The organism is Pseudomonas sp. BR20, from assembly GCF_050780135.1.
Taxonomy (GTDB): domain Bacteria; phylum Pseudomonadota; class Gammaproteobacteria; order Pseudomonadales; family Pseudomonadaceae; genus Aquipseudomonas.
The window spans coordinates 55,903-169,413 of record NZ_CP172012.1 but is presented as its reverse complement, the minus strand read 5'-3'; the positions used below and the strand labels follow the sequence as shown (position 1 = coordinate 169,413).

Below are 113,511 nucleotides of genomic sequence, written 5' to 3'. Positions count from 1 at the left end.
CCACCAGTTGTTTCAGCGTCGGGTTCGACGGGTCTTGATACAACTCGTTGTGTGCCAGGGTGGCGCGGAACGGCTGGGTGGAGAACTGGCTGCTGTACTGACTGAGCAGTACGCCATCGGCCAGCAAACCTTTCCTGGCCAGATCAAGGGTGTAACCCGCTTCGATGGGCCAGTCTTTCTCCGGTACGAACAGCAGAGTGCGGTCGTCGGACCAACGCCAGGTACCGGCCACGCCAGGTTTGAGGGTGATGCCCTCGGTGACCGGCTTGCCAATGGCGGCCAGCGGGGCCACCGATTCGGCAAAACGCACTTGCAAGTTATCCACAACCGGCGGTTGCTGGGTGTAGTCAGTCAGGTTGGGTTTGTGCACCGAATAGCCCACGGTGTGGGGCTGCGGCAGGTTGGAGTACCAGTGCCAGCCATAGAAGCCAGCGGCCGCCAGCAGCACCAGGCCCAATACGCCGGCACCGGCCTGACGCGGATAAGCGCGGGCTTTGTTGCCCAGGTTCGCCAGGCCACGGCCGATAGCGCGCAGCCACAGCGGCGGATGCCATTGGCCAAAAACGGCCCCCACCACAGTCAGAAACACACCAACAACACGACGGCTGACGGCTTTGAGCGAATCGAACATGGTGAGCATCCCTGGCTAAGTGCGGCGTATCTTACACGCGTCTTTGATACAAAAGATGACACCGATACGCCGCACGGCGGGGATGTTTACCGCGTCAGCGGGGGCCCATGCATTCCAATGAGCGGTCGACCATCACTCTGGCCATTTCCATGAGGTGTCCTGCGGCTTTGGGCGAGTCGCGCAACTGTTCGGCACAGTGGAGCAGGTCTGAGGCGTAGACCAGTGCGTCTTCGAAGCTGATTTCGGGGTGGGGGATGAAAAAGGGATGGGGCGGACCGGGTTTTACTTTGCTCATTGCGGTAACTCCAATGTAGGTAATTGGAGCTGACATCCATCGCTGCTAAACAATGGGTGGCAGCTGTACGCAGGTTAGCAGGCCGGAACATTGGGAACCCGGCGCACCCGAAGGTGCCCTGCGCACAGCCACCATAAAGCGTTGGCAGAAAAAAACGCCATGCTTGAGATGGCACTTGTGCGCCCAATGTTGAACGTTCGAGCTGCTAAACCCGGTCACTGAATTGGCAGTGACGAACGCAGACTAGCCACCGAAAAGGCAGGGCACAAGCGGCTGGGATTCTCTCGGAAATGTCCTGCGAAATAAAGAGAAGCGAGAGGTAGGAGCAGCGGTTTCAGACTTTGCTTAAACCTCGATAACACCAGAAAACCAATGTGGGAGGGGGCTTGCCCCCTCCCACAGTTTGATCTTCATTGGGCTTGAGAGGGGTGTGGGTCAGGTCCACCAGTAGCGCACGAGGTGGAAGAAAATCGGCGCCGCAAAACACACCGAATCCAGCCGATCCAGCATCCCGCCGTGCCCTTCGATCATATGCCCCCAGTCCTTCACCCCCCGGTCGCGCTTGATTGCCGACATGACGATGCCGCCGGCGAAGCCGAGCAGGTTGATCAGCAAGGCGATCAGGAACGATTGCCACGGGTTGAACGGCGTGGTCCACCACAGCGCTGCGCCGATCAGGGATGACAACAGAATCCCGCCGACAAAGCCTTCCACAGTCTTCGATGGCGACAGGTTGGGCGCGATCTTGTGTTTGCCGAACAGCTTGCCGCACACATACTGCAGCACGTCCGAAAGTTGCACCACGATCACCAGGTAGGCGATCAGCAGCAGGTTGCGGCCTTCGTAGCCGGGGATGTCGAGGGTCAGCAGGGCGGGCACGAACGACACGCAGAACACCGCGATCATCAGGCCCCATTGCACCTTGGAGGCGCGTTCCAGGAAGTGCGTGCTGTCACCGCCCAGGGAGGCGAGGATCGGCAGCAGCAGGAACACATACACCGGGATAAAGATCGAGAACAGCCCGTACCAGTCCGAGTAGATCAGCAGGTATTGCAGTGGCAATGCCAGGTAGAACGCGGCCACCAGGGCCGGGTAGTCGCTGCGCCGGGTGGGCGTGAGGGTGAGGAATTCGCGCAGGGCATAGAACGACACCGCGTAGAACAGCAGGATCACCGCACCGGTACCGAGCCAGAAAGCGATGCCGATGACCACCACCATCACCCACCAGGCGTTGATGCGGGCGTTGAGGTTGTCGATCACCGCATTGGGCGTGCCACGGGTACGCAGTTTGAGTATCAGGCCGATCAGCGAGGCGAGCACCAGGATCGCGCCGATGCCGCCAAATAACATCAGGGTTTGGCTATCCATCTCAGGAGTGCTCCGGGGCGAGGGCGAGCAGGGCATCGCGGGTTCGGGCAAGGAACGCGGCTTTGTCTTCGCCTTCTTCCAATTGCAATGGAGCGCCGAAGCTGGTGGTGCACAGCAAAGGCAGCGGTAGGACGCGGCCCTTGGGCATGACCCGGTTGAGGTTGGCGATCCACACCGGAATCAATTCGGCCTGTGGGTAACTGTTGGCCAGATGGTAGATGCCGCTTTTGAACGGCAGCAAGCCGTCCTCCAGGTTGCGCGTACCCTCGGGAAAAATGATCAGCGAGTCGCCGCCTTCCAGCGCGGCGAGCATGGGCTGCAAGGGGTTATCCACAGGGTCTTTGCGCTCGCGGTCGATCAGCACACCATTGAAAACGCGGTTGATGATGTAGCGGCGCAGGGCGCTTTTATTCCAGTAATCGCTGCCGGCCACCGGGCGCGTGAATTTGCGCAGGTTCTGCGGCAGTGAGGCCCACAGCAGCACGAAGTCGCCGTGGCTGCTGTGGTTGGCGAAATAGATACGTTGCACCGGCACTGGCGCGCAACCCAGCCACAGGCTGCGGGCGCCGGTGACGGTGCGGGCCATGGAGGTAATGAGCGTGGCGACCACGGGTTCGAACATGGGGATTCCTTATCCGGCGAAAGGCAGCCAGGGGCTGGCGAGGATCACGGCGAGGGTCAGCAGCGCTTGCGCGCCCAGCAGCCAGGCTTGTTTGCGCAACAGTTTGAGGGCGCCGCGACGGCGCTCGGTCCAGGGCCGGCCGGCACGCTTGGGCGATTGCAGGCCGAGGGCTTGCAGGGCTTGGTCGAGGTCCGGGGTGCGCTCGGTATCGCGGGCCAGCAGGGCGAACAGGTCGGCGTCGAAGGCCACGCGCAGCGCCCAGTACTTTTGCAGCAGCCCCAGGATAATCATCCACAGGCTGAGCAGCAGGCAGATGGTTGAAACACTCGCCATCAGCAACTGGGCGAGGCCAAATAACACACCGGCCACGGTCAGGCCTGTGGATAACTGATCCAGTGAACGGCCACGGCGCAGCAGGCTGGCGACCACCTGGAGTTCCATATCAGCGGGCATGAGGCAAACCCTCCAACGCTTGACGATGAGCAGGATGCAGGACCACATGGGCCCGCGCTGTACGAATAATAGCCAGCGCCTGGTCCACCGTGGCGGCGCGCCCACTGTGCAGCAGCCAGGCGGCGACCGCGGTGGCGCTGCGTGAGTAGCCAAGGGCGCAGCACACCAGCACCGGGCCGCTTGAACGCAGGCGCTCGATGGCCTCGGCGGCTTGCTGGCATTCGGTGGGTGTCGGGGCGATCAGGTCCAGCACGGGGATGCTTTGATACGCGCGGCCCTGTGGATTAATTGGCAACTCGGCACAGAGGTCGACGATGGCGCTGAATGAATCCTGCTCTTTTGCACTGGGAATCCGCCCAAGCCACACGTTATCCACAATCAGGTCGGGCTGTGGGTGTTTGCGTGTCCACAGGCGCGAATTTATCCACGCCCCGGCCAGATAGGGTGCATACAGCCAGCGCGCCGCAGGCGTGAGCCTGCCATCGGTGCGTTTCTGAAAGCCCGACGCGCCGAGCACCAGGTAATTCACCTTGATCAAACCCAGGGACACCGCCGGCCAGAGCAGCCATAACCAGGCTCCGCCCAGGGAAAACGCGAGAACTGCCAGTGCCAACGCCCCCAGGCCGTAGCGCAGGCCCAAGCGCCAGCGCTTCGAATCCCGGGTAAGCCGTGCCTTCAGCAGGGGGCTTGGATGTTCCACCGGCCACAGCCACACGCAGATCCAGCCGGCGAGGGCGCCTGTGGGTAAGTCGATAAAGTGATGTTGATAAGTGGTCAGTACCGAAATACCGATCAATGCAAACCAGCCATGCACCATCCAGCGCCATAACCCTTGGGTGTGGCGCTGATACATGACCCACAGGATCACCAGCAGCGCGATATGCAGCGAGGGCGCCTGGTTGAAGGGTTTGTCGAACCCCGCCAGCACGGCAAACAGCCAGCCGAACACGCCATCCAGTTCCGGCCGCTCGAAGGTGAAGCGCAGCGGCCAGATCAGGAAGCAACTCACGGCGATGACCTGCGCGCTCAGCAAGCGCAGCGCGTGTTGCTTCAGTTCATGGCGGCTGTTGGGCAGCAGCAGGGAGAAACCGTAAAGCAGGTCGATGGACCAATAGGGCACGATGGTCCAGGCCCAGAACGGCATATGGGTTTCCCAGCCGAACACCAGGGTGCCGACATCGCTGCGCTGGCTGGTGACCCAGGTGGCGAAGCCGTAAGTGCTGAAAAACAGCGGCGCCAACAGCAGCAGCCACAGGACCGCTGGTTTCAATAAACCGGGTTCGCGCATGGTCAGATCTTCTGGGCCAGGGACACGGTAAAGATGCCCCACTCATCCACACGCTGGGTGATCTTGCGAAAGCCTGCCGCTTCTACCAGTTGATCCATTTCCGCCTGGCTGCGACGGCGCATCACCCAGGCCTGACCCTGGCGATGGCTGGTCAGTGCGCGGGCGATCAGTTCCAACTGCGGGTGCCACGGTTGGCCGGTGTAGACCAGGTAACCGCCGGGCTCCACGGCTTCAGCCAGGCCGGCCAACGAACCGCCGACCATGGCGTTATCGGCAAACAATTCATACAGCCCGGACACCACCGCCAGCGTCGGCTTGGGTTGCAGTGCCGCCAAATCCAAGCGGTCAAACGCATCGCCTTTGACGAACTGCGCGATATCTCCCAGGCCTTTCTCACGAATCAGCGCGCCACCGTCGCGCACGTTGATGTCGCTGTAGTCGCGCAGCAGGATCGATTCCGGCAGCGGCGACACGCCCTGCAAGGCTTCAAGAATGTAGCGCCCGTGGCCAGCGGCGATGTCGACGATGCGCACTTTGCGGTCTTCTGCGCGCAGCTTGGCCATGGCCAGGCGCAGCAGTTCCTCGACGTTCAGCTTGCGCTGGCGAATGCCACGCCAGCCGATGGAGTTGAGGTAGTTGGTGTCGATCATGCGTCCCAGCCCACCCTTGCCGGTGGGCGTGTTGCGGTACACGTAGTCCAGGGTGCTGCCGGAGTCGAAGCCGGTGTCGAAGCCCAGCTTTACGCCGTCCGACAGGTTCTTGCCCAGGCCCATGCTGGCGCGGGTCAGGCGCCAGTACAGGTCGCGCAGGGAGTTGCGTGGCAAGGGGGCTGCGAGGGATTCGGATTCGGCGCAGGTGGCGCCCAGTTTGTCGGCGTCCAGCAGGGATGCGCGATCCAGCGGGTGGGCGAAGTTCTGCAGGATAAAACGCCTGGCGCTGCTCACGGCCACTGCGCGGTCACGTTCACCGAGGGTGTCGTGGAAAAAACCGGGGAGGATATGCAGTTCTTTTTTCAGGCTGCCAAGGCGGTCGAAGAATTGCTGCTGGGGTTTGCGATGTACCACAAAGTCGGCGCCCGAGATCAGCAGTTGGGTCGGCACCTGAATCGCCTGGGCATCGGCGACAACCCGGTCGGCGGCTTCGTACAGGCCCAACAGCACGTTCACCGAGATGGCCTTGGTGATCAACGGGTCGCTGTCGTAGGACGCCACGCGCTCCGGGTCATGGCTGAGGAACTTGGCCTTGACGTAACTGTTGACGAAGAAGTTGCCGCGAAACCTGCGCATGAGCGCCAGGCCCGGCCGGGCGAAGGGCACGTACAGCTTGACCTTGAACGCCGGGGACGCGAGCACCAGGGCGCGGATTTTCGGCGCGTAGTCATGCACCCAGGTGGCTGCGATCACCGCGCCGACACTTTGGGCGATCACGGCACACTCTTCTTCCTCGATGCCATAGGTGGCACCGATATGGGCGCGGAAGGTCTGCACGTCGCGGGCGCTGGTGGCGAAGCTCGGGCTGTCGCCGCGTTCGCCAGGCGATTGGCCGTGGCCACGGGCGTCCCAGGCGAAGAAATCGAACTGCGGCAAGTCCAGTTCATCCACCAGGTGCGCGATACGGCCCGAGTGCTCATGGCCACGGTGAAACAGCAGGATCGCCTTGCGCGGCTCGCCGTCCGCCGGCGCGCTGGCCGGCCAATGACGGTAGAAAAGCTCGACGCCGTCATGGGTACTGAAGGTGTGCTCTTGCTGTTCGCGCATTGCAAAATCCTTATGCAGAAGGGGAGATGTGTTGTTCTTCTTTCAGGCCCTGGCGCACCCGGTTGACCAGGGTGTAGGCGAGCAGGGCGGCGACCAGCCACATCACCGTGTCGACCCAGCCGGCGCCGAGCCAGCCGAGCGCCACACCGGTGGCCAGCACGCCGAGGACGAACGCACGGTCACTCTTGCCCATCGGCCCGTCATAACGCCGTGAGGCGCCGACCATCGGCCCCAGCACCCCAGCGTATTCACTGAACACCGCCAGCAGCGCCACCAGCAGCACCGGCACCAGGCTCACGCCGGGGATCAGCGCGAAGGGCAGGATCAGCGCGCTGTCGGCAATCACGTCGCACAGTTCATTGAGGTAGGCGCCCAAACGCGACTGCTGGCCGAATTCCCGGGCGAGCATGCCGTCGATGGCGTTGAGGGCCATGCGCAGGATCATCCACAGCGGGATCAGCGCAAACAGCCACAGGTGTTGGGCGAAGCTGGCGATCAACAGGCCGACCAGCAGGGAAATGACCCCGGCCAGCACGGTGATCTGGTTGGCCGTGGTGCCATTGTCGTAGAGGCGCTGCACGAGTGGGCGCAGCAGGTTCTGAAAACGCGGTTTGAGCTGATAGATCGAAATCATGAGGGGTGACGCTTCCTTGTCCGAGAGCCCGCGAAAAACTGTCTGGAGTGTGCCGATTATTCATGGCCTGTGCCAGTGATGGCTCGTGTTTATGGGGGTTTAGTCACGATCTGGAAAGCACTGAAGGACAAATGTGGGAGGGGGCTTGCTCCCGATAGCGGTTTGTCAGTCGATGCAGGTGCTGGCTGATCAACCGCTATCGGGAGCAAGCCCCCTCCCACAGGAGATCTGTGTGCAGCTTAAAACCGCTGTTTAACGAACAAAAATTTCACGCCGCGTGTTATATCGTAACGAATTGTGTACGAGCGGGCGTGAGTGGATGCAAGTGGATCTAGAGGCGGACGGCGCTTCGGTGGAAGGCCTGCCGCGTTTTCAGCAGGGGCTGTTCCATGCCCGCCGATTGCGGCAAGCCGGTATCAGCCTGACGGTGCTGGCCATTGTCGGTTGGGTGCTGGCGTTGTTTGTCGCGCTGTTTGCACCTGTGTCGATCTGGCCGGTGGTGTTGATCAACTGCGCATCGGCCCTGTTGGTGCTGGTGGCAGGGCTGCAGTCGGCGTGGTGGGTAGCCGATTGGCGCGCCCAGGCGCTGGAGGAGCCGGCGGCCGAATTACCCGTTGAAGAAACGGGTCGTTACGCACGCCTTGTGGGGCGCTTTGGCCGGCAGATTGGCGCCCCGGTCTTGTGGCTGGGCGGCTGGTCGCTGCTGGCACTGGTCAGCATCATCGAATTCTGGAACCTGGCCCTGCCCTCGGCGTCTGTCGGCCAAGCGGCCAGCGTGGGGGCGGCGTTGGCGTTGGCGCTGGCGTTCGGCTTGCTGGTGTTCGAACGGCGCCTGGCTCAGGAAACCACGGCCCAGTGGCCGGAAGCCGCGCAACTGGCGCAGTTGAGTCGAGTCGCGATTATCTGTCTGGTGGTCAGTGCCATTTGCCTGCTGTTTGCGGGGGATGAGTCGGTCTGGCCGTTGCGCCTGGCGGTGCTGGTCGGGCTGTTGCCGGCGCTGGTGGCGCTGGAGTTTCTATTAAGAGGTGTGCTGTCGCTGTTCAGCCCGCGCCAGCCGCGCCTTGAACCACGCCTGATGGCGCAAAGCTTCATCGCCGGGTTGCTGCGCTGGCCGCCACAACCGCTGCTGGCGTTGCAGCACGAATTACATAACCGCTTCGGCATCGACCTGCGCCAGATCTGGGCGTTTACCTACATGCGCCGCGCGTTTTTGCCGGTGTTGCTGGTGGTGCTGGCGGTCGGCTGGGCGCTGACCGGCGTGCATGAGGTGCCCCTGCAAGGCCGTGGGATTTATGAGCGTTTTGGCAAGCCCGTCGAGGTGTTCGGCCCAGGCCTGCATACCGGCTTGCCGTGGCCCTTGGGCCGCGTGATCAACGTGGAGAACGGTGTGGTGCATGAGTTGGCCACCAGCGTCAGCGAAGCCTCTACTCCTGAGCTGGCGCCTGCCGAAGGCCCGGCACCGCTGATTGCCAATCGGTTGTGGGACGCCAGCCATGTGAATGACAAATCCCAGGTGATCGCCAGCAGCAGCGGCGATAAACAGAGCTTCCAGATCGTCAACATGGATGTGCGCTTCGTTTACCGCATCGGCCTCACCGATCAGGCCGCACTCGCCGCCACCTATAACAGTGCGGATGTGCCGACCCTGATTCGCAGCACCGCCAGCCGCATCCTGGTGCACGATTTTGCTTCGCGTACCCTCGACGAATTGCTCGGCGAACAACGCACCCGCCTGGCCGACGAAATCGGCCGTGCCGTGCAGGCGGACTTGCAGACACTCGACAGTGGCGTGGAAATCCTCGCCACCGTCGTGGAAGCCATCCACCCACCGGCCGGCGCCGCCAATGCCTATCATGGCGTGCAAGCCGCGCAGATCGGCGCCCAGGCCCTGATTTCCCGCGAGCGCGGCGCCGCCAGCGAACACACCAACCAGGCCTTTCTGCAAGCCAGCACCGCCCGCGACCAGGCCTTGGCCACTGCCCGCGAAGTGAATGCCGGCGCCCAAGCGGCCGACCTGCGCTTTACCGCCGAACAAAAGGCCTACGCCACGGCCGGTCGGGCCTTTGTGCTGGAACAGTACCTGGGCCAACTCAGCCTGGGCCTGGCCCACGCCAAGCTGCTTATTCTGGATCACCGCCTGGGCGCCGAAGGTGCACCGACGATTGATCTGCGTTCTTTTACTTTGCCGGCCGACCCTTCGCTGCCGCGTAAAGCCGTTCAATAAGGAGTCTGTCTGTTGAGCGCTCATTCTCACGATCATGGTCACCACCACGGCCACCATCACCATCATCATGGTGATGAACAGGCGGCGGGTCCTTTCCCTTGGCGTCGCATGGCCTGGGCGGTGTTGCTGGTGCTGTTTGCGGTGGCGGCGGCGAGCCTGGTGCAGGTGCGCTCCGGCGAGGCCACGGTGATTACCCGCTTTGGCAACCCGTCGCGGGTGTTGCTGGAACCGGGCCTGGGCTGGCGTTGGCCGGCGCCGTTCGAAGCGGCGATCCCGGTGGACTTGCGCCTGCGCACCACCTCCAGCGGCTTGCAGGATGTCGGCACGCGCGACGGCCTGCGGATTATCGTGCAGGCCTATGTGGCGTGGCAGGTGCAGGGCGATGCCGACAATGTGCAGCGCTTTATGCGCGCGGTGCAGAACCAGCCGGATGAGGCGGCGCGGCAGATCCGCACATTCGTCGGCTCGGCGCTGGAAACCACGGCGGCCAGTTTTGATTTGTCCAGCTTGATCAACACCGACGCCAGCCAGGTGCGCATCGCTGATTTCGAGGCGCAGTTGCGCCAGCAGATTGATCAACAATTGCTCACCACCTATGGCGTGCGTGTGGTGCAGGTAGGGATCGAGCGCCTGACGTTGCCGTCGGTCACGCTGACCGCCACCGTCGACCGCATGCGTGCCGAGCGTGAAACCATCGCCACCGAACGCACGGCCGTGGGCAAGCGCGAGGCCGCGCAGATTCGCTCCGCGGCTGAGCGTGACGCGCGCATCGTGCAGGCCGACGCCACGGTGAAAGCCGCCGACATCGAAGCCCAGTCACGGGTCGAGGCCGCGCAGATTTATGGGCGTGCCTATGCCGGCAATCCGCAGCTGTATAACCTGCTGCGCTCCCTGGACACCTTGGGCACGGTCGTGACCCCCGGCACCAAGATCATCCTGCGCACCGACGCCGCACCCTTTCGCGCGTTGGTGGACGGGCCCAAGGACGTTCAGCCATGACCGAGCGTGACAGCCCGGACAGCCCCTGGATCCAGGCCGGGCGCCTGACGTTCCTGGCGTTGTACGCGGTGACCGTGTTGGCGGCGTTGGCGTGGGCGTTTTCCAATGTGCGGCAGATCGACCCGCAGAACCGCGCCGTGGTGCTGCACTTCGGCGCCCTCGACCGCATCCAGAATGCCGGGCTGCTGCTGGCCTGGCCGCAGCCGTTCGAGCAGGTGGTGTTATTGCCGGCGGCCGACCGGGTGATCGAGCGTCGGGTGGAGAACCTGTTGCGTTCCGATGCGGCGGTGCAGGCGGATCGCGTGGCCAGTTTCGCCACGCCCTTGAGCGACGCCCTGGCCGGCTCCGGCTATTTGCTGACCGGCGATGCCGGAGTGGTGCAGCTGGATGTGCGGGTGTTCTACAAGGTCACCGAACCCTACGCCTTTGTGTTGCAGGGCGCGCATGTGCTGCCTGCCCTGGATCGCCTGGTGACCCGCAGCGCCGTGGCCCTGACGGCCGCGCGCGATCTGGACACGATCCTGGTGGCGCGCCCCGAATTGATCGGCACCGACAACGGCGCCGCCGAGCGTCGCGAGCGGCTGCGGGGTGACTTGGTGCAAGGCATCAACAAGCGCCTGGCCGAGTTGGCCGCCACCGGCCTGGGGTTGGGCATCGAGGTGACGCGGGTGGATGTGCAATCGAGCCTGCCGGGCCCGGCGGTGAACGCGTTCAACGCCGTACTCACCGCCAGTCAACAAGCCGACAAAGCCGTGGCAAACGCCCGGACCGAAGCGGAAAAACTCACCCAGACCGCCAACCAGCAGGCCGACCGCCTGGTGCAGGTCGCCCACGCCCAGGCCAGCGAACGCCTGGCCAATGCCCAGGCGCAAACCGCCACGGTCGCCAGCCTGGCCCAGGTCAAAGACCCGGGCTTGCTGTTGCGCCTGTACCGCGAGCGTATGCCGAAGATTCTCGGCCAGGCCGGTTCGGTGACCACGGTCGATCCTAAAGACGACTCCCGCTTGATCATCCAGGGAGCCGAACAATGAGCGCACCCATGCTGACCTCCGCCGAACAGCGCAGCGCTGCCCGGCAATTGACCCTGGCCATGCTCGCCCTGGGCTTGCTGACGCTGGGCCTGGTATGGCGCTGGCTGGCGCCGGACCAGGCGGGCGTCAGCCAGTTGCTGCTCGGTGTCGCCTCGTTACTGGTGGCGGTGCCGGTGATGCGTTCGGCCTGGTACAGCCTGCGTTTTCCCAGCCTGCATGGCATTACCGACCAACTGATCGCCCTGGCGATGCTCGGTGCCTGGGCCACCGGCGATCTGCTGACCGCCGCGCTGCTGCCGATCATCATGATCTTCGGCCACGTATTGGAAGAGCGCAGCGTGATCGGCTCCCAGGAGGCGATTCATGCCCTGGGTAAACTGACCCGTAGCCATGCGCGGCGGGTGCAGGCTGACGGCAGCATCATCGAAGTGGATAACGGCACGCTGAGCACCGGCGATATCGTCGAAGTGCGTGCCGGTGATCGCGTGCCTGCCGATGGCGTGGTGCTGTCGGGCCAGGCGAGCCTGGACACGGCGCCGATTACGGGCGAGTCGGTGCCGTTGGAAGCCAGTGTGGGTGTGCAGGTGTTTGGCGGGGCGATCAACCTCGATGGCCTGTTGCGCCTGCAAGTGACGCGTACCGGCAATGAGTCGACCCTGGGCAAAGTCATCGCGCTGATGCAGAACGCCGAACGTTCCAAGCCGCCCATCACGCGGCTGCTGGAGCGTTACGCGGGCAGCTATATGGTGTTGGTGTTGCTGCTGGCGGCAGTGACCTGGTTTGTGACCAATGACGCCCAGGCGATGCTCGCGGTGCTGGTGGCGGCGTGCCCTTGCGCCCTGGTGCTGTCGGCACCGGCGACGGCGATTGCCGGCATCGCCGTCGCGGCCCGGCATGGGATCCTGATTCGCAGCTCGGCGTTCCTCGAAGAGTTGGCGGACCTGACCTCTTTGGTGGTCGACAAGACCGGCACCCTGACCTTTGGCACCCTGCGTTTGCAGTCCATCGAGACCTCGTCGACCGACCGCCAGGCGCTGCTCAACCTTGCGGCCAGCCTTGGTTCGGCCAGCAGCCACCCGGTCAGCCGTGCGTTGGCGGGGTTGGCGACTCAGGCGCAAATGCTGGCGCTCACGGATATTCGCGAGCGCCAGGGCTTGGGCGTTGTGGCACAGACCGAGCAGGGCGAAGCGGCGTTGGGCCGTCCCGAGTTGTTCGAGCAATTGGGTATTGTCACCACCGCCGTGCCGAACCATGACGGCCCGATTGCCGGGCTGGCCCTGAACGGGCAGTTTCTGGCCTGGCTGCTGCTGGCCGACAGCGTCAAGCCGGAGGCGCGCCAAGCCCTGCAAGAGTTGCGGGATTTGGGCCTGGGTCGCCAACTGCTGCTCACTGGCGACCGTCAAAGCGTGGCCGACAGCCTGGCGCTGGAGGTGGGCATCAGCGATGTCGAAGCCCAGGCATTGCCCGAGGACAAGCTCAACCGCGTGCTGGGGGAAATCGGCAGCGGCTTCCGGCCCATGGTGGTCGGTGATGGGATCAACGATTCCCTGGCGCTCAAGGCTGGCGTGGTTGGGGTGGCGATGGGCGCGGGCGGGGCGGACATTGCGCTGGCCTCGGCGGATGTGGTGTTGATCGGCAGCGACCTGCGGCGCCTGGGCACCTGTGTGCGCTTGAGTCGCCAGTGCCGGCGTACGTTGCAGGTCAACGTGGTCATCGGCCTGGGCTGGACGTTGGCCATCGTGGTGTTTGCTGCCTTTGGCTGGTTGGGTGCTGCGGGGGCAATGATTGCGGCGGTGTTGCATAACCTCAGCACCTTGCTGGTACTGGGCAATGCCGGGCGTTTGCTGCGGTTTCAGGAACCGCTGTCGAAGCTTGAGGATTAATTTTCGGGAATATTTGCACACGGCTGTAACGCCGATGTGGGGCCTCACTCTAGTGCTGTGTCGAGACTGGGCAATCCGTTTAGACCGACCCACTACCTATCATGAGGAATACGAGAATGAAGATTAAATCCGCTGCTGCTGGTGCTGCGCTGGCGATGGCCGCCGCCACCATGTTTGCTGGTGTTGCTACCCAGGTACAAGCCGCAGACGCCACCGTTCACTGCTATGGCGTCAACGCCTGCAAAGGCCAGAACGATTGCAAGACCAAAGACCACGCCTGCAAAGGCCAGGGAGCTTGCAAGGGCCAGGGCTTCCTGTCCATGAGCAAGGCCATGTGCGACCAGAAAGGCGGCACCGTCGGCGAGTAACCGGCCACCGAGTGCAACCGCAGCGGCTGCACCCACCGCTGCGGACACTTTTCCCTGGAGTGTCCTATGCCTGTTTCCCTTCCGAGCCTTGGTTACGGCCTGGGTTTACGCAGTGAGTACTATCAACAGATCCTTGAACAATCGCCGCCGGTGGATTGGTTCGAAGTGATCTCCGAGAATTATCTGGTTCAGGGCGGCAAGGCCTTGTACTACCTGGACGCAATAGCCGAGCGCTATCCTCTGGTGATGCACGGCGTGTCCCTGTCCATTGGTGGGCCTCATGCCCTCGATATCGATTACCTGAAGCAAATCAAATCCCTGGCCGAGCGCATCCAGCCGGCGTGGATTTCCGATCACCTGTGCTGGAGCCGTGGCAGCGCGCACCAGTTGCACGACCTGCTGCCCCTGCCTTACACCGAAGAAAGCCTCTACCACGTGGCTGCTCGCGTTCGCCAAGTGCAGGATGTGTTGCAGCGCCCGCTGGTGCTGGAAAACGTCTCCAGCTATGTGCGTGCCAAGGCGGATGAATTCACCGAATGGGAATTCCTCAATGCCCTGGCCCACCTGTCGGGCTGCCAGTTGCTGCTGGACGTTAACAATGTGTATGTCAGTGCGCGCAACCATGGCTTCGATGCCTGGACCTTCATCCGCAACCTGCCGCCCGACAGCATCCGCCAGCTGCATTTGGCGGGGCATATGGATTACGGCGACTACGTGGTCGATACCCACGACCATCCGGTGTGCGATCCGGTGTGGGCGCTGTATGAACAGACCCTGGAGCATGTGGGGCCGGTCTCGACATTGTTGGAGCGCGATGACCATTTCCCGCCGCTCGAAGAACTGCTCACCGAGTTGAGCAAGGCCCGCGAACTGGGGGCCACCGCCCTGGCCAGGAGAGCGTTATGCGCCTGACCGATTGGCAGTTGGCTTTTGAACAGCATCTGTTATCCGAGACGCCGGTTGCCAGCAGTGATTTCGCCGCCACGTTGCTTGGTGGGCCGACACTGGATGTGGAAACGGGCCTGGCGATTTATCACAATGCCTACCTCTCGCGGTTGCAGGACGTGCTGCGACATGACTTCGGTGCCATCCGGTATTGGCTGGGGGATGATGAGTTTGCGTTGCTGAGTGAAGCCTATGTGCGCCGCCATCCCTCTGCGCATTACAGTTTGCGCTGGCTGGGGGAGCGGTTTGCGGCGTTTATCCTTGAGCATCTGGTGGCCGAACAAAGCGCGCCGCTGGCCGAGCTGGCGCGGTTGGAGTGGGCGTTCACCCTGGCGTTTGACGCGCCCGAAGGGCGGTTGCTGACGCTGGATGACATGGCGTTGTTGCCTGCCGAAGAATGGCCGGGTCTACAGGTCAACCTGGCGCCTTCAGTGCAGCAGTTACTCTGCCGCTTCAACACGCTGGCGATCTGGCGATCCAGCAAGGATAAATCCAGTTTCCCAGGCAGCGAGGTGCTTGATCCCGCACACATCTGCGTGGTGTGGCGCCACCAGAATGTATGCCGTTACCGCAGCCTGGAACCCTTCGAGGCCTGCGCCTTGGCGGGGATGGTGACCACCGGCTGGGATTTTTCAGAACTGTGTGCAGAGTTGGCAGTCACTTATGGAGAGGGTGCACCACTGCAAGCGGTGACATGGCTGAAACAGTGGATCCAGGACGGTTTGCTCCAGCGCCGAGCCCCATAGAAGAACGCTATCAAATCGATAGCCTCCTACTTTTTCTCGGGATGGTCTACCCTCATTCCAGACGTCTGAAACAAGGGGGGATTACTCATGCTCGCGCAACTTCCACCGGCCTTACAGAATCTACAGCTGCCGCTGCGTCTTCGACTCTGGGATGGCCATGAATTCAGCTTGGGCCCCGAGCCCAGTGTGACCATCGTGGTGAAGGACCCCACGGTCGTGCCCCAACTGACCCATCCCACACTCGACTCGTTGGGTGAAGCCTTCGTCGAGGGCAAACTGGAGCTGGAAGGTTCAATCAGCGAAGTGATCCGGGTCTGTGATGAGTTGAGTCATGCCCTGGTCGAGGACGACGGCAGGAGTCTGCCGGTGCGCTCGATCCACGACAAGGCCACTGACGCCGCGGCTATTTCCTACCATTACGACCTGTCCAACGCGTTCTACCAGCTATGGCTGGACCAGGACATGGCGTACTCCTGCGGTTATTTCGAAACCGGCAGCGAATCCATCGACCAGGCCCAGCAAGACAAATTCCGCCACCTGTGCCGCAAACTGCGTTTGCAGCCAGGCGAATACCTGCTCGACGTAGGCTGTGGCTGGGGCGGGCTGGCGCGGTTTGCGGCGCGTGAGTTCGGGGTGAAAGTGTTTGGTATCACCCTGAGCAAGGAACAGCTGGCGTTGGCCAAGGAGCGGGTGAAAGCGGAGGGCCTGGAAGACCAGGTCGACCTGCAACTACTGGACTACCGCGATCTGCCCCAGGATGGTCGTTTCGACAAAGTGGTGAGCGTGGGCATGTTCGAACACGTCGGCCACGCCAACCTGGCGCAATACTGCAGGACCCTGTTTGGTGCCGTTCGCGAAGGCGGCCTGGTGATGAACCATGGCATTACCGCCAAGCACACCGACGGCCGGCCCGTGGGCCGTGGCGCTGGGGAATTTATCGAGCGGTATGTGTTCCCCAACGGCGAACTGCCCCATTTGGCGATGATGACCGCTGAGATCAGTGAAGTCGGGCTGGAAGTGGTCGACGTCGAAAGCCTGCGCCTGCATTACGCGCGCACCCTGGACCATTGGAGCGAGCGCCTGGAAGACAACCTGGAAGCGGCGGCGAAGCTGGTGCCGGAGCAAGCGTTGCGCATCTGGCGGCTGTACCTGGCCGGGTGTGCTTATGCGTTTGCGCGGGGCTGGATCAACCTGCACCAGATCCTCGCGGTGAAGCCTCACGCGGATGGCAGCCATGAACTGCCGTGGACGCGGGAAGACATCTATCGTTGAGCTGATGTTCCAGAAAGGTGGAGATCCAAATGTGGGAGGGGGCTTGCTCCCGATAGCGGTATAGCAGTCGCCACCAGTTGACTGACCACCCGCTCTCGGGAGCAAGCTCCCTCCCACATTTTTTACCGCATTGGCTGTTAGAGAATCGGTGAGATCAAGCGCGCCACCCGCATGCCCAGTTGTTGCAGGCGGCGGGTCTCGCGGCTTTCTTCCTGGCTCACTTCATGGGCCTGCGCGAAGTCGTCCAGCAGCATCAGTTCCACCTGCCTGGCGAAGGCTTCGTCGACCGTCAGCAACATCACTTCGAAATTCAGCCGGAACGAACGGTTATCCATGTTTGCACTGCCGATGGCGCTGATCTCGCTGTCCACCAACACCACCTTCTGATGCAGAAAACCCGGCGTGTAGCGGAACACCCGGACACCGGCGCGCACCGCTTCGATCGCATACAGGCTGGACGCGGCGTACACGATGCGGTGGTCGGGCCGCGATGGCAGCAGCAGGCGTACATCCACCCCGCGCAGGACCGCCAGGCGCAGGGCGGCGAAGACCGCTTCGTCGGGGATGAAATACGGGCTGGTGATCCACACGCGCTCGGTTGCCGCGTGGATAGCCTCGACGAAAAACAGCGAACAGGTTTCATACGGGTCGGCCGGGCCGCTGGCGAGCAATTGGCATAGCACGCCGTCTTCGGGGTAGGCGTCCGGCAGGATCAGCGGCGGCAGCTCGCGCGCGGCCCAGAACCAGTCCTCGGCAAACGACTCCTGCAGGCACGCCACTACCGGGCCGGTAACTTGCACATGGGTATCGCGCCACGGCGCCAGCGGCGGTTTTTTGCCCAGGTATTCATCGCCCACATTGTGCCCACCGACAAACCCGGTGACACCGTCCACCACCACGATCTTGCGATGGTTGCGGAAGTTGACCTGGAAACGATTGAGCCAACCGCTGCGGGTGGCGAATGCCTTGACCTGCACCCCGGCGTCGCGCAGCGATTGCACGTAGCGATGGGGCAGGGCATGGCTGCCGATACGGTCGTACAGTACGTAGATGCCCACGCCTTGGGCAGCCTTTTCCTTCAACAAAGCCTGTAACTGACGGCCGAGTTCATCGTCATGGATGATGAAGAACTGAAACAGCACGGCGGTTTGTGCGTTGCGGATGGCCTCGAAGATCGCACCGAAGGTGGCGTCGCCATTGATCAGCAAACGCACTTCATTGTTAGCCAGGCACGGCATGCGGCCCAGTTTGGGCATGGCACGCAGTGAAGCGTAGGCGCTGGAATTACGCGCGGCGAGGGCTTCTTCGACCCATGGGCGCCAGTTCAGCTCGGCGATGGCGGTGTGCATTTCCTGATTGGCCTGGCGGCGAGCCTGGATGTACGCGTCGAAGGTGCTGCGGCCAAAAATCAGGTAGGGGATCAGCGTGAGGTAGGGCATGAACATTAGCGACAGGGCCCAGGCGATCGAGCCTTGGGCGGTCCTGACAGTCAGCACCGCGTGGATCGCGGCGAGGGTCCCGAGAAAGTGCAGCGTGGCGATGAAGTAGGCGAGCAGGTGCGGGCCAAAGAAATCCATGGACGACGGTACTCCAGGCAATCCAATGCCTAACAGACCATGAACGGCTGCGAATGTCGCTATTTTATTTGCCGTGCAACACTGGCACTTTTGCGGCGTCTAACGCCCACAATTGCCCAGGAGTTACCCGATGAATGCTCGTCTGCTTGGTTTGGCCATGGTTGTTGGTTTGTCGTTGCCGGTTGCAGCGCAGGCGCAGATGCTGGCGCCGGGCTTGTGGGAATTGACCACCAGCAACATGAAAGTCGATAACCAGGACCTGCCGGACCTGTCGCTGATCCTCGGTCAGCTCAAGCAACAGATGACCCCCGAACAGCGCGCCATGCTGGAAAAGCAAGGCATCACCATGGCCGGCAAAGGCGTGCAGGTGTGCCTCACCCCGGCACAAGTCGCCTCTGATTCAATCCCCCTGACCGACCCGCAATCGGGCTGCAAACAGGAAGTGACCGACAAGACCGGTAACCAGTGGAAATTCCGTTTCAGTTGCCCGAAAGCCCAGGGCACCGGCGTCGCTACCTTCCAGAGCCAGAAAGAATTCACCACCACCGTCAACGGTACCTTCAATGCCACCGGCGTTCAGCAGAAGGGCAGCCTGGATACCCACGCCCAATGGCTGGGCACCGATTGCGGTACGGTCAAGCCTCGCGCTTAATAGGAGCGAGCAAGCGCGCTCCTACCTTAGGAAATGCAGGGGTAAACCCTGGCAGCTGTCGACCACCTGGCCGTTGTGCCAGGCCAGGTGGCCGCAGACCAAGGTGGTGCTCACACTGTGGCGAAAGCGACGTTCGGCGAACGGCGTCCAGCCACAGCGGGCAAGAATCGGCTCGTCCCTGACCGGCTTTCCCTCGGGCTCCGGTTTGATCAGCACCAGGTCGGCCCAGTACCCTTCGCGTAGATAACCCCGGTCGGGGATGGCAAACAGGTCGGCGACACGGTGGCTGGTCTTGGCCACCAGAGTGGCCAGGGGCAGCAGCCCATCGGCCACCAACTCCAACAGCGCAGGCAGCGCGTGTTGCACCAGGGGTAAACCCGAGGGCGCTTCACGATACCCCAACTGTTTTTGCGCCCAGGTATGCGGCGCATGGTCAGTGCCAATCACATCCAGACGATCACTCAGCAAGGCCAGGCGCAGGGCGTCGCGGTCGGCGCGGGTCTTGATCGCAGGGTTGCATTTGATCTGGTGGCCGAGGCGGTGATAGTCGTGGTCATCGAACAGCAGGTGATGCACGCAGACTTCAGCGGTAATGCGTTTTTGCGCCAGCGGTTTGTCTTCGAACAATTCCAGCTCGCGGGCACTGGTCAGGTGCAGCACGTGCAGGCGTGTACCGTGACGCTTGGCCAATTCCACGGCGAAGGAGGATGAGCGATAGCAGGCTTCGGCATCACGGATCAGCGGGTGGGCAACGGCGGGGATCTTGTCACCAAAGCGCTCACGCATGCGCTGCTCGTTGGCTTGGATGCTCGGCGTGTGTTCGCAGTGGGCCAGCAGAATGGTCGGCACTTCGGCAAACAGCCGTTCCAGGATTCGTGGATCGTCCACCAGCATATTGCCGGTAGAGGCGCCCATGAACACTTTGACCCCGGCCACTTCGCGTGGGTCGAGGGCGGCGACGGTGTCGAGGTTGTCGTTGCTGACGCCGAAGTGAAAGCCGTAGTTGGCCACCGAGTGCAGGGCCGCGCGGCGCTTTTTATCGGCCAGGGCTTCCAGGTTCAGCGTGGCGGGCTGGGTGTTGGGCATGTCCATCACGCTGGTAATGCCGCCAGCCACGGCCGCGCGGGACTCGCTGTAGAAGCTGCCCTTGTCCGGCGCGCCCGGATCGCGAAAATGCACCTGATCGTCAATCATGCCCGGCAGCAGCCACTGGCCTTGGGCGTCGATGGCCACCGGCGCGGTGTTCCCCTCGATACTGCTGGCGATCTTCTCGATACGGCCATTGACGACCAGCACGTCGGCATCGAACTCCTGGCCTTCATTCACCAGGCGGGCATTGCGGATCAGCAGGCGGCTCATGGCTCAGAACTCGTTTTGCAGGGCTTTGTAACCGCGCACCAGGTCGACGTTGGTACGTGCCACGTCTTCGGAAAACTCCGAGGCGCTGACGCTCACCGGCGGGAATTGCGACAAGTCGGTATTCGGCCCGATACGGGTGGTGGAGGGCACGTAGAAGGCGACGGGCAAGTCACGGCCGTCGACCACCGAGTTATGGCGTACCACGCACCCATCGCCGACGGCGCAGTTAAACAGCACGCTGTTGAAACCGATAAACACGCGGTCGCCGACGGTGCAGGGGCCGTGGACGATGGAGCGATGCGCGATGGATGTAAATGCTCCTATCGTCACCGCCGCGCCGGACTTGGAGTGGATGACCACGCCGTCCTGGATATTGGAATTGGCGCCGATGGTGATCGGGTCCATGGCGCCGCTGGCGTCGACTTCGTCGGCGCGGATCACGGCGTAGGGGCCGACAAACACGTTCTCGCCGATGATGACTTTGCCGCAGATGATCGCGGTCTTGTCGACGTAGGCCGATTCGGCAATCACCGGCAGATCGCCGGAAGGGTTCTTGCGGATCATGCAACTGGCTCCGTAATGATGTGAACGTAGGCGCCGTCGATGGCGTTGTAGAAACAGGTGTGGCGGCCGGTGTGGCAGGCCGGGCCTTGCTGGTCGACGATCAGCAGTACCGCGTCGCCGTCACAATCCAGGCGCGCTTCCACCAACTGTTGCCAGTGGCCCGAGCTTTCGCCTTTGCGCCACAGCTGTCGGCGCGAGCGCGACCAATAGCAGACCTGCCCGGTAGCCAGTGTTTCGTTGAGGGCCTGGCGATTCATCCAGGCCAGCATCAACACTTCGCCGCTGCCGTGTTGCTGGGCGATGGCGGCGATCAGGCCGTCGCTGTTCCACGGCAGGGCGTCGAGCACGGCTGCGAGTGGAAAGCGGCTGCCGACGGCAGCCCCTTCCAGTTCGAGCATGCTCAGGGTCATGGCTTGCTCAACGCTGCGCACAGGGTGTTGAGGTTGTATTCGAACAGCCCGGTGAAGGTGCTCGCCGGCCCTTCTGCAGCCAGGGCGTCGGAGTACAGCGTGCCGCCAATCTGCGCGCCGCTTTCATCGGCGATCTGCTTGAGCAGGCGCGAGTCCTTGATGTTTTCCATGAACACGGCCTTGACCTTGTCTTTGCGGATCTGGGTGATCAGCGCGGCGACTTCGGCGGCCGACGGTTCACGTTCGGTGGACAGGCCTTGCGGTGCCAGGAACTGGATGCCATAGGCCTGGCCCAGGTAGCCGAAGGCGTCATGGGAGGTAACGATGCGACGGTTACCCGGCGGCAGCGCGCCGAATTTGGTCTTGGCTTCGGCCAGCAGGCGGTAGATTTCCTTCAGGTAGGCTTGGCTGTTGCGCAGGTAGTCGGCCTTGTTGGCCGGGTCGGCAGCTACCAGCGCCTTGGTGATGTTGTTCACATAGATTTCGGCGTTGGCCAGGTTGTGCCAGGCATGCGGGTCGGGGATGGTTTCGCCGTCTTCCTCCATGGTGTGGGAGATCACACCTTTGCTGGCGGTGACCACCGTGGCCTTGGTTTCGGTGCTGGTGACCAGGCGATCCAGCCATGGCTCGAAGCCCAGGCCGTTCTTGATGATCACCTTGGCCTTGAGCAGCGCCTTGGCATCGTCCGGGGTTGGCTCGTAGGTGTGGGCATCGGCGTCGGGGCCGACCATGTTGCTGATCTGGATGTGCTCGCCACCGATCTGGTGGGTGATGTCATCGAGAATACTGAAGCTGGTAACCACTTGGAGTTTGTCGGCGGCCTGGGCCATCGACAGCGGCAGCAGCAGACTGAACAGCACGAGTAGAGCGCGCATCGGGAAACACCTCATTGGGATGTAAGCAAAGGCGGGCGGCGCAGCAAGCCGTGCACCGGACCGAAGACCACGGACAGCAGGTACCCACCGCCAGCCACCAGCACAATCGCCGGGCCGCTGGGCAGCGAGAAGTAGAACGACAGCAATAAACCCAACCACACCGACAGGCATCCCAGCACCGCCGATACAGCGATCAACACCGGCAGGCGCCGGCTCCAGAAGCGTGAAGCGATGGCCGGCAACATCATCAATCCCACCACCATCAAGGCGCCGATGGCTTGGAAGCCAATCACCAGGTTCAGTACCACCAGGGTCAGGAACAAGCCGTGGGCCAGGGGGCCAAGGCGGCTGACGGTTTGCAGGAACAGCGGGTCGAGGGTGTCCAGCAGCAGCGGTTTGTAGATCAGCGCCATGGCGATCAGGCTGAACCCGGAGACCCAGAGCATGCCGGTCAGGGTGGTTTCGTCGACGGCCAGGGCAGAGCCGAACAGCAGGTGCAGCAGGTCCAGGCGCTTGCCGGCCAGGCCCAGGATCAATACGCCGGCGGCGAGGGAGATGGGATAGATAGCGGCAAGGCTGGCGTCTTCGCGCAGGCCGGTGCGGCGGGTGATCCACGCCGACAGACCGGCCATGCTCAGGCCCGCGCCCAGGCCGCCGATGGTCAGCGCGGGCAGGCTCAAGCCCGCGAACCAGAAGCCCAGTGCGGCGCCGGGCAATATGCCGTGGGCGACGGCGTCACCGATCAAGCTCATGCGGCGCAGGATCAGAAATACCCCGAGCGGAGCGGTGCTGCAGGCGAGCACCAGCCCGCCGATCAGGGCGCGACGCATGAAGACGAAGTCGAGGAAGGGCATCCACAGGTGGGCGGCGAAGTGCATCAGGCCACCTGCATGTGCGGCTGTGGGCGGATCAACTCTTTGCTGGGGCCGAACACACAGCCACTGCTTTTGATTTGCACTACTTGCTGGGTGTGATGGCGTACGGAGGCCAGGTCATGGCACACCACCACCAACGTTCGGCCTTCGGCGTGCCAGGCGTGGATATGGTTCCAGCACAGCGCTTGGCCTTCTTCATCCAGAGCGGCATGGGGCTCGTCAAGCAGCAACACTGGCGACTCGGCAAGGCTCATGCGAGCGAGCAATGCGCGTTGTAGCTGGCCGCCTGACAGCGCCATCAGCGAGCGCTGTTCCAGACCGCTGAGGCACCAGTCTTCCAGTACCGCTTGCAGGCGTTCGCTGCGTTGTTGCGTGGTGAGCCGTGTGCCCCATAAACCGGCGGCGACCAGTTCTTGCAGGCTGATGGGGAACTGACGGTCGAGGTGCTGTTGCTGGGGTAGGAACGACAGGCCACCTCGGCGTGGAACATCCACGGTCACTTTGCCCGCCAACGGTTTTTGCAGGCCAGCGATGACTTTGAGCAGGCTGCTTTTGCCGCAGCCGTTGGGGCCGATCACTCCGGTGAGGCTACCTTTTTCCAGGGTGAAATCCACGGCGGGAGTGAGCGGTTGGCCGGGGGCGCCCCAGCGCAAAGCGGTGCAGGTGATCATGCAGGGTTTCTCGTCCAGCGACTTTCAGCCACGGCATCGTGCGCGTGCAGGCTTTCGGCGTGGATCACTTTGAGGTGGAAGGCTTTGACGGCATCCGAGCGTTTCAAGGCGAGGTTAAGGCGGCGTGCGGCGTCTTCGCAGAACATCAGGTTCTGCCCGTTGGCCAGGGCGAAGGCTTGTTCGTCCGCGCGTTTTACGGCGGTTTGTACGGCGGTGCCGAGGGCGGCTTCGGCAGCGTTGATCAGCTCGGTCAGTGGCAGGTGATCGCCTTGCAGGTGCACGTGCAACTGCGCGCTGCTGCGCTGGCTGTGGGGCGTGGCGACGATACCGTTAGCGCTGCCGAGCCAGGTCAATACGTCTTCATGCAGCAACGGCGTGTTACCGAAGTCTTGAAGAAATTGCTGCTGAATCAACTGCCTGGCGAGGGCAGCGGAACAGGGGCAGGTTGAAGAATAGGTAACGTCAATTTTTAGTTCCACGTGGAACATCTGGTTTTCCAGGCGCGCCTCGATGCTCACCGGGTAGCCCTTCCAGCCGGCCAGTGGGCTGACCAGCGCGGGGCGTTTCAGCAGTAAATTCGTGTGCAGACGCAGGTAGGCGTTCTTAGATAAATCTTCATGACTGTCGAGAAACCGCTGCAGTACATTGCGCAGAAGTGCAGGTGTAATGGGCTGGTGGTCGAGCATCTCCAGCGCCAGGTAAAGGCGTGACATATGAATGCCACGGGCGCTGCCGTCATCCAGGCTGACGCCCGCATCGGCGGTGGCGGTCAGGCGCTGGCCATCGATGAGGATCGGCAGGGCGATGCCGCACATGCCCACCCAGTCGAGTGGCAAGGCTTGGCGTGAAGCCTGCGCGGCAATATCCGGCAGAGTCAGCGCATTCATAAGCAGGTCCATCGTTGGAAATAATTCGACATGTTATAGTATAACAGTAGAGTCGACGATGAATTTTCTGCCCCGACCTTTTTTCAGTCATGTCGAGTACGGACGCTCCTTTATTCGCGGTATTTGTCATGCACAGACGTCAGCTCCTCCGCCTGCTCCTGGCCAGCCCTTTGTTTGCTTTGCCGTTCGCCGCCCACGCGACCCAGATCCGCAATGCACGCCTGTGGCGCTCGGACGACAAGCTGCGGCTGGTGTTCGACCTTAGCGGCCCAGTGCAATACAAGACGTTCTCCCTGACTGCCCCGGAACGCCTGATCATCGACCTGAGCGGCGCAGGCCTCAGTGGTGACTTTTCTCAACTTGAGCTGAAGAACAGCGGGATCACCTCGATTCGCTCGGGGCATTTCGGCAAGGCGGATACACGCATCGTGCTTGACCTGGCCGCGCCGATGCAGCTCAACAGCTTTGTATTGCCGCCTCAGGACGGGCAGGGGCATCGCCTTGTGCTGGACCTGACCAGCGCCACCCGTGCACCGCGTCAAATCGCTGCTGAAGCCGTGCCCTTGGTGGCTTCGGTGGACAAGGCGCACCCCAAGCGCGACATCATTGTGGTGGTCGACCCCGGCCACGGCGGCAAAGACCCCGGTGCTGTCGGGTCCAAGGGTCAGCGCGAAAAAGATGTGGTGCTGTCGATCGCCCAACTGCTGGCCAAGCGCTTGAAACGCGAGAAGGGTTTTGACGTGAAACTTGTGCGTAACGACGACTTCTTTGTGCCGCTGCGCAAGCGCGTGGACATCGCCCGTCAGCACAAGGCCGATATGTTCATCTCGGTGCATGCCGATGCCGCGCCACGGCTCACGGCCTCGGGCGCCTCGGTGTATGCGCTGTCGGAGGGCGGCGCGACCTCGGCCACGGCGCGCTTTATGGCCCAGCGCGAAAACGGCGCGGATTTGCTGGGCGCCACCACGTTGCTCAATCTCAAGGATAAGGATCCGATGCTGGCCGGGGTGATTCTTGATATGTCGATGAACGCCACCATCGCTTCCAGCCTGCAACTGGGCAGCTCGGTGCTGGGGAGCCTGCAAAGCATCACCAGCCTGCATCAGAAACGTGTGGAACAGGCGGGGTTCGCGGTGCTCAAGTCACCGGATGTGCCGTCGATCCTGGTGGAGACCGGCTTTATCTCCAACGCCCAGGACGCCCAGCGCCTGGTGACGGCGCGCCATCAACAAGCGGTTGCGGATGGCTTGTTCGAAGGCCTGAAAAAATACTTCCAGAAGAACCCGCCGATGAACAGCTACATGGCCTGGGTGCAGGAACAGAAGAACGCTCAGGCCTAACAGCCGGTAATTCGGCTGCACGTGAATTTGGCAGTGGCGCCTCCGGAGCTGGAAAACCGGTTGATCGTGGTCCAGCCCACCCGCCGCGTGTAGCCGACCCATGCCTCCCCATCCGACGCCAGGCCGGTAAAGAACGTCAGTTGCCCGTAGCGGCTGTTGGTTTGTGCCCAATAACGTTTACCGACCACCTCGAAACCGCGCAAATACGTGGTGGTGCCCACCGTCGCTACGCTGTAGGCATTGCCCAGCGGGTCCACACAGGCCAACAGGTTGGCGCTGCGCGTGCAATTGGCCAGCAAGCTTGGCGCTTGGGCGCAGGCAGGCCCTGCCGCTGCCAGTAACAGGGCGCACACCAGGTATTTCATAAGGGGTCTCGGGGGCTGGGAAGTGTTCAAGCATTGCGCCCTTCGTCGCAACGAGCAAGGGGGATTGGCTTATTTGTATTGTTATACTATAACATTAAAGCACAGCCTGACCCGTGACCCATTCCCTATGACCGAACAAGACCTGCTGGCCCAACCGCCCGCCGACTATATGAATGAAGCCCAGCAGGGCTTTTTCCGCGAACTGTTGCTGGCTCAGCGCAATGAACTGCAAGCGCGCATCGAGGGCGAATTCCTGTTACTGCGCGAGCAGGAGCCCAACAGCGATCCGGCCGATGTGGGCAGCGCCGAAGAACAGCGCCAGTGGCAACTGCGCTTGCTGGAGCGGGAAAAGAAGCTGCTCGACAAGATCGACGACGCCCTCGAACTGCTCGCCCGTGGCGAGTACGGCTGGTGCCGCGAAACGGGCGAGCCCATCGGCCTGCAACGTCTGCTGCTGCGCCCCACCGCCACCCTGTGTATCGAAGCCAAAGAACGTCAAGAGCTGCGCGAACGCCATAAACGGGCGATTTGACCGGCCAACCCTGATGAGGATTACCTGATGCCCAATCGTCTCCCCGTTACCGTGTTGTCCGGCTTTCTCGGCGCCGGTAAAAGCACGCTGCTCAACTACGTCCTGCGCAACCGCGAAAACCTGCGCGTGGCGGTGATCGTCAACGACATGAGCGAAATCAACATCGACGGCAGCGAGGTGCAGCGTGACGTCACCCTCAACCGTTCCGAAGAAAAACTGGTGGAGATGAGCAACGGCTGTATCTGCTGCACCTTGCGTGAAGATTTGCTCGAAGAAGTCGGAAAACTCGCCAAGGAAGGTCGCTTCGATTACCTGTTGATTGAGTCCACCGGTATCTCCGAGCCGTTGCCGGTGGCTGAAACCTTCACCTTCCGTGATGAAAACGAGCAAAGCCTGGCCGACATCGCGCGCCTGGACACCATGGTCACCGTGGTCGACGGCATGAACTTCCTGCTCGACTACCAGGCTGCCGAAAGCCTCGCCTCACGGGGCGAAACCCTCGGAGAGGAGGACGAACGCTCGATCACCGACCTGTTGATTGAGCAGATCGAATTCGCCGACGTGATCCTGATCAGCAAGATCGACCTGATCAGCAGCTGCGAGCGCGAAGAGCTGATGGCGATCCTTGAGCGCCTCAATGCCCAGGCGGAAATCATCCCGATGGTCATGGGCGAAGTGCCGCTGAACAAGATCCTCAACACCGGCCGCTTCGACTTCGAACGCGCCGCGCAAGCGCCAGGTTGGTTGCAGGAGTTGCGTGGTGAACATGTGCCGGAAACCGAAGAGTACGGCATCGCGTCCACCGCTTATCGCGCACGGCGTCCCTTCCATCCGCAACGCTTCTTCGACTTTATCGACCGGCCTTGGGTCAACGGTAAATTGCTGCGTTCCAAGGGATTTTTCTGGCTGGCCAGCAAGCATCAGGATGCGGGCAGTTGGTCCCAGGCCGGTGGCTTGATGCGCCACGGGTTTGCCGGACGCTGGTGGCGCTTTGTGCCGAAAAGCCAATGGCCCCAAGACGAAGAAAGCGTCGCGGCAATCATGGGTAACTGGCAGCTCAGTACCGGCGACTGCCGTCAGGAACTGGTGTTTATCGGACAGAACATCGACTTCGCACGGATGCGTGCCGAGTTGGACGCGTGCTTGCTCACCGATGAAGAAATGGCCCTGGGCGTCGAAGGTTGGCGCCTGCTGGCTGATCCGTTTGGTCCCTGGTACGAAGAGGCCGCCTGATGCTGGCACCGGTTATCCCCTTGCGCCCCGTGGTTCGCCAGACCCGTGGTGACACCCCGCTGGCGCTGTCCGAAATTCTCGAAGACGGCGTGAACCTGGCGCTGTGGCAGCGTCAATTGCCGTTGCATATCGCCGAGTTCGGCGCTTTGCTGGTGGCGCTCAATGAGCCGTTGGCCGAGTCCTTGGTGATCGAACTCAACAGCGAAGACGCCGAGCCGAACTTGCGCGGTCTGGCGCCCAGTTACCGCGATCTTGAAGGCTACGAAGGTTTTATCGCCGATGTGTCGTGGCTGGTCAGCGCCTTTGCGTGCCTGCTCGGCGCCAAGCGCATCGGTGTGCGCCTGCGGTTGCTGGATAAAGCCATGTGCCCGCGCTTTCACGTTGACCATGTGCCGGTGCGGCTGATCACCACCTATGCCGGCATCGGCAGCCAGTGGTTGCGCGAAGGGGTGATGGACCGCCGCAAGCTCAGCCAATCGGACGCCGAACCGAGCCAGCGCATCGAACAGATCCAGTGCGGTGAAGTGGCGCTGCTCAAAGGCACTAAATGGCATGGCAACGAAGACCACGGCCTGATCCATCGCTCCCCGGCGCTGAAAGCGGATGAGCGCCGATTGATTCTGACGCTGGATTGGCTCGCGTAACCGCGTAGGATCAAACGTTCTACACGGTCCGAACGATGGCACTCATGCTGCAGAACATTCCCACCCACGTAATTGCCGGGCCCTTGGGCGCCGGCAAGACCAGCCTGATCAAGCACCTGCTCGCCCAACGCCCGGCCAACGAGCGCTGGGCGGTGTTGATCAACGAGTTTGGCCAGATCGGCCTGGACGCTGCACTGCTGACCCTGGATGACGACGGCATTGCCCTCGGTGAAGTTGCCGGTGGCTGCCTTTGTTGTGTGAATGGCGCACCGTTCCAGGTAGGCCTGGGCCGGTTGCTGCGTAAGGCCAATCCGGATCGGTTGTTTATCGAACCCTCGGGCCTGGGCCATCCTGCGCAGTTGCTCAAGCAGTTGCGCGAAGCGCCGTGGCAGCAGGTGCTGGCGGTTCAGCCCTGTGTGCTGGTGCTGGATGTCCAGGCGCTGGCAGCGGGCAAACCCTTACCGCCAGCGCAGCAGGAAGCGTTGGCCAGTGCCGGACTGTTGGTGTTGAACAAGGATGAGGGGCTGGATGTTGCGCAACGCGAGGCCGTCGAACGACAGCTACCCGACCGCGATATTTATTGGACCCAACAGGCGCACGTGCCGCTCGGCAAACTGCCAGGCTTGAATGCACAGGCTGAAGCTGCTGTGGATAACTTTGCCGTGCCTAAAGGGCTGGCTCAATTGCCGGCTATCTGGAGCGATCCAGTAGTGCCGATCTGCCTGAGTCAGGCTCAGGAGGGCGGTTGGAGTATCGGTTGGCGCTGGCACCCGAGCCAGCAATTCGATTCCGAGCGTCTGCACCTGTGGCTGACAGCGCTTGAGTGGCGCCGCGCCAAACTGGTTATCCACAGCCGTGATGGGTGGATCTCGGCCAACGCTGTGGATAACAGCCCGCTCGTCTGGCAATCCAGCGAATGGCGTCGCGACTCACGTATCGAACTGATCTTCAGCGCACCACAGGACGTGGCCGCATTGCAGGCCGCACTGGCTGCCTGCCGTTACTGACGGTTCTTGGTGGCGTGGTCCTGGCGCCATTGGCTCAGCTCGATCACATTGGCGCTGGGCAGCGCTTCCTTGACCTCGAACGGGTAGGGCGCCAGTTCGATCTGCGCGCTGTGGGCGCCGAATTGTGTGATGGTCCCGCTGTGACGAGTCTCGCCCGTGACGGTGAACTCGAAATTGTAGATACGCGCCAGACGCCGCCGACCGTTGGCATCCTTCACAAAACCGATGCGCTTCAACGCCACGGCGCCGTCGAGCAATTCGATATCGAGCTTGGCACAATGCTGCTTGACCCGCGCCAGCGCCCGCTCTCGCAGGCCGTGGTTGTGCCATACCCAGGCGGCGCCGGTCGCCAGCAGCATCAACACGAAGATGTTTCCCAGGGTGAGCATGCGAAAAACTCCAACAAAGTGAGAGCAGCTTAACTGTGTCGTCGGCCTGTCGTACAGGCTGCGTTTAGTCGCATACTGCGCGGCCAGAATTTCAATGGCTTTACGGAAATCCCCCGCATGAAACGCACACCTCATCTGCTTGCGATCCAGTCTCATGTGGTCTTCGGCCACGCCGGAAACAGCGCCGCCGTGTTCCCCATGCAGCGGGTCGGGGTAAATGTCTGGCCGCTGAACACGGTGCAGTTCTCCAACCATACGCAGTATGGTCAGTGGGCGGGCGAAGTGTTGGCGCCGCAGCAGATTCCTGCGCTGGTGGAAGGCATTGCCGCCATCGGCGAGCTGGGCAACTGTGATGCGATCCTGTCCGGCTACCTGGGCAGTGCGGATCAGGGCCGCGCGATTCTTACCGGTGTGGCGCGCATCAAGGCCATCAACCCCAAGGCCCTGTACCTGTGCGACCCGGTGATGGGCCATCCGGAAAAGGGCTGCATCGTGCCGCAGGAAGTCAGCGATTTCCTGCTGGATGAAGCTGCAGCCATGGCCGACTTCCTGTGCCCCAACCAACTGGAACTGGACAGCTTTGCCGGGCGTAAGCCGCAATCGCTGTTCGACTGCCTGGGCATGGCCAAGGCATTGCTGGCCCGTGGCCCGAAGGCGGTACTGGTCAAGCACCTGGATTACCCGGGCAAGTTGCCGGACGGTTTCGAGATGCTGCTGGTAACCGCCGAGGGCAGCTGGCACCTGCGTCGGCCGCTGCTGGCGTTCCCGCGCCAGCCGGTGGGCGTGGGCGACCTGACGTCGGGGCTGTTCCTGGCGCGGGTGTTGCTGGGTGACAGTCTGCTGGCGGCTTTTGAGTTCACGGCCGCGGCGGTGCACGAAGTGCTGCTGGAAACCCAGGCCTGCGCCAGTTACGAGTTGGAACTGGTACGCGCCCAGGACCGCATCGCCCATCCTCGCGTACGTTTCGAGGCGACGCCGATCAGCCTGTAAGTGCGGGAGGGTTTACAGTCCCGGACTTACAGCGCGTCAGCCTTGATTTCCTGGTAGCGCTTCTCCAGCTCCTGGCGGATCTGCCGGCGCTGCTGGGCCTGCACGAACCGGCGCTTGTCTTCGCTGTTGTGCGGTTGCAGCGGCGGTACGGCAGCGGGTTTGCGCTGGTCGTCCACGGCCACCATGGTGAAGAAACAGCTGTTGGTATGACGTACCGAGCGCTCGCGGATGTTCTCGGTCACCACCTTGATGCCCACTTCCATCGACGTATTGCCGGTGTAGTTGACCGATGCAAGGAATGTCACCAGCTCGCCGACATGGATCGGCTCGCGAAAAATCACCTGATCCACCGACAACGTCACCACATAGCGACCGGCATAACGGCTCGCGCAGGCGTAGGCCACTTCGTCGAGGTACTTGAGCAAGGTGCCGCCGTGGACATTGCCTGAGAAGTTGGCCATGTCAGGGGTCATCAATACCGTCATCGACAGCTGGGCGTTTCCGGGTTCCATAGCACACTCACGGGTTGTAGGCATTGGTTGGGGGGCACCTCTGCGGGTGCTGGGATCTTTGCAGCGCCATCCCTTACGGGACGCCGGTGGGCGGCTTGCCGTCACGCGTTCACCGATCTGTTTCCATATATTGCACCGGCTTTCCGGCGGAAGTCGCGGTGTTAACCTTCAAAAGCCCATCTCAGGGCATTTCTTACGATTAAGGCAGACTTTTCCTTCCGCACTTTGCGATTTTTCAAAGGCGCGTGCGGAAGTGGGAAAAGCGCCAGTACCCTCAAGGAGCCCCTCGCCATGCACGCCATCAGCTTTATTCAGGACTTGGCCGTGATCATGCTGGTGGCAGGGGTGGTCACCGTCCTGTTTCACCGCCTCAAGCAACCCGTGGTGCTGGGGTACATCGTCGCCGGCTTCATCATTGGCCCGCACACACCGCCGTTCGGCCTGATCCACGACGAAGACACTATCAAGACCCTCGCCGAGCTGGGGGTCATCTTCCTGATGTTCTGCCTGGGCCTGGAGTTCAGCCTGCGCAAACTGTTCAAGGTGGGGGCCACGGCGTTTATCGCGGCCTTCCTGGAAATCATCCTGATGATCTGGATCGGCTACGAGATTGGCCGCTGGTTCGACTGGAACACCATGGACTCGCTGTTCCTCGGCGCGATCCTGGCGATTTCCTCCACCACCATCATCGTGAAGGCACTCAATGACCTTAAGATGAAAAACCAGCGCTTCGCCCAACTGATTTTTGGTGTGCTGATTGTGGAGGACATCCTCGGCATCGGCATCATCGCCTTGCTCTCGAGCATCGCCGTCAGCGGTACGGTGAGTTCCGGCGAGGTGTTCTCCACGGTCGGCAAGCTCTCGCTGTTCATGATTGTCGCGTTGGTCATCGGTATTTTGCTGGTGCCGCGCCTGTTGGCCTACGTGGCCAAATTCGAAAGCAACGAAATGCTGCTGATCACCGTACTGGGCCTGTGTTTCGGTTTCTGCCTGCTGGTGGTGAAGCTGGAGTACAGCATGGTGCTGGGCGCGTTTCTGATCGGCGCGATCATGGCCGAATCCCGGCAATTGGTGAAGATCGAGCGCCTGATCGAGCCGGTTCGCGACATGTTCAGCGCGATCTTCTTCGTGGCAATCGGCTTGATGATCGACCCGCAGATCCTCCTGCAATACGCCTGGCCGATCGCGGTGATCACTGTGGCTGTGGTGCTGGGCAAGATGCTGTCCTGCGGCCTGGGTGCCTTTATCGCCGGTAATGACGGCCGTACCTCATTGCGCGTAGGCATGGGGCTGTCACAAATTGGCGAGTTTTCCTTCATTATCGCCGCGCTGGGCATGACCTTGCAGGTGACCAGTGACTTTCTGTATCCGGTGGCGGTGGCGGTTTCGGCGATTACGACGCTGCTCACGCCCTACTTGATTCGTGGCGCCGACCCTTTGTCATTGAAGATCGCCGCCGTGATGCCAAAGCGCATGAGCCGGGTGTTTGGCATGTACGGCGAATGGTTGCGCAGTATTCAGCCGCAGGGCGAGGGCGCAATGCTGGCGTCGATGATCCGCAAGATCATCCTGCAGGTGGGCGTTAACCTGGCGTTGGTGATCGCGATTTTCTTCGCCGGAAGCTTTTTCGCGGTGCGCATTGGCGGGTATCTGGAGGGTTGGATCAGTGATCCAAGTTGGCAGAAGGCGTTGATCTGGGGTGGGGCATTGCTGTTGTCGCTGCCGTTCCTGATTGCGGCGTACCGCAAGCTCAAGGCGCTGTCGATGTTGCTTGCGGAGATGAGTGTGAAGCCGGAAATGGCCGGGCGACATACTCAGCGGGTACGACGGGTGATTGCGGAGCTGATCCCGATTTTGTCGCTGCTGGTGATCTTTGTGCTATTGGCAGCCTTGTCGGCCAGTATTCTACCGACCAACAAGTTGCTGGTGCTGATTGCCGCAGTCACGGCGGCGGTGGCGGCCGTGCTCTGGCGATGGTTCATCCGTGTGCATACGCGGATGCAGGTCGCCTTGCTGGAGACGCTGGATAACCATAAGGATACGCCGGAGCACTAGTGGGGGCCGCTACGAGGTCCGGCGCGGGACAAGCCCGCTCACTACAGCAAGCCCGTTCGCCAGGGGGATCAGGTGTCAGCTTTCCAGCCAGACGTCCCGCGCCCAGTGCCACACCGACTCCCAGGTTTCTTCGGTGACGAGTTCTTCTTCGCCGGACCACAGCACCACGGTGCCGTCTTCTTCGACGCAGTAGTAATCGTCGCCGTCCTGGCAGATCGGGATCATGCTGCGGTCAACACCGGCATCCCAGGCGTTGGCGGCCACGTCCGGCAGGTAGGTGTGCGACTGCGGGTCGGTGACGGTCACCGGCTCCAGGCTGCCGTACACGACATCGCTGACGGTCAGCAGGAACTCGCGAAAGACAAACGGGATGTCGATGAACAGCTGTTCTTCGATTTCCACCAACTGATCTTCATCAGGCAGTTCCAGGGGAACCGGAACCGGTTCGTTGGCTTCACGCAATTGTTCGATGATTTCTTCCACGTCCGGGATCCTCTTGCTGATGGCGCGGTTTATAGGGGGGTTTTATACAGTAGCTTGCTATAAGTGCAACCGTGAAATAGAAAACCCCGGACAGGTCCGGGGTTTTTTGTTACGGCTTGCTCAAGCGCGTGGGTATCAGCCGTTCTGGCGGATACCGGCGACCAGCCATGGCTGGTTGTCGCCTGGGGCACGTTCCATGTTCCAGCTTTCGCTGAACACTTCACCCTGGTCGAAACGCGAAGTCTTCGACACGCCGCTGAAGGTCAACGTTGCGATGGTCTTGTCGGCACGATCATCCACACCGTCCAGTTGCACGCGCAGGTCGTCGATATAGGTCGACTGGAAGCCTTCGCCCAAGTCGGCGCGTTCGCGCTTGAGGAACTCCAGCAGTTGTGGGGTCACGAACTCGGAGATCTTGTCCATTTCATTGGCGTCCCAGTGCTGCTGCAGGGACTGGAAGTGGCTGCGGGCCGCTTCGATGAAACGCTCTTCGTTGAACCAGGCCGGTGCGTTGATCACCGGGCGGGCTGCGGCAGGTGCTGCCGAACCACCGAAGATCGAACCCATGGCTGGCTTCTGCTCGAACACTTCGCGCTGCATCGGCGCGCCGGCTGGAGCCAGCTGCTCCTGCTGCTTGCGGCGACGGGCGGCGATGAAACGGAAGACCAGGAAGGCGATGACCGCCATGATCAGGATGTCGAAGATCTGCATGCCCTGGAAGCCGCCGCCCATGAACATGGAAGCGAGCAGGCCACCGGCCGCGATACCGGCCAGAGGGCCCAACCAGCGCGAAGCACCGCCGGCCTTGGCAGCGGCGCCGGCAGCACCGGCTGCGCCTGCGGTCGCGGCAGCACCGCCTGCACCGGCGGATGGAGCCATTTGGCTGGTCTGGTGAGTCGGTGCCGCGCCCGAGCTTTTGCCGCCACCGAAGCGTTTGGCGTTGGCGTCGAGGCTCATCGTCAGGCCGATGCACAACGCCATGGCGATGCTAAGAAAACGTTTCATAAAGGGAATTCCCATTTGTGGATTGCACGCGCGCCATGTTGCACAGGTGTAGTGACAGTGGCTAGCGACATAATGTTTCGGGCTTTTGCGTAAGACCGAATCAGAATGGTCTGTAGGACTTATTACAGATATTGGCCCGCGCTCGTTGAAAACAAGGGCGGGCCAATAACCTTCATGTTGGCAAATGTTTCAGACCGCTTCGAGCTTCGCGTAGCCCATCATCAGCCATTTGCTGCCTTCGGCGAAGTTCACCTGCACCCGTGCCTGGGCACCGGCGCCTTCGAAGTTGAGAATCACCCCTTCGCCGAAGATCGCATGCTTGACCTGCTGGCCCAGGCTGAACGGGGTTTCCGGAATCTCGGAACCGGCGAACATGCTGCTGGAGTTCTGCTGCTGACCGCCGCCGAACGGGCGGCTGACGCTGTTGGACAGGCGCACTTCCTGGATCAGGCCCTTCGGCACTTCACGTACGAAGCGCGACACCTTGTTGTAGGTCTCGCTGCCGTAGAGGCGTCGGGTCTCGGCGTAGGTCATCACCAGGTTCTGCATCGCGCGGGTGATGCCTACGTAGGCCAGGCGGCGTTCTTCCTCAAGGCGGCCGGGCTCTTCCAGGCTCATCTTGTGGGGGAACAGGCCTTCTTCCATGCCCACCAGGAACACATACGGGAACTCCAGGCCCTTGGCGCTGTGCAAGGTCATCAACTGGATGCTGTCTTCATGCTCATCGGCCTGGGTGTCGCCGGCTTCCAGGGATGCATGGCCGAGGAAAGCGGCGAGCGGAGTCAACTCTTCGTCTTCCTCGGTGTTTTCGAACGCGCGGGCGGCGCTGACCAGTTCCTCAAGGTTTTCTACCCGGGCCTGGCCTTTCTCGCCTTTTTCCGCTTCGTGATAGGCAATCAGCCCGGACTGCTCGATCACCGTCTGGGTCATCAGGTGCAGGGGCATTTCCGAACATTTGGCGGCGAGGTTCTCGATCAGCTCGACAAATACCCCCAGCGCGCCAGCAGCACGTCCCGTCAGGCCTTTATTGGCGATGAGCAGGCGCATGGACTCCCACATCGACACATCGGCATGGCGCGCGTGGTCGCGAATCGCCTCGACGGTTTTCTCACCGATGCCGCGCGCCGGGATATTGATGACCCGCTCCAGCGCCGCATCGTTGCCACGGCCTTCGAGCAAACGCAGGTAAGCCATGGCGTTCTTGATTTCCGCACGCTCGAAGAAGCGCTGGCCGCCATAAATGCGGTACGGGATGCGCTCGCGCAGCAAAGCCTCTTCCAGCACCCGCGATTGGGCGTTGGAGCGGTACAGGATCGCAATGTCGCTGCGCGCCAGGCCGGTTTTCAGTGCGCTTTCGATGGTTTCCACCACGTAGCGTGCTTCATCGTGCTCGTTGAACGCGGCGTACAGGTTGATCGCTTCGCCTTCGCCACCGTCGGTCCACAGCTCTTTGCCAAGGCGCCCGGTGTTATTGGCGATCAAGGCGTTTGCAGCCTTGAGGATACCGGCGGTGGAGCGGTAGTTCTGCTCCAGGCGGATGGTGACCGCGTCCGGGAAGTCTTCGGAATACTGGTAGATGTTCTCGATTTTCGCGCCGCGCCAGCCGTAGATCGACTGATCGTCGTCGCCCACCACCATCAGGCTGTCGCCGCCCTTGGCCAGCAGGCGCAACCAGGCGTACTGCACGGCGTTGGTGTCCTGGAATTCGTCCACCAGAATGTGACGGAAGCGTTTCTGGTAATGGGCCAGCAAGCCCGGGTTGTCGCGCCACAGGTCGAGGGCGCGCAGCAGCAGCTCGGAGAAGTCGATGACACCGGCGCGTGCGCAGGCCGCCTCGTAGGCCTCATAGATGCTGCGCATGGTGGCCAGGAACAAATCGCCGCTGGCCTGGATGTGCTGCGGGCGCAGGCCTTCGTCTTTCTGGCCGTTGATAAACCACTGGGCCTGGCGCGCCGGCCAGCGCTGCTCGTCGAGACCCAGCTCGCGGATCACGCGCTTGACCAGGCGTTGCTGGTCATCGCTGTCGAGGATCTGGAAGGTCTGGACCAGGCCCGCTTCCTGCCAGTGTGCCCGCAGCAGGCGGTGTGCCAGGCCGTGGAAGGTGCCCACCCACATGCCGGCCGGGCTGATGCCCATCAACTGCTCGATGCGATGGCGCATCTCGGCAGCGGCCTTGTTGGTGAAGGTCACCGACAGGATGGAGTGCGGGGACGCGTTCTCGACCTGGATCAACCAGGCGATACGGTGCACCAGCACTCGGGTTTTACCGGAGCCAGCACCGGCCAGGACCAACTGACGGCCAACGGGGGCCGCTACGGCCTGGCGTTGGGCATCGTTGAGGGAGTTCAGCAAAAGAGAGAGATCATCGCGCATCGGCGCATTCTATGGGCCTAAGGAGACTCGGGCAAATCCCAATGCCGGGTGGTCGACGCAAAACGTCACGCCTGATCCCGCCGGGGCAAACATTCCGGCAGGACTGATGACCGGTAAGTCATGGTCCACAGCCCGCGCGGTGTCTTGCTCAAGGGGTCTGGCACCAAGGTTTGCGGCCAATCACAGCATGATTTTTATGATCTGGAGCAGTTTGGCCCAAGCGCTTGCTTGTGTATGCTCCGTCAACGTTTCGGGCTCACCATTATAAGAACACTGCCTATGACCCTCAGCACCGACCTGCTCGGCCCCTCGGCGGCGCCCGCGCAGGTTATCCGCAAACATTACGCCACTGAGATGGCGGTCGAGCGCACACGCCTGCTCTATCAGGGCTCGTTGCTGCCCACCTTATTAATGCTGGTCAACGGTCTGGTCTGCGCCTGGCTGCTGTGGAACCCCAGGCAATACTTGTTGGACAGCATCTGGCTGGTGTGGCTGCTGGCCTTGGTGGCCATGCGCGTGATCCAGGTGGCAGCCTTTGATTCAGCCATGCCCAGCCGCCAGGCCCAACCGATCTGGCGGCGCATGTTCATGCTCGGCTCGGCGGTCAGTGGCCTGACCTTGGCCACCGCAGCCATCGCCCTGGTGCCGGTGGACAGCTTTATCCAGCAGGCCTGGGTGTTCGGCCTGATCGGTGCGGCGACGTTGTCAGCCAGCGTCGCCTACGCCGTGAGCCTTCCGGCGTTCTTGTCCTTTGCCTTGCCGTGCCTGGTGCCGGCCATTGCCTATCTGTTCTGGAGTGGCGCCCCGCAGCAACAGGGCTGGGGTGTGCTCGGCCTGATCCTGCTGGCCTCCCTGAGCGTGGTGGCGTGGCAGGTCAATCGCCTGATCCAGCGCGGGCTGTTGCGGCGGTTCCAGAACCAGGCATTGATCGAGCATCTGCAGCAGGCGCAGCAGCGCAGCGAGCAACTGAATCAGGATCTGGTGCGCGAAGTCGAGCAGCGGCGTCAGGTTGAGCAGGAGCTGCGTGAGGCGCAAATCGGCCTGCAGGACCGCATGGCGCAACGCAGCCAGGAACTGGACGCCGCCAGCCTGGCCCTGAATAAAAGCGAGGCGCGCCTGGCCATGGCCCTGCAAGCCAGTGAACTGGGCCTGTGGGACTGGAACCTGCAAACCGACGAGGTACATCACACCCAGCTCAAGGAGCTGTTCGGCCTGGAGCCCGAGTACGTCACGGCCATGCTCGGCCACCTCAAGCCGCGCCTGCACCCTGACGACCTGCCGCTGCTCAAGCGGGCGCTGGTGGAGCACCTCAAGGGGCGCACTGAGGATTACCAGGTGGAATACCGCGTGCGCCATGGCGATGGCCACTGGGTGTGGATCGAAGACCGCGGTCGCGCCGTGGAGCGTGCACCCAGCGGGCGAGTGATTCGAATGCTCGGCACCCGCCGCGACATCAGCGCCGGCAAAGCCCTGGAAGAGCAGCAGCGGTTGGCCTCGACCGTATTCGAGGCAGCCAGCGAAGGCATCGTGATCCTTGATCCGGACTACGCGCTGATCGCGGTCAACCAGGCTTTCAGCCGCGTCACCGGCTTTGAAATCGACGATATGCTCGGTCGCAATGTCGTCGAGCTGCCCAGCAGCCGTGATGCCCGGCGCCACTTCCCGGTGATCCGCCAAGCCTTGCTCAGCCACGGCACCTGGCAGGGTGAGCTGGTGGAAACACGCAAGAACGGCGAGTTGTATCCGCAGTGGCTGCAACTGAGCGTAGTACGTGATGTTCGGGGAAAGGTCAGTCATATCGTAGGCTTCTTCGCCGATCTGTCAGCGCGACGCGAATCCGAGGAGCGCATGCGCTACCTCACCCACTACGATGAGTTGACCGGCCTGGCCAACCGCTCACTGTTCCGCGAGCGGCTGCGCGAGGCGCATCAGCGTGTACGCCAGGGCGGGCGTAGCCTGGCGTTGCTGCATATCAACCTCGACCGCTTCAAGTTGCTCAATGACAGCCTGGGCCATGAAGTGGCCGACCAGTTGCTGCAAAAAATGGCCCGCCGATTAATCAATGCCTTGCCCGAGGCCGACACCATTGCGCGCCTGTCCGGCGATGAATTCGCCGTGCTGTTCGACGCCTACGGCAACCTGTCGAGCCTGGCCCGAGTGGCCACGCGGCTGCTGGCCAAGCTGCGGGTGCCGGTGACGGTAGAAGGGCATGAGTTGGTGGTGAGTGCGTCGATGGGGATCAGCCTGTTGCCTGATAACGCGCGGGAAATTTCCGCGCTGGTCAGTCAATCGAACATGGCCATGCAGCACGCCAAGCACTTGGGCGGCAATAACTTCCAGTTCTACACCGACAGCCTGCAAGCCAGCACCCTGGAACGTTTGCAGCTGGAAAACCATCTGCGCAAGGCCATTGATGAGCGCCAGCTCACGGTGTTCTACCAGCCGAAACTGTGCCTGGCCACGGGCAAGCTTAACGCTGCCGAAGCGTTGATCCGCTGGGAGCATCCACAGTGGGGCATGGTGCCGCCAGGCGACTTTATCGGCCTGGCGGAAGAGACCGGATTGATCGTGCCGCTGGGCGAGTTCGTGTTGCGCCAGGCGTGCTGGCAGGCCTGTGAGTGGCAGCGCCAGGGGCTGGCACCGATCCGCGTGTCGGTGAACCTCTCGGTGCACCAGTTGCGCCAGGGCAAGCTGGTCAGCCTGGTGCGCCAGGTATTGGAAGAGACCGGCCTGGACCCGCAATACCTTGAACTGGAGCTGACCGAAAGCCAGTTGCTCGACAGTGTTGAACACATCATTGCGACCTTCCAGCAACTGCGCGACCTGGGCGTGAAGCTGGCGATCGACGACTTTGGCACCGGCTATTCATCCCTCAGTTACCTCAAGCGTATCCCTGTGGATTACGTGAAGATCGACCAGACCTTTATCCGCGGCCTCGGCCAGGGGCGGGAAGACGCCGCCATTACCCGAGCGATCATTGCGATGGCGCACGGCTTGGCGCTCAAGGTGGTGGCCGAAGGCGTGGAAGATCAGCAGCAGCTGGATTTCCTGCGTACAGAACGATGCGATGAGGTGCAGGGCTACCTGATCAGTCGGCCGATGGAGGCCGAGGGCCTGGCAGATTTGTTACGCAACAATGCAGATTTTCCCTGAAGACAGTCCGCACGCCCATATGGCTACAAGGCAGCTACCCGCTGATTCAAAGGGCATCAGGGCGATTTAGTGATGCATCGGGCGGGCAAAACGACAATTCTTGTAGTATAACTACAAGCTTGCTACATCCCTGGCCCCGCCAATAACAAGAGTCCTGCCCTTTGAACCTGTTGCAACATATCGCCCAGTCGCGCCACCTGTTACGCAAATCGGAACTCAAGGTTGCCGATCACGTGCTGCTTGACCCTGCGGCCGTGATGCACAGTTCCATGGCCGACCTGGCCCACAGTGTGGGCATCAGCGAGCCGACCATCGTGCGCTTCTGCCGCGCCATCGGTTGCTCCGGATTCCAGGACTTGAAGCTCAAGCTGGCCCAGAGCCTGGCCGCCGGCGCGAGCTTCGGCCAATTTGCGATTCACGAAGACGATTCCGTCGCCGACTACAGCCTGAAAATCTTCGACACCACCTTGCACACGCTGATGGAAGTGCGCGAGAAGCTTGACCCGGTGGAGTTGCAAAAGGCGGTGACCGCCATGTCCCAGGCCCAGCGTGTGGAGTTCTATGGTTTCGGCGCGTCCGGTGCGGTGGCAGCCGACGCCCAGCACAAATTTTTCCGCCTGCTGCTGACCGCGGCGGCCTACAGCGACCCGCACATGCAGGCGATGTCGGCGGTGACCTTGAAGCCGACCGACGTGGCGATCTGCATTTCCCAGTCGGGCCGTTCCAAAGACCTGCTGATCACCGCCAACCTGGTGCGAGAAAGCGGCGCGACGTTGATTACCTTGTGCCCGAGCCAGACGCCTTTGGCGGAATTGTCCACGGTCAACCTGGCGATCGATGTGCACGAAGACACCGAGATCTACACCCCGCTGACCTCGCGTATCGCTCACCTGGTGGTGATCGACGTGCTGGCGATGGGCGTGGCCATGGCGCGGGGCCCGAGCCTGGTCAACCACCTCAAGAGCGTCAAGCGCAGCTTGCGCAGCCTGCGGTTGTCGCCCAAGTCCGTCAAAGCCCTCGACGACTGATCCAGGGCCATACACGCTCAAAATGTGGGAGGAGGCTTGCTCCCGATAGCAGTGGGTCAGTCAAAGAGAAATCGGCTGATGTACCGTAATCGGGAGCAAGCCCCCTCCCACATTTGGATTGTTCACCTATTCGAAAGATTCATCGTCCTGTAACCCCCACGCCGTTAAACCGTCATCGCTACAACCCATCCTGTACTCCCCGTACTCGCATTGGGAGACTCCAAATGGCCCGGCCCTACGAAGACAGCAACAGCTCCGTCAAAACCCGTCGTCAGCAGGAAGACCAGCGCCGCATGGCGTTCCGTCGCGCAATCGAAGACCGCTGCGACCAGCGCCAGCTGCAGCAGAGCATCAGTGACTACCCGGAACTCCACTGGCAGGCGCCCGCGGCTGCCCAGCGAAACGTTCAGCCAGCGCGCTGATCTGCACCCGTTCGCTGCGGATAAAGCCCAGGAACGCATGGGCCACCGGTGACAGGCGCTTGGCTTTGGCCTGCACCAGGCACCAACTGCGGTACAGCGGCAGTTCTTCCACCGGCAGCTCCTTGAGCCCGCCGGTGGCCAGTTCCATATTGACCGCGTGGCGCGTCAGCAAGGCCACGCCAAGGCCGGCGCAGACGCATTCACGTTGCGCCTCGGCCGAGGCCACTTCCACCGTCTGGGTGAAGTGCACGCGTTTCTCCTTGAAATACTCCTCGCAGGCCAGCCGTGTGCCGGAACCCGGTTCGCGCAGCAACAGCGTGTAGGGTTCCAAGTCCTGCAAGCGCAGCGGCCCTTGCAGGCTCAAGGGATGATCGGGGGGGGCTACGGCCACGATCGGGTTGTTGAGAAACGGCAGGAATTCCAGGCCCATGTCCTGGGGCACCATGGACATGATCACCAGGTCGTCGCGGTTGTCGGAGAGGCGCCGAATCACCTGGGCGCGGTTGACCACGGTCAGGTGCAGCTGTACTTCGGGATGCTGGCGCTTGAACGCGGCGAACAGGTGCGGCACGAAGTACTTGGCGCTGGACTCAATCGCGAGCTTTAGCTGGCCCTGCAAAGAACCCTGCATGTCCGACAGCTGCATATCGAGGTTTTCCAGGCGTCCGAAGATATCCCGACTGGCCCGTTGCAAGGCTTCGGCAGCTTCGGTCATGTAGAGCTTTTTGCCGACATAATCGAACAGCGGCTGGCCGATCAGCTCTTCCAACTGGCGAATTTGCAGGCTAACGGCCGGTTGTGTGAGAGACATTTCCTCGGCGGCGCGGCTGTAGGAGCGCAAATCACACACTTCATTGAAGATCTGCAATTGACGCAATGTCATACGCATCAAAGACTTACGCATTATTCGATTCCTCTCTCCCCAGGCCGGCCGGCCAACTATAAGTCTTTACTTATGCACGACCCAATAATTATTGATTTTTGTTAATCCCTCCACGGGCTTAGTGTGTGCCTGCGACTGGCTTGAAACATTTGGTCACGCGCCGACCCGGCTCCAGTGGGTCGAAGAATGCAGCAATCGGCTCAAGGGAATTTCCAAGTGATAAAAAAGATCCTGATCGCCAACCGTGGTGAAATTGCCGTACGAATCGTGCGTGCCTGCGCCGAGATGGGCATTCGCTCGGTCGCGGTTTACTCGGACGCCGACCGCCATGCGTTGCACGTCAAGCGTGCCGACGAAGCCCACAGCATTGGCGCCGAGCCGCTGGCCGGCTACCTGAACCCGCGCAAGCTGGTGAACCTGGCGGTGGAAACCGGTTGTGATGCGCTGCACCCCGGCTACGGCTTCCTGTCGGAAAACGCCGAGCTGGCGGATATCTGCGCCGAACGTGGAATTAAATTCATCGGCCCTTCGGCTGAAGTGATTCGCCGCATGGGCGACAAGACCGAAGCCCGCCGCAGCATGATCAAGGCCGGCGTGCCGGTTACGCCCGGTACCGAAGGCAACGTTGCCGACATCGCCGAGGCCCTCACCGAAGGCGACCGCATTGGTTACCCGGTGATGCTCAAGGCCACCTCCGGTGGCGGCGGTCGCGGTATCCGTCGTTGCAACAGCCGCGAAGAACTCGAACAAGCCTTCCCCCGCGTGATCTCCGAAGCCACCAAGGCCTTCGGCTCGGCGGAAGTGTTCCTGGAAAAATGCATCGTCAATCCCAAGCACATCGAGGCGCAGATCCTTGGTGACAGCTTCGGCAACGTGGTGCACTTGTTCGAGCGCGATTGCTCGATCCAGCGCCGCAACCAGAAGCTCATCGAAATCGCCCCGAGCCCGCAACTGACCCCGGAACAGCGCGCCTACATCGGCGACCTGTCGGTGCGCGCGGCCAAGGCCGTGGGCTACGAGAATGCCGGCACCGTGGAGTTCCTGCTCGCCGAAGGCGAGGTGTACTTCATGGAGATGAACACCCGGGTGCAGGTGGAACACACCATCACCGAAGAAATCACCGGGATCGACATTGTCCGCGAGCAGATCCGCATCGCCTCAGGCCTGCCGTTATCGGTAAAGCAGGAAGACATTCAGCACCGTGGCTTTGCGTTGCAGTTTCGCATCAACGCCGAAGACCCGAAGAACAACTTCCTCCCAAGCTTCGGCAAGATCACCCGTTACTACGCGCCCGGCGGCCCCGGCGTGCGTACCGACACGGCGATCTACACCGGCTACACCATCCCGCCGTTCTACGACTCCATGTGCCTGAAACTGGTGGTCTGGGCGTTGACCTGGGAAGAAGCCATGGACCGCGGCCTGCGTGCCCTGGACGACATGCGCCTGCAAGGCGTGAAGACCACTGCCGCCTATTACCAGGAAATCCTGCGTAACCCGGAATTCCGCAGCGGCCAGTTCAACACCAGTTTTGTGGAAAGCCACCCTGAGCTGACCAACTACTCGATCAAGCGCAAACCCGAAGAGCTGGCCCTGGCCATCGCCGCCGCCATCGCCGCCCACGCAGGCCTGTGAGGAACATAATAATGAGCAAGAAAATCTTCGTAACCGACACTATCCTGCGCGACGCCCACCAATCGTTGCTGGCGACCCGCATGCGCACCGACGACATGCTGCCGATCTGCGACAAGCTCGACAAAGTCGGCTACTGGTCCCTGGAAGTCTGGGGCGGCGCCACCTTCGACGCCTGCGTACGCTTCCTCAAGGAAGACCCGTGGGAGCGCCTGCGCAAACTGCGCGCCGCGTTGCCTAACACGCGCCTGCAAATGCTCCTGCGTGGCCAGAACCTGCTGGGCTACCGCCATTACAGCGACGATGTGGTCAAGGCCTTCGTGGCCAAGGCTGCCGTCAACGGTATCGACGTATTCCGCATCTTCGATGCCATGAACGACGTGCGTAACCTGCGCGTGGCCATCGAAGCGGTCAAAGCCGCTGGCAAACACGCCCAGGGCACCATCGCCTACACCACCAGCCCGGTGCACACCGTCGAGGCCTTCGTGGCCCAGGCCAAGCAGCTGGAGTCCATGGGGTGCGACTCGATCGCGATCAAGGACATGGCCGGCCTGCTGACTCCGTATGCCACCGGTGAGCTGGTCAAGGCGCTGAAAACCGAGCAGAGCCTGCCGATCTTTATTCACTCTCACGACACCGCCGGTTTGGCTGCGATGTGCCAACTCAAGGCCATCGAAAACGGTGCCGACCATATCGACACCGCGATCTCCAGCTTCGCCTGGGGCACCAGCCACCCGGGCACCGAGTCGATGGTCGCCGCCCTTAAAGGCAGCGAATTCGACACCGGCCTCGACCTGGAACTGCTGCAAGAGATCGGCCTGTACTTCTATGCCGTGCGCAAGAAGTACCACCAGTTCGAAAGCGAATTCACCGCCGTCGACACCCGTGTGCAAGTCAACCAGGTACCGGGCGGGATGATTTCCAACCTGGCCAACCAGTTGAAAGAGCAGGGCGCTCTCAACCGCATGAGCGAAGTGCTGGCTGAAATTCCACGGGTGCGTGAAGACCTCGGCTTCCCGCCCCTGGTGACCCCGACTTCGCAGATCGTCGGCACCCAGGCGTTCTTCAACGTACTGGCCGGTGAGCGCTACAAGACCATCACCAACGAAGTGAAGCTGTACCTGCAAGGCGGCTACGGCAAGGCGCCGGGCACGGTGAACGAGAAGTTGCGTCGCCAGGCCATCGGCAGCGAAGAAGTGATCGACGTGCGTCCAGCCGACCTGCTCAAGCCGGAGATGACCAAGCTGCGCGGCGAAATCGGCGCATTGGCCAAGTCCGAAGAAGACGTGCTGACCTACGCCATGTTCCCGGACATCGGCCGCAAGTTCCTCGAAGAACGCGACGCCGGTACCCTGGCTCCGGAAGTGCTGCTACCTATCCCTGAAGCCGGCGGCGTGGCCCGTGCCGGTGGTGAAGGCGTGCCGACCGAGTTCGTCATCGACGTGCACGGCGAAAGCTACCGCGTGGACATCACCGGGGTCGGCGTGAAAGCCGAAGGCAAACGCCACTTCTACCTGTCCATCGACGGCATGCCGGAAGAAGTGGTGTTCGAACCGCTCAACGAGTTTGTCGGCGGCAGCGGCAGCAAGCGCAAGCAGGCCAGCGAGCCGGGGCATGTCAGCACGGCGATGCCGGGCAATATCGTCGATGTGCTGGTCAAGGAAGGCGATGTGGTCAAGGCCGGCCAGGCCGTGCTGATCACCGAAGCGATGAAGATGGAAACCGAAGTGCAGGCGTCGATCGCCGGCAAGGTCACGGCTGTGCATGTGGTCAAGGGCGACCGGGTGAACCCGGGCGAGATCCTGATTGAGATCGAAGGCTGATTCAGCCTTCGACATTACCGTTTAATCCTCGGGGGGGCAGGTGCTCCCCTTTTTTTTTGCCTGATGATCAGGCTACGTCATGGCTCAGAACGCTATCGTCCACTGGCCCATCACCCCCTGATTGCGGCTGTGGCTGCCGAACTCGGCGGAATAGGCCAGGCCCACGCTGTGTGTGTCCGACAGCGCCATGTCCAGGCCGGTACGCAGCGCCAGGCTGTTACGGTCCAGTGAGGTGCCGCCGATGGTGAACGAGCTGTCGAAGTCCTCGCGTTTTTCCCCGGCGAAGGACTGGCGCACATGGCTGCCGACGTCGCCATACAGGTGTTTCCAGCTGGTGCTCAGGTGCGGTTTGAGCGTGATTTGGTTGCCCAAGGCAAAGTCGCGGGTCAAACGCAGGCCAAAGGTACTGCTGAAGTTTTGCTGGGTCTGTGCACCAACGTCCAGCGCGCTATCGCCACCCTTCTCCACGAAGCGGTCGCGCTGATAACGCTGGAAACCCAGTGCGGCAAAGGGCTGGGCGCGTAAGCCACCTGTATGAAACTGATAGCCCAGTTCGGCGAAGGCGTTTTGGCTCCGCGCTTTGTACTTGCCCGTGAGGTGTTCGCGGTAATTGATGAAGTCGAAATCGACATTGCGTTGGTTCTGCCCGCTATGCCTGCTGTAGAGCGCGCCCAGGCGCAGTGCCAGCGGCCCGTCCTGGCGCACCGCATAAGTGCCCAGATGCCAGCTGTCCAGTTCGCCTTTGAAACGTTTGGCGCTCAGGTCACTGCCCGACTTACCGCCCACCACGCCGAGTCGCCATGCGTTGTCGGCCGACCAGTCGGCGCCCAGCAGCAAGCCTTGGCTGCGTTGCTTCAAACCAACGCTTCCGTGTTGAGCATCCAGAGTGCCGGCGCCGCCCAAGGCTTGGAGCCATACACGGCTACCCTCGTCGGTGTCGTTATCCAGCTGACGTACTGCGGACAGCAGGCTGGCGTTTAATTGTTTCATGCTGTTTTGGGTAGCGGTGCCCAGATTGGCGTTCTGGCTACCCGCCAATTGTTCCAGTACCGCGCCCAATCGCCCTGGCTCCAGGCTGCCCAGGTACTCGCCGTATTGCTCAAGTCGGTATTTTTCCCACTCGTTCAGTTCGTCCGACGCCAGCAGGTCATCCACCGCGGCGTCGAGCACACGGGCGACGCTCAGGCCATTGCGGCTGGTGGCATGGTCAGCGAAGTAGAAGTCTTCGGGCGCGGGCAGGGCCGGTTCATGAGGGCTTTTCTCACTGTGCTCCGCGAGCGGATCGAACCATTCGCTGTCTGGCTCCATGTCGCCCCGTGCCTGTGCGTATTGAGCACAGTTGGCCCCCAGCGCGAGGGTGATGGCGAGTACGAGTTGTTTCTGAATGAGCGGCATGTAAACCCACCTCTTGATGTATGAGGCGGGGAATTTAGCGGGGCACTCGGGGGATAACTGTCAGGCCAGGCAGTGCTCGTTTGCGGGAGATGTCTCTAGCCTGATGCGAAAAAGAATGCAGCAGGATTAGCACCGTAAGGTTGCGGTCGATGGTTACTTGACTGACCTCACCCTCGCTTTACATACCCCTTGCCAAAATGGCGTTCCATCCGCGCCTGGATCAGTTCCAGCCCGAGGGACATGATCCAATAGATGATTGCCGCGGTGCTGAGCATCTCGATGTAGCGATAACTGGAGCGCCCGTAGGATTGCGCCAGGAACATCACTTCCCACACGCCCATCACCGAGATCAGCGACGAGTCCTTGAGCATGGAGATGAACTGGTTGGTCGCCGGCGGGATGATGGTGCGCATGGCCTGGGGCAGGGTGACGTGCCAGAAGATCGCGCTGTCGCGCATGCCCAGGGCCAGCGCGGCTTCCCGTTGCCCTTGAGGGACGCCCAGGATACCGGCGCGGAAGATTTCGCTCAGGTAAGCGCCATAGTTCAGCGACAGCGCGATGATCCCCGCGACGATGGCACCCGGCACCAGGCCCAGCTGCGGCAGGCCGAGGTAGATCAGCAGGATCTGGATCAGCAACGGCGTGCCACGGAAAAACGACGCGTAAAAGCTGGCGATGCCAAAGGCCACTGCACTCTTGGACAAGCGCCCGAGCGCAGTGATAAAGCCCAGCACCGACGAAGCGGCAATCGAACACAGGCACAGGAACAGCGTCAGCGCTGCGCCTTGCAGGAAGCCATTGGGGGCCAGGTGCAGGCCAACCAGGTTGGGCAGCTTGTCGAGGATGATCGAGAACTTCAGGTCAAAGCTCAGGAAGAAGCTGGCAAACAGGGCGAACAGGGCCGCCCAGGTCAGGTAAAGCCGCGTGCGAAAGCCCAGCAGGGCGCGCGCAGGTTTTGGAGGAACACTCATTGGCTGATATCGGCACCGATCCATTTTTGCGACAGTTTGCTCAGGGTGCCGTCCTGTTTCAACTGGGCAAACACCTCACGCACCTTGGCGTCCCACTGGGCGTCGCCTTTTTCGATGGCGACCGAATTGGGTTCGGCGTACAGCGGCGCGCCGGCGAGCTTGAAGCGCTTGTCTTCGTTCAGGCGCGGCTGGGCGGTGACCAGGTTGGTGAGGATTGCATCCAGGCGCACACCGGCGCCCAGGCCGAGATCCTGGAAGGCGACGTTATCGGTGTCGTACGGGGCGATCTGCACGTCCTCGAACGGGTACTGCAGTTGGGTGTCTTCGGCGCCTTCGATCACCAGGTTCTTGTTCAGATAGCTTTCGTAGCTGGAGGCGCTGGTGAGCCCGACCTTTTTACCGCTCAGGTCCTTGGCGCCATGGATGCTGTCATCTTTGGCATTGACCACGATTACGGCGGGGGAGGCGTAGTACTCCACCGGGAAATCAAACACCTCGGCGCGGGCCTTGCTCGGGGTCATGGAGCAGATGCAGATGTCGTAGCGACCGCTCCAGCGGCCAGCGGCGATCACGTCCCACGACGGCGTTTCCAGACGCAGTTTCACACCGAGCTTTTGCGCGACGGCCTTGGCCACATCGACATCGAAGCCGTCGAGTTGGTTTTGGTCGTTGAGGAACGAGAACGGCGGGTAGCTTTCCATCAGCACGCCCACCAGTTCTTTCTTCTTCTCAATCCGGTCCAGGGTCGCGCCGCCAAAGGCTTGGGTGGAGGCAGCAAGCATCGTCAGGCCCAAGGCCAATAGCGATTTAAGTTTCAAAGTGGGCACCTGAATAAAAAAGAGTTGTTATGAACCGAATTGAACGTATTAAATAGTTATAAGAACGACTCTCATAGTGAGTTATTTTCATAAGCTTATGAGTAAAAAGCATATGGGCGCAGTAAGCACAGTAATTCTGGACGGCGGCATGGGCCGTGAACTGCAACGACGCGGTGCGCCCTTCAGGCAGCCGGAGTGGTCGGCGCTGGCCTTGAGCGAAGCACCGCAGGCGGTGGAGGCGGTGCATGCGGCCTATATCGACAGCGGCGCCAACGTGATTACCAGCAACAGCTACGCGGTGGTGCCGTTTCATATCGGTGAGGCGCGGTTTGCTGCCGAAGGCCAGGCCCTGGCGGCACTGGCGGGTGAATTGGCCAGAAGGGCGGTGCAGGCTTCGGGCAAAGCCGTGCGTGTGGCCGGCTCGTTGCCGCCGTTGTTTGGTTCGTATCGTCCCGACCTGTTCGAGCCGCAGCGCGTGTCTGAGCTGCTGACGCCGCTGGTGCAGGGCCTGGCACCCCATGTCGATCTGTGGCTGGCGGAGACCCAGAGCTCAATCGTCGAAGCGCGGGCGATTCATGCGGGCCTGCCGAAGGATGGCAAGCCGTTCTGGCTGTCGTTTACCTTGAAAGATGAAGACACCGACGATGTACCGCGCCTGCGTTCCGGCGAACCGGTGGCGGACGCGGCCGAAGCGGCGGCGCAGCTGGGCGTGCAAGTGTTGCTGTTCAATTGCAGCCAGCCGGAAGTGATCGGCGCGGCGATCGATGCCGCGCGCCAAACCTTCGAGCGGCTGGGCGTGGCGATTCAGATCGGCGCCTACGCCAACGCCTTCCCGCCACAGCCCAAGGAAGCCACGGCCAACGACGGCCTGGACCCCTTGCGCGAGGATCTCGACCCACCGGGCTACCTGCAGTGGGCCGCGGACTGGCAAAAGCGTGGTGCCAGCCACTTGGGCGGTTGCTGCGGGATCGGGCCGGAGCACATTGCGGTGCTGGCCCAGAAGCTGGTCTAAGCCTTAAAGCGCCTGGCGGCGACACTCCGCCAGGCCCTTCAACTGCCCGGAACCTGCCTGGTTCGCCTCGGACAACCACGCCTCAAACCCCGCGCCCACCGTCGGCCATTCCGAATCCAGAATCGAATACCACGCCGTATCCCGGTTCTGCCCCTTCACCACCATATGCTGGCGAAACACCCCTTCAAAACTGAACCCCAACCGCTCAGCCGCATATTTGGAGCGGGCGTTGCCGTTGTTGCACTTCCACTCCAGGCGGCGGTAGCCCTGCTCGAACGCGTATTTGGCCAAGAGGTACACCGCCTCGGTGCTTTTGGGTGAGCGCTGCATCGGCGCGCCGAAGGTGACATGGCCGATTTCGATACGGCCCTGGGCCGGGACGATGGACATCAGGCTGAGGATGCCCTGCACCTGGCCGGACGCACGGTCGACCACGCTGAAGAAATACGGATCGCTATTCGCCGCATGGTTGTTCAACCACGCATCGAACGCGGCGCGCTCGGCAAACGGGCCGTAAGGCAGGTAGTCCCACAACTTGGGGTCGGCACCGGGGCCTTCGAGGGCTTGCCACAATTGATCGGCGTGGCGCGCCGGGTCGAGTTTTTCCAGGCGGATAAAGCGCCCTTCGAGCAGTTGCGCGGTGGGCGCCGGGGCACCTTTCCAGTCGGCGAGGGAAGTAGACATGCTGCGCTCCTTAAAGACCTTTGCGAAATTGAATGAAGCCAGGGCGTTCGGCGATGCGTTCGTAGAGTTGGATCGCGGTGGCGTTGGTCTCGTGGGTCAGCCAGTGGACCTTGCAGCAGCCGTCGGCCTTGGCAGTGGCGTAGACGAACTCGATCAGTTTACGGCCGACACCGGTGCCGCGCTGAGCCGGGTCCACCAGCAGGTCCTGCAGGTAGCAGGAGTTTTCGATGCTCCAGTTGGAACGGTGGTAGATGAAATTGACCATGCCCACCGCCTTGCCATCCTGCCAGGCCAACGCGGAGTGGGTCGGCTCATTGGGATCTATCAGGCGCTGCCAGGTGCTCTGGCTGACGGCGTCCGGCAGTTCGGTGTTGTAGAACGTCAAGTACGCCTGCCACAGCGGCAGCCAGGCGGCGTGGTCGGCCGCGGTGACCTGGCGGATGTCGATCTGGCTCATTCTGAAACTCCTTGGGGAATAAAGCGCGCGAGGGTCTGGTCGCGAATATCGGCGCTGGCGGCCAGCCCGTCGCGTACGCCGGCGATGTCCGCCGCGCTGCGGTTTTGACTGAGCTTGCGTTTGCCGATCAGGCGCTCGATCGGCAGGCTGAAGCCGACGATGGCCTTGAGCATGCCGTCAATGTAATCGGCCGGGGCGTCGCTGACTTTCCAGGGCTGGGCGCGGTTGCCCTCGTGGCGGTCGGTGAGGGCGCTGACCACACCGAGCACCCGCTCGGCATCGGTAAACACCTCGGCCTTGCCATAGGCATGCACCGCGATGTAATTCCAGGTGGGCACCACTTTGCCGTGCTCAGCCTTGGCCGGGTAAAACGCCGGGCTGACGTAGGCCTCGGCGCCGGCAAAGATCACCAGGGCTTCGCTGCCGTTTTGCAGGTCTTGCCACTGCCGATTGGCCTTGGCCAGGTGCCCGTACAGCGTGCCATTGGGGCCTTCATCGGGATTGAGCAGCAGCGGCAAGTGGCTGGCCTGCAGGCCTTGCTCACCCATGGTCACCAACTGCGCCAGGCGCGTGTGCTGGATCAGTTGCTGTATTTCGGGCAAGTCTTCGAGGGCAAAGGCGCGAGGTGTGTACATGAATATTTTCCTTGGCGAATGCCTGCATCCTAGGCAGGCTAATGGTTCGTTGTAAGAGCCATCTAACCTCAATTTAATAGGTCCAATTCGATGCCTTCCGTAGAGCCGCCGCTGTCGTTCAACCCTGCCGGTATTGAGTTGGATCGGCGGCAAGGCCTGACACGCCAACTCTATGAAGCCTTACGCCAGCGCGTGCTGGATGGCCGGCTGGTCAGCGGTACGCGCTTGCCCGCCAGCCGTGACTTGGCGGCGGCCTTGGCGATTTCCCGTAACAGCGTGGTGCGTGCCTACGATCAGCTGTACGCCGAAGGTTTTATCGAAGGCCGCGTGGGTGACGGTACCTATGTCGCCCAACTGCCCAACCCGAAAAAATTATCCACAAAAGTGTCCACAGGGTTATCAACAGGCTTATCCCCAGTCTTATCCACAAAGTGGGCCGATTTACCGGAAGATCTCGCTGGCGAAGTTATCCACAGGTCGGCCTTGGAGCGCGTGCGAAATAACCATTTGCCACAACCGCCAGCGGGTCCGCCCAAGGCCTTTCGCGTGGGCGTGCCGGCTTTCGATCTGTTCCCGTTTGAGGTCTGGGCCAAGCTCAATGGGGCGTTCTGGCGCAAACCCGACATGGAGCAATTGTGCTACGGCGACCCGGCAGGCGATGCGCGGCTGCGCGGGTTGATCGCGGCGTACCTGCGCAGTTCGCGGGGCATGCAGTGCACGGCTGAGCAAATAGTGATCACCAGCGGTGCACAGCAGGCAATCAGCCTTTGTGCACAGTTGCTGGTAGAGCCAGGTGACGGGGTGGCAGTGGAAAACCCGGGCTATCGCGCCGCAGGCCACGCATTCGCTTTGGCCGGTGCCAATCTGCAGGGCGTGCCGGTGGACAGCGACGGCATCGATTGCCAGGTCCTGAATACCTTAGTCAATTGCCGCCTGGCCTATGTCACGCCCTCCCACCAATACCCCCTGGGCGTGGTGATGAGCCTGGCGCGGCGTCTGGAGTTGCTGGCCTGGGCCGAGCGCACCGGCGGTTGGATCGTGGAGGACGACTATGACGGCGAATACCGCTACAGCGGCGCACCGCTGGCGCCCCTGGCCGCGCTGGACCGCAGTGGGCGTGTGCTCTACGTCGGCACCTTCGGCAAAGTCGCGTTTCCGGCCTTGCGCCTGGGCTATCTGGTGTTGCCGCCTGGCCTGGTCGATGCCTTCTCGCGGCGCCGTGCGGTGGATATGCGCCACTCGGAAGTCAGCACCCAGGCCGTGATGGCCGAATTCATGGCGGCCGGACACTTCCAGCGGCATATCCGCCGGATGCGGCGTGCGGCATTGAGCCGGCGCAATGCCTTGCTCGCCGGGTGGCCGCGCGGTTTGCCGGGTGTCGGCGAGTTGCCCGTCATTGCCGCAGGGCTCCACATGACCGTGCGCGTGGACAGCCTGGCCCGCGAGCAACAGCTGCTTGAGCAGGCCCGTGTCGTGGACGTCGAAGTCAATGGGTTAAGCAGTTACTGGCTGGCGCAATCCACCCCCCCGGCAGACCAGCGCGCCGGCCTGGTGCTGGGCTTTGCTGCCGTACCCGAAGCGGCCGTCGCCGAGGCCCTGGCAACGTTGCGCAGGGCCTGGCAACCGGGTTGACGGTCAGTGTTGGAAAAACAAGGCGCGGGCCAGCACTGACGTCAGCGATTGCGCGATGGCGGACGCGCACTCGCCGACACTGCGCCAGTGCGGCGTGATCACCATGGCCGATCAGGTCCCGGACTTGATCTTGGTCCAGACGCGCGTCCTGGCGCGTTCGGCGTCGCGTCCCAAGGGTTTCAAGGTATAGAGCGTGGCCATCGCCGCTTCGGTGGGGTACAGGTTGGGGTTGTTGCGGATCGCCGGGTCCACCTGCTCGGTCGCGTCTTTGTTCGGGTTGGGGTAGCCGACGAAATCACTGATGGGCGCAATGACTTGCGGTTGCAGCAGGTAGTTGATGAAGGTGTAGGCGTCCTGCGGGTTCTTCGCGCCCTTGGGAATGGCCAGCATGTCGAACCAGATCGGTGCGCCTTCCTTGGGCAGGCGCATATCGACGATCACGCCGTTCTTGGCATCCTTGGCGCGGTTGGCGGCCTGGGAGAAGCTGCCGGAGTAGCCGACGGCGACGCAGATGTCGCCGTTGGCGATATCGGCCATGTATTTGGAGGAGTGGAAGTAGGTGATGTACGGGCGGATTTTCATCAGCAGCGCTTCGGCTTTTTCATAGTCCTTGGGGTTGCTGCTGTTGGGGTCCAGGCCCAAGTGCTGCAAGGCCAGCGGCAGGATCTCCGAGGGTGAGTCCAGCAGCGCCACGCCGCATTGCTTGAGCTTGCTGATGTTCTCTTCCTTGAAGATCAGGTCCCAGCTGTCCACCGGTGCATTGGCGCCCAATGCGGCCTTGACCTTGTCGGGGTTGAAGCCGATCAGGATGGTGCCGTACATGTAGGGCACGGCAAATTTATTGCCGGGGTCGTTGGCTTCGATCAGCTTCATCAGCTTGGGATCGAGGTGGTTCCAGTTCGGCAGCTGGCTGCGATCCAGCGGCTGGAACACGCCGGCCTCGATCTGCTTGGCCAGGAACACATTGGACGGCACCACCACGTCATAGCCGGAATTGCCGGTGAGCAGCTTGGCTTCCAGGGCTTCATTGGTGTCAAAGATGTCGTAGACCAGTTTGATCGACGGGTTCCGGGCCTTGAAGTCTTCCAGAGCCTTGGGAGTGATGTAGTCGAACCAGTTGTAGACCCGCAGGGTTTTTTCTTCAGCGTGCGCGGCGGTGCTTAATACGGCGGCGCAGAGCACAAGCGACTTGAACAGATTCATTCGACTGCCCCTTCAAAACCTTCGAGAACGTTGACGGCATTGATGCCGATTTCTTCTACCGCGTAGCCGCCTTCCATCACGAACAGCGTCGGCCGGCCCAGGCGGGCAATGCGCGCGCCCATCGCCAGATAATCCGGGCTGTCGAGTTTGAACTGCGAGATGGGGTCGTCCTTGAAAGTATCGACGCCCAGGGACACCACAATCACGTCGGCGCCGTAGCCCTCAATGGCCTGGCAAGCCTGTTCCAGTGCGGCGCTCCAGGTGTCCCAGCCCGAACCGGCCGGCAACGGATAGTTGAAGTTGAAACCCTCTCCGGCCCCGTCGCCGAGCTCATCGGCATAGCCGAGAAAAAACGGAAACTCGGCTTCCGGATGCCCGTGGATCGAGGTGAACAGCACATCGCTACGTTCATAGAAAATCGATTGGGTGCCATTGCCGTGGTGGTAATCCACATCGAGGATCGCGACTTTTTTATAGCCCTGATCGAGAAAGGCCTGGGCGGCGATGGCTGCATTGTTGAGGTAGCAGTAACCGCCCATCAGGTCGCTGGCGGCGTGGTGTCCCGGTGGGCGGCACAGGGCAAACGCCGCCGGCGCACCGGCCTGGATCGCCTGCTGCGCGGTCAGCGCCACCTGCGCTGCGCTGTAGGCCGCCTGCCAGGTACCGGCGGTGATGGGCGCGCCGCCGTCGAAGCTGTAGTAACCCAGTTGGCCATGCAGGCTGGTGGGCAATACCCGGCGCAAGGTCCGGGCGGGCCAGGTGTAGGGCAGCAGGTCGCCTTCCTGGCCGAAGACGGTCCAGCGTTCCCAGGCACCTTTGAAGAAGTCCAGATAGGCCGGGGAGTGAACGCGTGCCAAGGGGGTCAGGCCGAAATCGTGAGGTGCGCGCACGGGCCCCAGTTGGCGGTCTTTCACCCGTTGCAACACGTGGTCGGCGCGGGAGGGCATTTCGAAACAGGGCATCAATTGCCCGTCCATCAATTCGCAACGGCCATGGTGCAGATGGTGATCGTCCGAGTAGATCGTCAGCATGTTGTTGTTCTCGAAGACTCAGGAAGGTGCCTTGCAGTGTTGCCTCGTCGGTGCGGCAAGAGAACGGCAGGAGCGGCCAAAACGGGATAAATATGGCCAACGGCACTGTCCGTTATTCGCCCGCCGGGGCTTATGGCCGGAACTGACTCGGCGCGACGCCGCTCCAGCGCACGAAGGCATGCCGGAAACTCGCGGTTTCACTGAAACCCAGTTGCTCGGCAATGCGGTGGATCGGCATCGCATCGTCGGCCAGCCACTGCTTGGCCTGTTCGAAGCGCAGCTCATCGAGCAGTTCCTGATAACTGCTGCCCAGATCATGCAGGTGGCGGCGCAAGGTGCGTGGCGAGCACTTCAACTGTTCGGCGAGCCTGTCCAGCCCCGGTGCGGCATGCAGTTGCGTGGCAAGTAGGTGACGTACGCGGCCCAACCATGCCTGGCGCCCGGTGAACTCGGTGTTTTGCTTGCGGCAGCGCTCAGCCATGGCGCGATGGGTGATGGCATCGGCCAGGGGTAACGGTTGATCGAGCCACTGACGGTCGAAGGCAAAAGCGTTGCTACCCGCCTGGAACTGCAACGGGCAGGCGAAGCGTTCGCCATAGCGAGCGCTGTAGGCGGGCGCCGGGTAATCGAAACGAGCCCCCAGCAACGGCAACGGATGGCCGAGCAAGTCGTCGCAGATCACCTTGAGCGACGCGAGGCACAACTCGATATTGAATGCGGCGAGCGCCGGATCCTCCCGATAATCGCAGGCGTTGAACCAGACCCGCTGGCCATCTTCCTCAAGGTTCAACTCGAAAAGTGTTCCCAAGAGCGCCGGATAGCGCAGTGCCAAGCGCAAAGCGTCACCGAAGGTGGCACTGGTCAGCAGCGCATAGCCCAGTATGCCGTAGGCCGACACGTGCATGCGTTGCCCCAGTTCCAGGCCGAGGTCCTGGCGCAGGGCTACTGCATTTGCGCAGACCTGCATCTCCTGGCGCGTGGTGATCCGTGTATCGGGTTGGTGCAGGTCTACAACCGCGATGCCGCTGCCGGCCAGCAGCACCTCATGGCTTATGCCTTCGGTGTTGAAGGTCTCGAGCACCAGCGAAACAGCGTTCAAGGTGGTCAGGTGTGAGTGCAGCATAGGGCGGATCCCTGCAAATATTGCTTGGAGGGAGCAATTCCCATGCCGCAGGCACCCGTTGATCAGAGGCCGAAGAATAGTCGGCGTGCCTGTTCCAAGTTGATTTCGCTACGGTAGTAGTCAAGCAGTTCCTGCGAGTCCAAGCCGTTGGGGGTGTCGGTAGTCAGGCCCAGGTTGCGCTGAGCGGGTGTTTTCAAGCGGGCCTTGATGAACGCCTTGGATTGCGTCCAGGACGTCGAATAGTGAAAGTGGGCATACCAGAGTACGTCATGGGTAACACGGTCCGTGATGGTGTACTCATCCAGGTAGTTCGGTCTGGCGCTCTTGAGCCGCTGTCGACTCTTGGTTTTCTTCAGGGTGATTTCGCGGCGCTGCTGGAGCCATTCCACGCCGGCAATAGTGGGTGGCCGTTCCTTGATCATGCGCCGTATGTGCTGGGCGGCGTCTTGGTAGAGTTCGGCCGCGGCCTCCTTGAGTTTTCGGCTGAGGATGGCCGCAGAGCGCTGCTGTTGAGTGCCGAGTTGCGGTCGCGACAAGGCTTGTTCAATGGCCTGGCCGGTTTCTTCCAGCAGCAGGGCGTGCTGGTGATACAGGTACTCGATACCGATGGCGGTACGCGCCGTCTTTTTCGCCTGCTCGTCGGCACGCTCCTTGAACGCCGTCAGGCCATCGAGAAAGGCCTGGGCCTTATCAAGGACTGTCTGGATCTGCGGTGTCGCAGGATGCGATGGCGGTGGCGTGGTAACGCGCTGGACCCACAAACCCTGATCTTTTTTGTGGTAGGTCGCGATGATTTGTTGAGTGATGGGCGACTTGATATCCACCAGATCGGTCTCAAGCCCGACGGAGGTCATTCGCGGCTCGCCGATCAATACGCCGTTGTAGCGGGTATTGATGAATTTTTTCTGCGCCCTGGGCGGTGTGGGTGGCGGTGTGGGTCGGCTCCTGAGGGCGTCGCGGTCGACATGCAACAGCGTCAGTTGCCGCTGCGCATCCTGGGAGTAGGCGCGCATTTTCTGGCGTAGGGATTCCAACTGTTCGGGAACGACGGCGTCGGCGAAGTCTTGTAGCAGGTCCTCCAGACGTTCATTGATGACCGCGAATTGTTCGATCAGGCTGCCCAGCGCTTCAATACGTTCATCCAGACGTGCTTCGCTGCGCTCAAACAAGGTATCGCGCATGGCCTGGACCGCAATGTCAGCGGTATCGACGATCTTGTCCAATGCGGCCCAGGCCTCAGGCGCGCTACCAACAGAGGCTTCATCCAGGCACAGATTGCGCGACATGGTCACCTGCAAGGCCTTGAGGTCATCACTGCTGTAGGAAGGCATTCGCTTTTTCCGCAACTGGATCTGGTGCAAGCCCTCGGAGGACAGTTGGCGTAGTTGTTCGAAGCGTGAGTGCACGTAATCCAGGCGTTCGATCATGTCCTGATTCAACCTGGTGAGTTGTCGCGCATCTTCGATATGCCGTTCCTGAGGGGCGCGGGCCTGGCGTTCGATCTGCTCCAGTACCTTGCGAAAGGCTGGAGTGAATGTGCTTTGGACCTCCTTGATACCCACTTCGGATAATTCCAGTTGGGCATTCAAATAGGCGATGGCCCTGGGCTGATAGTCTGGGATGGGATCAAACACGTGCAGTTGCTTGAGTTGTTGCAGGGCCGTTTCATAGTCCGAATGCTGGGTGGCGAGTTTTTGCAGATAGTGCTGGCGTTGCTCGTCGGCCGAGGTCTCGAGCGCTTCGGTCATTTCCGTGCGGGCTCGTTGCAGGTCCAGCGACAACGTTTTTTTTGAGTTCTCAAACGCTTGCAGTTTTTCGCGCAACTGCTTGGCAGTTTCCGTGGCCTGCAGGCTGGCGCGTCTGATCGCGCGTTTGGGGCCACCGCCACGCAGGCGCAGGCGACTGTCGATAAACCATTGACCTAGAGCATTGTGGATCAGGGCCGGGCCGATACGTTCTGGTTTAGTTGGATCAATGATGAACACTGGCTCGTCCGGTTGCGCCGATACCTCGAACCAGCGTTGGCCGACGGGTACGTAGTATTTCTGGCCTGAACGGTAGAGGTGTTGGTGAGTACCTGCCTTGGTGATGGGGCTACTCAGCGTCGCGGGTTTTTCGACCTTGAAGCTCTCCAGCAGGGCGCGTAGTTGTTCGGTGCGGCGGTTGACCGCGCCACTGATGTTCAGCGGGGAAATAGTGTCGGCAGGCAGGTTGGATGATGCGTTGTCGGCCAACTGCTTGACGACGATCGCCTTAGCGACGGTTTTTTCAGCCGGCGGTTCTGGCTCACGCTGGGCGGCGAGTGCTTTGCCGGTGTGCTGATGCCGTGTGGCGATATGCAGGGTGATCGCCAGGCCCAGATTGAGCAGGACGTCAGTGATGGCGGCCCATTGCGCGGGTTTGTCCTGTTGCTGTTCGGCATCGACGAACTGTTGCAGTTGATCGAGAACCTGCCAGATCCACAAGGCGGTGCCCAGGGTCGGGCTGAGGAAGGGCAGCACTGCATTGAGCAGGTTCCAGCCAGCCTGCTTGAGCGTTGCCCAGCGGCTTTCGGCGTTGGAGACCGACTGGCGATCGGCCAGGGTCACTAATGCCTGGGCGTTGGCAGTGAACAGCGTGGCGAGCAGGTCATCGTTCAGCACGGCGTTGCCCAGCACCATCGGGCCGCTCAGGGTCCACAGTTTGTCAGGCTCCACCAGATAGTCCGCAACGGCCCAGGGAGAGGGCAGGTCCCCTGGGAATACGTAGTTGGCGTAGTCTTCGCGCACAGCGTCGGGCAGCCAGGCCAGTACCGAGTTGCGCAATTCGGGCGACTGCGTCACGGCGTAGATCAGGTTGGCAGGCGAGGCGTATTGAACCAGCGGCGGGTTGAACAATGGGCGGTAGAGCAGGCAGGGACCGGCAGCAGGATCGGACGGGCCGATGACATACATGTTGGCCACCGCGTCGTAGGTCCCTGCACTGCGCCGTTTAGGGGCAAAGGCCAATTGGCGCATGACAATAGCCTGGCCATCCACGTTGTGTTCATGGGTGTCGAGTTCCATCAGCGCGGCGATGTAGCGGTATCCCAGTTCATTAATCCCGTCCTGCTGACGAAGCTTGCTCTGTAGCGCCATCAGCGGCAGTTGGATGCGCATGTGTTGGGTGTACAGCGCTTTGCGGCGCGCGGACTCCTGGCGCAGGTCCAGCAATTTAGTGTTGATCAGCTCGGGGTAGGTCTTGCCGATATTGACCTGCTGAATAACGTTCTCCACGTAGTCGACGGTCATCCATTCGGGCAGTGCCACTGCGTTATCCAGTTCAATCGTTTTGTTGCCCAGGGGCAGCGCAATCAGGTTCTGCAGGGCCAGCTCCACGAGTGTGAAGGTGGTTGTGTTGTAGACGCCCGGAACAATGAAGGAACCCCAGGTTTCCAGGCTCTTGACGCGCACGAGGATTTTTTCAAAAGACAGGTGCCCGGCGGTTGGGTGGTCCAGGAGAATCTGATCCTTGATTTGGTCAAGGGCGTATTTCTCGATGCCGGGGATGTCCTCCAGGTAGGACGCGCCGGCATGCGCGCTGTTAAGCGCCGCCAGGTCCTTGAGCAGACGTGCGTAGCGGTTGAGGTCACTGGTCGAGGCGCTGCTCAGCCAATCGGGCAAGGCGTCGCGATACCATTCAAGCCCGGGCCCTTTTTGTGCGGGCGCAGTATCCGGTCCCGGGGTTGAATTCAAAGCGTTGTTGACCTTGCTCGGACTGTCTTCGCGCAGTTCTGAAAAACTCATGGCGCCGACAGCGTCAACTTGCTGAGCGATGTAGGCGCAGGCCAGATGATCAAAAAAATTGCCTTCGGGCTCGAACAAGCGCCAGTTGAGTGAAGGGCGGTTTGTCTGTGGTCCGAGATGGTCCGGCAGCGATTTGCCCAATTGCTCCAGAGAGTCGAATTTCTCGTAGCCCTTGAGCAGTGAGTAGCTGAGGATGATCGTGCGTTCCTGATGCCGGCCCGACAGTAACGCGATCTGCAACGCTTTGAATCCCTTGCTCTGTGTGCCGTCCGGCTGTTCGATTTCGATCATGCAGGCTTTGCTCGCATAGGGATCATCGATTTGTCGAGTGGCGCGTTCGGGCAGGTGAAACAGTCGGCGTGCCAGGGCGCAGTCGGTTTCGTCCCATGCTTCAACTTCCTGGACGTTCCAGCCATTACGCAGGGTGTTGGACAGTTCCTGCCAGCGCGGGCCTTTGGCGTTGCTATCGTTCCAGAAGTTGACCAGGTGCTCCTGGAAAGCGCAGAGCATGACCGGGGCTCTGGTGTTGAGGATTTTCGCAACATCGGTCGTGCGCACGGGCAAATGCACAGGCGGATCGGTGAGCGGGTACCGTGTGAGAAAGTGCTCTCCCTCGATGCACAGCGTCGGTATCGCCAGTACCGCCTGGCGGACCAGCAGGTCACTGAGTGCGTGATACTCGGGCGGCCCGGCAACGATCTGGTCGTCGAGGAGGTGCCAGGTCGGCACGCCCATCAAGGTGCTGCCCGGGTCGATGTTCAGGGTTGCGTATTGCTCATTCAGCGCCTGACGCAATAATTCGGTGGCGGCCTCTCTGAAGGAAGGCCCTGCGTAGAATTGAGCAATCAGCTCCAGTGTCGGGTCATTGTTCTTGAGCTGTTTCTGGGCGGTGGGGGTTGCAGAGGTCATGAGGGGTTCCTGTCGTGCCGGTTGATGGAAACAACCCGAGGCAGAGGCTCGGGTTTTCCATGCTAGGCACCGACAGGTCGCTGGCGAGAGTGACTATGTATCGAATCTCAACGCAGCTCTTCACACAGGTCCAGTTCGACCAGGCGGCGAATCTCGGCGTTGGGCAGGCCCGCACCGATCAAGGCATTGAGCTTGCCGAACGCGGCTTCCCGGGTCATGCCGCCACCGGACAGCACGCCCACGCTGCGCAAGCGGCTGCCGGCTTCGTACACATCCAGCTCCACGCCACCTTCATGGCATTGGGTGATTGCCACGACCACGATGCCGTTTTCTTCTGCTCGCTTGAGGCTGGCGAGAAACGCAGGGTTGTCGCTGGGCCCGGTGCCACTGCCGAAGCATTCCAGCACCAGCGCCTGGATGCCGCTGTCGACCAGTGCATCCAGTTGCGCTGCGCCGATGCCCGGGACCAGCGGCAACACGCCGACATTCGCCAGGGCCTTGGACTGGCGGTAATCCAGGGCGGCGGGAAGCGCTTCGGCCTTGGCCACACCGCCGTTGCGCTGCAACGCGGCAAACGGATGACGACCAAAACTGCGGATCTTCGCGCAGCGGGTCGGTGCCATCAGCGCGCCGTGGAAGAACAGGTGCACGCCGGGTGCCAGGCCTTCGCCCAACGCCAGCAGGGCACCGCTGACGTTTTCCCAGGCATCGCTGTCGGGTACGCCGGCCGGCAACATCGAGCCAGTGAACACCACCGGTGCCGGCAAGCCCAGCAATTGGAAGCTCATGGCTGCCGCGCTGTAGGCCAGGGTGTCGGTGCCGTGCAGGATCAGCACCGCGTCGCAACCCTCGTCAACGGCCTCGACCACGGCGCTGCGCAGGCGCTGCCAATAGGCGGGGGTCATGTTGGCGCTGTCGATCAGCGGGGACATTTCCCGGAAGCGCCAGGCGGGTACTGAGACGTTGGCGAGCTGTTCGCGCATGCGCGCTTCAAAACCGGAGGCGGGGGCCAGGCCATTGGCGCTGGCCTGCATGCCAATGGTGCCACCGGTGTAGAGCACCATGATGTTATTAGCTGGTTGCATCAAAGAATCTCCTGAACGAAAAACGCCGCCGGGCCCAGAGCATGCCCAAGGCCAGGCGGCGTGTCATCTGTCTACGCTCAGCGTTGCACTTGAGCGTTCAGTTCAGCCGCTGGGGCCGCTTGCGGTTTTACCGGATTGGCCGGCCAGGCCTTGCGGTCCAGGTCCAGGTCAGGGAACTGGCTGGAGTCGAACACCGGGGTCTTGATGCCTGCCGCGCGCTGGTTGTCGTAGTCGTTCAGGATGCGCATGGCAATCTTGAACAGGAACGCCAGGGCGAACAGGTTGACGAACGCCAGCATGGTCATGGTGATGTCGGCGAAGGCGAACACGGTGCTCAGGTTCTCGATCGAACCCCAGAAAATCAGCACCAGCACCAGCGCGCGATAGCCCATCAGCACCTTGCGGTTGTTGCCCACCAGGAAGCGCAGGTTGCTCTCGCCCAGGTAGTAGTTGTACATGATCGAGGTGAACACGAACAACGCCAGGGCCACCGAGATAAACATGCGGCCCCAGTCACCCACTACGGCAGCCAGGGAGTTCTGGGTCAGGGCAATGCCGTCGCCTTCAAAGCCTGGGGTGTAGAAGCCGGAGAGCAGGATCAGCAACGCGGTGCAGGTGCAGATCACGAAGGTGTCGAGGAACACGCTGAACGCCTGGACCACGCCTTGGGCGATCGGGTGTTCTACCGAAGCGACGGCCGCTACGTTAGGCGCACTGCCCAGACCGGCTTCGTTGGCGAACACGCCGCGTTTCACACCCATGATGATCGCGCTGCCCACCAGGCCACCGAAGGCTTGGTCCAGGCCGAAGGCGCTTTTGACGATGGTCGCGAGCATGGCCGGTACGTGGTCGAATTGCAGCACGATCACATAGAGGGTCACGGCGATGTAGATCAGGGTCTTGACCGGCACCAGCAGGTCGGCGATCGAAGCGATGCGCTTGATCCCGCCGATGAATACCAGGCCCAGCAATGCCGCCAGGGCCAGGCCGGTGTAGGTGGTGTCGAGGCCGAAAGCATTGTTCAGCGAGTGGGTCACGGCATGGGCTTGCAGGCCGTTGAAGGCAAAGCCGAAGGTCACCAGCAGCAGGAACGCCATGACCATACCCAGCCAGCGCTTCTGCAAACCGTGCTGGATGTAATAGGCCGGGCCGCCACGGTAGGTGCCTTCCGCGTCAGTGCGTTTGTACAACTGGCCGAGGGAGCACTCGATAAAGCTCGAAGACATGCCCACCAGCGCGGTGACCCACATCCAGAACACGGCACCCGGGCCACCCAGGGTCACGGCAATGCCGACACCCGCGATGTTACCGGCACCGACGCGGCCGGCCAGGCTGAGCATCAGCGCCTGGAACGAGCTGAGTTGGTCGGAGCTGTTTTTCAGGCTGTCGCGAAACACCGAAAACATGTGGAAAAAGTGACGCAATTGAACGAAACGCGAGCGGATCGTGAAATAACCGCCGAGCCCGACAATGAGCACGATCAGTACTTTCCCTGAGAGGAAGTCGTTGATGACTTCGAGCATGGAGTGTTCCTCGCTGATTTTTCTAATGGCAAACGCAGGACGGTCCTACCCTTCGCATAGCACCAGGCAGTGCGCGACGGTTCGACCCCAATCCTTTTGCGGGTGTTGTTATTCATGCGCTATCGCGTGTATCCGGGCCTCGTTACCGACGGCCGCAGGCGCGAAGAGGGGCGGCACTATACCTAGGCGAACGTGATCCGTCTGCTCGGGCTGATTAAAGGTTTCAGCCAAGCTGTTACAGGCAAGGAGGGTTTGCAGGGCGATATTGGATTTTTTATGGGCGTCATTTCACAACCTTGAGGCAAAAAAAAGGGCCTGAAGAACGAGCCTTCAGGCCCTCAAAAGGTGAGAGGTGTCTAGTCCCTCAACCTGGTGAGCGGTGCAACAAACACTTAGGCCTTCAACGGGACCAAGCGTGGGGCAATCATGTTTTCGGGGCGCAGGATGTCGTCGAGCATGGCGTCGTCGAGCAAGCCTTCTTCGCGCACCAGTTCCAGCACGCCGCGGCCGCTTTCGAGGGCGATACGTGCGATGCGGGTGGCGTTTTCATAGCCGATGTACGGGTTCAGCGCGGTGACCAGGCCGATGGAGTGTTCCACCAGTTCGCGGCAGCGGGCTTCGTTGGCGGTGATGCCGACGATGCAGTGTTCGCGCAGCATGTCCATGGCGCGCTGCAGCAGGCGGATCGAGTCGAAGATCTTGAAGGCGATCAGTGGCTCCATCACGTTCAACTGCAACTGGCCGCCTTCGGCCGCCATGGTCAGGGCCAGGTCGTTACCGATGACTTGGAACGCAACCTGGTTCACGGCTTCCGGGATCACCGGGTTGACCTTGCCGGGCATGATCGAGCTGCCTGGCTGGCGCGCCGGCAGGTTGATCTCGTTGATGCCGGTGCGTGGGCCGCTGGACAGCAGGCGCAGGTCGTTGCAGATCTTCGACAGCTTCACCGCGGTACGCTTGAGCATGCCGGAGAACAGCACGAAGGCGCCCATGTCGGAGGTGGCTTCGATCAGGTCGGCAGCCGGGACCACTGGCTGGCCGCTGATAACGGCCAAGCGTTGTACGGCCAGGGCCTGGTAACGCGGGTCGGCGTTGATGCCGGTACCGATGGCGGTACCGCCCAGGTTCACTTCGGTCAGCAGCTCTGGCGCCAGGGTTTTCAGGCGGGCCAAGTCTTCACCGAGGGTGGTGGCGAAGGCGCGGAATTCCTGGCCGAGGGTCATCGGCACGGCGTCTTGCAGTTGGGTGCGGCCCATTTTCAGCACGTGGCTGAACTCGACGCCCTTGGCGGCGAACGCCTGGATCAGGCTGTCGAGGCTGGCCAGCAGCGCGTCATGGCCCAACAGCAGACCCAGGCGGATCGCGGTCGGGTAGGCGTCGTTGGTCGACTGCGCCATGTTAACGTCGTTGTTGGGGTGCAGGTATTGGTACTCGCCCTTGTTGTGGCCCATGGCCTCCAACGCGATGTTGGCGATGACTTCGTTGGCATTCATGTTGGTTGAAGTGCCGGCGCCGCCTTGAATCATGTCCACCACGAACTCTTCGTGGAAATCGCCGCGGATCAGGCGGGCACAGGCTTCGCTGATGGCAGCGTGCTTGGCTTCGCTGAGCTGGCCCAACTCGCGGTTGGCGTCAGCGGCGGCTTGCTTGACCATTGCCAGGCCGACCACCAATTTCGGGTAATGCGAAATCGGAACGCCCGAGAGGCGGAAGTTATTCACCGCTCGCAGGGTCTGGATGCCGTAATACGCTTGGGCAGGTACTTCGAGTACGCCAAGCAGGTCTTTTTCTGTGCGGAATGATGCAGCGGAGGACATGACGGAAATCATCTCGATATGGACCCGGAACAGGCCGGAACGCTGCGAATGCTAGGCCTGTAGGAAATTTTGGGCCAATGCTGTTAAACACTGGCCTATGCATAAACGGCATAATGCACGTGTGACCCGGCTATCATGGCGGGCGTGTGTGCCAAAATGGTGCGTATCCGTGGGAGGCAGCGATGAACCTTGAGAGCAAATGGCTGGAAGACTTCAGCGCCCTGGCGGCGACACGCAGCTTTTCCCAGGCGGCGGAGCGGCGGTTTGTCACCCAGCCGGCGTTCAGTCGACGTATCCGCAGTCTTGAGGCCGCACTGGGCCTGACCCTGGTCAACCGCTCGCGCACGCCGGTTGAGCTGACGGCGGCGGGGCAGCTGTTCCTGGTCACCGCGCGCACCGTGGTCGAACAGCTCGGTGAAGTGCTGCGCCATTTGCATCACCTGGAAGGCGGGCAGGGCGAGGTCATGCAAGTGGCCGCTGCTCACTCCCTGGCGTTGGGTTTCTTCCCGCGCTGGATCGCGCAACTGCGCAACGAAGGCCTGAACATCGCCACACGGCTGGTTGCCACCAACGTCGGTGACGCCGTGCACGCCCTGCGCGAAGGCGGTTGCGATTTGATGCTGGCCTTCTACGACCCGGATGCGGCCATGCAGATGGACGCCGAAATCTTCCCTTCGCTGCACCTGGGCAACACCGAAATGCTCCCGGTGTGTGCGGCCGATGCGGATGGCAAGCCGTTGTTCGATCTGGAAGGCGAGGGCAGTGTGCCGTTGCTGGCCTACAGCGCTGGCGCGTTCCTCGGCCGGTCGGTGCACCTGCTGCTGCGCCAGCGCGCACTGCGTTTCACGACAGTTTACGAAACCGCGATGGCCGACAGCCTCAAAAGCATGGCCCTCGAAGGCCTGGGCATCGCCTGGGTGCCGCAGTTGAGCGTGCGTGCCGAACTGGCTCGAGGCGAACTGGTGGTATGCGGTGGGCCGCAATGGCATGTGCCGCTGGAGATTCGGCTGTATCGCTGCGCGTTGGTGCGCAAGGCGAATGTGCGGTTGTTGTGGCGTAAGTTGGAAGGTGGGGCGGCGCAGAATACCTGAGCCCGCCCACAGGGTTTTGTGGTTATTTGGCTGACTCTTAAGTCAATAAAACCGCCGGTTTGCGCCGCTGGACAGATGGTCATTCCAGGGGCTGTTTATCTGGATTATTACGGTATACTGCGCGGCCTTCGGCCGGTCCAATCGGCCAAATTTCGTACAACAAGCCACGCCGGATTTCCCGCGTGGCTTGTTGTTTTTTGACGCGCCTGCGGGCGCCCAGAGAGAAGAGGCACGACGATGAGTGCATTGGTTGGCGTGATCATGGGCTCCAAGTCCGATTGGTCCACCCTTAGCCACACCGCCGATATGCTGGAAAAACTCGGCATTCCGTATGAAGTGAAAGTGGTCTCTGCCCACCGCACCCCGGATTTGCTGTTCCAGTATGCCGATGAAGCAGAATCCCGTGGCATCGAGGTGATCATCGCCGGTGCCGGCGGCGCAGCGCACCTGCCGGGCATGTGTGCGGCCAAGACTCACCTGCCAGTGCTTGGCGTACCGGTGCAGTCGGCAATGCTCTCGGGCGTCGATTCGCTGTTGTCCATCGTGCAGATGCCGGCCGGTATCCCGGTGGCCACTCTGGCGATCGGCAAGGCCGGCGCGATCAACGCAGCCCTGCTGTCCGCCAGCATCCTGGGCGCCAAGCACCCGCAGTTCCACGCGGTGCTGAAGAAATTCCGTGCTGAACAGACAGACAGCGTGCTGGACAATCCAGACCCACGTATCGCCTGAGGTTGTTGACGATGAAAATCGGTGTAATCGGTGGCGGCCAACTGGGCCGCATGCTGGCCTTGGCGGGCACCCCGCTGGGGATGAACTTTGCTTTCCTGGACCCGGCGCCGGACGCTTGTGCGGCAGCCTTGGGTGAACACCTGTGCGCTGACTACAGCGACCCGGACCACCTGCGCCAACTGGCCGATGAAGTCGACCTGGTGACGTTCGAGTTTGAAAGCGTGCCGGCCGAAACCGTGGCCTTCCTGTCGCAGTTCGTACCGGTGTACCCGAGCGCCGAGGCCTTGCGCATCGCCCGTGACCGCTGGTTCGAGAAGAGCATGTTCAAGGACCTGGGCATTCCGACCCCAGCCTTCGCCGATATCCAGTCCCAGGCGGACCTGGACGCCGCCGTCGCCAGCATTGGCCTGCCGGCCGTGCTGAAAACCCGCACCCTGGGTTACGACGGCAAGGGCCAGAAAGTCCTGCGCACCGCCGCCGATGTGGTCGGCACCTTCGCCGAACTGGGCAGCGTGGCCTGCCTGCTGGAAGGCTTCGTGCCCTTCACCGGCGAAGTCTCGTTGATCGCCGTGCGTGCCCGTGATGGCGAGACCCGCTTCTACCCGTTGGTGCACAACACCCACGACAGCGGCATCCTCAAGCTGTCCGTGGCCAGCACCGATCACCCATTGCAGGCCCTGGCCGAAGACTATTCCAGCCGTGTGCTCAAACAGCTGGATTACGTCGGTGTGATGGCGTTCGAGTTCTTTGAAGTCGACGGTGGCCTCAAGGCCAACGAAATCGCCCCGCGTGTGCACAACTCCGGGCACTGGACCACCGAAGGCGCCGAGTGCAGCCAGTTCGAAAACCACCTGCGCGCAGTCGCGGGCTTGCCGCTGGGTTCCACGGCCAAGGTCGGTGAGAGCGCGATGCTCAACTTCATCGGCGTGGTACCGCCGGTGGAGCGCGTGATCACGATCGAAGACTGTCACCTGCATCACTACGGCAAGGCCTTCAAGGCCGGGCGCAAGGTCGGCCACGCCAACCTGCGCTGCAAGGACCGCGCAACGCTGCAAGCGCAGATCCTCAAGGTCGAAGCGCTGATTGCCGAGCAATAACCCTGGGGTCGGCGGGAACCATTCGGTTATCGCCGTCCTCTGATTGCAGGGTGCCAAAGCCTGTCTAGGCTTTGGCATAGCTCACTTCATTCAGAGGGAAATGCCATGGGTATTATCGGAACCATCTTTATCGGCTTGATCGTCGGCCTGCTGGCGCGTTTCCTCAAGCCCGGCGACGACAGCATGGGCTGGATCATGACCATCCTGCTGGGTATCGCCGGCTCCCTGGCCGCGACCTACGGTGGTCAGGCACTGGGCATCTACCAGGCGGGTCAAGGCGCAGGCTTTATCGGCGCACTGGTCGGCGCCATCGTACTGCTGGTGATCTACGGCCTGATCAAAAAGAAGTAATCAGCCGACAAAGTCCTCTGCGCTGCGCAGGCGCAGAGGGCTAGAATGCTCGCCACTTGTACTTGTCGAGCCTCTCCATGCGCCGTTTTCTGTTGACTCTTCTCTTGCTGGGCTCTGGCCTGGCGCACGCCGGCGAACTGCCGGAAACCGACTGGCTCGACCTGATGCCGCTGTCGGACCAGAAGGCCCTCGAGGCCATGCCCGAGATCGACCACAACTCCCCCGAAGCCCAAGGCACGTTCACCGACAAAGGTGGCCTGAAGCAGAGCAAAGGCTTGCCGGCGGTGATGTATTCCACCAAGACCGTGGCCGCCATGAACGGCAAGAACATCCGCATCGGCGGTTATCCGGTGCCGTTGGAAACCGACGCCAAGGGTCGCAGCACGTTGTTCTTCCTGGTGCCGTACCCGGGCGCCTGCATCCACGTGCCGCCACCGCCGCCTAACCAATTGGTGCTGGTGCGTTATCCCAAGGGGCTGAAGCTGGATGACATCTACACGCCGCTGTGGGTTACCGGTACGTTGAAGGTGGAGAAGGTGAATAACGACCTGGCGGATGCGGCGTATGCGCTGGATGCTGGGAAAGTACGGGTCGTAAAGGAATCCGATCTCTAAGCTTACGCAGAACCCAATGCGGGTTTACAGGGCGATACCGGTAATGCTCACGCCCAGCGTGTGGCTTTCACCTGGGGCCAGGCTCACCACATCATCCAGCACATTCGCCGTCTCGATGCACAGCATGCCTTGCCAGCCATCGTCGGCCATGTCATCGAAGGCCTTGGCGCGTTCAGTCCAGGGGTTCCAGATCACGGTCGATTTCGAGCCTTGGCTGGTGAGCTGGATGCGGCGCTGCCAGTCCTTATCGACGATGTTCAGCGATGAGGGCGTATTGAGGTAGATGCGGTCGGTCTCGGCGCTGAAGTGCAGCAGGCCGGTTTGCGTCTTCTCGCTCCAGCCATCGGCGGTATCGATGTACGCCGAGCCGTCCAGGCCGTCGACCTGCACGTTGCGTACGTCGCTCACGGCGAAGTAGGTGTGCAGCGCCTGGCTAAGCGTGACAGTGTCGTCGCCACGGTTGTGGCTGGTCAGGCGGATGTGCAGTTGATCGTCCAGCAGCAGGCTCAGGGTCAGGTCGACCTGGTGGGGCCAGCCGGGGAAGCCGCCCGCAGGAACCGGTAGTTGCAGGTCCACCCGCAGCGCTTGGCCTTCAAGCGTGGTCCCGGCCAATGCCCAGGTCGCGGTACGCGCGAAACCGTGAGCGCCCGCAGGCTGATCACTTTGGCGCATCGCCTTTACGCTGTGCGGGTTGCGGTCAAATACGCCAAACCATGGCCAGCACACCGGTACGCCGGTGCGGATGCCTTTGCCTTTCTTGAACACCGCCTCGGGGTTCGGCCAAATCAGCGGCTGCTCGCCCTCGCGCCCGTAACTGAATATATGTGCGCCCTGCTGGGCAATCATCAGCTCGGCGCCGTTGTGGCGGATGCGCCAGCAGTCCAGTTCGTCGATCTTTATGGTCTCAACGTGGGGCGTAGGCATAACAGGCACTCTCAATGGCGGGCAATGGGGCAATGGACCGTCAAAATCCCCCGAGGTTTAACGCGCGCGCGAAGGCACCGAACGTGTGCGGCCGCTGCCATCGATAGCGACGAACACAAACACCGCCTCGGTGACCTTGCGCCATTCGCTGGACAGCGGGTCGTCGCTCCACACTTCGACCATCATCTGGATCGAACTGCGGCCGATTTCCAGGGCCTGGGTATAGAAGGACAATTGCGCGCCCACCGCCACCGGCACCAGGAACGCCATGCGATCAATGGCCACGGTGGCCACACGCCCGCCCGCAACCTTGCTGGCCATGGCGGTACCGGCGAGGTCCATCTGCGCGACCAGCCAGCCGCCGAAGATATCGCCAAAACCGTTGGTTTCACGCGGGAGCGCGGTGATTTGCAGGGCGAGATCGCCTTGCGGGATAGGATCTTCTTGTTCGAGTTCGATCATGCCGGGGGTGCCTCTGACCCGTGACGCTTTTTATAGATGTTGCAAAGTGGATAGCCGACTGATGGAAAAACGTTTCAGCACAAACATACTCCGTTCGATACGTTTCTCGTAAGGCGTACTAAAGGGAAACTCTGCCAAACCGGCTGGATGGCACCCAACGGCGTTTTGGCACAGCAGCCCCTCAAGGATGCGGGTCGTGAGCCTGCAAGGGCCGAGTATATCGAGACCCTGGCGTCACGACGACCTCCCGGCGCTCATTTGGTCGGTAAATAGGCGCTGTATCGCGGCTTTTACACGCAACTGTTCTCCTGGCGCTGTGCTTTTACAAGCGATTTGCTATCTTGCCAGACCCGCCGCCAGTCCCGGGCGTGCCGTCCTTATCAAGCTGACTACTATAAGAGAAGCCTTGCCATGTCCTCCGTGCCCGCAAGCAGTGCGCAACCGTCGCGCCCGCTGACCCGCAACGACTACAAAACCCTGTCGCTGTCTGCCTTGGGCGGGGCGCTGGAGTTTTATGATTTCATCATTTTCGTGTTTTTCGCCACCGTAGTCGGAAAACTGTTTTTCCCCGCCGATATGCCCGAATGGCTGCGGATGATGCAGACCTTCGGCATCTTCGCCGCCGGTTACCTGGCACGCCCGCTGGGCGGCATCATCATGGCGCACTTCGGTGACCTGCTGGGTCGCAAGAAAATGTTCACCCTGAGCATTTTCATGATGGCTGTACCGACCCTGATCATGGGCCTGCTGCCGACCTACGCGCAGATCGGCCTGTGGGCGCCGATCCTGCTGCTGCTGATGCGTGTCATCCAAGGCGCAGCGATTGGCGGCGAAGTCCCGGGCGCCTGGGTCTTCGTCTCCGAACACGTACCGCCGCGCCATATCGGCTACGCCTGCGGCACCCTGACCAGCGGCCTTACCGCCGGTATCCTGCTGGGTTCGCTGGTGGCCACTGCGATCAACACTATTTATAGCCCTGAGCAGGTCTCGGATTACGCCTGGCGTATTCCGTTCCTGCTCGGCGGCGTGTTCGGCCTGCTGTCGGTGTACCTGCGTCGCTGGTTGCATGAAACGCCGATCTTCGCCGAAATGCAGCAACGCAAGACCCTGGCCGCCGAGCTGCCATTGCGCGCCGTGCTGCGCGACCACCGTGGTGCCATCGTATTGTCGATGCTGCTGACCTGGCTGTTGTCGGCCGGCGTCGTGGTGGTCATCCTGATGACCCCGACCGTGCTGCAGACCCTCTACCACTTCAGCCCGACCGTTGCGCTGCAAGCCAATAGCCTGGCCATCGTGACCTTGAGCCTGGGCTGCATCGCCTCCGGTGCCCTGGCCGACCGCTTCGGTGCCGGTCGTGTACTGGTTGCCGGTTGCGCACTGCTGCTGGCGACCTCCTGGACCCTGTATCACAGCCTCATGTCCCACCCGGACTGGCTGTTCCCGCTGTACGCCTTGACCGGCCTGTTCGTCGGCACCATTGGCGTGGTGCCTTACGTGATGGTGAAAGCCTTCCCGCCCGTGGTGCGCTTCAGTGGCTTGTCGTTTTCCTACAACGTCGCCTACGCCGTGTTCGGCGGGCTGACGCCGCTGGCGGTGTCGCTGCTGATGAAGGAAAGCCCGATGGGTCCGGCTTACTACGTGGCTGTCCTGTGTGTGATGGGGATGGTGGTGGGTGGGTATCTGTGGAAGCGCGGGCGGTAATATCAGATCAGGAGCAGGCTATGTAGAGGCTAAATGTCTACTTTGCCAGATGGACAGGGTGATTTTTATAAGTGCTGGATGGATATTCAATATCCGAGTTGAGTTTCATATAACTTTCCAGCCAGAGATCCGTATTTGACATTCTGATGCTGGCAAGCGGGCGCCGCCTGCCAGCATCTGTTCGAGTGCCGTTGCTGCGCCAATAGCATTGAGGACTTGATGTTCGACCATGAGGTCGAGTAGCCAAAGTGCGCCGTGTACCTGCAGTCCATCTCGAATTGCCTGGCGACGTAGCTTCCCATCGCCAGTGAGTAAGGGTCTTCCGGTTGTTTGTGCCAGTAGGTAGCAAGAAACGTCGGCCAAGGAACTGTTGTTGTGTTCGACCTTAAGTCCTAAGAGTTTCTGCACGCCTCCCTCGTCAAATGATTCGACAACCAGCCCTTGGGCGAGCAGTTCTTCATGAGGGAAATCCTCAAGCTCATGCATGACGAAATCGGTGCAGCAGAGGGTAAATGGCAGCCTGAACATATGCTCCAGCAATCCAGCGTTCCTGAAATCAATCCAGATGTTGGTGTCGCTGATATAGATCAGGCTCATGCACTCTCCAGTGAGCCCAGAAAATTGGGGTCTAGAGCCCTCACAGGACGCCGCAGCAACTCGGCCGCTCGTGATTTGGTGATAAGGCCTTCCGCTAACCCCCAGAAAACGAGTGACTCAAAGCGCTGAGGTGGTTTGCAAGGTAACGGCTCAGGTTCTGCTTTGCGCCAGCCATTGCTACTGAATTGAATGGTCAGGGACTTGTAGCCGCTTTCCCCTAACAGTTTGAGGTCCTTCAATCGACGGAGCGCTGCATGCATTGAGAGCCCATATTGGCGCTTAGCAATCAGTAGTTCTCTAGGGTGGACACGGGAGCGTTGGTGGTTCCCAAAATCTCCGGTAACGCTTTTAGAGGGATAAAGGAACGCTCCTGCGAAGCGGTGACAGCAGTTTTCTTTATCGCGCTCGGGCATATCATCAGGCAATTTCATCACCCAGTGACCCAATTCATGAGCAGCGGTGAAGCGAATACGTTCACCTGCTCTCTGAGCATTTAAAGCGATCAACACATGTTCGCCGTCATGGGTGGTTGCGCAAGCGCCATCGAAATCGTCCGGCCCATCCAGCATCACCACTTTAATGCCGTGCTCTTCCAACTGTTCAGTCAGATGAGCAATAGGATGTTCACCTATATCCCAATACTTACGGAGCTCATCCGCCGCTCGTTCCGCTTCCTCTATGGAGGAGACCGGGAGCATTTGGGCTGGGGTTTCGGCAGTCTTGATATCTTGTGGATCGAAACACTCCTCCAGAGATATATAGCGTTCCAGATGCTCTCGAATCTGTTCCTCGACCTGGACCTGACGGTATTTAGGCATCTTCGCAAGCTTGCGGAACTCCAGCGGCGCGAGTGGCAGTGCCTGAGTACGAAAAAAATACTCGGGGCTCACCTCCAGTGCTTTTGCCAACTGCAGAAGGCGCTGAGAGTTTGGGGTACTCAACCCTTTTTCATATTTGCTCAGGCCTTGCTTGGTTATGTCGCCCAGACGCAGTGCCAGTGCTTCCAGCGACAGGCCACGCAATAACCTTGCGCGGCGAATTCGGTCATTGATCATGTGAGGTCTCCTTAGGTTGACAAGACTATTCTTTGGTTCTGTTTTGTCAACCTAAGGTGCGCCGTGAAGGGGTCAGGTTTTAACTGCAGTCCCGGCCGCTGAATTTGCAGCGGCGCGGGGAGGTTAATAAGGCGAGTTCCGAGCAACAACCCTAAATAGCTGTGGGAAATCTCCGATCAGCAATTGCAGAGAGGTTTCAAACCAGGGCCTCGTTACGTTCATCTCGCCGCTCCAGCCTGTATTGCCGACCGTTTTCTTCTTAACTGCGAATGCTCGCCCAATGCTGGCCTTTCATCCAATTGTCATATTTCAGACATAGAGTGTTCACACGGCCTCTCGATACTTGGCCCCGATCCAACTATCCCTATCTGCTAGGAGCAAGGCATGAAACTGAAACGTTTGATGGCGGCAATGACTTTTGTCGCTGCTGGCGTTGCGACCGCCAACGCGGTGGCCGCAGGTGTTGATCCGGCAATCCCGGCTTACGTCAAGACCACTGGTGTGTCGGGCAACTTGTCCAGCGTCGGTTCCGATACCCTGGCTAACCTGATGACCCTGTGGGCCGAGGGTTACAAAAAGGAATACCCGAACGTCAACATCCAGATTCAAGCTGCCGGCTCCGCCACCGCGCCACCTGCGCTGACTGAAGGCACCTCCAACCTGGGCCCGATGAGCCGCAAGATGAAGGACACCGAACTGGCTGCCTTCGAGCAGAAGTACGGCTACAAGCCAACCGCTATCCCGGTTGCCGTGGATGCCCTGGCTGTGTTCGTGCACAAGGACAACCCGATCCAGCACCTGACCATGGAACAAGTCGACGCGATCTTCTCCTCGACGCGTCTGTGCGGCGCCAAAGCCGACGTAAAAACCTGGGGCGACCTGGGTGTGACCGGCGACCTGGCCAACAAGCCAGTGCAACTGTTCGGTCGCAACTCGGTATCCGGCACCTACGGCTACTTCAAGGAAGAAGCCCTGTGCAAAGGCGACTACAAGCCTAACGTGAACGAACAACCCGGCTCGGCTTCGGTCGTGCAGTCGATCAGCTCCTCGCTGAACGGCATCGGTTACTCGGGCATCGGCTACAAGACCGCCAGCGTGAAGACCGTGGCCCTGGCCAAGAAAGGCAGCACTGACTTCATCGAAGACAGCGAAGAAAACGCCCTGAACGGCAAATACCCGCTGTCGCGTTTCCTATACGTTTACGTCAACAAAGCCCCGAACAAGCCTCTGGCCCCGCTGGAAGCCGAGTTCGTGAAACTGGTTCTGTCCAAACAGGGCCAGGAAGTTGTAGTGAAAGACGGCTACATCCCACTGCCAGCCAAAGTTGCCGCCAAGGCACTGGCTGACCTGGGCCTGAAAGAAGGCAACTGATTGCCTCTGCGGGAGCCGGTACGCCGGTTCTCGCATCACTAATTTTCAATCCGCTGCCAGCCCTGCTTCGCGGCGGATTTCCTGCGTCACTGCATTGTCATCTTTCTGTCATACAGGATCGCTAGGGTGTGCGCATGAATGATCTGGCCAATTCCACCATGACGACAACTTCTCCCCCCAAGCGCATTGATTTCAATACGCCTGAGCTGCAACGCAAGCGCCGCATCCGCGCGCTCAAGGACCGTCTGACCCGTTGGTACGTGCTGGTCGGCGGCCTCGCCGTTCTCGGTGCCATCACCCTGATTTTCTTTTTCCTCGCCTATGTGGTCGCGCCTTTGTTCCAAGGCGCCTCGCTGACCAAGGAAGACGCACTGACGCCCGCCTGGATGCAGGACGCCGGCAAGCCTTTGTTGATCTCCCTGGAAGAGCAGAACCAGGTCGCCATGCGGGTATCCGACAAGGGCCAGGCGCTGTTCTTTGATGTCACGACCGGTGCCGAACTCAAGCGTGTCGACCTGCCGCTTGCGCCGGGCGTGAGCGTTGCTTCCATTGGTGAAGATCAGCCGGGCAGCCCGCGGGTGATCCTCGGATTGTCCAATGGCCAGTCCCTGGTGTTCCGCCACACCTATAAGGTGTCGTACCCGGACGGCAAGAAAACCATTACGCCTGCGATTGAATACCCCTACGGTGAAACGCCGATCGTGCTCGACGATGCCGGTCGCCCGTTGGAACACGTCGCCCTCAATGCCACCGATACGTCGCTGGTGGTGGCAGGCTCGGCCGGTTCCCACTTGAACGTGCTGACCCTGAGCCGCGAAGAAAACATGATGACCGGTGAAGTCACCAGCGAGCAGAAGCGTGTCGAGCTGCCGCAAATGACGGAGCCGGTGAAGGCGATCTTCATTGATCCGCGCCAGCAGTGGTTGTATGTGATCAACGGCCGCGCCCTGGCGGATGTGTTCAGCCTGCGCGACAAGAGCCTCAACGGTCGCTACAAACTGCTCGAAGACGGCAACGCCGAAATCACCGCCAGCACCCAACTGGTGGGCGGTATCTCGCTGATCGTCGGTAACTCCAAAGGCGGCCTGGCCCAGTGGTTCATGGCCCGTGACCCGGATGGCGAGCAGCGTTTCAAGCAGATTCGCACCTTCCAGATGGGCACCGCGCCTATCGTGGAAATCACCGCCGAAGAGCGTCGCAAAGGCTTCACTGCCCTCGACGCTTCCGGCAAGTTCGGCGTGTTCCACAGCACCGCCCACCGCACCCTGCTGGTGGATCCGGTGGTCGACGGCCAGGGCGTGTTCGGCCTGTCGCCTCGCGCCAACCGCGTGATCGTCGAAGCCGGCGGCAAGCTGCAGCCGCTGCTGCTGGACAACCCGCACCCGGAAGTGTCCTGGAGTGCGTTGTGGAGCAAGGTCTGGTACGAAAACTACGACGAGCCTAAGTACGTCTGGCAATCGACCGCCGCCAATACCGACTTCGAACCCAAGATGAGCCTGGCGCCATTGACCTTCGGTACGCTGAAGGCGGCGTTCTACGCCATGCTGCTGGCGGCGCCCCTGGCCGTTGCCGCGGCGATCTACACCGCTTACTTCATGGCCCCGAGCCTGCGCCGCAAGGTCAAGCCGGTGATCGAATTGATGGAAGCGATGCCGACGGTGATCCTCGGCTTCTTCGCCGGCCTGTTCCTGGCGCCGTATGTCGAAGGGCATCTGCCGGGGATCTTCAGCCTGCTGATGCTGTTGCCGATTGGCATCCTGGTGGCCGGGTTTGTCTTCAGCCGCCTGCCTGAATCCATCCGCCTGCGGGTTCCCGACGGTTGGGAAAGCGCGATCCTGATCCCGGTGATCCTGTTCGTGGGCTGGCTCTCGCTGTACATGAGCCCGTACCTGGAAACCTGGTTCTTCGGCGGCGACATGCGCATGTGGATCTCCCACGACCTGGGCATCACCTACGACCAGCGCAACGCCCTGGTGGTCGGCCTGGCCATGGGCTTTGCGGTGATCCCGAACATCTACTCCATCGCCGAAGACGCCGTGTTCAGCGTACCGCGCGGCCTGACCCTGGGCTCCCTGGCCCTGGGCGCCACGCCGTGGCAGACCATGACCCGCGTGGTGATCCTGACCGCCAGCCCAGGCATCTTCTCGGCGCTGATGATCGGCATGGGCCGCGCCGTGGGCGAGACCATGATCGTGCTGATGGCCACCGGTAACACGCCGGTGATGGAGATGAACCTGTTCGAAGGCCTGCGCACCCTGGCGGCCAACGTCGCGGTGGAAATGCCCGAGTCGGAAGTCGGCGGCAGTCATTACCGCGTGCTGTTCCTCTCGGCGCTGGTGCTGCTGCTGTTCACGTTCATCATGAACACCCTCGCCGAGCTGATTCGTCAGCGTCTGCGCAAGAAATACTCGTCGCTTTAAGAAAGGTAGAAGTCTGTGAAACAGAACTCCCTGAATGGATGGTTCAAGAGCGGCGCTCCCGGCGTCTGGATCAGCGGTGGCGCGGTGTCCATCGCGGTCATCATGACCATTGGTTTGCTGGCGGTGATTGCCGTGCGTGGTTTGGGCCACTTCTGGCCGGCTGACCTGATCCAGGCCAACTACAACGTGCCGGGCCAGGAAAACCATATCGTCATCGGCGAAGTGGTGCAGAAAGAAGAAGTGCCGCGCGAGCGCCTGAAAAGCGCTGGCCTGCCGGTGCCCGATGCGGGCCCGGAATTCATGACCCGTGAGCTGATCAAGGTCGGCAACCGTGACCTGAACGGCAATGACTTCACCTGGATCGTCGGCGAGTGGTTGAAGGACCAGACCACGCCGAAAAACCTGATGACCATCGAGCGTCGTGAGTGGGGCAACTTCTACGGCACCCTGGTCAACGTCAAGCAGGATGGCAAGGTCATCGCCGAAGGCGAGGCCGCGTGGCCGGAGCTGCAAGCCCGCGTGGACCGCGTTAACAAGTTGGCGGCCCAGCTCAAGACCCTGGAGAAATCCGACATCGGCGCGATCAACGCCGGCCTCGAACGCATTCGCCTGCACGGCCGCAAGCTTGAGCTGGAAGGCAAGCTCGACGCCGCCGCCCAGGCCGACATGGATGCCGACCGCGCCGAGCTCAACGCCCGCTACCAGGACATCGAAGCACGCCTGGCCGACCTGCACGCCCAGTTCAACCGCGACGCTTTGACCGCTCGCGATGGCAACGGCAAGGAAATTGAAATCGGCATCGGCAAAGTGGTACACGCCTATCAGCCGAACGCCATGGGTACCGTGACCAAGATCGGTTTCTACTTCAGCAAAGTGTGGGAATTCCTCAGCGATGATCCGCGGGAAGCCAACACCGAAGGCGGTATCTTCCCGGCCATCTTCGGCACCGTGATGATGACCCTGATCATGGCGATGATCGTGACCCCGTTCGGCGTGCTGGCGGCGGTATACCTGCGTGAATACGCCAAGCAGAACACCCTGACGCGGATTATCCGCATCGCCGTGAACAACCTGGCGGGTGTACCGGCCATCGTCTACGGCGTGTTCGGCCTGGGTTTCTTCGTGTATGTATTGGGTGGCTCGGTCGACCGTCTGTTCTTCGCCGAAGCGCTGCCGGCACCGACCTTCGGTACACCGGGCCTGCTCTGGGCCTCGCTGACCCTGGCGCTGCTGGCGGTACCGGTGGTGATCGTGGCCACCGAAGAAGGCCTGGCGCGGATTCCGCGTACGGTGCGTGAAGGCTCCCTGGCGCTGGGCGCGACCAAGGCGGAAACGCTGTGGAAGATCGTGCTGCCGATGGCCAGCCCGGCGATGATGACTGGCATGATCCTCGCCGTGGCCCGCGCCGCCGGTGAAGTGGCGCCGCTGATGCTGGTCGGCGTGGTGAAACTGGCCCCGTCGCTGCCGCTGGACGGCAACTACCCGTACCTGCACCTGGACCAGAAGATCATGCACCTGGGCTTCCATATCTATGACGTCGGCTTCCAGAGCCCTAACGTCGAGGCCGCACGGCCGCTGGTGTACGCCACCGCCTTGCTGCTGGTGCTGGTGATCGCCACGCTCAACCTGTCGGCGGTGTGGATTCGTAACCACCTGCGCGAAAAGTACAAGGCGCTGGACAGCTAACACGATCCAATGTGGGAGGGGGCAAGCCCCCTCCTACCTACACAGAACTTGAGTAGATCGCTCCGGCGGTTCAACGAAACGAATAGGTAGCACAGGGAGCATCCCATGCAACACGACACCCATTCCCACGGCATCAACATGTCTGCCCTGGGTCGCGACAAACAGAGCCTGAGCTTGGCCCAGGAAACCGTGGCCATCGAAGTACCGGGCCTGAGCCTGTACTACGGTGACAAGCAGGCGCTGTTCGACGTCAGCATGAACATCCCCAAGCAGCGCGTGACCGCCTTCATCGGCCCGTCCGGCTGCGGCAAGTCCACGTTGCTGCGTACCTTCAACCGCATGAACGACCTGGTCGACGGTTGCCGCGTGGACGGGGCCATCAACCTCTACGGCACCAATATCTACCGCAAGGGCGAAGACGTGGCCGAGCTGCGTCGCCGCGTGGGCATGGTGTTCCAGAAGCCCAACCCGTTCCCCAAGACCATCTACGAAAACGTGGTCTACGGCCTGCGCATCCAGGGCATCAACAAGAAGCGCATCCTCGACGAAGCGGTTGAGTGGGCCCTTAAAGGCGCGGCGCTGTGGGACGAGGTCAAGGACCGCCTGCACGAGTCGGCACTCGGCCTGTCCGGCGGCCAGCAGCAACGCCTGGTGATCGCGCGCACCATCGCCGTGGAGCCGGAAGTGCTGCTGCTCGACGAACCGTGCTCGGCACTCGACCCGATCTCGACGCTGAAAGTCGAAGAACTGATCTACGAGCTCAAGTCCAAGTTCACCATCGTTATCGTGACCCACAACATGCAACAGGCGGCGCGGGTTTCCGACTACACCGCGTTCATGTACATGGGCAAGCTGGTGGAGTTCGGCGATACCGACACCCTGTTCACCAATCCGGCGAAGAAGCAGACCGAAGACTACATCACCGGTCGCTACGGCTAGGAAGCTGTGGTTCTGATTGCACTGACGCTGCGGTTCTCCGCACCTTACCGGACGCTCCAAGGACGCCAACATGATTAGCAAAGAAGGCCTTACCCACCACATCTCCGCGCAGTTCAACGCCGAGCTCGAGGAAGTGCGCAGCCACCTCCTGGCGATGGGCGGGCTGGTGGAGAAGCAAGTCAACGACGCCGTGACCGCGCTGATCGAGGCTGACTCGGGCCTGGCCCAGCAAGTGCGCGAGATCGACGACCAGATCAACCAGATGGAACGCAACATCGACGAAGAATGCCTGCGCATTCTCGCCCGTCGCCAGCCGGCGGCATCCGACCTGCGCTTGATCATCAGCATCTCCAAGTCGGTGATCGACCTCGAGCGGATCGGCGACGAAGCCACCAAGATCGCCCGCCGTGCCATCCAGCTGTGCGAAGAGGGTGAAGCGCCGCGCGGTTATGTCGAAGTGCGTCACATCGGCGACCAGGTGCGCAACATGGTGCGTGATGCCCTTGATGCCTTTGCGCGCTTTGACGCCGACCTGGCGTTGTCGGTGGCGCAGTACGACAAGGTCATCGACCGTGAATACAAGACCGCCCTGCGTGAGCTGGCCACCTACATGATGGAAGACCCGCGCTCTATCTCGCGGGTCTTGAGCATCATCTGGGTGCTGCGTTCCCTGGAGCGGATCGGTGATCACGCGCGCAATATCTCCGAACTGGTGATCTACCTAGTGCGCGGTACCGACGTACGGCACATGGGCCTCAAGCGCATGAAGGCCGAAGTTGAAGGTTCAGCCGATCAAATCCCTAATGTTCCGGGCGAATCTGACGATAAGTAAGGTTGCCCGAGAAATTAACGCCCGGCCTTTGGTCGGGCGTTTTTGTTTGCGGCCCCCGATTTTTTTGCGAGTCGGGTAAAAGAAAGTCCGAACGTGACTACAGAGTTTTGGCAAAATGCCATCAGTCAGGCGTTTTGCGTGCCGAAGTTTTTATAGGATGAAGGGTCGATGAGTAAAGTCAGTGTATTGGTGGTGGATGACGCCTCGTTTATCCGCGACCTGGTGAAGAAGTGCCTGCGCAACTACTTCCCCGGGATCAAGCTTGAAGATGCGGTAAACGGCAAGAAGGCCCAGACCATCCTGATGCGCGAGAGCTTCGACCTGGTGCTGTGCGACTGGGAAATGCCGGAGATGTCCGGCCTGGAGCTGTTGACCTGGTGCCGTGAGCAACCGCACCTGAAGTCCATGCCGTTTGTGATGGTGACCAGCCGTGGTGACAAAGAGAACGTGGTCCAGGCGATCCAGGCCGGGGTTTCCGGCTACGTCAGCAAACCGTTTACCAACGAGCAACTGCTGAACAAGGTCAAACAGGCCCTGCACAAGGTTGGTCGCCTCGATGCCCTGGTCGCCAGCGCGCCCACCAAGATGAACTCGGCCTTCGGCAATGATTCCCTGAGCGCCCTGACCGGTGGCAAGCCAGAAGCCGTACGTGCTGCCCCCGTCGCGGCTGCCGCGTCTGCGCCAAGCAAAGGCCTGCTTAACAGCCCGCCGGTCCAAGCGCCAGGCGCTGCACCCACTGGCGGCCGTGGCCAGGGCCAGTTGCGCCTGTCCAGCGGCACCCAGCAATGTGTGATCAAAGCGCTGAGCATCAAGGAAGCGCTGCTGGTGGTGCGTCGCGGTGAAGTCCTGCCTCAGGTACTGGAAAGCGCCGTGCTCGACCTGGAACAGGGCGACAACGCTGAAGTGGCCCGTCTCAACGGTTACCTGCACGCCATCGTCGCCTTCGAGCCCAAGCCCGATAGCGATTGGCTGCAACTGACCTTCCGCTTTATCGACCAGGATGCGCAGAAGCTCGACTACATCTCCCGCCTGATTGCGCGCGGTACGGCGCAGAAGCATTTTGTGCCGGGTGCCTGACCTTGTGGTGAGGGAGGTCCCACGCTGTCGCGCAGCAAACTGGGACCTCTGTGGCGAGCGGGCTTGTCCCGCGTTGGGGGGCGAAGCGCCCTGACGAAGACGAATGCGGTGTATCAGGCACTCCTCTGTGCCTGGTTTCGGGGCTGCTGCGCAGGCCAGCGCGGGGCGAGCCCGCTCACTACAAGATTGTCATCAACCGTTGTTAGCTTGCTGTTCATTCACTCCGGCAGGTTCGCGCCATGGTTCTTCGCCTCTTGCTGTCCTGCACGTTGGCTGCGGTCGCCACTTCGACCCAGGCCATGACCCTCTACAAATCCACCGATGCCAACGGCATGGTGTTCTTCAGCGACCGGCAAACCCCCGGTGCCCAGGCGTTCGTGATTCAAGAACGCAGGGTCGAGCGGGTACAACGGCCGGCACTCGACAGACCCAAACCTGGCTATCCACAACAAGCCTACCGCTACCCCTTGCCCTGGCGTGGCGGTCCGTTCCGCCTGACCCAAGGCCCCAACGGCAGCTTCAGCCACACCGACGCCAAAAGCCGCTACGCCATGGACATTGCCATGCCCGAAGGCACGCCGATCATTGCGGCGCGCAGCGGTGTGGTGGTGAAAATCGAGAATAGCCAGATCGGACGCGGCAACGATGCGTCAGGCAATTTCGTGCGCGTGCAGCATGATGACGGCACCCAGGGCGTGTACCTGCATCTCAAGCAAGGTTCGGTCAGCGTCAGGGCGGGGCAGCGCGTAGCAGTGGGCAGCGCGCTGGGGTTGTCGGGCAATACCGGCAACAGCAGCGGGCCGCACCTGCACTTCGTGGTGCAGCAGAGTAGCGAGGCCGGGCTGGTGTCGATCCCTTACGAATTCAACCAGCCGGTGGGGACATTGCCCAATTTTGCATTGGGCAATTGAGGGTCAATCCAGCAGCAGGACCTTGGCCAGCACGATCTTCGGCCCTTTCATCTTCTTGATGATGATCCGCAAGCCTTCAACCTCCAGTACTTCTTCCTCTTCCGGCACCCGTTTGAGCGTGTCGTAGACCAGCCCTGCGAGGGTTTCGGCCTCAATGTGATCCAGGTCGACACCCAGCAGGCGTTCCACCTTGAACAGCGGCGTGTCGCCCCGTACCAGCAGTTTGCCGGGCTGGTAGGCGAGGATGCCGCGCTCGGCCTTGCGGTGTTCGTCCTGAATATCGCCTACCAGCACTTCCAGCACGTCTTCCATGGTCAGGTAGCCGATGATCTTGCCGTCGGCTTCTTCCACCAGGGCAAAGTGCGCGCCGCCTTTGCGGAACTGCTCCAGCAACTGCGACAACGGCATGTGCCGCGACACACGTTCCAGCGGGCGGGTCAGTTCGGCCAGGTTGAACGATTCGGGGATGTGGTCCAGGGCCGCCAGTTCCAGCAGCAGGTCCTTGATGTGCAACAGGCCGACAAACTCGTTGCGCACCGCGTCATATACCGGATAACGGCTGAACTTATGGCGGCGGAACAGCGCGAGGATTTCCTTGAGCGGGGCGTTGAAGTCCAGGGTGACCAGGTCTTCACGGGAGTTGGCCCAGTCCACCACTTCCAGCTCGCCCATTTCCACGGCCGAGGCCAGTACGCGCATGCCTTGGTCGCTCGGGTCCTGGCCACGGCTGGAGTGCAGGATCAACTTGAGCTCTTCGCGGCTGTAATGGTGCTCGTGGTGCGGGCCGGGCTCGCCTTGGCCGGCAATGCGCAGGATCGCATTGGCGCTGGCGTTGAGCAGGTAGATCGCCGGGTACATGGCCCAGTAGAACAGGTACAGCGGCACCGCCGTCCACAGCGATAGCAATTCGGGCTTGCGAATGGCCCAGGACTTGGGCGCCAGTTCACCGACCACGATGTGCAGATAGGAAATCACGAAGAACGCGGCAAAGAACGACACGCCCTTGATCACTTCCGGCGATTCGACGCCTGCGGCGCCCAGCAGCGGCTCCAGGATATGCGCAAAGGCCGGCTCACCGACCCAGCCCAGACCCAGGGAGGCCAGGGTGATACCCAGCTGGCAGGCCGACAGGTAAGCATCGAGCTGGCTGTGCACGGTACGCAGGATCTGCCCGCGCCAGCCGTTGGTGTGGGCGATGGCCTCGACCCGGGTCGAGCGCAGCTTGACCATGGCAAATTCCGCCGCAACGAAAAAACCGTTGAGCAGTACCAGGATCAGAGCAAAAAGAATCATGCCGAAATCGGCGAAGAGTGTGGCGAGAGTGATACCTGGGGAAGGGTCCATGATTGGGTTTTGCAGGTTCCGTGTGTTCAATAAGGGGGGACAGAAGGGCCTGGAAGGCAGGCGCAAGTCGGCCAATGTAGCGGCTGACGGGACGCTTGCCTAGTGGTTGCCGCCGGGTGGGGTGTGGAATGCCTTATTCGAAACAGCACAAAACCAAATGTGGGAGGGGGCTTGCTCCCGATAGCAGTGTGTCAGTCAGCATATCTGATACTGATGCACCGCCATCGGGAGCAAGCCCCCTCCCACATTTGGTTTTGTGCTGTGTTTGAGTTATTCATCATTTCCGACGAGCCGCGAACGGGTCATCTGCGCTGGCGGAAAATGGCAGGTGAACGTACTGCCATGCCCCAGCACACTGCTGATTTCCAAGCGTGCACGGTGGCGCAGCAGCACATGCTTGACGATGGCCAGGCCCAGCCCGGTGCCGCCGGTGTTGGAGTTGCGGCTGGAGTCGACGCGGTAGAAGCGCTCGGTCAGGCGCGGCAGATGCTTGGCGTCGATGCCGATGCCGGAGTCCTGCACGCTCAGGTGTGCGCCTTGTTCGTCGGCCCACCAGCGGATGCGGATAGTGCCCTTGTCCGGGGTGTACTTCACCGCGTTGAACACCAGGTTGGAGAACGCGCTGCGCAATTCGCCTTCGCTGCCTTTGAGCAGCACTCGCGGGTCGGCATCCAGGCTGATCTGCTGCCCGCGCTCGCCCGACAGGGCCTGGGCGTCATTCTTGATGGTCTGCAATAGGCTTTGTACGGCCACCGGATGGTTGTCCGACGGATAATCCGTGGCTTCAAGCTTGGCCAGCAACAGCAAGTCGTTGAGCAGGGTCTGCATGCGTGAACCCTGCTGCTGCATTTGCTGCAGGGCACGGCTCCAGCGCGGGTTGATCTCATCGACGTTGTCCAGCAGCGTCTCCAGGTAGCCGCAGATCACCGTCAATGGCGTACGCAATTCGTGGGAAACGTTGGCGACGAAGTCTTTACGCATCTGTTCCAGTTGATGGATGCGGGTTACGTCGCGCACCAGCATCAGGTGTTCGTTGTTGCCGTAGCGCGTCAGGTACAGCTGGATACGCACGCGGTCGTTGGTCGGCGAGGGGATTTCCAGCGCTTCCTCGTAGTTTTCCTGCTCGAAGTACTCTTTGAAGCGTGGGTGACGCACCAGGTTGGTCACTGGCTGGCCGCTGTCCTGGGGGGTCTTGAGGCCCAGCAGGGTCTCGGCGGCGCGGTTCCACCATTCCAGGTTGCCATCGCTGTCGAGCATGATCACCGCGTCCTTGAGCGCGGCGGTGGACTCCTGCACGCGGTCGATCACGGCTTGCAGGCGCCCGCGTACGCGTTGGTCGCGGCGTTGCAGGTGGTAGATGCTGTCGAACACCTCACCCCACAGGCCGTAGCCGTCAGGTGGCGCTTCGTCGGGTTTGTGCTGGCGCAGCCATTCATGCAGGCGCAGCAATTGCTTGAGGGTCCAGCCCAGGTACAGGGCTATACCAATGGCCAGGCTCCAGCCGTAATAGCCGCTGACCAGGCCTACCAACAGGCAGGCGGTGATCAACAGGAGCATGTGGCGGATCAGGGTGCCATGCCAGTTTTGGTTCACTTAAACATGCGTCCTTGTCAGCTGTTAAGGAAGGGCTGGCTCAGCCTTTGGTTGAAAACCGGTAGCCGGTGCCGCGCACGGTTTGTACCAGATTCTCGTAAGCGTCACCCAAGGCTTTGCGCAGACGACGGATATGCACGTCGACGGTGCGCTCCTCCACATACACGTTGCCGCCCCACACCTGGTCCAGCAACTGGCCACGGGTATAGGCACGCTCCTGATGGGTCATGAAAAATTGCAGCAGGCGGTATTCGGTGGGGCCCATCTCGGCCGGCTTGCCGTCGATGGTCACGCGGTGGCTGATCGGGTCCAGCAGCAGGCCGCCGACTTCAATAGGCGCTTCGCCATCGGTCGGGCCGGCACGGCGCAATACGGCCTTCAGGCGCGCTACCAGCTCCCGTGGGGAAAACGGCTTGGTGATGTAGTCATCGGCGCCGACTTCCAGGCCTTGGATCTTGTTGTCCTCTTCGCCCTTGGCGGTGAGCATGATGATCGGGATATCCCCGGTCAGCTCATCGCGCTTGAGGCGGCGGGCCAGTTCGATGCCGGAGGTGCCGGGCAGCATCCAGTCCAGCAGGATCAGGTCCGGCTTGCGGTCGACGATAATGGCATGGGCCTGCTGGGAGTTCTCCGCCTCCAGGCAGTCATAGCCGGCCATTTCCAACGCAACGGCGATCATCTCGCGGATGGGCGCTTCGTCGTCAACAATCAGAATGCTCCTGCCAACCATGCCTAAAATCCTCTTGTCATTTAACTGTCTTGCGCCGCATTAGATAACGGAAATATTGCAGTCGTGTGACAGTAATTTAGTCGCTCGGGCAATTAGCGGCACTCTGGACTACGCTTTGGGTCCGAATCCTGACAACCACAAAAGGAAGGTTCCGATGAATCACAGTACTTTTTCCTGGAAGGCCCTTCTGGTCACGGCGGCGTTGACGCTGCCGACACTGGCATTTGCCGCAGACCCGGCGATGACGAAAGACGGGATGTTGGTGGATCATAAGGGTATGACGCTCTACACCTTCGCCAAGGACGCCGATGGCAAGTCCATGTGTAACGACAAGTGCGCCACCAACTGGCCGCCGTTGATGGCCGAGTCCACCGACAAACCCATGGGCAAGTGGACCGTTATCACCCGTGACGATCAAAAGGGCCAATGGGCCTACAACGGCAAGCCTCTCTATACCTTTGTGATGGACAAAAAGGCCGGTGACATGACCGGCGACGGCAAAATGGACGGGGCCTGGAAAGTCGCCAAGCCCTGATTCAGCCCGCTAGCGGTGAGGGGCCTGGCCCCTCATCGAAACCCGTAATCCGCCACAATCCCGACAAAAATCGCCAACCCGGCCCAGTGGTTGTGCAAAAACGCCTTGAAGCACTTCATCCGGTCCCTGTCGCGGGTGTACCAGAACTCCCAGGCAAAGCAGCTTGCCGCCGCCAGCAGCCCCAGGTGGAACCAACCCCCCAGCTCAAACCGTGCGCCGGCCAGCAGCAGGCACAGCAGCGCCAGGCCTTGCAGGGTCAGGATGATCACCCGGTCGGCATCGCCGAACAGAATCGCAGTGGATTTGACGCCGATCTTCAAGTCGTCGTCGCGGTCGGTCATTGCGTAATAGGTGTCGTAGCCCACCGTCCACAGCAGGTTGGCTATATACAGCAGCCAGGCGGTGGCGGGCAGGTGGCCGGTTTCGGCGGTGAACGCCATCGGCATGCCCCAGGAAAACGCCGCGCCCAACACCACCTGCGGGTAATAGGTGTAGCGCTTCATGAACGGGTAGCTGACCGCCAGTGCCAGGCCGCCCAGCGATAACCAAATGGTTGTGGCGTTGGTCAGCAGTACCAGCAGGAAGCTGATCAGCATCAGTACCGCAAAGAACACCAGGGCCTCTTTTGAACTGATCTTGCCGCTTGCAAGCGGGCGTTGCGCGGTGCGCTTCACATGGCCGTCGACCTTGCGGTCCGCCCAGTCATTGATGACGCAACCGGCAGCGCGAGTCAGCGTCACGCCCAGCACGAAAATCACGATGTTGGCCAGGGACGGCGAACCCTTGCCGGCGATCCACAGCGCCCACAGCGTTGGCCACAGCAGCAGGTAGATGCCGATGGGCTTGTCCATGCGGGTCAACTGAATGAAATCCCAGGCCCTGGGGTTCAGGCGGTTCAAGGATTTGAGCAGACGTTGATACATCAGCAGTTCTCCGGATGGTCATGCAGCGCGTGCCAGAAACTCGGCAGGAAGACTTCCGCCACCAGCACGCTCAGCGCCCCACGATCAAAGCGTGAGCGGCGTGCCCACAGCCCGTCGGACTGGTCCGTGGTCGGCAGCCACTGGCGAGGGTAATGGCACACCTCGATGGCCTGGCGGGTGAACGCGCGGTCGCAAAACAGCAATTCGCCCAGGGAACGGCTGCCCAATTCGTCCATCTGCAAGCCGTCGCCCTGCAACGCACTGCGCGCCGCCACACTGCGGGCAAACACCCACGGTTGGCCATGCCCGCGCAAATACACCTCGCGCACCCAACCGATGCTGGCCGGGGGCATATGCAGCGCCGCGCATTCATCATCGCGCAGCGGCAGCCAGCCTTCGAACAGAGGGGTCACGCTGAAGCCATCGTTGGACAGCCACGTCAGCCGGCGGGTCAGCGAGCCTTCGTCGAACAGCCAGTTCAGGGTCAAGGGCGCGGGCGCAGGGCTCAGGAGGCTCTGGGTCAACCATTGGCAAGCATCGGGAAGGGCGATTGAGTGCGGCACGGTGCGTCATTATTGGCAGCAAAAGAGGCGGCGAGCTTACCATGGCGTCCTGATCTTTTGCCGGGCTGCGCCGGCGCCTTGCGTCGATCGTGCTTGCATCTGCCGGCCCCGATCAGTACAAAACGCCCTGAGCCGTGCGGCAATGCTGGATCCATCGACCGCCGGCCAACCAGCCTGGACCCTGAGGAAGCAAGTAAATGAAGAAGTGGCAATGTGTAGTCTGCGGCCTGATCTATGACGAAAAAGACGGCTGGCCGGATGATGGTATCGCTCCGGGCACCCTGTGGCAGGACGTACCGGAAGACTGGCTGTGCCCGGACTGCGGCGTCGGCAAAATGGATTTCGAAATGATCGAAATCGGCTAATTTTCAGTTTCAGAACCGTACTACAAGGAGAAAGGAATGAACGCACCTGTCGTGATCATCGGCACAGGGCTGGCCGGCTACAACGTGGCCCGGGAGTTTCGCAAGCTCGACAGCGAGACCCCATTGCTGCTGATCACTGCGGATGACGGGCGCTCCTACTCCAAACCCATGCTTTCCACCGGCTTTGGCAAGAATAAGGAAGCCGATGGCCTGAGCATGGCGGAACCCGGCGCCATGGCTGAGCAACTCAAGGCCGAAGTGCGCACCCACACCCGCGTCAGCGGCATCGATCCCGGTCACAAACGCCTGTGGATCGGTGAAGAAGCGGTGGTCTATCGTGATCTGGTCCTGGCCTGGGGCGCAGAAACCGTGCGCGTACCAGTCGAAGGCGACGCCGCTGAGCTGGTTTTCCCGATCAATGACCTCGAAGATTACGCCCGCTTTCGCGCCGCCGCTGCCGGCAAGCGCCGCGTGCTGCTGCTCGGCGCCGGCCTGATCGGCTGTGAGTTCGCCAACGACCTGATCCTCGGCGGCTATGAGATCGACCTGGTGGCGCCGTGCGAGCAAGTCATGCCGACCCTGCTGCACCCGGCGGCGGCCGCAGCGGTACAGGCCGGTCTGGAAGGGCTGGGGGCGCGTTTCCACCTGGGCCCGGTGCTCAACCGCCTGCAGCGTACCGCTGACGGCCTGGAAGCGCACCTGTCCGACGGTGAGGTAGTCCACTGCGACCTGGTGGTCTCGGCCATCGGCCTGCGCCCGCGTGTCGACCTGGCCGCCGCTGCCGGCCTGCAGACCAACCGCGGGATCATGGTGGACCGCCACCTCAAGACCTCCCACGCTAATATCTACGCCCTGGGCGACTGCGCCGAAGTTGACGGCCTGAACCTGCTGTACGTGATGCCGTTGATGAGCTGCGCCCGCGCCTTGGCCCAGACCCTGGCCGGTAACGCCACCGCTGTCAGCTACGGCCCGATGCCGGTCACCGTGAAAACCCCGGTCTGCCCGCTGGTGGTCTCGCCGCCGCCACGGGGCACAGAAGGTGTATGGAGCGTCGAAGGCCAGGGCGCCGACATCAAGGCCCTATGCCGCGACGCCAGCGGCCGCCTGCTGGGGTATGCGCTGACCGGCAGCGCCGTGATGGAAAAACTCGCCCTCAACAAAGAACTTCCGCCGTTGCTGGCGTAAATACCTGTCGTTCTGTCGGAATAAGCACATTTTTTACCCTAGAAAGGGCGCCGCGAGACTGGCGCGGCGTACGAGGGCATGCCATCCTCACTCCCGTCTGCCGCAGAGTAGAGCCTGCGGCGCCTTGGCCGCTGTTCCGTTAGAGAGCAGCACGGACATAACAACAAAAAACCGTCAAAGAGGCTTCACATATGCGTAAACCAGAACTCGCAGCCGCCATCGCTGAAAAAGCGGATCTCACCAAAGAACAGGCCAACCGCGTCCTCAACGCCGTTCTCGAAGAAATCACCGGCGCCCTGCACCGCAAGGACAGCGTCACCCTGGTTGGTTTCGGCACCTTCCTGCAACGCCACCGTGGCGCCCGCACCGGCAAAAACCCGCAAACCGGTGAGCCTGTGAAAATCAAGGCCAGTAATACCGTTGCGTTCAAGCCGGGCAAGTCGCTCAAAGACAGCGTCAATCCGTAATGGCAGTACCGTCTCGAAGGGAGGCGGGGCGGTAAGAAGAGTGGGCACGCCGACTGGGTCGGGTGCCCTTTTTTAATGCTTCAAACCACCTAAACACTGCTTGTCTATCTCAACGGCAAAGGCAGTCGTCGGGTTAAAGGCCTGAGGCTTTCACGATCGTTCCAGAGCCCCGGAAAGATTTCATATTTCAAATCATCCCGGTTAACACCGGTATCGAAGTAGCGACACAGTCTGTCGCTGAGGTCCTCATCTCCCCACATGTTGGTCAACTCATACTTTTCGATAATGTCGCGACTGTCCGAAAGTTGCAGATCTTCCTTTAGTGCAGGTACCAGGCTGTAATCAGCATCGCAGCCGATGCCGAGGTCAACAAGATCAGCATCTCGAAACGGAAAGCCGCCCTCAAAGCTGACGTGGGGCCTGAGCCAATAACGCTCATGATCCGAAAGGCTAAACGGCGTGACGGAAATTAGTTTTTCCGCTGCCAATCTCTGGGTCACCACCTTGCCGACAAAACCACTGAACAGGATCATACTGTTGTCCAGCGCAAGATCGGTCCAGACGCCGTCCACGCTTCTCACATCGTAGAAGCGCATGACGGAGTTCTTGATCATCTGGCCTACGGTGTATAAGTCATCTCGCAATTTGAGGCTGACTAGATCGCCTTCCTTCCAGAGGATGCGCTTGGCCATGGGCCCACTCCATTTTCAATAGTCATTGATGATATTCACGAGCAGCGGCCTGCTCTCGCACCTCTGCTTTTGCCGGCGACTTTGACAGGGGCTTTGCCCTTGGTTTTATTCGCGGCTTTTATGCGTTTATCCAGTGCTTTGCCTGAGTCTGTCTGAGACAAATGTTTATCCGCCGCAGCCAGGTATTCTTTCCTTCGGCCATTTCCTTTGCCGACCGGGTTTTGTGCGTTGGCGGTTCCATCTTTTCCTCCCAAGCCTTCATACACTCGTTGTTCCAGCCCTCGTGTGGTGTCCTTGCCATCCTGGCCGTAGGCGGTATGCAGGACTTGAGGTGCTTGGCCGCCAAAACGATCGAAATTTGACCCGTAGCGATAGTTCAACACGTCTGAACCTACCTGTTTGCCTTGCATGCTGGCATAACCGACATAAGGTTTGCCGGTCGCTTTGTCGACGCCCAGGTAGGTGATATGAGTCGCTGTGGTTGGACTGCCTGCCAGCCCCCACGCATCACACCAGCCCAGCGGATTAGGCCCGTACTGATAGAGGTTCAAGCCACCGGCGAGTCCTATGGGGTCCGGCGTGATAAACCGACCTATATCGGGGTCGTAAAACCTGAACGTGTTGTAGTGCAAACCGGTTTCCCGGTCCAAGTATTGCCCCTGAAACCTCAAGTTCTGTTCTTCGATGTAAGAAGACTCTCTGGTTTCCTCGGCGGTATTACCCCAAGCGTAATAACTGGCCTGCCATACGCGGTGCCCATCGTGGTCCGTCAATTCGTGCGGCAGTCCGTTAGGATCGTTGTGGTAGTACCTGATTCTTTGCAGTGGGCCCAGGCCATCAACACGTGCCAGTGCTTCATAGCTCCCGTCTTCATAAAGATAAAGGCTGGTCTGGTTATTACGGTGCTCTTGTATCAGTTGCAACCCGTCCCAGACAAAACGAGTGGTACCAAGCGTATTACCGTTGCTGTTTTGTTCGGTTTTTGTAATCCGACGACCTAAAGGGTCGTAGGTCATTGTGATGACAGTTTCATTGGCGGTGTGCTGATTTCGTATTTCGACCACTCTGCTTTCAGCGTCGTACTTGAATAGTTGAACGGCGCGACGAGCACTACGTTTTTCAACCAGCCGACCGAAACTGTCATACCGGTAACGCTTGTCTTGGTAGGTCATTAATTTGTTATGTACCACCAGGCCTACACCCGGCAGGGGACCATCTAGAAGGTTGGCCGCTGCGTCATAAGCAAAGCTTTCCTGCGTCCCATGTATTGGATTCTGGCTGGCAATGATGCGATCAGTGGCGTCGTAGTGAAACAACTGTTGGTGTGCAATTCCTGCTTTTTGTTCGTGGCGGGCGATCAGGTTGTCGCTGGGATCAAAGTCGAAGTATGTCGAGCTCATTCCCGTCAGTGGTCGCGGCAGGGTACTTGGATTCCGTACACGAGCGCGCAACCGCCCGCCTCGATCATATTCAGTGCGGGTGCTGATCTGACCTTGTGTGCGAAGTACTTCACGATGCAGGCGGTCGCGCTCGAAGTCACTGATGACTTGGCCATCGAGGTTGATCTGGTGCAAATGACCACTGCCGTAGTACAGACGGTTGATCCAGCGACCATCGGGTAATTGGGTCTGGGTCAGATTGCCCAATTCGTCATAGCGATGTTTCAAACTGCCGGCCGAGCTTTGCTCTTCGAGGGGCTGGCCGAGGGCGTCATAGCGATAACTTAATTTTTGTTCGTTGCCCTGGGCGTCCTTGAACGTGATTGCGATCAATTGATCCAGGAGATCGTATAAATAATCCGTGCGGCCATCGTCGGTGATTTTGACAACCAGGCGCCCGGCAGCGTCACGCTCCAAATAGTGAACAATAGGCTGTTCAGGGATACCTGAAGCGTTGCTGTTGTGAGTTGGTAAAGCAGTGACGCTGGTGATGCTGTTCAATGCATCGTAGTCATAGTGATGGGCGCTGCCATCTAGGTCGCGCTGCTCGACCAGGCGATCATTGGCATTCCACGTGAAACGATAACATTCGCCATTCTCATTGGTCAGTGCTTGCAGCCGTGCGTAGCTGTCATAGCTGAATTGCACTTTGCGGCCGTGCGCATCCGTGCGCTGGCGAATGCGCCCGCGGGGGTTGTACTGATAATGAGTCGAGTGGCCTGACGGGTCGGTATGGACCGTCAATTGTCCGCAGGCGTTGCGTTGAAAATACTCGATACGACCATCTGGCAACTGCTGGCTGAGCATCCTGCCCATCGTGTCGTATGTGAAGGTTGTTCGTTCCCCTAGCGGGTCGGTAATGACCTGCAAATAACCGCGCTCGTCATAACTGAACCGCGTCGGGTAACCCGAGCAATCAATATGCTCAACCAACTGCCCGAACGGGTTCCAGCGCAGCTTCTTGCTTTTGCCGGTGGCGTCGATGATCTCCACGACCTGGCCGTGATCGTCATAGCGGTAGCGGGTGACGTAGCCCAGCGGATCGGTTTCGGCGATGCAGTTGCCGCGCTGATCGTAGCGATACGCCCAGCTATTGTCGGCGGCGTCGGTCTCCACCAGCGGCAATGCCCAATGCTCAAGCCACAAGGTCGAATCGCTGCGGCCCAGCGGGTCGGTCTCGCCGATCAGGTTACCGGCTTCATCGTAGCTGTATTCAAAGCGACCACCCTGCGGATCGGTGGCACTGAGCAATTGGCGTTCGTCGTTCCACTCGAACAGCCAGGTTTGCCCGAGGTTATCGCAGTAGCGAACGATCTGGTGCTGGGTGTTCCAGTGGCGGGTACTGACGCGTTGCAAGCCGTCGGTAATGCGCGTGATACCGGCCTGCAAGTCATAGTCGAACTGGTAGGCGTCGCCTTCGTCGGTCCAGTGCCGGACCACGCGCCATTCCGCGTTTTCAACCAAGGCCCACTCGTAAAAACAGCGCAACCCGGTCGGCAACTGGTGTTCCACCATACGCCGGCCGGCATCGTAGCTGAAGCGTCGCTGCACCTGGCCAGTGGCATCGCGGACCTCAGCCAGGTTGCCGATAGCGTCGTAGCCGTAGCTGACCAGTACTTCGCGGCGCAGATCGGGGTACAGCCGTTCGAGCCGCACCACGTGGCCTTGATCGCGGATCAACTCCACTTGCACCAGGTCGAACGTATCGCGCAGCCGAATCAGTCGCCCGGCTTCGTCATAATCGACATGGATACGGTTGTCGTTGCGGTCGCCGAGCTGGCTGAGGCGCAGCAACGCCGGGTTGGCGGAAGGCTCAAATAAGCGATACAGACCATCATCGCTTTCGATCAGCAACTGCCCGTTGAGGTGTCGGCGCACGGCCAGCCCTTCACCGGCGCTGAACACCGCGCCGCCCAGGGGAATACTGCCCATGTCGATAGGCCGGCCCTGTTCATCGGTGTAGACCAGCATTTCGCCCCCCTCGGGATGGGGACGAATTTCGACGCACACCTCATACGGCACGCTCCAACCCGCACCGAACAAACCGCCTGTGCGTTCGTCACGGCTGTTGTAGAACCGCTGCCAATCAATCGGCAGGATGCCGGGCAGGACGAAATCCAACTCATCATCGCCGCCCAACACCTTGGCGCCGGTGGCCGCATGCACCGGGTTCAACGAGCCCATGGCCGCATTGGCCATCGCCCCCATCGCACTGCTCACGGCCATCGAGGTTGCGCCGCCGATCAACATGCACGGTAGCTTGCTGAAGAACTTGCCCTTACCGCCCTTGAGCATCAACAACGCCGTTACCGCCAGCCCGACGCCCGGTGTCTTGCCGCTGCGAATCTCACGCACCACCACCGACCCGCCGCCGATGGTCACGTTCGATGAAATCAATCCGGACGACACCACGGTCGCATCGCACGTACTGCGATCACCACTGCGCACCGCTGGCTGGCCGTTGATCGTGACCTTGTCCGAGCCCTCGGCCAGAAACTGCGGCGGCATCGGCGGGTGCTTCATGCACGTGACCAGATCCAGCGGCTTGGGTTCGGCGCCAGGCACAGGCGTGGCTACCGTAGGGCGCCACATCTGCGAGAAGAAACTCTCGGCCATGTCCAGGTAGCTGGCTTCCGGCTCAGGCTCGGGTTCTTCCAGCTCGGTGCCGGCTGGCGCGACGTGGGAGCTGATCGCCCCGGCGGCACGGGCGGCGGGGATGTTGTTGGTGAGGGTGTCGGTGGAGCCTGTGAGAATGTTCGCCTGCACCGTGGGCGGGAACAGCGCATTGCTGAAACTATCGCATAAATTCGTCAGACCTTTGTCCGCGCCGGTCTTGCTCATGGCCAGGCCGACAATCGTGCCCACCACGGCGCCCAGCAGGAAGCAACCGAGCCCGCCGGTGGCCACGGTAATCCCGGTGGCGGCAACCACCGCCGCAGTCGCCACGGCGGTGATAGCGATATTGGCCGCTACCTCCAGCACACCGCCAAGGATGTCGGCCATCATCGAGGTGTGGGAGAGCGCATCGCCCATCCGGGCTGCCCATAACGCGTCAGACATGCAGGCAACTCATCAGGAAATAGCGTCAAACGACAGCGAGTTTTTGATCAAGGCCCAATGCGCCGCCTCGGCATCCCCCAGCGTATCCGCCTTCACATAACTCAACGCGAGCATCTTGCGTGTGCCCGGTATCACCAAGGCCAGCTGATACTGGAACACCTTGTCATTGCCCTTGTTGAACTGGCTGCGCAGCTCGATGCCTTCCACCTCTTGCGCGGCGCCCAAGCGCACATCGACACCGGGTTGGTAGCGCAAGTCCTGCACCTGTTTTTCCAGGCGCTGGAGTTGGTCGTTGAAGTTGCTGTGCAAGGTTTCGCCGTCGGCCAGCAGGCTGCGGCTGACGATCAGGGATGTGCCCAGCTCAGGGAATTTGAGGATATTGATCGTCGCGTCCTGCAGCTCGCTCGCCGGCAGTTGGAACTGGAATTCGTTGATTCGGTACGTCATGGCAAACGGGTCTCGTCAGGAGCTTTTCGGCGCGGGGAACGCGGCTTTGATATTGGCGTCGATGCTGGCTTTCTGGCCCTGTCCATCGGGCGTGGCTCCAGGGCCGCCGCCGTTATTGAGGTGCAGCACGCCCTTGGTATTGAACTCGGCATCGCCGCTGGCATAGAAGCTGATGTTCACGCCGGTGAGGTTGATCTGCCCGCTGGCATTCAACTCCAGGATGCTTTCGCCGCAGACCAGGCGCAGGTTTTCGCCCACTTCGATGACGTAGCTCTGGCTGATGCTGTCGGTCTTTCTCTGGCCCACCGAGAGGATGTCTTCCTGCTTGACGATGCGCAGGCGGTTGTTGCCGATGGTCACCGTCTCGTTATGGCCGATACTTTTATTGCGGTCGTGCCCGACGGAATGACTTTCGTCTACCTCGACAACAATGTCCTGGTTACGCTCGGCATGGATATACAACTGCTCCAACCCCTTCTTGTCCTCCATGCGGATTTCATTGAAGTTGGCCGGCGTGCCGCCCTTGCTCGAACGGCTCTTCATGCCGCTCTGGGTCGCATTTTCCGGCAGGTCGTACGGCACCGTCTGCTCGGCGTTGTACACCCGCCCGGTAATGATCGGGCGGTCCGGATCACCTTCAAGAAAGCTGACAATCACTTCCTGGCCGATCCGTGGAATCTGCATCGAGCCCCAGTTCTTGCCGGCCCAGGACTGCGACACGCGGATCCAGCACGAGCTGTTTTCGTTGGATTGGTCGTGACGGTCCCAGTAGAAGTGCACCTTCACGCGGCCGTACTGGTCGGTCCAGATTTCCTCGCCTTTGGGACCGACCACCAGCGCGGTTTGCGGGCCTTTGACGATGGGCCGGTGGGTGGTGGCGAGCGGGCGGAAGCTCTGCTGGGCGTCAATGCAGGTCAGGCTGCTTTCGAACTGCGCCGAGCCTGAGCCACCACCGCTTTCCAGGCTTTCCTGAACGATGTAGTAGCGGCAGCCGACGATCAGGTATTCGCGGTTCTGGTCCTGGCGGCTGAAGCCGGTGAGGCTGAACAGGTGGCCGGAGCCGAGGCCGCGGGCGTTGCCGCTGAACTCGATCTGCTCATGCAGGGTTTGCAGGGCTTCGATGCGGGTGCGCGCGTAGTGTTCGCCGTCGGCGCTTTGCACGTAGGTGCCGGGGTAGTCGTACAGCGGGTAGTCGCCGGCGGTGTGCGGGCGCGGCATGGCCGAACGCACATCGATGCTGGCGCTGGGGCGCTGGAAGTCGTAGTCGTTAAGCTCCAGCGAACCCGGCTGAACCTCCTGCGCCAGGTGCCAGTTGTGCATGTGGTCGCGTTCGCGCTGCTGCTCGTCCTTGGGGTAATACGGGATCGACGCATAGCCCGGCACCGTGGTGTGGGCGCCATAGGCGTCGGCCAGTACCAGCACATGGCGGTCCTGCTCATGGCGAAAGAAGTAGTAGATACCTTCCTGCTCCATCAAGCGGCTGACGAAATCGAAGCTGGTCTCGCGGTACTGCACGCAGTATTCCCACTCGCGATACGGCCGGCTCAGGGCGTCTTCGAAGTCGGAAAAGCCCAGGTCGCGGAACACCTGCTTGATGATCTGCGGGATGCTCAGGTTCTGGAAAATCCGACAGTCGGATGTACGGCTCAGCAGCCACAGCCATGGGCGCAGCGTCACCTGGTAGCTGGCGAACTGGCCCTGGTCGATGTTCTGGCTGCACCGCGCAACGATGCCGTGGAAATGCCGCTCACCGCCGTCCGCCAGTTGCAGACCGACACTCATGGGCTTGCCCAGCAACTGGTTGAGGTCGATGTTGGCGTCCAGGGACGTCAGTTGCAGCTCATAGTTGAACAGGCGGCCCAGCTCTTCGCCGCCGCCCATTTCATTGAGCAGCAGCACATCCGGCCCGAGGGGGCTGGTGATCTTGGCCAGGCGTGAGGCTTGGTTGAATAACATCGAAGTACCCTAATAACTGAAGGAACCCAGTCCAAATGTGGGAGGGGGCTTGCCCCCGATAGCAGTGTGTCAGGTGATGCATTGGTGACTGATTCACCGCCATCGGGGGCAAGCCCCCTCCCACATGTTGAGCTGTATTCCGTCAGATCAATCGTTGAACTGGTAGTGCAGCTCATTATCCCGGCTACTGATGCGCACACCCGCCAATGCCTTGCCTTCGAGCATGCGCGTGAGGAATTCACGGCTCATGTCCGGCAGCAGGCTGTTGGTGAGGATGGTGTCGATCATGCGCCCGCCGCTTTCGGTTTCGGTGCAACGCGAGACGATCAGGTCGACCACCGCGTCGTCGTAGTCGAAGGCGACCTTGTGGGTATTCTCCACGCGCTTCTTGATGCGGTTGAGTTGCAGGCGGGTGATCGCCTTGAGCATCTCGTCGCTCAGCGGGTAGTACGGAATGGTCACCAGGCGGCCGAGCAGGGCCGGTGGGAATATCTCCAGCAGCGGCTGGCGCAGGGCCTTGGCGATTTCCTCGGGCTCGGGGATGTTCGCCGGGTCCTTGCAGACCTGGGAAATCAGCTCGGTACCGGCGTTGGTGGTCAGCAGGATCAAGGTGTTCTTGAAGTCGATCACCCGGCCTTCGCCGTCTTCCATCACGCCCTTGTCGAACACCTGGAAGAAGATCTCATGCACGTCCGGGTGGGCTTTTTCCACCTCGTCCAGCAGCACCACGCTGTAGGGTTTGCGCCGCACCGCTTCGGTCAGCACGCCGCCTTCGCCGTAGCCGATATAGCCCGGTGGCGCGCCTTTGAGGGTGGACACCGTGTGGGCTTCCTGGAACTCGCTCATGTTGATGGTGATCACGTTCTGCTCACCGCCGTACATGGCTTCGGCCAGGGCCAGGGCGGTTTCGGTCTTGCCCACGCCGGAGGTGCCGGCCAGCATGAACACGCCAATCGGCTTGCTCGGGTTGTCGAGACCGGCGCGGGAGGTCTGGATGCGCTTGGCGATCATCTGCAGGGCGTGGTCCTGGCCGATGATGCGTTTTTTCAGGTGCTGGTCGAGGTTGAGCACGGTCTCCAGTTCGTTGCGCGCCATGCGGCCCACCGGGATACCGGTCCAGTCGGCGACCACCGAGGCCACGGCCTGGTAATCCACGGTCGGCAGGATCAACGGGGTTTCGCCTTGCAGCGCAGTGAGGCGCTGTTGCAGGTCGACCAGTTGCGCACGCAATTCATCGCTCTCGTTGTTACCTGCATCGCTGTCCACAACCCCGGCTTTTTCGCGCAGGGTGGCACGGGTGGCGAGCAGCTCATCCACCAGGGTTTTCTCTTCGGCCCAGCGGCTTTCCAGGGTCGCCAGGCGCTCACGCTCGGCGCTTAACAGGGCTTCGCTGTTGCTCTGGCGCGCGCCAATGGCAATACCGATCGCATGCTCGCGGGCGATGATTTGCAGCTCGGTTTCCAGGGCTTCGATGCGGCGGCGGCTGTCGTCCACTTCGGCCGGCACCGCGTGCAGGCTGATGGCGACGCGGGCACAGGCGGTGTCCAGCAGGCTCACGGATTTATCCGGCAACTGGCGCGCCGGGATGTAGCGGTGGGACAGCTTTACCGAGGCTTCCAGGGCTTCGTCGAGGATCTGCACCTGGTGGTGTTTCTCCATGGTCGAGGCCACGCCGCGCATCATCAACAGCGCTTTGTCTTCCGACGGCTCGGCCACTTGTACCACCTGGAAGCGGCGGGTCAGGGCCGGGTCTTTCTCGATGTGCTTTTTGTACTCGGCCCAGGTAGTCGCGGCCACGGTACGCAGGGTGCCACGGGCCAGGGCAGGTTTGAGCAGGTTGGCCGCATCACCGGTACCGGCAGCGCCACCGGCACCCACTAGGGTGTGGGCTTCGTCGATAAACAGAATGATCGGCTTAGGCGAGGCCTGGACGTCTTCAATGACCTGGCGCAGGCGCTGTTCGAACTCGCCTTTCATGCTCGCGCCGGCTTGCAGCAGGCCGACATCAAGGCTGCGCAGTTCCACGTCTTTGAGCGCCGGCGGCACGTCACCGGCGACGATGCGCAGGGCGAAACCTTCGACCACGGCGGTCTTGCCCACACCGGCCTCACCGGTGAGGATCGGGTTGTTCTGGCGGCGGCGCATGAGGATGTCCACCAGTTGGCGGATCTCTTCGTCACGGCCCACGATCGGGTCGAGCTTGCCGCTGCGCGCTTGTTCGGTCAGATCGACGGTGAAACGCTTGAGCGCCTCCTGCTTGCCCATCGCACTCGGTGCCATGGCGCCGCTGGCCTCGCCCGGCACCGCGCCGGCATTGAAACCGTCGCTGGCAGTCAGGGCGTTTTCCGGCGAATCACCGACGTATTCGTCAAAACGCTCGCTCAGGGCTTCGGCCTTGATCTTGTCGAATTCCGAAGACAACCCCAGCAGCGCATGGCGCAGGCTTGGCGTCTTGAGGATGCCCAGCACCAGGTAACCGGTGCGCACCTGGCTTTCGCCGAACATCAGGCTGCCGTACACCCAGCCGCGTTCCACGGCTTCTTCCACGTGGGACGACAGGTCGGTGATCGACGTCGAGCCACGCGGCAGGCGGTCCAGGGCTTCGGTGAGGTCACGGGCCAGGCGCGCCGGCTCGACGTTGAACTGGCGGATGATGCGGTGCAGGTCCGAGTCCTGCAGTTGCAGCAACTGGTGAAACCAGTGGGCCAGTTCCACGTACGGGTTGCCCCGCAGCTTGCAGAACACGGTGGCGGCTTCGATGGCCTTGTAGGCCACGCTGTTGAGTTTGCCGAACAGTGCGGCGCGACTGATTTCACCCATGCTCTGGATTCCTTGAGGTGGTGGCTTGATCGGCGTAATGCCGGGCCAGGATTAGGTCGTTGGCATCAACCGCAGGGCAGCCGAGCCAGGTATTAAAGCCCAGGCGGAACTGGCCATTGAGTTGCAGCGCCGGTACTTCGGGTTGTTGCAGAACCAGGTTCAAGTCCCAGTCCAATTCATGGCCCAGGTACTCGGCCACCCACGCCACCAGCTCGTTGAACGGCTGGCTGCCGGGCAGCATGCCCATGTAGTCGTCCAGCTTGAGCGGGCCCAGGCGGATGCGGAATTTATGCTGGCGGTCCCACACGTGGCTGCCCAGGCAGAAGTCCACGCCCAGCTGGTTGGCGCTCACGCCCACGCGGCTGCGCTCGGGCAGTTCCAGCCATTGGCCGACGTATTCTTCGATCTCCACCGGCAGGCCGAAATACTCGCCGAGGATCGCCTTTAAACCGTCCGGGTAGCGGGTTTGCGCCGACAGGTGGCCGCTGTAGTGCAGCTTCGCCGTGTCGGGTATCAATCCCTGGTTAAGCAGGCTCGGCATGCCCCGGCCACTCAAGGCGGCGAGGCGTGCAGACCAGTAGTCATCGTCCGGGCGGTCGTGGCTGACCGTCGGCCGCGCCTCGGCCCAGGCCCGGTAAAACAGGCTCAGCAGACGGTGGTGGAACACGTCCAGGAACTGCTTGCTGGTACTGTCGGCGTTGTTGCGCTGACGCTCGCGTACGTACTCGGTGATATGCAGCGGCAACGGACCGTTGGGGCCACCAAGGCCGAAGAAGAACTGTTCCAGCCGTGCCGGTTTGCCGTCGCCACCGGGGTCGACCGAGGCCAGGGTCGCCGGGGCGAAGGTGCAATCGGCCTGTTGCCCCAGGCGCAACGGGTCATCCGCCAAACGCAGGGAATGGCCCAGGCGCGGCAGCTCGGGCGATTCGCACTCGATACGCCGCAACGCCTGGAAGAAATCGTATTCCCAGGGCTCCTGATGCATCGCATCCAACGTACTCACAGGGTCGGACGACGCCCGGGCTTGGCTTTCCATCGCATGATCTCGCCGCGTTCGGTGGTACGGATCACCGTCTCGGTAAAACTGTTGATCGACACGTAGCGTGCCAGGAAGCGTTCCAGCACCGCACCGAGCAGGAACACGCCGGTGCCGCGAAACGCGTTTTCATCGAATTCCAGGGTAATTTCCAGGCCGCGACCAAACACAATCGGGCCGGGCATCGGCAGGCGCCGGGTGACGGCCTTGCTGCTGACGTCGCGCAAGCCTTCGATCTGCAATTGCAGCGCCGCGTCATTGCTGTCGCCATACAGACGCAGCAGTTCGCGCAATGCCGCCGCGCCCTGGCCTTGTTCACTCAGGGACAAATAGTTGAGCGACAACTGGCTGATCAGGCGCCAGGCCTTGGCGTCATGGGCATGGCTGGCGCGTGGGCGGCTTGGCCCGGCGACGCAACGCACGGATAACACCGGCGCGCTGTCGGCCAGGGTGAAGTCGGTCTTGCCGTTGCCCACGCTCATGAACAACGGCAGGTCGCGGTTGGTGCACAGTGCGGTCACGCCGAGTTGGCGCAGGTCGTGGCGATATGGCGCCTGGCGGCTGTCGACCAGGCTGACAAAGGTTTCGCTGCCCACATAGGTGGAGCGCGGGCCGTTGCGGCGCTGGTCGCTGGACAGCACCCGTGGCTCGCGGCGCACGGTGTAGTACGCCTGGTCGCGGCCATAACGGGATGGATCGCGTACCGCGTAGAACGGCAAAAATGGCTGCTCTGGCCCGGTGCCGTGGCCGGTGATGCCGCTCAGCGAGTGAATCTCGAAATCCATTGGCCGTGTGCGGTCGGCGATCACATGGTGTTCGTTGACCCGGTCGGACAAGTGGATGCGGTCCACGCGCTTCGGGAACAGGTTGATCGCCGGGGTGCAGAACGGCAAAAACTGCGCTGCGCCGACGCTGCCTTCCAGGCTCGGCTCGTGACGGTCGAACAGCACGATCAGCTCCAGCTCCTGGCCGTCGCAACGCTTGACCGCACGGCTCAGCTCGGCGAATTCGACGAACAGGAAGCGGTGGGGCAGGGCGAAGTATTCCTGCAACAGGCGATAGCCCTGGAAGGCGCGCGCGACGACCGGCATGGCCGCATCGGCGTCGTCGAAACCCCGCGAGCGCAGCGCATCCTGCGGCAGGCGCTCGACCCAATCGCCACCGGGCTTGCGCGCAAACACCGCACAGGCGTTGCCCAGCAGTTGTTCGTAGAGGCGGAACGGCTGCTCGTCGGCACCGCTGAGGTACAGCGGCAGGTTGTCCAGGTCGAGGCTGTTGAACGGCAATTCGGCGCCGGTGCGCAGGGTCAGGCGCAGGCCGGCCTTGGCTTTCGGCTCACTGGCGGCCAGGCGCCCGAGCACGGCGGCGGGGTTGCCGAAGTACTCGGCGTTGCTGACCTGCAACGGCCACAGCGTCACCGGGTGCGCGGTGCGGTACTCGCAGCAGGTCTGGGTTTCGCGGCCCAGGGCGGCGCGCAACACGGTGTCGCGCGGCAGCGGGAAGCCGCTGGCCAGGGAACCTTCGTCGGGGTCGGTGTGCAATTGCACCACGGTCATCGACGGCGTCGGCGCCAGGTAGTGCGGGTAAGCGATTTCCAGCAGGTTGTGGGTGAAGGTCGGGTACTCGGCGTCGAGTTTGAGCTGTACGCGGGCGGTGAGGTAGGCAAAGCCCTCAAGCAGGCGTTCGACGTACGGGTCGGCGCAGTCCATACCGGACAGGGTCAGCCGACTGGCAATCTTCGGGTATTCCTTGGCGAACTCCGCCGCGCTTTCGCGCACGTGGTGCAGTTCCTGGTTGTACAGCTCCAGCAGGCGCGGGTTCATGGGCGTCTCCGCTGGTCGGCGTTGACCACGCGCACATGGCCGGATTCCAGGTCGAGGTCGGTTTGCAGCAACAGGCGCAAGGGCACCGGCTGCGCCCACAGGTCGCCTTCGATCTCGAAACTCAGGGCGTTGTGATTCATCTCGCCATGACCGACGCGGGCCTTCACCCGCAGGGTATGGCGCAGGATGCGCGGTTCAAAGGTGGCAATCGCCTGGTAGATCAGGGCTTCCAGGGCCTTGATGTCGACGCTGGAAACGCTGTTGCCCGCCAGCGCCGGCAGGCCGTAATTGACCACCGAGGTGCCTGCCTGTGTGTGCAGCGTGGCATCGGCATCGAGCAACGACGTGGTATTGAGCAGCCACGCCAGGTCGCGCAGCACCGAGGCTTTCAATTGGGTCAGGGACAGCACGCGTTTATCGGCGCTTTCCTTGGGATTGGTTGGGTCGTCGTCGGTCAACCGGTCCAGCAGGGACGGTTGCAGACGGTCGCGGGAAGCGATTTCAGTTACCACCAAAGCAGCTCCACGGACGGGTTGCGAGAGGAACAAAAGGCTGCACTTGAGACCGTAGTGCCGTGGCGCAAGGCCACGGCCCCAGGGCTATCAGCGTTTGGTGTTGGAACGGATGTTCCAGCCAAACTTGATCGCGCCGCCGTCTTTGGTGCCGTCGGCTTTCTGCGGCTGGTAGTCGACCATCACTTGGGCGAAGTTCAGGGTGACGTTTTCAGTCAGGCGGTCATCGCTGCCCGAACCGCCGGTGCTCAGGGACGTTACCAGCACTTCTTCCAGGTTGATCACCATGTACTCGACCTGGCTTTCACCACCGGCCTTGCGCACGGTCAGCTTGACCTTGTCGATGTGCTTGCCGCTGGCGCAGTGCATCATCAGGTTCGGCGAGGCCTTGTCGACGTACTTGGTCAGCGACAGGTCCTGGATATTCACCTTGCCCGCGCCGCCGCCGCCGCCCACGTGCATGTTGCCGGACTGGGCCATGCCCCAGCTCCAGTTCAGCACGTCGATTTCGTCCTTGTGGGCCTTGTCCATGGACTCGCCCTTGATGTCGCCGATCTTGATGAAAATATCAACAGCCATGTTTTCTCCCTGTGTGGCTCTTGCCACTGAATTTGAGTGACTCCAAATGGGCAGTGCTTTTGTGTGGGAGGGGGCTTGCCCCGATGCAGGCACCTCGGTGTGTCGTCACACCCCAGTGATGCTATCGGGGGCAAGCCCCCTCCCACAGAAGAGCCAGCTCATCCGTGGGTTAGGCGCTTTTAGCCGAAGGCAGCTTCGATACCAGACGCAGCGACACGGTCAGCCCTTCGAGCTGGTAGTGCGGGCGCAGGTAGAACTTGGAGTTGTAGTACCCCGGGTTGCCCTCGACGTCTTCCACGATCACTTCGGCGGCAGCCAACGGGTGCTGGGCCTTGGTGGTTTCGGTGGAGTGCGCCGGGTCACCGTCGACGTAGTTGAGGATCCAGTCCTGCAACCAGCGCTGCATCTCGTCCTTCTCTTTGAAGGAGCCGATCTTGTCGCGCACGATGCACTTCAAGTAGTGAGCGAAACGGCAGGTGGCGAACAGGTACGGCAGGCGCGCGGCCAGGTTGGCGTTGGCGGTGGCGTCCGGGTCATCGTATTCGGCCGGTTTCTGCAACGACTGGGCGCCGATGAACGCGGCGAAGTCGGTGTTTTTCTTGTGCAGCAGCGGCATGAAACCGTTCTTCGCCAGCTCCGCTTCACGGCGGTCGCTGATGGCGATTTCGGTCGGGCACTTCATGTCCACGCCACCGTCATCGGTAGGGAACGTGTGGGCCGGCAGGTTTTCCACTTCACCGCCGGACTCCACGCCACGGATGCGCGAGCACCAGCCGTAGTGCTTGAACGAACGGTTGATGTTCACCGCCATTGCATAGGCCGCGTTGGCCCAGGTGTACTTGGAGCTGTCGGCGCCGTCGGTGTTTTCTTCGAAGGCGAAGGCTTCCACCGGGTCGGTCTTGGCGCCATAGGGCAGGCGCGCGAGGAAGCGCGGCATGGTCAGGCCGATGTAGCGCGAGTCTTCCGATTCACGCAGCGAGCGCCAGCCGGCGTATTCCGGGGTGGTGAAGATCTTGGTCAGGTCGCGCGGGTTCGACAGTTCCTGCCACGAGCCCATACCCATCACGGTCGGCGACGCCGCAGCAATGAATGGGGCGTGCATGGCGGCGCAGACTTTCGACAGCTCGCCCAGCAGTTCCACGTCCGGTGGCGACTGGTCGAAGTAGTAGTCGCCCACCAGGCAACCATACGGTTCGCCGCCGAACTGGCCGTACTCTTCTTCGTACATCTTCTTGAAGATCGGGCTCTGGTCCCACGCGGTGCCCTTGAATTTCTTCAGGGTCTTGTGCAGGTCCGGCTTGGAGATGTTGAGCACGCGAATCTTCAGCTGCTCATCGCTCTCGGTGTTATTGACCAGGTAGTGCAGGCCACGCCAGGCGCTTTCCAGCTGCTGGAAATCCTTGTGGTGGATGATCTGGTTGACCTGGGCGGTGAGCTTGGCGTCGATGGCGGCGATGATCGATTCGATCGACTTGATCGCGTCATTGGACACCAGGTCGGTTTGCGCCAGGGCCTGTTCGGCCAAGGTGCGCACGGCGGTTTCCACGGCTTCGCGGGCACGCTCGGTCTTGGGCTTGAATTCCTGCATCAACAAGGATGCGAACTCGCTGGTTTCCTCGGTTGCACCCAGGCTCTGGGCGCCTTCGCGGGCGGTATTGTCAGTCATGATTACTGGTCCCCTGCAGGCTTAGGCGCGCTGGCAAGTGCCTGGAGCAGTGCCGGGTCCTTGATCGCCTTCATGATGATTTCTTCAGCGCCAGTCTTGCCGTCCATGTAGGTCAGCAGGTTGGCCAGTTGGGTGCGGGCTTCGAGCAGTTGCTTGAGCGAGTCGACCTTGCGGGCCACGGCGGCCGGGCTGAAGTCGTCCATGCTTTCGAAGGTGATGTCCAGGCTCAGGTTGCCTTCGCCGGTCAACTCGTTGGGTACGTGGAACGCCACGCGCGGCTGCATGGCCTTGAGGCGCGAGTCGAAGTTGTCGACGTCCACTTCAAGGAACTTGCGGTCGGCCACCGGCAGAAGAGGCTCGGCAGGCTTGCCGGCGAGGTCGGCCATCACACCCATCACGAAGGGCAGCTGGACCTTTTTCTCGGCGCCGTAGAGCTCGACGTCGTACTCGATCTGCACTCGAGGCGCGCGGTTGCGCGCGATGAATTTCTGAGAACTTTGCTTCGCCACGTTGCTGCTCCTGGTCGCTTGAGCGACGGTGTTGTTACTGCACAGTCGGGCGGCTTACTCGCCGTCCGGGCCGCGCAGGTTTTCAAATTGGGACATGCCATCGGGAATCAGATTGCGCACGATGGCCGCGAAGTCGGCGTGCACCAGATGCTTGGCCCGGTTCAGCAACACCGGCAGCGGGCTCGAAGGCTCGTGCCGGGTGTAATACGCAAGGATCTTGTCGAGGCTGCGCAGCACGTCATCACGGTTGGTGATGTCGCCGGTGGGGCGAGGTGCGGCGGGGGCAGCGGCGAAGTCGACCGAGGGGGCATTGTCGTCACTGACGGCCTCGGGTTCGCTGCTGGTATCGCTGTTCGGAACACACTGGCTGAGCACCTGCAGCGCTTGCTTGAGCGGTTGCTTCAACAGGCTCAGGTCCACGCCTTGGGCGGAGCCCACTTGGTCGCTGACTTGCTGTTCGATGGCTTCGCACGCAGCGCGCGCGGTGCTCAAGGCGTCGCGGGTGGCTTGCAGTTGTTCGGGGTCGCTGTCGAGGAACGCGGCGTTGAGCTGCTGGGCGCCGAGCTGTTCGTCGGGGAAACTCATCAGGCCGCTGGCATTCAACGCGGCGCGCAGGCTCACAGGGCCGAAGGTGCGCGAGCGCGTGAGAATGCTCTCGCGCAGCAGACGAATGGTCGCATCGCTGGTCAGGCCGGAGAGGGCGTTGATACGGACGGTGGGGTCGTTATCGTCGTCGGCATCCAGGCGCGGGTGCAGGTCGGCCCAGTATTCGCGCAGCAGCGCGTTGATCAGCGTAAGGACGTCTGCCAGCCCGGCCACACCCTGGAGGGCGAGGGAACTTTGCAGCAGGAAATGGGTGATGCGCAGGTCTTTGCTGCGCTGCAGCAAATCGAGGCTCTGCTGCTGGATGCCGCGCCATTCCGGCGGCTCGGCGGGCAGGATCGAATCGCCCATGCTGCGCTCGGGTTGGCCCTTGGCATCACGCTCCAGTTGGAGAAAATCCGCGTCATATTCCATGTCTTCGCCACAGGGCGAAGTTGCGGAAACGGCGGTGAGCAGCAACGGCACATCCACTGAAATTGATCTCCCTATCAGCCTGTTAGATAACGGGCAACGCATGCATTAGTTGCGCAAGGAACTTTGCATGTTTTCTTGGTCATATAGGCAAGATGCCACTAATGCGCCATCACTGGTATTCAAGAAGTTGTGCATTTTTGGTGTAGTACTTATGCCTTGTCAAGGTAAGCTATTCGCTCTCTGTGACAGATGTGCGGTGCTTAACAACCTGTGCGACTGGTGGGTCGAACGGCGCACCGGCCTAGGATTTTTGTCATGGAGCCCAGTTAAGATCAGCGATCATGCTGGCATCAGCAGGTTTTGGACGGTCGATTACACGACCCGATGGGGATCTCCCGGGAACCGTTGTCCCTGGGGTCGACTGCGCGCGAAGTATCAGCAAGGAGGCAAGATGTCGCTGTGTTTGACTATCACTAGTTATCACAAGATTACCCCCGGGCAGTGCTCGGAAAAGTCCATGAATCAGGGCTCGATGGCTATCGGCCGCAGCTCGGATAATGACTGGGTATTGCCTGATCCTGAGCGGTTGGTTTCTTCGCAACACTGCGTTATTCAATACAAAGATGGCCGTTATTATTTAACCGATAACAGTACAAATGGTGTGGAGTTGGTTAACGCCGGTATTCGTATGCGGCGAGGTAACAGCGAACCCTTGCAAGACGGTGAGCTGATCCGCATCGGCGATTACGAGATCCAGGCGCGTATCGACTTCAACATGCAGGCTGTCGACAGCCAGCCATTCGCTGGTGATTCACCGAACAGTTTTGAAGCCCTGATGGGGGCCGTGGCGAGCAAACCCGCGCCAACGCCGGTGATCGCTCCGCAGTTCCAAGGCGCTTCGTCGATGGACACGCTGCCGGACCTGTTCGACTTCCTCAGCCCCACCGCCGTGCCGCCGCCCACTGTGGCTGACCACGTCCCCAGCGAACAACACGACTTCCGCCCGCCCACGCCAATGGCCGTGCCCGTGGTTGAGAAACCAGTGGTCTCGGGCTCGGTGATTCCCGAAGACTGGGACCTGTTTGGCGACACGCCGGCGCCGATGGCCAGTGCGCCGCCAATGCCAACGCCACCTGCCCCTGCACCCGTACCGATCATCCAGCCGCCACCCGTGGTCGAGCCAGCGCTCCCCGTGGCAGACAGCCAACAACCCGACCTCTTGCAAGCCTTCCTGCGCGGTGCCGGCCTGGACCAGCTGCGCCTGGACAAGGCCCAGGCTGAGGCGCAAATGGAAAACATCGGCCGCAGCTATCGCCTGATGGTCGAAGGCCTGATCGACGTGTTGCGTGCCCGCGCCAGCCTCAAGGGTGAGTTCCGCATGCAGCAGACGATGATCCAGCCTGCTGAAAACAATCCGTTGAAATTCGCACCGAATGCCGACGAAGCGTTACTGCTTTTGCTTCGCCACGGCAACCAGGCGTTTATGGCACCGGACCTCGCTGTGCGCGACAGTTTTGATGATCTGCGTGCCCACCAGCTGGCCGTGATGGCCGGCGTGGAAGCGGCGATCAAGCACCTGCTCACGCGCTTTGAACCGGCACAACTGGAAGAGCGCATGGGCAAGCCCGGCGGGCTGTCGAACCTGTTCGCCGGCTCGCGCCAGGCCCAGTACTGGCAGCAGTTCACCGAGCTTTACAGCAATATTTCCCGCGAGGCCCAGGAAGATTTCCAGGACCTGTTCGGCCGCGAATTCAGCCGGGCCTATGAAGAACACAGCGCACGACAGCGCCGTTGACACGCAACACATGGATTAACGGATAGCTCAGTACGTCATTGAGGACGCAGGATGATTCCCAGGTTTTTACTCGCAGTCGCCACCGCGCTGCTGCTGACCGCGTGTAGCAAGGACGCGGTCAAACCCGAAGCCGCCGCCGAGGCTGAAGCGGACACCGCCGCCGTCGAGTTGCATTTCCACGCCATTGCCGGGCTTAACCCCGGCGCCAACGGCCAGGCCGCCCCGGTGCGGGTGCGCATTTTCGAACTGAAGAACGCCGCGACCTTCGCCCGCTCCGATTACTTCGCCCTGGCCGACCGTGCGCAATCGACCCTCGGCCTGGATCTGCTGGACCAGGACGAAGTCATGGTGCAACCCGGCCAGCAACTGAGCATCCAGCGCGACCTCGACCCCTCCACGCGCCAGATCGGCTTGCTGGTGGGTTATCGCGAGCTGGACCGCGCGCAATGGCGCACGGTGATCAACGTGCCGGCGCGCCAATACACCGAATACCAGATCAGCCTCGATGTACGCGCCGTGCGCGCCGACGTCGTGGTCACCCCATCCAGCCCTGCCCAATAAGAAGCAATCGGAGCCCCCATGTCCTGGAACAATCGCGTGGTCTGGTCGGAAGGCATGTTCATCGGAACGCAGCACTTCCAGCAGCATGACCGTTACCTGGAAAACCTGATCGACGCCCGCAGCCGCCCGTTGTCCGCCGGCGCCTGGGGGTTCTCCGAGTTGCTGATCGACCAGGGCCTGTTGGCCCAGGGCAAGCTGGCCATTGTCTCGGCGCGCGGCCTGTTGCCCGACGGCACGCCGTTCAATATCCCCCAGGATGACCTGGCGCCCAGCCCGCTGAACATCGACGACAACCTGCGCGATGGCCTGGTCTACCTGGCCTTGCCCCTCAAACGTGCGGGTGCCCGCGACACCGTGGATGAAGGCGAAGCCCTGGAAGCCGCGCGTTACGTGAGCCAGGTGCGCGAAGTGCGCGATGACAACGCCCCGTTCGAAAACCGCGCGCCGGTGGCCGTGGGGTCCCGGGCCCTGCGCTTGCTGACTGCCCAGGATGGCATCAGTGACTACGCCGCCGTGGGCCTGGTGCGCATCAAGGAAAAGCGCGCGGACCGTGCGCTGGTTCTCGACGACAGCTACATCCCACCCGTGCTGGACGTGGCCGCCAGCAAACCGTTGAGCGCGTTTCGCAGCGAACTGCTGGGCCTGCTGCACCAGCGCGGCGAAGCCCTGGCGGGTCGTGTGGTCGCCTCGGGGGCGGGCGGTGCGTCGGAGATCGCCGACTTCATGCTGCTGCAACTGGTCAACCGCGCCCAGCCGTTGATCCAGCATTTCAGCCAGTTGAGCCCGCTGCACCCGGAGCGCTTCTTCAGCGAACTGGTCAGCCTGGCCGGTGAGTTCTCGACTTTCTCCACCTCGGGCCGTCGCCCCCAGGAATACCCGCAATACCAGCACGACGACCTGGCCCTGAGTTTCGCGCCGGTGATGGCTGCGTTGCGTGAGGCGCTGTCGATGCTGATCGACAGCAAGGCCACGCCGATTCCCATTGTGGAAAAAGCCTATGGCATCCACGTGGCGATGCTGGCGGACAAGACCCTGCTCGACAGCGCCAGCTTCATCCTGGTGGTACGCGCCGACGTGCCCGGCGAAACCTTGCGTGCGCGCTTCGGCCAGCAGAGCAAGGTCGGCGCGGTGGAGCACATCCGCGACATGGTCAACCTGCAACTGCCGGGCATCACCTTGCTGCCGTTGCCAGTGGCGCCGCGCCAATTGCCGTACCACGCAGGCTCGACCTACTACGAGCTGGATCGGGGCAGCGAGCACTGGCAACAGTTGAGCAATTCCGGTGGTTTTGCCTTCCACATCGCCGGGCAGTTCCCGGGCTTGAACCTGGCCTTCTGGGCGATCCGAGGATAATCCGCGATGCATCCCAATGATGACGACCGCACCCAGTTCATGCCGCGCCCGGGTGGCCGTGCGCCGGAACCCGCGCGTGCCGAACCGGCCCCGCTGTCGATGCCGGCGGCACCGATCCTCACCGGCAAAAGCCAGGGCCTGAACCCGCTGGAAAGTGCCGCCGGCCCTCTGCTGGCGCTGCTGACGCGCCTGCGCAACACCATCGCGCACCCGGCGCCGGCCAGCTTGCGCGCGCAGTTGCTGGCCTACCTGCGCCAGTTCGAAGAGCGCGCCGAAGCCGCTGGCGTGGCACGCAACGAAGTGCTGCTGGCGCGTTACGCACTGTGCACCGCCCTCGATGAGGCGGTGTTGAGCACGCCGTGGGGCAGCACCA

101 protein-coding genes (2 of these 101 cut by a window edge) are annotated in these 113,511 nt (G+C 61.4%); 44 read left to right on the top strand and 57 right to left on the bottom strand.

Annotation, left to right across the window (positions count from 1 at the left end; all coding sequences use genetic code 11):
- The 8 genes from ACHPFG_RS00760 to ACHPFG_RS00725 all read right to left on the bottom strand — a co-directional run.
- Positions 1-631: the 5' portion of an MG2 domain-containing protein gene (locus tag ACHPFG_RS00760; protein WP_431701341.1), read on the bottom strand. Its footprint begins 5,174 nt before the window's first position; the window shows 631 of its 5,805 coding nt (coding positions 1-631); the start codon lies at positions 629-631; its stop codon lies off the left edge, out of view.
- A 94-nt stretch (positions 632-725) separates the two neighbouring features.
- Positions 726-926, bottom strand: a complete 201-nt coding sequence (locus tag ACHPFG_RS00755; RefSeq protein WP_131697733.1) for a DUF3077 domain-containing protein — start codon at positions 924-926, stop codon at positions 726-728.
- 435 nt (positions 927-1,361) lie between these two features.
- Entirely contained in the window at positions 1,362-2,294 is a 933-nt protein-coding gene (locus ACHPFG_RS00750) for a phosphatidate cytidylyltransferase (RefSeq protein ID WP_017528659.1), read from the bottom strand.
- Between the two features lies 1 nt (position 2,295).
- Positions 2,296-2,916 (bottom strand): lysophospholipid acyltransferase family protein, encoded by a 621-nt coding sequence (locus ACHPFG_RS00745; protein ID WP_131697732.1) that lies wholly within the window; start codon positions 2,914-2,916, stop codon positions 2,296-2,298.
- A gap of 9 nt (positions 2,917-2,925) precedes the next feature.
- Complete coding sequence (locus tag ACHPFG_RS00740; protein ID WP_131697731.1) at positions 2,926-3,369, bottom strand: hypothetical protein; 444 nt, start codon at positions 3,367-3,369, stop codon at positions 2,926-2,928.
- Positions 3,359-4,657 (bottom strand): phosphatase PAP2/dual specificity phosphatase family protein, encoded by a 1,299-nt coding sequence (locus ACHPFG_RS00735; RefSeq protein ID WP_431701340.1) that lies wholly within the window; start codon positions 4,655-4,657, stop codon positions 3,359-3,361. Before ACHPFG_RS00735 ends, ACHPFG_RS00740 begins: the two co-directional genes overlap by 11 nt.
- Positions 4,658-4,659: 2 nt before the next feature.
- Positions 4,660-6,414, bottom strand: coding sequence for a bifunctional alpha/beta hydrolase/class I SAM-dependent methyltransferase (locus ACHPFG_RS00730; protein ID WP_431701339.1), 1,755 nt, complete (start codon positions 6,412-6,414; stop codon positions 4,660-4,662).
- A 10-nt stretch (positions 6,415-6,424) separates the two neighbouring features.
- The gene (locus ACHPFG_RS00725; protein WP_053127483.1) at positions 6,425-7,048 is read right to left on the bottom strand and encodes a CDP-alcohol phosphatidyltransferase family protein; all 624 of its coding nucleotides are present in this window, start codon (positions 7,046-7,048) and stop codon (positions 6,425-6,427) included.
- Positions 7,049-7,367: 319 nt separating this feature from the next.
- On the opposite strand from ACHPFG_RS00725, the gene hflK (ACHPFG_RS00720) reads away from it, so the two are divergent.
- The 8 genes from hflK (ACHPFG_RS00720) (at position 7,368) to cfaB (ending at position 16,516) form a co-directional block, all read left to right on the top strand.
- Positions 7,368-9,272, top strand: a complete 1,905-nt coding sequence (gene hflK, locus ACHPFG_RS00720) for a protease modulator HflK (RefSeq protein WP_431701338.1) — start codon at positions 7,368-7,370, stop codon at positions 9,270-9,272.
- 9 nt (positions 9,273-9,281) lie between these two features.
- Positions 9,282-10,271 carry a protease modulator HflC gene (gene hflC, locus ACHPFG_RS00715; RefSeq protein ID WP_167655939.1) on the top strand — a complete coding sequence of 330 codons (990 nt, stop codon included), beginning with the start codon at positions 9,282-9,284 and terminating at the stop codon, positions 10,269-10,271.
- Positions 10,268-11,302: a protease modulator HflK gene (gene hflK, locus ACHPFG_RS00710; protein WP_092355974.1), complete on the top strand. Its 1,035-nt coding sequence runs from the start codon at positions 10,268-10,270 to the stop codon at positions 11,300-11,302. Before hflC ends, hflK (ACHPFG_RS00710) begins: the two co-directional genes overlap by 4 nt.
- Complete coding sequence (locus ACHPFG_RS00705) at positions 11,299-13,185, top strand: cation-translocating P-type ATPase (protein WP_431701337.1); 1,887 nt, start codon at positions 11,299-11,301, stop codon at positions 13,183-13,185. The genes hflK (ACHPFG_RS00710) and ACHPFG_RS00705 overlap by 4 nt, the downstream gene beginning before the upstream one ends.
- A 116-nt stretch (positions 13,186-13,301) precedes the next feature.
- Positions 13,302-13,553 carry a BufA2 family periplasmic bufferin-type metallophore gene (bufA2, locus tag ACHPFG_RS00700; RefSeq protein WP_065937926.1) on the top strand — a complete coding sequence of 84 codons (252 nt, stop codon included), beginning with the start codon at positions 13,302-13,304 and terminating at the stop codon, positions 13,551-13,553.
- Positions 13,554-13,619: 66 nt separating this feature from the next.
- A complete protein-coding gene (gene bufB / locus ACHPFG_RS00695; RefSeq protein WP_431701336.1) occupies positions 13,620-14,465 on the top strand; it encodes an MNIO family bufferin maturase in 846 nt (281 codons plus the stop codon).
- Positions 14,456-15,244, top strand: a complete 789-nt coding sequence (locus tag ACHPFG_RS00690; RefSeq protein ID WP_281112400.1) for an HvfC/BufC N-terminal domain-containing protein — start codon at positions 14,456-14,458, stop codon at positions 15,242-15,244. Before bufB ends, ACHPFG_RS00690 begins: the two co-directional genes overlap by 10 nt.
- Before the next feature lie 87 nt (positions 15,245-15,331).
- Positions 15,332-16,516, top strand: coding sequence for a C17 cyclopropane fatty acid synthase CfaB (gene cfaB, locus ACHPFG_RS00685; protein ID WP_431701335.1), 1,185 nt, complete (start codon positions 15,332-15,334; stop codon positions 16,514-16,516).
- Positions 16,517-16,653: 137 nt separating this feature from the next.
- Here the strand turns inward: cfaB and cls are convergent, their stop codons facing one another.
- Positions 16,654-18,093 (bottom strand): cardiolipin synthase, encoded by a 1,440-nt coding sequence (gene cls, locus ACHPFG_RS00680; RefSeq protein ID WP_431701334.1) that lies wholly within the window; start codon positions 18,091-18,093, stop codon positions 16,654-16,656.
- A gap of 130 nt (positions 18,094-18,223) precedes the next feature.
- Between cls and ACHPFG_RS00675 the strand changes: the two genes are divergently transcribed.
- Positions 18,224-18,745 carry a DUF3617 domain-containing protein gene (locus ACHPFG_RS00675; protein ID WP_092355965.1) on the top strand — a complete coding sequence of 174 codons (522 nt, stop codon included), beginning with the start codon at positions 18,224-18,226 and terminating at the stop codon, positions 18,743-18,745.
- A gap of 21 nt (positions 18,746-18,766) precedes the next feature.
- Here the strand turns inward: ACHPFG_RS00675 and ACHPFG_RS00670 are convergent, their stop codons facing one another.
- Genes ACHPFG_RS00670 through folE2 form a run of 7 tightly spaced genes read right to left on the bottom strand, consistent with a single transcriptional unit; the run spans position 18,767 to position 24,386 of the window.
- A complete protein-coding gene (locus ACHPFG_RS00670) occupies positions 18,767-20,104 on the bottom strand; it encodes a dihydroorotase (RefSeq protein ID WP_259244266.1) in 1,338 nt (445 codons plus the stop codon).
- Between the two features lie 3 nt (positions 20,105-20,107).
- Positions 20,108-20,668: a DapH/DapD/GlmU-related protein gene (locus tag ACHPFG_RS00665; protein WP_131697719.1), complete on the bottom strand. Its 561-nt coding sequence runs from the start codon at positions 20,666-20,668 to the stop codon at positions 20,108-20,110.
- A complete protein-coding gene (hisI, locus tag ACHPFG_RS00660; RefSeq protein WP_083236315.1) occupies positions 20,665-21,078 on the bottom strand; it encodes a phosphoribosyl-AMP cyclohydrolase in 414 nt (137 codons plus the stop codon). The genes ACHPFG_RS00665 and hisI overlap by 4 nt, the downstream gene beginning before the upstream one ends.
- Positions 21,075-21,953, bottom strand: coding sequence for a metal ABC transporter substrate-binding protein (locus ACHPFG_RS00655; protein ID WP_340052759.1), 879 nt, complete (start codon positions 21,951-21,953; stop codon positions 21,075-21,077). The genes hisI and ACHPFG_RS00655 overlap by 4 nt, the downstream gene beginning before the upstream one ends.
- Before the next feature lie 11 nt (positions 21,954-21,964).
- On the bottom strand, positions 21,965-22,831 hold the full coding sequence (locus ACHPFG_RS00650) for a metal ABC transporter permease (RefSeq protein WP_053127510.1): 867 nt from the start codon (positions 22,829-22,831) through the stop codon (positions 21,965-21,967).
- Positions 22,831-23,499 (bottom strand): metal ABC transporter ATP-binding protein, encoded by a 669-nt coding sequence (locus ACHPFG_RS00645; RefSeq protein ID WP_431701333.1) that lies wholly within the window; start codon positions 23,497-23,499, stop codon positions 22,831-22,833. The genes ACHPFG_RS00650 and ACHPFG_RS00645 overlap by 1 nt, the downstream gene beginning before the upstream one ends.
- Positions 23,496-24,386: a GTP cyclohydrolase FolE2 gene (gene folE2, locus ACHPFG_RS00640; protein WP_431701332.1), complete on the bottom strand. Its 891-nt coding sequence runs from the start codon at positions 24,384-24,386 to the stop codon at positions 23,496-23,498. Before folE2 ends, ACHPFG_RS00645 begins: the two co-directional genes overlap by 4 nt.
- Positions 24,387-24,514: 128 nt before the next feature.
- On the opposite strand from folE2, the gene ACHPFG_RS00635 reads away from it, so the two are divergent.
- The gene (locus ACHPFG_RS00635; protein ID WP_431701331.1) at positions 24,515-25,726 is read left to right on the top strand and encodes an N-acetylmuramoyl-L-alanine amidase; all 1,212 of its coding nucleotides are present in this window, start codon (positions 24,515-24,517) and stop codon (positions 25,724-25,726) included.
- On the opposite strand, the gene ACHPFG_RS00630 is transcribed toward ACHPFG_RS00635, so the two are convergent.
- A complete protein-coding gene (locus ACHPFG_RS00630; RefSeq protein ID WP_053127519.1) occupies positions 25,723-26,091 on the bottom strand; it encodes a hypothetical protein in 369 nt (122 codons plus the stop codon). The two genes, ACHPFG_RS00635 and ACHPFG_RS00630, sit on opposite strands and share 4 nt — an antisense overlap.
- A 127-nt stretch (positions 26,092-26,218) precedes the next feature.
- Here ACHPFG_RS00630 and dksA point away from each other — a divergent pair, with 127 nt between their 5' ends.
- The 4 genes from dksA to ACHPFG_RS00610 are packed head-to-tail and all read left to right on the top strand — an operon-like array spanning position 26,219 to position 29,507.
- Positions 26,219-26,623, top strand: coding sequence for an RNA polymerase-binding protein DksA (gene dksA, locus ACHPFG_RS00625; RefSeq protein WP_431701330.1), 405 nt, complete (start codon positions 26,219-26,221; stop codon positions 26,621-26,623).
- Positions 26,624-26,650: 27 nt separating this feature from the next.
- Positions 26,651-27,856: a zinc metallochaperone GTPase ZigA gene (zigA, locus tag ACHPFG_RS00620; RefSeq protein WP_340052756.1), complete on the top strand. Its 1,206-nt coding sequence runs from the start codon at positions 26,651-26,653 to the stop codon at positions 27,854-27,856.
- Positions 27,856-28,500, top strand: a complete 645-nt coding sequence (locus tag ACHPFG_RS00615; RefSeq protein WP_431701329.1) for a DUF1826 domain-containing protein — start codon at positions 27,856-27,858, stop codon at positions 28,498-28,500. Before zigA ends, ACHPFG_RS00615 begins: the two co-directional genes overlap by 1 nt.
- A gap of 44 nt (positions 28,501-28,544) precedes the next feature.
- Entirely contained in the window at positions 28,545-29,507 is a 963-nt protein-coding gene (locus ACHPFG_RS00610) for a CobW family GTP-binding protein (protein ID WP_431701328.1), read from the top strand.
- Here the strand turns inward: ACHPFG_RS00610 and ACHPFG_RS00605 are convergent.
- Positions 29,501-29,896 carry a DUF3301 domain-containing protein gene (locus ACHPFG_RS00605; RefSeq protein ID WP_065926772.1) on the bottom strand — a complete coding sequence of 132 codons (396 nt, stop codon included), beginning with the start codon at positions 29,894-29,896 and terminating at the stop codon, positions 29,501-29,503. The two genes, ACHPFG_RS00610 and ACHPFG_RS00605, sit on opposite strands and share 7 nt — an antisense overlap.
- A 117-nt stretch (positions 29,897-30,013) precedes the next feature.
- On the opposite strand from ACHPFG_RS00605, the gene pdxY reads away from it, so the two are divergent.
- Complete coding sequence (gene pdxY, locus ACHPFG_RS00600; protein WP_027608215.1) at positions 30,014-30,886, top strand: pyridoxal kinase PdxY; 873 nt, start codon at positions 30,014-30,016, stop codon at positions 30,884-30,886.
- 26 nt (positions 30,887-30,912) lie between these two features.
- On the opposite strand, the gene ACHPFG_RS00595 is transcribed toward pdxY, so the two are convergent.
- On the bottom strand, positions 30,913-31,398 hold the full coding sequence (locus ACHPFG_RS00595) for an acyl-CoA thioesterase (RefSeq protein ID WP_003177014.1): 486 nt from the start codon (positions 31,396-31,398) through the stop codon (positions 30,913-30,915).
- 291 nt (positions 31,399-31,689) lie between these two features.
- Here ACHPFG_RS00595 and ACHPFG_RS00590 point away from each other — a divergent pair, with 291 nt between their 5' ends.
- On the top strand, positions 31,690-33,453 hold the full coding sequence (locus ACHPFG_RS00590) for a cation:proton antiporter (protein WP_431701327.1): 1,764 nt from the start codon (positions 31,690-31,692) through the stop codon (positions 33,451-33,453).
- A 75-nt stretch (positions 33,454-33,528) separates the two neighbouring features.
- On the opposite strand, the gene ACHPFG_RS00585 is transcribed toward ACHPFG_RS00590, so the two are convergent.
- The 3 genes from ACHPFG_RS00585 to uvrD form a co-directional block, all read right to left on the bottom strand.
- Positions 33,529-33,936, bottom strand: coding sequence for an SMI1/KNR4 family protein (locus ACHPFG_RS00585; RefSeq protein WP_017739032.1), 408 nt, complete (start codon positions 33,934-33,936; stop codon positions 33,529-33,531).
- 135 nt (positions 33,937-34,071) lie between these two features.
- Positions 34,072-34,941, bottom strand: coding sequence for a Tim44 domain-containing protein (locus tag ACHPFG_RS00580; RefSeq protein ID WP_431701326.1), 870 nt, complete (start codon positions 34,939-34,941; stop codon positions 34,072-34,074).
- A gap of 189 nt (positions 34,942-35,130) precedes the next feature.
- A complete protein-coding gene (gene uvrD / locus ACHPFG_RS00575) occupies positions 35,131-37,314 on the bottom strand; it encodes a DNA helicase II (RefSeq protein WP_431701325.1) in 2,184 nt (727 codons plus the stop codon).
- Positions 37,315-37,593: 279 nt separating this feature from the next.
- Here uvrD and ACHPFG_RS00570 point away from each other — a divergent pair, with 279 nt between their 5' ends.
- From ACHPFG_RS00570 to ACHPFG_RS00560, 3 genes are all read left to right on the top strand, one after another.
- The gene (locus ACHPFG_RS00570) at positions 37,594-40,467 is read left to right on the top strand and encodes an EAL domain-containing protein (protein ID WP_431701324.1); all 2,874 of its coding nucleotides are present in this window, start codon (positions 37,594-37,596) and stop codon (positions 40,465-40,467) included.
- Between the two features lie 161 nt (positions 40,468-40,628).
- Positions 40,629-41,495 carry a transcriptional regulator HexR gene (hexR, locus tag ACHPFG_RS00565; RefSeq protein ID WP_010168370.1) on the top strand — a complete coding sequence of 289 codons (867 nt, stop codon included), beginning with the start codon at positions 40,629-40,631 and terminating at the stop codon, positions 41,493-41,495.
- A gap of 224 nt (positions 41,496-41,719) precedes the next feature.
- A complete protein-coding gene (locus tag ACHPFG_RS00560) occupies positions 41,720-41,917 on the top strand; it encodes a PA3496 family putative envelope integrity protein (RefSeq protein ID WP_431701323.1) in 198 nt (65 codons plus the stop codon).
- Here ACHPFG_RS00560 and ACHPFG_RS00555 read toward each other — a convergent pair.
- Positions 41,847-42,821 carry a LysR family transcriptional regulator gene (locus ACHPFG_RS00555; RefSeq protein ID WP_431701322.1) on the bottom strand — a complete coding sequence of 325 codons (975 nt, stop codon included), beginning with the start codon at positions 42,819-42,821 and terminating at the stop codon, positions 41,847-41,849. The two genes, ACHPFG_RS00560 and ACHPFG_RS00555, sit on opposite strands and share 71 nt — an antisense overlap.
- Positions 42,822-43,016: 195 nt before the next feature.
- On the opposite strand from ACHPFG_RS00555, the gene ACHPFG_RS00550 reads away from it, so the two are divergent.
- Positions 43,017-44,432 (top strand): acetyl-CoA carboxylase biotin carboxylase subunit, encoded by a 1,416-nt coding sequence (locus tag ACHPFG_RS00550; protein WP_003213442.1) that lies wholly within the window; start codon positions 43,017-43,019, stop codon positions 44,430-44,432.
- Between the two features lie 11 nt (positions 44,433-44,443).
- Entirely contained in the window at positions 44,444-46,252 is a 1,809-nt protein-coding gene (gene oadA, locus ACHPFG_RS00545) for a sodium-extruding oxaloacetate decarboxylase subunit alpha (protein WP_431701321.1), read from the top strand.
- 84 nt (positions 46,253-46,336) lie between these two features.
- Here oadA and ACHPFG_RS00540 read toward each other — a convergent pair whose 3' ends face one another.
- The 3 genes from ACHPFG_RS00540 to ACHPFG_RS00530 all read right to left on the bottom strand — a co-directional run bounded on the left by ACHPFG_RS00540 (position 46,337) and on the right by ACHPFG_RS00530 (position 49,436).
- Complete coding sequence (locus tag ACHPFG_RS00540) at positions 46,337-47,647, bottom strand: autotransporter outer membrane beta-barrel domain-containing protein (RefSeq protein WP_431701320.1); 1,311 nt, start codon at positions 47,645-47,647, stop codon at positions 46,337-46,339.
- Between the two features lie 167 nt (positions 47,648-47,814).
- A complete protein-coding gene (locus tag ACHPFG_RS00535) occupies positions 47,815-48,618 on the bottom strand; it encodes an amino acid ABC transporter permease (RefSeq protein WP_431701319.1) in 804 nt (267 codons plus the stop codon).
- Positions 48,615-49,436, bottom strand: a complete 822-nt coding sequence (locus ACHPFG_RS00530; RefSeq protein ID WP_431701318.1) for an ABC transporter substrate-binding protein — start codon at positions 49,434-49,436, stop codon at positions 48,615-48,617. The genes ACHPFG_RS00535 and ACHPFG_RS00530 overlap by 4 nt, the downstream gene beginning before the upstream one ends.
- A gap of 112 nt (positions 49,437-49,548) precedes the next feature.
- On the opposite strand from ACHPFG_RS00530, the gene ACHPFG_RS00525 reads away from it, so the two are divergent.
- Entirely contained in the window at positions 49,549-50,448 is a 900-nt protein-coding gene (locus tag ACHPFG_RS00525) for a homocysteine S-methyltransferase family protein (RefSeq protein WP_131697700.1), read from the top strand.
- Between the two features lie 3 nt (positions 50,449-50,451).
- On the opposite strand, the gene ACHPFG_RS00520 is transcribed toward ACHPFG_RS00525, so the two are convergent.
- From ACHPFG_RS00520 to ACHPFG_RS00510, 3 genes are read right to left on the bottom strand one after another with little or no spacing between them, the layout of a single operon-like run.
- Complete coding sequence (locus tag ACHPFG_RS00520) at positions 50,452-51,132, bottom strand: GNAT family N-acetyltransferase (RefSeq protein WP_027608228.1); 681 nt, start codon at positions 51,130-51,132, stop codon at positions 50,452-50,454.
- Positions 51,133-51,142: 10 nt separating this feature from the next.
- Positions 51,143-51,589, bottom strand: coding sequence for a GNAT family N-acetyltransferase (locus ACHPFG_RS00515; RefSeq protein WP_131697698.1), 447 nt, complete (start codon positions 51,587-51,589; stop codon positions 51,143-51,145).
- On the bottom strand, positions 51,586-52,224 hold the full coding sequence (locus ACHPFG_RS00510) for an FMN-binding negative transcriptional regulator (RefSeq protein ID WP_131697697.1): 639 nt from the start codon (positions 52,222-52,224) through the stop codon (positions 51,586-51,588). The genes ACHPFG_RS00515 and ACHPFG_RS00510 overlap by 4 nt, the downstream gene beginning before the upstream one ends.
- Before the next feature lie 90 nt (positions 52,225-52,314).
- Between ACHPFG_RS00510 and ACHPFG_RS00505 the strand changes: the two genes are divergently transcribed.
- On the top strand, positions 52,315-53,856 hold the full coding sequence (locus tag ACHPFG_RS00505) for a PLP-dependent aminotransferase family protein (protein WP_431701317.1): 1,542 nt from the start codon (positions 52,315-52,317) through the stop codon (positions 53,854-53,856).
- Positions 53,857-53,967: 111 nt separating this feature from the next.
- Here the strand turns inward: ACHPFG_RS00505 and ACHPFG_RS00500 are convergent, their stop codons facing one another.
- The 7 genes from ACHPFG_RS00500 to aspA all read right to left on the bottom strand — a co-directional run bounded on the left by ACHPFG_RS00500 (position 53,968) and on the right by aspA (position 66,311).
- A complete protein-coding gene (locus ACHPFG_RS00500) occupies positions 53,968-55,059 on the bottom strand; it encodes a polyamine ABC transporter substrate-binding protein (RefSeq protein WP_431701316.1) in 1,092 nt (363 codons plus the stop codon).
- Positions 55,056-56,090, bottom strand: a complete 1,035-nt coding sequence (locus tag ACHPFG_RS00495) for a histone deacetylase family protein (protein ID WP_131697694.1) — start codon at positions 56,088-56,090, stop codon at positions 55,056-55,058. The genes ACHPFG_RS00500 and ACHPFG_RS00495 overlap by 4 nt, the downstream gene beginning before the upstream one ends.
- 130 nt (positions 56,091-56,220) lie before the next feature.
- Entirely contained in the window at positions 56,221-57,213 is a 993-nt protein-coding gene (locus ACHPFG_RS00490) for an AraC family transcriptional regulator (RefSeq protein ID WP_184745233.1), read from the bottom strand.
- Positions 57,214-57,275: 62 nt separating this feature from the next.
- A complete protein-coding gene (locus tag ACHPFG_RS00485; RefSeq protein WP_431701315.1) occupies positions 57,276-61,886 on the bottom strand; it encodes a hypothetical protein in 4,611 nt (1,536 codons plus the stop codon).
- A 107-nt stretch (positions 61,887-61,993) separates the two neighbouring features.
- A complete protein-coding gene (locus ACHPFG_RS00480) occupies positions 61,994-62,971 on the bottom strand; it encodes an asparaginase (protein WP_167655908.1) in 978 nt (325 codons plus the stop codon).
- 77 nt (positions 62,972-63,048) lie between these two features.
- Positions 63,049-64,494: an alanine/glycine:cation symporter family protein gene (locus ACHPFG_RS00475; protein ID WP_131697690.1), complete on the bottom strand. Its 1,446-nt coding sequence runs from the start codon at positions 64,492-64,494 to the stop codon at positions 63,049-63,051.
- 392 nt (positions 64,495-64,886) lie between these two features.
- Positions 64,887-66,311: an aspartate ammonia-lyase gene (gene aspA / locus ACHPFG_RS00470; protein ID WP_025854459.1), complete on the bottom strand. Its 1,425-nt coding sequence runs from the start codon at positions 66,309-66,311 to the stop codon at positions 64,887-64,889.
- 182 nt (positions 66,312-66,493) lie between these two features.
- On the opposite strand from aspA, the gene ACHPFG_RS00465 reads away from it, so the two are divergent.
- The 5 genes from ACHPFG_RS00465 to ACHPFG_RS00445 all read left to right on the top strand — a co-directional run bounded on the left by ACHPFG_RS00465 (position 66,494) and on the right by ACHPFG_RS00445 (position 70,193).
- Positions 66,494-67,402 (top strand): LysR substrate-binding domain-containing protein, encoded by a 909-nt coding sequence (locus tag ACHPFG_RS00465; RefSeq protein WP_010566930.1) that lies wholly within the window; start codon positions 66,494-66,496, stop codon positions 67,400-67,402.
- 237 nt (positions 67,403-67,639) lie between these two features.
- On the top strand, positions 67,640-68,131 hold the full coding sequence (purE, locus tag ACHPFG_RS00460; protein ID WP_003176980.1) for a 5-(carboxyamino)imidazole ribonucleotide mutase: 492 nt from the start codon (positions 67,640-67,642) through the stop codon (positions 68,129-68,131).
- A gap of 11 nt (positions 68,132-68,142) precedes the next feature.
- Complete coding sequence (locus tag ACHPFG_RS00455) at positions 68,143-69,228, top strand: 5-(carboxyamino)imidazole ribonucleotide synthase (RefSeq protein ID WP_131697689.1); 1,086 nt, start codon at positions 68,143-68,145, stop codon at positions 69,226-69,228.
- Between the two features lie 105 nt (positions 69,229-69,333).
- Positions 69,334-69,579 (top strand): GlsB/YeaQ/YmgE family stress response membrane protein, encoded by a 246-nt coding sequence (locus tag ACHPFG_RS00450; RefSeq protein ID WP_005792540.1) that lies wholly within the window; start codon positions 69,334-69,336, stop codon positions 69,577-69,579.
- A gap of 77 nt (positions 69,580-69,656) precedes the next feature.
- Positions 69,657-70,193, top strand: a complete 537-nt coding sequence (locus ACHPFG_RS00445; RefSeq protein WP_041161056.1) for a DUF3299 domain-containing protein — start codon at positions 69,657-69,659, stop codon at positions 70,191-70,193.
- A 24-nt stretch (positions 70,194-70,217) separates the two neighbouring features.
- Here ACHPFG_RS00445 and ACHPFG_RS00440 read toward each other — a convergent pair whose 3' ends face one another.
- Positions 70,218-71,117 (bottom strand): D-hexose-6-phosphate mutarotase, encoded by a 900-nt coding sequence (locus ACHPFG_RS00440; RefSeq protein WP_431701314.1) that lies wholly within the window; start codon positions 71,115-71,117, stop codon positions 70,218-70,220.
- 57 nt (positions 71,118-71,174) lie between these two features.
- On the bottom strand, positions 71,175-71,579 hold the full coding sequence (locus tag ACHPFG_RS00435; protein WP_003176975.1) for an acyl-CoA thioesterase: 405 nt from the start codon (positions 71,577-71,579) through the stop codon (positions 71,175-71,177).
- Positions 71,580-71,990: 411 nt separating this feature from the next.
- On the opposite strand from ACHPFG_RS00435, the gene ACHPFG_RS00430 reads away from it, so the two are divergent.
- On the top strand, positions 71,991-73,280 hold the full coding sequence (locus ACHPFG_RS00430; protein ID WP_431701313.1) for an MFS transporter: 1,290 nt from the start codon (positions 71,991-71,993) through the stop codon (positions 73,278-73,280).
- Positions 73,281-73,385: 105 nt separating this feature from the next.
- Here ACHPFG_RS00430 and ACHPFG_RS00425 read toward each other — a convergent pair whose 3' ends face one another.
- Both ACHPFG_RS00425 and ACHPFG_RS00420 read right to left on the bottom strand, forming a co-directional pair.
- Positions 73,386-73,877 (bottom strand): type II toxin-antitoxin system VapC family toxin, encoded by a 492-nt coding sequence (locus ACHPFG_RS00425; protein WP_339452545.1) that lies wholly within the window; start codon positions 73,875-73,877, stop codon positions 73,386-73,388.
- On the bottom strand, positions 73,874-74,932 hold the full coding sequence (locus ACHPFG_RS00420) for a helix-turn-helix domain-containing protein (RefSeq protein ID WP_431701312.1): 1,059 nt from the start codon (positions 74,930-74,932) through the stop codon (positions 73,874-73,876). The genes ACHPFG_RS00425 and ACHPFG_RS00420 overlap by 4 nt, the downstream gene beginning before the upstream one ends.
- A gap of 384 nt (positions 74,933-75,316) precedes the next feature.
- Here ACHPFG_RS00420 and ACHPFG_RS00415 point away from each other — a divergent pair, with 384 nt between their 5' ends.
- The 7 genes from ACHPFG_RS00415 (at position 75,317) to ACHPFG_RS00385 (ending at position 84,168) form a co-directional block, all read left to right on the top strand.
- The gene (locus ACHPFG_RS00415) at positions 75,317-76,303 is read left to right on the top strand and encodes a phosphate ABC transporter substrate-binding protein PstS (RefSeq protein WP_017135798.1); all 987 of its coding nucleotides are present in this window, start codon (positions 75,317-75,319) and stop codon (positions 76,301-76,303) included.
- 386 nt (positions 76,304-76,689) lie between these two features.
- Entirely contained in the window at positions 76,690-78,723 is a 2,034-nt protein-coding gene (locus ACHPFG_RS00410; RefSeq protein WP_431703538.1) for an ABC transporter permease subunit, read from the top strand.
- 15 nt (positions 78,724-78,738) lie between these two features.
- Positions 78,739-80,409, top strand: coding sequence for a phosphate ABC transporter permease PstA (gene pstA / locus ACHPFG_RS00405; RefSeq protein WP_131697683.1), 1,671 nt, complete (start codon positions 78,739-78,741; stop codon positions 80,407-80,409).
- A gap of 105 nt (positions 80,410-80,514) precedes the next feature.
- On the top strand, positions 80,515-81,348 hold the full coding sequence (gene pstB, locus ACHPFG_RS00400) for a phosphate ABC transporter ATP-binding protein PstB (RefSeq protein WP_027608247.1): 834 nt from the start codon (positions 80,515-80,517) through the stop codon (positions 81,346-81,348).
- A gap of 70 nt (positions 81,349-81,418) precedes the next feature.
- On the top strand, positions 81,419-82,180 hold the full coding sequence (gene phoU, locus ACHPFG_RS00395; RefSeq protein WP_032884456.1) for a phosphate signaling complex protein PhoU: 762 nt from the start codon (positions 81,419-81,421) through the stop codon (positions 82,178-82,180).
- A 168-nt stretch (positions 82,181-82,348) separates the two neighbouring features.
- The gene (locus ACHPFG_RS00390) at positions 82,349-83,257 is read left to right on the top strand and encodes a response regulator (RefSeq protein ID WP_145337392.1); all 909 of its coding nucleotides are present in this window, start codon (positions 82,349-82,351) and stop codon (positions 83,255-83,257) included.
- 239 nt (positions 83,258-83,496) lie between these two features.
- On the top strand, positions 83,497-84,168 hold the full coding sequence (locus tag ACHPFG_RS00385; RefSeq protein WP_145337393.1) for a M23 family metallopeptidase: 672 nt from the start codon (positions 83,497-83,499) through the stop codon (positions 84,166-84,168).
- Positions 84,169-84,171: 3 nt separating this feature from the next.
- Here ACHPFG_RS00385 and ACHPFG_RS00380 read toward each other — a convergent pair whose 3' ends face one another.
- The 3 genes from ACHPFG_RS00380 to phoB all read right to left on the bottom strand — a co-directional run bounded on the left by ACHPFG_RS00380 (position 84,172) and on the right by phoB (position 87,835).
- The gene (locus tag ACHPFG_RS00380; protein WP_131697680.1) at positions 84,172-85,512 is read right to left on the bottom strand and encodes a hemolysin family protein; all 1,341 of its coding nucleotides are present in this window, start codon (positions 85,510-85,512) and stop codon (positions 84,172-84,174) included.
- A gap of 270 nt (positions 85,513-85,782) precedes the next feature.
- A complete protein-coding gene (gene phoR, locus ACHPFG_RS00375; protein ID WP_205885705.1) occupies positions 85,783-87,069 on the bottom strand; it encodes a phosphate regulon sensor histidine kinase PhoR in 1,287 nt (428 codons plus the stop codon).
- 76 nt (positions 87,070-87,145) lie between these two features.
- A complete protein-coding gene (phoB, locus tag ACHPFG_RS00370; RefSeq protein ID WP_003176964.1) occupies positions 87,146-87,835 on the bottom strand; it encodes a phosphate regulon transcriptional regulator PhoB in 690 nt (229 codons plus the stop codon).
- A gap of 154 nt (positions 87,836-87,989) precedes the next feature.
- On the opposite strand from phoB, the gene ACHPFG_RS00365 reads away from it, so the two are divergent.
- Complete coding sequence (locus ACHPFG_RS00365; RefSeq protein ID WP_145337394.1) at positions 87,990-88,370, top strand: COG4315 family predicted lipoprotein; 381 nt, start codon at positions 87,990-87,992, stop codon at positions 88,368-88,370.
- Between the two features lie 32 nt (positions 88,371-88,402).
- Here ACHPFG_RS00365 and ubiA read toward each other — a convergent pair whose 3' ends face one another.
- Both ubiA and ACHPFG_RS00355 read right to left on the bottom strand, forming a co-directional pair.
- Positions 88,403-89,293, bottom strand: coding sequence for a 4-hydroxybenzoate octaprenyltransferase (gene ubiA, locus ACHPFG_RS00360; RefSeq protein ID WP_431701311.1), 891 nt, complete (start codon positions 89,291-89,293; stop codon positions 88,403-88,405).
- A complete protein-coding gene (locus tag ACHPFG_RS00355; protein ID WP_431701310.1) occupies positions 89,293-89,856 on the bottom strand; it encodes a chorismate--pyruvate lyase family protein in 564 nt (187 codons plus the stop codon). Before ACHPFG_RS00355 ends, ubiA begins: the two co-directional genes overlap by 1 nt.
- A gap of 197 nt (positions 89,857-90,053) precedes the next feature.
- Between ACHPFG_RS00355 and ACHPFG_RS00350 the strand changes: the two genes are divergently transcribed.
- From ACHPFG_RS00350 to ACHPFG_RS00340, 3 genes are all read left to right on the top strand, one after another.
- Positions 90,054-90,221 carry a rubredoxin gene (locus ACHPFG_RS00350; protein WP_003213373.1) on the top strand — a complete coding sequence of 56 codons (168 nt, stop codon included), beginning with the start codon at positions 90,054-90,056 and terminating at the stop codon, positions 90,219-90,221.
- A gap of 36 nt (positions 90,222-90,257) precedes the next feature.
- Positions 90,258-91,406 (top strand): NAD(P)/FAD-dependent oxidoreductase, encoded by a 1,149-nt coding sequence (locus ACHPFG_RS00345; protein WP_131697675.1) that lies wholly within the window; start codon positions 90,258-90,260, stop codon positions 91,404-91,406.
- A gap of 191 nt (positions 91,407-91,597) precedes the next feature.
- A complete protein-coding gene (locus tag ACHPFG_RS00340; RefSeq protein WP_003213368.1) occupies positions 91,598-91,873 on the top strand; it encodes an HU family DNA-binding protein in 276 nt (91 codons plus the stop codon).
- Positions 91,874-91,977: 104 nt separating this feature from the next.
- Here the strand turns inward: ACHPFG_RS00340 and ACHPFG_RS00335 are convergent, their stop codons facing one another.
- From ACHPFG_RS00335 to tssA, 12 genes are all read right to left on the bottom strand, one after another.
- Positions 91,978-92,565 carry a hypothetical protein gene (locus ACHPFG_RS00335; RefSeq protein ID WP_431701309.1) on the bottom strand — a complete coding sequence of 196 codons (588 nt, stop codon included), beginning with the start codon at positions 92,563-92,565 and terminating at the stop codon, positions 91,978-91,980.
- Positions 92,566-92,600: 35 nt separating this feature from the next.
- Complete coding sequence (locus ACHPFG_RS00330; RefSeq protein ID WP_431701308.1) at positions 92,601-97,064, bottom strand: RHS repeat-associated core domain-containing protein; 4,464 nt, start codon at positions 97,062-97,064, stop codon at positions 92,601-92,603.
- Between the two features lie 12 nt (positions 97,065-97,076).
- On the bottom strand, positions 97,077-97,511 hold the full coding sequence (locus tag ACHPFG_RS00325) for a DcrB-related protein (protein WP_065946491.1): 435 nt from the start codon (positions 97,509-97,511) through the stop codon (positions 97,077-97,079).
- A 15-nt stretch (positions 97,512-97,526) separates the two neighbouring features.
- The gene (locus ACHPFG_RS00320; RefSeq protein WP_431701307.1) at positions 97,527-99,467 is read right to left on the bottom strand and encodes a type VI secretion system Vgr family protein; all 1,941 of its coding nucleotides are present in this window, start codon (positions 99,465-99,467) and stop codon (positions 97,527-97,529) included.
- A 147-nt stretch (positions 99,468-99,614) separates the two neighbouring features.
- Positions 99,615-102,287: a type VI secretion system ATPase TssH gene (tssH, locus tag ACHPFG_RS00315; protein WP_431701306.1), complete on the bottom strand. Its 2,673-nt coding sequence runs from the start codon at positions 102,285-102,287 to the stop codon at positions 99,615-99,617.
- Positions 102,280-103,323: a type VI secretion system baseplate subunit TssG gene (gene tssG / locus ACHPFG_RS00310; RefSeq protein ID WP_053127603.1), complete on the bottom strand. Its 1,044-nt coding sequence runs from the start codon at positions 103,321-103,323 to the stop codon at positions 102,280-102,282. Before tssG ends, tssH begins: the two co-directional genes overlap by 8 nt.
- Complete coding sequence (gene tssF, locus ACHPFG_RS00305) at positions 103,287-105,146, bottom strand: type VI secretion system baseplate subunit TssF (RefSeq protein WP_065937972.1); 1,860 nt, start codon at positions 105,144-105,146, stop codon at positions 103,287-103,289. The genes tssG and tssF overlap by 37 nt, the downstream gene beginning before the upstream one ends.
- On the bottom strand, positions 105,143-105,658 hold the full coding sequence (gene tssE, locus ACHPFG_RS00300; protein WP_027608263.1) for a type VI secretion system baseplate subunit TssE: 516 nt from the start codon (positions 105,656-105,658) through the stop codon (positions 105,143-105,145). Before tssE ends, tssF begins: the two co-directional genes overlap by 4 nt.
- 90 nt (positions 105,659-105,748) lie before the next feature.
- Positions 105,749-106,237: an Hcp family type VI secretion system effector gene (locus ACHPFG_RS00295; RefSeq protein WP_017735732.1), complete on the bottom strand. Its 489-nt coding sequence runs from the start codon at positions 106,235-106,237 to the stop codon at positions 105,749-105,751.
- Between the two features lie 169 nt (positions 106,238-106,406).
- Positions 106,407-107,903, bottom strand: coding sequence for a type VI secretion system contractile sheath large subunit (tssC, locus tag ACHPFG_RS00290; protein ID WP_053127606.1), 1,497 nt, complete (start codon positions 107,901-107,903; stop codon positions 106,407-106,409).
- Positions 107,904-107,905: 2 nt separating this feature from the next.
- Positions 107,906-108,412, bottom strand: a complete 507-nt coding sequence (gene tssB / locus ACHPFG_RS00285) for a type VI secretion system contractile sheath small subunit (RefSeq protein WP_065926732.1) — start codon at positions 108,410-108,412, stop codon at positions 107,906-107,908.
- Positions 108,413-108,466: 54 nt separating this feature from the next.
- Positions 108,467-109,486 (bottom strand): type VI secretion system protein TssA, encoded by a 1,020-nt coding sequence (gene tssA / locus ACHPFG_RS00280; protein ID WP_431701305.1) that lies wholly within the window; start codon positions 109,484-109,486, stop codon positions 108,467-108,469.
- A 394-nt stretch (positions 109,487-109,880) separates the two neighbouring features.
- Here tssA and tagH point away from each other — a divergent pair, with 394 nt between their 5' ends.
- The 4 genes in view from tagH to ACHPFG_RS00260 are tightly spaced (at most 51 nt apart) and all read left to right on the top strand, a layout consistent with a single transcriptional unit that may run on beyond the window.
- On the top strand, positions 109,881-111,224 hold the full coding sequence (gene tagH / locus ACHPFG_RS00275) for a type VI secretion system-associated FHA domain protein TagH (RefSeq protein ID WP_431701304.1): 1,344 nt from the start codon (positions 109,881-109,883) through the stop codon (positions 111,222-111,224).
- 51 nt (positions 111,225-111,275) lie between these two features.
- Positions 111,276-111,785: a type VI secretion system lipoprotein TssJ gene (tssJ, locus tag ACHPFG_RS00270; RefSeq protein ID WP_431701303.1), complete on the top strand. Its 510-nt coding sequence runs from the start codon at positions 111,276-111,278 to the stop codon at positions 111,783-111,785.
- 18 nt (positions 111,786-111,803) lie between these two features.
- On the top strand, positions 111,804-113,138 hold the full coding sequence (gene tssK / locus ACHPFG_RS00265) for a type VI secretion system baseplate subunit TssK (protein WP_431701302.1): 1,335 nt from the start codon (positions 111,804-111,806) through the stop codon (positions 113,136-113,138).
- Between the two features lie 6 nt (positions 113,139-113,144).
- Positions 113,145-113,511: the start of a DotU family type VI secretion system protein gene (locus tag ACHPFG_RS00260; protein WP_145337407.1), read on the top strand. It continues 923 nt past the right edge of the window; only the first 367 of its 1,290 coding nucleotides appear in the window; the start codon lies at positions 113,145-113,147; its stop codon lies beyond the right edge, outside the window.

Excerpts from the sequence above, each read along its gene's own strand:
- ACHPFG_RS00495 (WP_131697694.1), bottom strand. The coding sequence starts at position 56,090 with ATGCTGACGATCTACTCGGACGATCACCATCTGCACCATGGCCGTTGC.
- cfaB (WP_431701335.1), top strand. The coding sequence starts at position 15,332 with ATGCTCGCGCAACTTCCACCGGCCTTACAGAATCTACAGCTGCCGCTG.
- ACHPFG_RS00430 (WP_431701313.1), top strand. The coding sequence starts at position 71,991 with ATGTCCTCCGTGCCCGCAAGCAGTGCGCAACCGTCGCGCCCGCTGACC.
- ACHPFG_RS00650 (WP_053127510.1), bottom strand. The coding sequence starts at position 22,831 with ATGCACTTCGCCGCCCACCTGTGGATGCCCTTCCTCGACTTCGTCTTC.
- hisI (WP_083236315.1), bottom strand. The coding sequence starts at position 21,078 with ATGACCCTGAGCATGCTCGAACTGGAAGGGGCTGCCGTCGGCAGCCGC.
- ACHPFG_RS00580 (WP_431701326.1), bottom strand. The coding sequence starts at position 34,941 with ATGAAACGTTTTCTTAGCATCGCCATGGCGTTGTGCATCGGCCTGACG.
- ACHPFG_RS00590 (WP_431701327.1), top strand. The coding sequence starts at position 31,690 with ATGCACGCCATCAGCTTTATTCAGGACTTGGCCGTGATCATGCTGGTG.
- ACHPFG_RS00535 (WP_431701319.1), bottom strand. The coding sequence starts at position 48,618 with ATGAGTGTTCCTCCAAAACCTGCGCGCGCCCTGCTGGGCTTTCGCACG.
- phoB (WP_003176964.1), bottom strand. The coding sequence starts at position 87,835 with ATGGTTGGCAGGAGCATTCTGATTGTTGACGACGAAGCGCCCATCCGC.
- ACHPFG_RS00750 (WP_017528659.1), bottom strand. The coding sequence starts at position 2,294 with ATGGATAGCCAAACCCTGATGTTATTTGGCGGCATCGGCGCGATCCTG.
- ACHPFG_RS00435 (WP_003176975.1), bottom strand. The coding sequence starts at position 71,579 with ATGATCGAACTCGAACAAGAAGATCCTATCCCGCAAGGCGATCTCGCC.
- phoR (WP_205885705.1), bottom strand. The coding sequence starts at position 87,069 with ATGCTCCTGTTGATCACCGCCTGCCTGTTGGTAGGCCTGGTCAGCGGC.
- tssH (WP_431701306.1), bottom strand. The coding sequence starts at position 102,287 with ATGGGTGAAATCAGTCGCGCCGCACTGTTCGGCAAACTCAACAGCGTG.
- tssC (WP_053127606.1), bottom strand. The coding sequence starts at position 107,903 with ATGACTGACAATACCGCCCGCGAAGGCGCCCAGAGCCTGGGTGCAACC.
- ACHPFG_RS00330 (WP_431701308.1), bottom strand. The coding sequence starts at position 97,064 with ATGTCTGACGCGTTATGGGCAGCCCGGATGGGCGATGCGCTCTCCCAC.
- ACHPFG_RS00505 (WP_431701317.1), top strand. The coding sequence starts at position 52,315 with ATGCCTTCCGTAGAGCCGCCGCTGTCGTTCAACCCTGCCGGTATTGAG.
- ACHPFG_RS00320 (WP_431701307.1), bottom strand. The coding sequence starts at position 99,467 with ATGTTATTCAACCAAGCCTCACGCCTGGCCAAGATCACCAGCCCCCTC.
- ubiA (WP_431701311.1), bottom strand. The coding sequence starts at position 89,293 with ATGTATCAACGTCTGCTCAAATCCTTGAACCGCCTGAACCCCAGGGCC.
- ACHPFG_RS00725 (WP_053127483.1), bottom strand. The coding sequence starts at position 7,048 with ATGATTTCGATCTATCAGCTCAAACCGCGTTTTCAGAACCTGCTGCGC.
- ACHPFG_RS00730 (WP_431701339.1), bottom strand. The coding sequence starts at position 6,414 with ATGCGCGAACAGCAAGAGCACACCTTCAGTACCCATGACGGCGTCGAG.
- pstB (WP_027608247.1), top strand. The coding sequence starts at position 80,515 with ATGCAACACGACACCCATTCCCACGGCATCAACATGTCTGCCCTGGGT.
- tssF (WP_065937972.1), bottom strand. The coding sequence starts at position 105,146 with ATGAACCCGCGCCTGCTGGAGCTGTACAACCAGGAACTGCACCACGTG.
- ACHPFG_RS00615 (WP_431701329.1), top strand. The coding sequence starts at position 27,856 with ATGCTGGCACCGGTTATCCCCTTGCGCCCCGTGGTTCGCCAGACCCGT.
- ACHPFG_RS00340 (WP_003213368.1), top strand. The coding sequence starts at position 91,598 with ATGCGTAAACCAGAACTCGCAGCCGCCATCGCTGAAAAAGCGGATCTC.
- ACHPFG_RS00740 (WP_131697731.1), bottom strand. The coding sequence starts at position 3,369 with ATGCCCGCTGATATGGAACTCCAGGTGGTCGCCAGCCTGCTGCGCCGT.
- ACHPFG_RS00705 (WP_431701337.1), top strand. The coding sequence starts at position 11,299 with ATGAGCGCACCCATGCTGACCTCCGCCGAACAGCGCAGCGCTGCCCGG.
- ACHPFG_RS00380 (WP_131697680.1), bottom strand. The coding sequence starts at position 85,512 with ATGGACCCTTCCCCAGGTATCACTCTCGCCACACTCTTCGCCGATTTC.
- cls (WP_431701334.1), bottom strand. The coding sequence starts at position 18,093 with ATGGATTTCTTTGGCCCGCACCTGCTCGCCTACTTCATCGCCACGCTG.
- ACHPFG_RS00645 (WP_431701333.1), bottom strand. The coding sequence starts at position 23,499 with ATGATCACCTGCACCGCTTTGCGCTGGGGCGCCCCCGGCCAACCGCTC.
- uvrD (WP_431701325.1), bottom strand. The coding sequence starts at position 37,314 with ATGCGCGATGATCTCTCTCTTTTGCTGAACTCCCTCAACGATGCCCAA.
- ACHPFG_RS00540 (WP_431701320.1), bottom strand. The coding sequence starts at position 47,647 with ATGCCGCTCATTCAGAAACAACTCGTACTCGCCATCACCCTCGCGCTG.
- tssG (WP_053127603.1), bottom strand. The coding sequence starts at position 103,323 with ATGGAAAGCCAAGCCCGGGCGTCGTCCGACCCTGTGAGTACGTTGGAT.
- ACHPFG_RS00490 (WP_184745233.1), bottom strand. The coding sequence starts at position 57,213 with ATGCTGCACTCACACCTGACCACCTTGAACGCTGTTTCGCTGGTGCTC.
- ACHPFG_RS00475 (WP_131697690.1), bottom strand. The coding sequence starts at position 64,494 with ATGCTCGAAGTCATCAACGACTTCCTCTCAGGGAAAGTACTGATCGTG.
- ACHPFG_RS00510 (WP_131697697.1), bottom strand. The coding sequence starts at position 52,224 with ATGTACACACCTCGCGCCTTTGCCCTCGAAGACTTGCCCGAAATACAG.
- ACHPFG_RS00420 (WP_431701312.1), bottom strand. The coding sequence starts at position 74,932 with ATGATCAATGACCGAATTCGCCGCGCAAGGTTATTGCGTGGCCTGTCG.
- phoU (WP_032884456.1), top strand. The coding sequence starts at position 81,419 with ATGATTAGCAAAGAAGGCCTTACCCACCACATCTCCGCGCAGTTCAAC.
- zigA (WP_340052756.1), top strand. The coding sequence starts at position 26,651 with ATGCCCAATCGTCTCCCCGTTACCGTGTTGTCCGGCTTTCTCGGCGCC.
- bufB (WP_431701336.1), top strand. The coding sequence starts at position 13,620 with ATGCCTGTTTCCCTTCCGAGCCTTGGTTACGGCCTGGGTTTACGCAGT.
- ACHPFG_RS00390 (WP_145337392.1), top strand. The coding sequence starts at position 82,349 with ATGAGTAAAGTCAGTGTATTGGTGGTGGATGACGCCTCGTTTATCCGC.
- ACHPFG_RS00425 (WP_339452545.1), bottom strand. The coding sequence starts at position 73,877 with ATGAGCCTGATCTATATCAGCGACACCAACATCTGGATTGATTTCAGG.
- ACHPFG_RS00675 (WP_092355965.1), top strand. The coding sequence starts at position 18,224 with ATGAATGCTCGTCTGCTTGGTTTGGCCATGGTTGTTGGTTTGTCGTTG.
- ACHPFG_RS00560 (WP_431701323.1), top strand. The coding sequence starts at position 41,720 with ATGGCCCGGCCCTACGAAGACAGCAACAGCTCCGTCAAAACCCGTCGT.
- aspA (WP_025854459.1), bottom strand. The coding sequence starts at position 66,311 with ATGTCCTCCGCTGCATCATTCCGCACAGAAAAAGACCTGCTTGGCGTA.
- ACHPFG_RS00450 (WP_005792540.1), top strand. The coding sequence starts at position 69,334 with ATGGGTATTATCGGAACCATCTTTATCGGCTTGATCGTCGGCCTGCTG.
- ACHPFG_RS00735 (WP_431701340.1), bottom strand. The coding sequence starts at position 4,657 with ATGCGCGAACCCGGTTTATTGAAACCAGCGGTCCTGTGGCTGCTGCTG.
- ACHPFG_RS00345 (WP_131697675.1), top strand. The coding sequence starts at position 90,258 with ATGAACGCACCTGTCGTGATCATCGGCACAGGGCTGGCCGGCTACAAC.
- tssJ (WP_431701303.1), top strand. The coding sequence starts at position 111,276 with ATGATTCCCAGGTTTTTACTCGCAGTCGCCACCGCGCTGCTGCTGACC.
- ACHPFG_RS00335 (WP_431701309.1), bottom strand. The coding sequence starts at position 92,565 with ATGGCCAAGCGCATCCTCTGGAAGGAAGGCGATCTAGTCAGCCTCAAA.
- ACHPFG_RS00525 (WP_131697700.1), top strand. The coding sequence starts at position 49,549 with ATGGGCGCAGTAAGCACAGTAATTCTGGACGGCGGCATGGGCCGTGAA.
- ACHPFG_RS00635 (WP_431701331.1), top strand. The coding sequence starts at position 24,515 with ATGCACAGACGTCAGCTCCTCCGCCTGCTCCTGGCCAGCCCTTTGTTT.
- ACHPFG_RS00555 (WP_431701322.1), bottom strand. The coding sequence starts at position 42,821 with ATGCGTAAGTCTTTGATGCGTATGACATTGCGTCAATTGCAGATCTTC.
- folE2 (WP_431701332.1), bottom strand. The coding sequence starts at position 24,386 with ATGAATGCGCTGACTCTGCCGGATATTGCCGCGCAGGCTTCACGCCAA.
- ACHPFG_RS00415 (WP_017135798.1), top strand. The coding sequence starts at position 75,317 with ATGAAACTGAAACGTTTGATGGCGGCAATGACTTTTGTCGCTGCTGGC.
- dksA (WP_431701330.1), top strand. The coding sequence starts at position 26,219 with ATGACCGAACAAGACCTGCTGGCCCAACCGCCCGCCGACTATATGAAT.
- ACHPFG_RS00595 (WP_003177014.1), bottom strand. The coding sequence starts at position 31,398 with ATGGAACCCGGAAACGCCCAGCTGTCGATGACGGTATTGATGACCCCT.
- ACHPFG_RS00295 (WP_017735732.1), bottom strand. The coding sequence starts at position 106,237 with ATGGCTGTTGATATTTTCATCAAGATCGGCGACATCAAGGGCGAGTCC.
- ACHPFG_RS00520 (WP_027608228.1), bottom strand. The coding sequence starts at position 51,132 with ATGTCTACTTCCCTCGCCGACTGGAAAGGTGCCCCGGCGCCCACCGCG.
- ACHPFG_RS00610 (WP_431701328.1), top strand. The coding sequence starts at position 28,545 with ATGCTGCAGAACATTCCCACCCACGTAATTGCCGGGCCCTTGGGCGCC.
- ACHPFG_RS00440 (WP_431701314.1), bottom strand. The coding sequence starts at position 71,117 with ATGCCTACGCCCCACGTTGAGACCATAAAGATCGACGAACTGGACTGC.
- ACHPFG_RS00570 (WP_431701324.1), top strand. The coding sequence starts at position 37,594 with ATGACCCTCAGCACCGACCTGCTCGGCCCCTCGGCGGCGCCCGCGCAG.
- tssK (WP_431701302.1), top strand. The coding sequence starts at position 111,804 with ATGTCCTGGAACAATCGCGTGGTCTGGTCGGAAGGCATGTTCATCGGA.
- ACHPFG_RS00515 (WP_131697698.1), bottom strand. The coding sequence starts at position 51,589 with ATGAGCCAGATCGACATCCGCCAGGTCACCGCGGCCGACCACGCCGCC.
- ACHPFG_RS00365 (WP_145337394.1), top strand. The coding sequence starts at position 87,990 with ATGAATCACAGTACTTTTTCCTGGAAGGCCCTTCTGGTCACGGCGGCG.
- ACHPFG_RS00690 (WP_281112400.1), top strand. The coding sequence starts at position 14,456 with ATGCGCCTGACCGATTGGCAGTTGGCTTTTGAACAGCATCTGTTATCC.
- bufA2 (WP_065937926.1), top strand. The coding sequence starts at position 13,302 with ATGAAGATTAAATCCGCTGCTGCTGGTGCTGCGCTGGCGATGGCCGCC.
- ACHPFG_RS00465 (WP_010566930.1), top strand. The coding sequence starts at position 66,494 with ATGAACCTTGAGAGCAAATGGCTGGAAGACTTCAGCGCCCTGGCGGCG.
- ACHPFG_RS00665 (WP_131697719.1), bottom strand. The coding sequence starts at position 20,668 with ATGATCCGCAAGAACCCTTCCGGCGATCTGCCGGTGATTGCCGAATCG.
- ACHPFG_RS00745 (WP_131697732.1), bottom strand. The coding sequence starts at position 2,916 with ATGTTCGAACCCGTGGTCGCCACGCTCATTACCTCCATGGCCCGCACC.
- ACHPFG_RS00500 (WP_431701316.1), bottom strand. The coding sequence starts at position 55,059 with ATGAATCTGTTCAAGTCGCTTGTGCTCTGCGCCGCCGTATTAAGCACC.
- ACHPFG_RS00485 (WP_431701315.1), bottom strand. The coding sequence starts at position 61,886 with ATGACCTCTGCAACCCCCACCGCCCAGAAACAGCTCAAGAACAATGAC.
- purE (WP_003176980.1), top strand. The coding sequence starts at position 67,640 with ATGAGTGCATTGGTTGGCGTGATCATGGGCTCCAAGTCCGATTGGTCC.
- ACHPFG_RS00605 (WP_065926772.1), bottom strand. The coding sequence starts at position 29,896 with ATGCTCACCCTGGGAAACATCTTCGTGTTGATGCTGCTGGCGACCGGC.
- ACHPFG_RS00755 (WP_131697733.1), bottom strand. The coding sequence starts at position 926 with ATGAGCAAAGTAAAACCCGGTCCGCCCCATCCCTTTTTCATCCCCCAC.
- ACHPFG_RS00455 (WP_131697689.1), top strand. The coding sequence starts at position 68,143 with ATGAAAATCGGTGTAATCGGTGGCGGCCAACTGGGCCGCATGCTGGCC.
- ACHPFG_RS00445 (WP_041161056.1), top strand. The coding sequence starts at position 69,657 with ATGCGCCGTTTTCTGTTGACTCTTCTCTTGCTGGGCTCTGGCCTGGCG.
- ACHPFG_RS00325 (WP_065946491.1), bottom strand. The coding sequence starts at position 97,511 with ATGACGTACCGAATCAACGAATTCCAGTTCCAACTGCCGGCGAGCGAG.
- hflK (WP_092355974.1), top strand. The coding sequence starts at position 10,268 with ATGACCGAGCGTGACAGCCCGGACAGCCCCTGGATCCAGGCCGGGCGC.
- ACHPFG_RS00655 (WP_340052759.1), bottom strand. The coding sequence starts at position 21,953 with ATGCGCGCTCTACTCGTGCTGTTCAGTCTGCTGCTGCCGCTGTCGATG.
- hflK (WP_431701338.1), top strand. The coding sequence starts at position 7,368 with ATGCAAGTGGATCTAGAGGCGGACGGCGCTTCGGTGGAAGGCCTGCCG.
- ACHPFG_RS00480 (WP_167655908.1), bottom strand. The coding sequence starts at position 62,971 with ATGCAACCAGCTAATAACATCATGGTGCTCTACACCGGTGGCACCATT.
- ACHPFG_RS00630 (WP_053127519.1), bottom strand. The coding sequence starts at position 26,091 with ATGAAATACCTGGTGTGCGCCCTGTTACTGGCAGCGGCAGGGCCTGCC.
- tagH (WP_431701304.1), top strand. The coding sequence starts at position 109,881 with ATGTCGCTGTGTTTGACTATCACTAGTTATCACAAGATTACCCCCGGG.
- ACHPFG_RS00385 (WP_145337393.1), top strand. The coding sequence starts at position 83,497 with ATGGTTCTTCGCCTCTTGCTGTCCTGCACGTTGGCTGCGGTCGCCACT.
- pdxY (WP_027608215.1), top strand. The coding sequence starts at position 30,014 with ATGAAACGCACACCTCATCTGCTTGCGATCCAGTCTCATGTGGTCTTC.
- ACHPFG_RS00670 (WP_259244266.1), bottom strand. The coding sequence starts at position 20,104 with ATGAGCCGCCTGCTGATCCGCAATGCCCGCCTGGTGAATGAAGGCCAG.
- oadA (WP_431701321.1), top strand. The coding sequence starts at position 44,444 with ATGAGCAAGAAAATCTTCGTAACCGACACTATCCTGCGCGACGCCCAC.
- ACHPFG_RS00410 (WP_431703538.1), top strand. The coding sequence starts at position 76,690 with ATGCAGGACGCCGGCAAGCCTTTGTTGATCTCCCTGGAAGAGCAGAAC.
- ACHPFG_RS00350 (WP_003213373.1), top strand. The coding sequence starts at position 90,054 with ATGAAGAAGTGGCAATGTGTAGTCTGCGGCCTGATCTATGACGAAAAA.